The sequence below is a fragment of the Rhizobium sp. R634 genome (assembly GCF_002211305.1).
GTDB lineage: Bacteria > Pseudomonadota > Alphaproteobacteria > Rhizobiales > Rhizobiaceae > Rhizobium.
On the sequence record NZ_LOKW01000005.1, the window covers coordinates 168,195 to 252,826 of the forward strand.

An 84,632-nucleotide genomic window follows, 5' to 3' on the forward strand; every position below is an offset into this window, starting at 1 on the left:
GGGCGCGCATTTATGATCCATCGAAAGCCCGCGAGAGGCGGGCAAGAAAGGGGTCTCACATGCTCGATCAGATCAAGGGTCTGCACCACGTCACGTCGATGGCGGAGGACGCCCGCACCAACAACCAGTTTTTCACCAATGCGCTTGGCCTGCGCCGCGTCAAGAAGACCGTGAACTTTGATGCGCCTGATGTCTATCACCTCTACTACGGTGACGAGACCGGTGCGCCCGGCACAATCATGACCTATTTCCCGTTTCCGAAGATGGCACAGGGCCGTCCGGGCACCGGTGAGGTCGGCACCACGGTGTTTTCCGTTCCGCAGGGCTCGCTCGGCTTTTGGAGCGACCGCTTCGCCACGCTCGGTCTCGGCGGCCTGAAGGCCGAGGAGAGCTTCGGCGAAAAGCGTCTGAACTTCTCCGGCCCGGATGGCGACGGCTTTGCGCTCGTCGAGGTCAGGGATGACGCCCGCCAGCCCTGGACGCATGGCGGCATCAGCGAGGACCATGCCGTTCGTGGCTTCCACTCCGTCGCCCTGCGGTTGAGAGACGAAGGCGCGACAGCCGAACTGCTGAAGTTCATGGGTTATGAGGTGGCCGAGGAAAGGGATGGCGTCAAACGGCTGATCAAGCCCGATGGCAACGGCGCGCATCTCATCGATCTCGAAACGATGCCGAACATCGCCCGGGCGCTTCCCGGCGCCGGCTCCGTCCACCATGTCGCTTTCGCCGTCGAGAACCGCGAAAAGCAGCTCGAAGTGCGCAAGGCGCTGATGGATACGGGCTATCAGGTGACGCCGGTGATCGACCGCGATTATTTCTGGGCGATCTATTTCCGCACGCCGGGCGGTGTGCTGTTCGAGGTCGCGACGAATGAACCTGGCTTCAATCGCGACGAGGATACGGCGCATCTCGGCGAAGCGCTGAAGCTGCCGCAGCAGCACGCCCATCTTCGCAATCTGCTCGAGCAGCATCTGCAGCCGCTCGAAGGTTAAGGAGAAGGATATGACCGAAACAGGATATGTGCACCGGCTACACGCCGGTGCGCCCGATAAGCCCATTCTGGTCGTTCTGCACGGCACCGGCGGCGATGAGAACCAGTTCTTCGACTTCGGCCAGCGCCTGCTGCCCGACGCGACGATTCTCTCTCCGCGCGGCGATGTTTCCGAATATGGCGCGGCGCGATTCTTCCGCCGGACCGGGGAGGGGGTCTACGATATGGCCGACCTTTCTCGCGCGACGGAAAAGATGGCAGCTTACGTCAAGGCGTTCGCTGAGGAGTATCAGGCCTCAGCCATTCTCGGCCTCGGCTTTTCGAACGGCGCGAATATCCTTGCCAATGTGCTGATCGAGAAAGGCATTTTCGATGCCGCGGTTCTGATGCATCCGCTTATTCCGTTTCAGCCCGAGGCCCGGTCGATCCTTGCGGGAAGAAAGGTGCTGATTACGGCAGGGCAGCGGGATCAGATCGCGCCCGTACCGATGACCGAGGCGCTGTCTGAACATTTGAAAGACCGGGGGGCGGAGGTCAGGACGGTCTGGCATCCCGGCGGCCACGAGATCGCGCCACTTGAAGTCGATGCCGTTCGCGACTTTCTTGGCGGCTATTGATGGCCGATCGGCTGTAAACCGATTTGCGGGACCGGCTGGCGCCGGCCCCGCATCTTTACCGGAACGATGATCCCGTCGTCATTGACCGATAGAATGATTATTATTGATATCCATCTTATTCGAAAACCGATTCCGATTTTCGGGCCGATGGCTAGGGGCGAGGAGGATATTTGCCCCGGATTGCCTTCATGTAAAAATTCCCCGGAGATTCCGCCATCGTCAAACCGACGACGACTCCCTTGGGAACGCCTTCATATTCTCGTCTCTGACCATTTGTCAGATAGACCCGTAGATGCCGGCTGTCTTCGTCGTAGGTAATCGCCTCGATAAGTTTCGAATCAACCGCAGTTTCCACTTTGCACCCCGCGATTTTTGGATCTGAGATTACTGAGTCGAGAACGTCGTTCACGTTCGCAACGCGCCATCATCATGCGCCGCCGCGAGGGCGTCAAGCACGATAAGCTTAAGCGTTCATTTTTTTCCAATCGCTCTCGCCATGGTTGATTTATACAGCTTTTTCGGAGACCTCGATCTGTGGAAATCCGCTTGCCGGCAGTTCTCCAGCGCGCGGACCGAGTAGCCGGCACAGATGCTGATCGGGCGAACAGTATGGCTTAACGCTGGATTAACCATCATATACCAAAATACAGCGCAACATTGACCGCGAATCCTTTCCAAAAATGGTCGAAGACATGGGCCGTTTCTCGTAACAGCAGTGTCGCCGTCATTGGCGGGTTGCATGAGGGCCTTGCACTTTCTGGCAGGAGCTACAAGGATGGACGATCATCGTTTGCCGTTGTGCCGACTCCGCCGTACTCGGCGGCGACGGTCTGACGCAGGCGGTGCAGCAGGTGGCGAGGGATAACGTCGTTTTAAATGGGGAAGCAGTTCCGGTTCCCTCTCGACGAGGCCGTGATCAGGTCAACTTCTTCGTGAACACTGACCACATGCCGCAATGAATCAGCAATGGACCGCACCCGAACCTTATGTTCGGTCGGATCCCGTAAATGGGTTACATGTTTAACTATCTAGGGCCGTGGCGAGAACAGATACCGATACTGGCCGGTAACCGCAAAGGACGCGCTCGGCTGAAATTTGCCGAGGGGGAATTCGCTGCGGTCTACGCAATGACCGATATTCACGGCTGCTACAGCGAACTCGTCGAAGTGCATCGTCGCATCGAAGAGGATGCCGCGCGCATACCGGGACCAAAACTGATCGTCATGCTCGGCGATTATGTCGACCGGGGACCGGATTCGAGCGCGGTGCTGGAGTTCCTGAGCAAGGGGCCGCCGGCGGGATTTCAGCGTTTGGTCCTTTGCGGCAATCATGATGCTGAACTGGCAAAGCTCTATCGCAAGCCGGCGCGCATCATCGAATGGCTCAATTTTGCCGGACCGGAGACGCTGCATTCATACGGCATCGATATCGAGCATCTGCTGCAGTCGTCGGCCGGAAACGAGGCGATCGCCCGCGTCATTCACAACATGATACCCGAACGGCATATCCAGTTTCTGGAATCGCTGCCGATCATGCTGCGGATGGGACGGGTCGTCTTCGTTCATGCCGGCGTCAAGCCGGGCATCGATCTCAAGAAGCAGAAGGACAGCGACCTCATGTGGATCCGCCAGCCCTTCCTGGATCTGGGGCCGCAGCTTCCTGTGCTGGTGATTCACGGGCATACGCCGGCGCGAACCCCGACATTCGGGCCGCAGCGCATCGGTATCGACACTGCGGTGTCGGCAACGGGCCGCCTGACGGTGCTGACGATCAAGGGAACGCGCGTCGGCCTTCTTTGAACGAAGGTGACGAAATGCGAAGGCGGTTCCGTTTCTCCGACCGCTCAAAAGCAAACGCCGCGGATTATGCCCCGCGGCGTCAGAAAGGTTCAGATATGACCAGGCCGATCAGGCGTCATGATAGAGATTGGTGCCGATACCGGCATAGGTAAAGCCGTGTTTGCGGATCTCGTCGCTGCGGTAGATATTGCGCAGATCGACAAGGATCGGAGAGCGCATCGACTGCTTCAGGCGGTTGAAATCGAGCGCCCGGAACTGGTTCCACTCGGTGACGATGACAATAGCATCGGCGCCGGCGGCGGCTTCGTAAGGGCCGTTCGCATATTCGATGTTGTCGATGACCTTGCGGGCATTCTCCATGCCTTCCGGATCGTAGCCGACGACCTGGGCGCCGTTGTCCTGCAGGGTCTGGATGATGGCGATCGCCGGGCTGTCGCGCATGTCGTCGGTGTTCGGCTTGAAGGTCAGACCGAGGATGGCGATCTTCTTGCCGCGAATGTCTCCGCCGACGGCCGAAATGACCTTGCGGCCCATTGCGCGCTTGCGGTTGTCGTTGATCGAGATCGTCGTCTCGATGAGACGGACCGGCGCATCGTAATCCTGCGCCGTCTTGGCAAGGGCAAGCGTGTCCTTGGGGAAGCACGAACCGCCGTAACCCGGGCCGGCATGCAGGAATTTGGAGCCGATACGGCCGTCGAGACCGATGCCGCGCGAAACGTCCTGGACGTTGGCGTCGACCCTTTCGCAGAGATCGGCGATCTCGTTGATGAAGGTGATCTTCATCGCCAGGAAGGCGTTGGCGGCATATTTGATGAGCTCGGAGGTGCGGCGGCTCGTGAAGACCAGGGGAGCCTGGTTCAGATAGAGCGGGCGATAGACCTCGGTCATGGTTTCCCGTGCGCGGTCGTCATTCAGTCCGACGACGATACGGTCGGGACGCTTGAAATCCTCGATCGCAGCGCCTTCGCGCAGGAACTCGGGATTGGAGACGACGGCGACATCGGCCGAAGGATTGGTTTCCCGCACGATGCGCTCGACCTCGTCCCCGGTGCCGACCGGAACCGTCGACTTGGTGACGATGACGGTGAAGCCTTCGACATAGGTGGCAATCTCGCGTGCAGCCGCGTAGACATAGGACAGGTCCGCATGGCCGTCGCCGCGCCGGGACGGCGTGCCGACCGCGATGAAGACGACGTCGGCGCCACGCACGCTTTCGCCCACGTCCGTGGAAAAGGACAGCCGGCCAGTGCTGGTATTTTCGGCGACGAGTTGATCGAGACCCGGCTCGTAGATCGGAATGCGGCCTTCGCGAAGGGCTTCGATCTTACTCAGATCCTTATCCACGCAGATGACGTCGTGGCCGAAATCCGCAAAGCAAACGCCTGAAACGAGGCCGACATAGCCTGATCCAATCATCGTGATGCGCATATTTCCCTCAAATCATTAGAGTAGAACGTCATGCTGCGTCGCAGCATGACGCTCGTCATACTGAATCTGGGCCAAAAGACAATATCGAAGATCGCTTGATACCCATATCGGAAGTCGTAGTCGGGGTGCCACTGCTCGTTGCCGGCGGCCCCATCGACAGCCAAAACATAGATTTGTGTGCGCGATATGACAAGCCGAGCCGTTCACCAGAGCCGGCTCGGCTTCAATCCCGCAGAGGGTGGATCGGTCTGTACACTGCGGAAAGCGCGCCCGCGAATTTACGGATTCGCTCGTCGCGCCTTAGCTTTTTCGGCTGTCGTTGTAGCTCCAGCTGTTACAGCCGGTACCAGACGTAGGGGTCGGTTCCCGACTGAATCTTGTCCCAGCGAAGATCGGTATCGCGCCAGTTCTTGATGCTGCTTTGCCTGTTGTCGAGCACCAGGTCGCCCTTGTCGGTTCTGACGACAAGGACTGCGTGGCCTTCACCGGAGGGTGTATAGGCCGTGGCGATGCGCAAAGCGCGCGACGACCAGCCCATTGCCATCAGCCGGCTGCGCTTGGTCAACGCGAAATCCTCGCAGTCGCCGCTGCGCACATTCACCTTCCAGACGTCGCCGTTCAATTCGCTGCGGGAGTCGTTCCGGCCGATTATCGTGCGGTTGACACTGCTGTTCACATTCTTCAGCTGCAGCATGTCCTTGTCCGTCAGCGCGAGAACCTCAGAACCGTTATTGTCGCGGCATTCGGCCGGATTCTGGGCGCAGAACAGCACTTGGGCGAAGGGCGGAATGATCTTGCCTTTTTCAGAGATATAGCTGACCGCCGAATTGTTGTTCAGGCCGCGAGCAAGACCTGCGGGGCCGGCGGCCAATGCCGAGCTAACATTGCCTGCCGCGAAGGTGAGTGCCAGAAGTGTAACAAATGTTTTCTTCATGTCGTAATCCCCGTTCAGGACAACCGATTGAGATCAGGCTTGCCTTTTTTCCCAGTCAATGGCATGGCGATTGAGTGATCTGCCAAGTATTGGCTGTAGAACGTCTGTCCCGTTCTTGCTGCTTTGACAGGAGCATAGCCGGGGCTTGTCTCGATTGGTTTAAACCTTTCGCGACAATTTTATACGATGTGGAATTCTGTTACGATTTAGCACGCAAGCGCTTGATATGCAACTTATGTTAGTGCGTGTAGATTAAACGCTTTGGTTGCATGACTTCGATTGCTGCCTGCCTTGGTAAACGAAATCGAATGTTATCCAGCTTCATCAACAGGCAGGTTTTACGAGAGGTTCTCCTCTTCGCCTTCATCGGCCTCGTTATACTGACACTTATTCCTTTTGGCAGCGTCACGCCCTTTCCCTTCGCCTTTGCTGCGATTGCGATGTTTGGCCTCGCCATTGTTTCCGCGCTGATCTTCGGGGAGCCGCGGCAGAGCAGATGGGTTTTCAGCAGCGCCTTGCTTGTGCTGGTCGTGGTGACGGGCTGGACCTTCGTGCAGACCATCGACATGCGCTCCGATTGGCTGACAAACCCCGCCTGGCGTGCTGCGCGTGAGCTGGCAGGCGTGCAATATGCTGCGATCTCGGTCGAGCCGGCCGACACGCTCGCTTCGATGCTCTGGGTCGCGCTGCCTTTCGTCACCTTCCTGACCGGCCTTCTTCTGTGCGATACCGACCAGCGTGCGAGAAAAGTGTTGAGCGCGCTTGGGCTTTCGGCCGGTGCGATTGCGGTTTTCAGTCTGCTGCAGTTTTCGATGTTTCCCAAAATCCTGATCGTCATCGAAAAACACGCCTACCTCGACAGCCTGACGGCTGTCTTCGTCAACCGCAACACTGCCGCGACCTTCCTTGGGCTCGGCACGCTGCTCATGCTGACCCTGATCAGGGATATTACCCGCGCGCTTGCGAAGTATCCGCCGGACGAACCGGGCCGGAACATGCTGCTCGTGAGATCCTGGATTTACATCCTGCTCCTATGCGCATGCTTCACCGCCTTGATGCTGAGCCGCTCGCGCGCCGGGATCTTCGCGACATTCGTTGCCGCTCTCATCTATTTTCCTTGGCTTGTCATCCACTGGAACGGCTCGACGCGTCATCTGACGGCGGCGCCGAGATGGCGCTCGATGCTGAAGCTTTTCTCGGCGATCGCTTTCGTCGTCGTGTTGCTGGCAGTATTTGCAGGCCAGGCGATCCTGCGTGCAAAGGAACGGCGGCTCGAAGACGACCAGCGGTTCTGCATGCTGCCGGGCATATGGCGTGCCATTTCGGATCACTGGCTGACAGGCACGGGCCTTGGAACCTTCCGCACCGTCTTTCCCGCCTATCGCGATCCGGCCTGCGGAATTCTCGGGGTTTTCGATCGCGCGCACAATTTCTACCTCGAAGGATTTCTGGGCCTCGGGATCGTGTTTCCCATCGCGGCCCTTGCTGTCTTCGGGGTGCTTGCCGTGGTGTTCCGGCGCGGGCTCACTCAGAGGCGGCGCCTGCGGCATTATGTTCTTCTGGGCGTCGCGGCGACGGTTCTGGTCGCCCTCCATGCGGCGGTTGATTTCTCGCTGCAGATACCGGGTTTCGCCGTATTTTTCGCCGCCTTCCTCAGCGCAATCGTCGCCATAAGTCTGGGCCGCAGCCAGCCGGAGACGGATCGGCAATATGCGTGATTGCTAAGTAACAAAAAGCTAAATGAATGGTTTTTATGAAGGTTTTTCGAAAACGGTAATTGTTGCAGTGCCGCAGTGTTGACTCTCAAATGCAAGAGATTTTATAGCGGGGGGAGCCTTCAGATTATTGCCGACGCCAGAAGAGTCGGATTGGGGCCGTTTTCGTTTGCTGGGGGTCCGGACGTTGCCGGGCTGCCACAGTTAGAGAAATGTTAATCGGCTTTCAGTGATGATGGATCGGGGATTGTCTTGTATTTTGGCAGATTGCGGGGCAGTAGCTTCAAGGGCGTTAACACGGGATATTCTATGAGTTGTTTTCCTGTAGCTAGTACACGCGTCGCCATTGTTGTTGCGCTAACCACTATATTGGCAAGCTGCACGTCCTTGCCAAGATCCGGTCCTGATCATAAAGACGTTGATCGAGATGCAGCGGTAAAGGTCACCACAGAGAAGCGGCGTGTCGGCATTGACTACGCTCTCGTCGACCTCAGCAAGAACGTTCTGCCGCATTTTACCTCCGTCCAGCCGACGTCCTTCAAGGGGTTCGGCGGCGGTCGTGGCGGGGCGCCCGAGATTCCGCTTGGTTACGGCGACGTCGTCCAGGTTGCCATCTTCGAAGCTCAGTCCGGCGGGTTGTTCATTCCCTCGGATGCCGGAAGCCGACCCGGCAATTACATTTCTCTGCCAGAGCAGACCATCGATAGAAACGGTACGATCACGATTCCCTACGCCGGTCGCGTTCCGGCCGCCGGTCGCCTGAAGGAGACCGTGGAGCAGGACGTCGAAGATCGGCTGGCAAGCCGCGCGATCGAGCCGCAGGTGGTTATTACGACGACGACCAACCGCTCCAGTCAGGTGGCCGTGCTCGGTGACGTCAACAATCCTCAGCGCATCACGATCAGCCCGGCCGGCGAGCGCATTCTCGATGTCATTTCCGCCGCCGGCGGTTTGACGACCAACAATATCGAAACGAACGTAACGCTGCAGCGTCGCGGCAAGACGGCAACCGTCGCCTACAACACGCTGTTGAAGAATCCAGCGGAGAATATCTATGTCGCGCCGAATGATACGGTCTCGGTCGATCATGAGCGCCGTACCTATCTTGCGCTCGGCGCCGCAGGCGTCAGCGGCCGTTTCGATTTCGAAGAATCCGACCTGACCCTCGGCGAGGCCATCGCCAAGGCGGGCGGCCTGCGTGATGACCGCGCGGATCCGGCTCAGGTCCTGCTCTATCGCCTTGTCCCGAAGAAGACGCTTGCGGCCATGCATGTCGACACGACGAAGTTTGCAGGCGACACGATTCCGGTGATTATCCGCGCCAACCTTCGCGATCCTGCCACCTTGTTCGCCGCCCAGCAGTTCAAGATGGAAGACAAGGATATTATCTATATTTCCAATTCGGACTCTGTTGAACTGGTCAAGTTCCTTGACATCGTAAACTCGGTATCGTCCACTGTGTCAGGTGTAACGGATGACGCCAACGATACCCGTAATGCGATACAGGATCTTGGCAATTGATTGAAATAGCCGGCGTTGGTCGCAAACGATCAACGCCGCGCGCTGTTTTCATTAGCGGTTTTGATGAAGGAAACCACTGACATGGCAAGGTTTGGTGTTTCTCGTAAGCTTGCATATGGCGGAATTGCTGTTGCGATGTTTGCCGGCATGAATTCAAGCGCCTTCGCGGCCGCTTGCTTGGGACCGGCTAATCTCACTCCTGTCGACGTTAGTGGATTTACGGCCAATCCTGCCGCTCTGCTCGATATGTCTGACCCGCTGGTTCTATCATCGCGTGTCCGTGCACTGGTCGGAAGCAGCAATGATGCGCTGGCGCCGGTGATCGAGCAGGCCAAGAAGGCCGATGCCGCGCAGATGGCGGCGATCGGCTCCGGTCTCGGCCGGGCGGCAAACAGCTGCCAGGTGAGCGATCCGCAGTTCAAGCTGGCGATCGAAAAGGCGGTCGCCGAGGCGGCGAGCGCCGATCCGAATCTCGCGCCGCTGCTTGCCGCCTTTGCAAAGGTCCTCGCCGAAGGCGGGACCGCGGCGCTCGGCCCGGGTGCGAGTGCAGCCGCTGCCGCAGCCGGTATCGGTAATGATGGGTCGATCGGCCGGACAGGCCCCGGCTCTGACGACGGCACGCCGTTTGATGGCGCAGAGACCACTGCCGGAACGCTGAAGGTTTCGAACGCCGACTCGTCTTCGACCACCACGACTATCGTCAGTACGAATGGGGGAGGCCAGTCGTCCACTGACACGACGGAGTCGACGAGCCAGAGTGTCCCGGTCACACAATAGCTGGAATTGCCTGTAGATCTTGGCGCTTGACGCCTTTGTTGGAGATCGAAATTGCTATCGCCAGATAAACTTACGCCGCGTATCGACCCCTCCCGCGATACCGGAAACGATGCTGATTTCATCGATTTCGACAAGCTCATCGCAATTGCCCGCCGTCAGTGGCGGGTTGTCGCGGCTTGTGCTTTTGCCTTCGCCATACTTGGCGTAGTCTATGTGCTGACATCGGTGCCGGTCTATACCGCCGACACGAGTGTGCTGATCGATCGCAGCGACAATCAGGTGATCAACCAACTTGCGGCTTTCGGCCAGCTGGACGACGACGAGGGCACTGTCCTCAGTCAAGTGGAGCTGTTGAAGTCCGACACGATCGCCTATGCCGTCGTCGATAAACTGAAGCTCGTCGACGATCCGGTGTTCAATGCGCAGCAGAATTCGCTGTTTTCGATCGCGACATTCAAATCTCTGTTGAATTTCAAATCGTGGTTTGCCGATGACGCCGTCGTCGCGCCCGATCCGGAAATGAAGCGGCGCAACGCTGCGCAAACCGTGGCTGGCAACATCGATGTCGAGCGCGTTGGACGTTCCTACGTCCTAGATGTCAGCTATACCTCGCAGTCACCCGATCTGGCCCGCGACATTGCGGCGGCCATTGCCGACGTTTACCTGGTCGATAAGCTCAATTCGAAATATGAGGCGACACGCCGGGCCGGCGAATGGCTGCAGCAGCGTATCGAGGAACTCCGTCAGCAGGCGCTGGACACCGACCTTGCCGTCCAGAAATTCCGCAGCGAGCATGGACTTGTCGAGGCGGGATCCGGCACGCTGCTCAGCGAGCAGCAGCTTTCCGAACTGAACACCCAGCTGATCAAAGCTCAGGCCGACACGGCACAGGCCGAAGCGAAGTACGCCCGCATCAAGTCGATCATCGACGCCAAGCAGACCGACGCGATCGTCACCGACGTGCTCGACAGCTCGATTTCCAACGACCTTCGCAAGAAATATCTGGAAGCGTCGAAGCTCGAGACGGAGATCGAGGCGCGGCTTGGTCCCGACCACGTCCAGGCGGTTCGTCTTCGCGCTGAAATGGCGGAATATCGCCGCCTCATGTTCGATGAACTGAACCGTATCGCCGAGAGCTATCAGAGCGAGCTGCAGGTCGCGAAATCCCGTGAAGTGTCCCTGCGCACGAGCGTCGATGAGGCGACGGGCATAGCCGCGAGTGCCGGTGAAACGCAGGTGCAGCTTCGCGAACTCGAGCGGACGCGTGATACCTATAAGAACCTCTATCAAAGCTTCCTGACGCGCTACCAGGAGGCAATTCAGCAGCAGAGCTTCCCGATCACCGCTGCGCGCATCATCACGAAAGCGGAGACCCCGACGAAACCCAGCGCTCCCAAGCGCAGCCTCGTCGTCGCCATCGCGATGTTCTTCGGATGTGCTTTCGGAAGCGGTATTGCTGCTTTCCGAGAATTCCGGGATCGGTTCTTCCGCACTGGCGATGATGTCAGAGAGGTACTCGATATCGAGTCTCTCGGTGTCATGCCGCTGGTCGAAAACAACGTGGATGATCCGACGCTGGTCGATCCGAATAACCCACGCAGCATCGCCAAGGGCGGTAAGACCACCGTCTATGTCGAGGAGCATCCGCTATCGGCATTCGCGGAATCGCTGCGAAGCGCTAAGATTGCCATCGATATCAGTGCGTCGGATCAGCGCTGCAAAGTCATCGGCGTCGTGTCGAGCCTGCCAGGCGAGGGCAAATCGACGACTGCAATCAATTTCGCCAAGCTTCTGGCGATGCAGGGTGCGCGCTGCCTGCTCATCGACGGCGATATGCGAAATCCTGGCGCAACTCGGGCGATCGGTCGCCATGCGGAAGCCGGGCTGCTCGAAGCGATTGTCGATAACCGTCCGCTGAAGGACTTGATCCTCCTCGATCCCAAAACGAAGCTCGCGTTCCTGCCGGCGGTTGCGCGTTATCGTGTTCCGCATTCCTCCGAACTGCTCGCCTCGCATGGGATGGAGCAGCTTCTGGAAGTTGCGCGCCAGAACTTCGATTATGTTGTCGTCGATCTACCGCCTCTGGCTCCCGTGGTGGATGCGCGCGCCATCAACTCGAAGCTCGATGCGATGGTATTCGTCATCGAGTGGGGGAAGACGTCGCGTAAGGTGGTGCAATCGACCCTGTTGTCCGAACCGGAAATCTACACCAAGTGCGTCGGTGCGATTCTGACTAAGGTTGACCCGTCGCAGATGAAACTTTACCGGACGTTCGGCTCCAGCGAATATTACTATAAGCGCTATTCTCGGTACTATACCGAAAGCTGATGTTTCGCCGTCAGTCCTTCTCGGTCTCGAGAATCGCTTTTCTTGCCGTCGCCGTCGTTTTTTCGATGCTGGCTGCCCGAGAGCTATACGCCTCGATCAGGGCGGCCAGCATCTCGATCATTGCGGAAAGAATTGAGCGCGGCCAAGTCGTATCGAATGATGTCGCAGCAAGATATGCCTCGCAGATCGCCGGCATGACTGGCGGAAGCTATTGTCGATCCGACATTGTCGCAGCTGGTGCGACGCTCGTTTTGTCGCAGCTTGACCGGCAGAATGCCAATGTAAATTACGAGGCTTGGGCTGCTGCTGCTGCGGAAGCCCGCGATTATCTGCGCTATGCCGTTTCCTGCATGCCGACGAACAGCAATTTTTGGCTTCGCCTTGCAGCCATACAGTCGACGATTGCAGAGGAGTCGCATTCGATAGCCGGTATGATGGAGCGGTCAGTTGCTCTCGCGCCCTACGACCAGTCGATGGTTCTGACGCGGTTCTATTTTTGGAACGAATTTACCGAGGCAACGCTTTCGGCTTCAAAACGCGAGCTCGATAGGGATCTCGTGACAATGCTGAAACTTGGAGATCGCTGCTCGGTCAATGCGGCCATGAAAGCGATCAGCCCGCAGCTTCGTCCGATTTTCGATCAAACCTGGACGAGCGTAGGTGTCGGAGCAACGGCACGGTTCCGACAGCGGTGCAGCCGGTGATCGCTAAGCGCCTCGCGATCTTTCAGATGCGCTCCCTACGCTTTAGCTCTTTGTTTTTACGCATGTTGTTGCCGCAAACCGCTGCACACTTTTACGCGACATGCTGTAGAGGCTTCCATGAAAGCGATCTGGAGTAGTTAAGCCACGCACCAGGCCTTGGTGATTGCAAGGTTTTGCAAGGGTGAGCTGGAATTCCTCACGAAATCCCCGCTTATAAAAGCAGTGCCCGCCACGTGAGTGGCGGGCACTGTCCCTTGACGGGCTCTTGATGATCAGACCTCTGCGCCTGCGCCCGTGATGTTGAGCGTTAGAATGCCGGCATCCGTGTGGCCTTCGCCATCGGAGATCTTGTAGTATTCGACGGTTTCCTTGACCTGCTCGCCCGGAGCGAGGTCCGACGTCAGCTCGTAGGTGAACTCGCCATTCGCCTGGACGTGGAAGGTGCCGTAGGTGCCGGCGATGTCGGTCACGGCGCCATTGGCGCCCGCAACGGCCGTGCCGTCGAACTGACGGAGGAAGAGGTGACCGTTGTCGCCGGGGATGTCGTTGTCGAGAACGTTGCCGCCGATCGGGCTGCCTTCGGTGAAGCTGTAGGAATCGTCGACTGCGATCGGCTTGACCTGGCTTACGCCCTGGATGTTCAGGGTGAAGAGGCCGACGTCGGTGTGGCCAGCGCCGTCGGAAATCTTGTAAGAGACCTTCTCCTGGAGAATTTCGCCATTGGTGAAGCCCACCTTGGCAGCATCGCTCAGAACATAGGTGTAACTACCGTCAGGCTTGACGAAGAACGTGCCGTAATCGCCCTGGATTTCGGTGATCTGGCTGTTGCCCTGCTTGGCTCCGACGCTCTGCTGGTCGAAGAAACGAAGGAACAGATTGCCGTCGGATGTGTCATTCGCAAGCAGATTTCCAGAAATTACATCAGTTTCCAGAAATGTTGCTGTATCGTCTGTTGCGTGAATAGCCATTGTTCTCTCTCCGTGAATTGTTATTCGCTGGTCAATACTGGCACAGGCGAGCTGGCCGATTAAGGATGTGTTAATACATGGAGTCAAGAACATAATTAACACGGAGTGAACATTTCTGGGTATGTATTGTAATAATCACGCACCCTAAATATGTATAGGATGGTCAAGCGCCTGAATATTATAGCGTTAGTAAAAATTGGTGGCGCAAGGGTTTAGGCAGAAAACGATATTTATTCGGATGAAACATTTTTTTATTTATGTGACATTTATGCGAATAGGAATGTTCTCTTTTGGGGTGAGCCGGATATCCATCTAACCACTTTGGGTTATTGAGGTCGGGCGAGCCCCGCATATAACCGTCCGTCGTGGACTGATATCCCCCAAACGATCGTCCCCCTCTCCGACAGTGATAAAATATAGGGTAAACGCTTCCTCTTTCGGCAACCAGCGCTAGTAGAAGATCGAAAGATTCTCAGTTTAGTATGCGTGTTCTTCTTCAGATTTAATTGCTGCACCGCGAAATATGCCGCTTTCGTCAATTATTATGCTGACGACTGAAGAATTACGGCCAGATGCAATGCATTTTAGTGTTTCATTTTAGCAGGTAGAGAGAGGTCCGCGGTTAGAAGCTTTTCCATAACTCTGGGGAGCGCCGCATGACCGTCTACTATGTAAACTCAGCAATAGGTTCCAACTCCAACAGCGGAACCAGCGAGAGTTCACCTTTTGCGACATTATCAGCTGTCGAATCCCTGAGGCTGAAGCCGGGCGACAGCGTTCTGCTTGCGGCCGGAAGCGTGTTCAACGAGCAATTCGACTTGAAATACTCCGGCACTGTCGCCGCTCCGATCACGATTGGCAGTTACGGAGTCGGCGAGGCGCCGGTTATTCACAGCGGCAATGACGGCATTCACGGATCAAAGGCATCCAACATCGTCGTCGAGAATATCAAGATCGCTGATACCGGCGGTGCGGCGATTTATGCAGGGAACGTCTCGAATTGGACCGTGCGCAACGTCGAGGTAGAAAATACCGGTCTTGCCGGCAAGCCGGGTTCGGTCAACTTCCAGAGCAGCCAGAATATTACCATCGAGAACAGCAAGATCGTCGGCGTAAATGGTGACGGCATCTGGATGGAGAAAGTCAACGGCGTTACCATTGCCAACAATGTGGTCCTCAACAGCCAGGGTGCAGCGGCTGACGCCATCCAATTGAACGACAGCAGCAACATCCTGATCAAGGACAACCACCTGGAGCAGACGGAGACCAACAGCGCGAAGGGGGTCCTGGTGCTGGTTCGAGCTGTAAATGCCCTGGTCGAGGACAACACCGTGGTCGGCGGCGGGTTCGGCATCGGTGCCAACGCAGGCACGAATATCGCCATCCACGACAATGACATCTCGGGATATGGCGGTTACAACTGGTCTTTCGGCATCGGCCTTGGAGACCAAGGCAATGCAACGAATTATGACATCAGCGGGAATTATATTCATGATGGCGCCTGGGGCGTCTCGATCAGCGCCGCGGGTTACCCAAACTATGTCCGTACGGATATCAACGTCCACAACAACGTCTTTGACGACCTGTCCTCGTCGGCTTTGAAGGTCGACAGGCCGGCAACAGGCTCCTTCTATGACAATATCATCGACAGCGATATACCGACGCTGACGATGCCTACGGCAATTGCCGTCCAGAACACTTTCTCGATAGGCGAGAACAAGACGCTCGAACAGGCGCAAGCCGAAATCGACGCTTCGACTGGCAGTGAGCCTACCCCTGTAACGCCGACCGAGCCTGTCGAAGTGCCGGCGCCCACGCCTGAAGTCCAGACACCGATCGTATCCGCTGGCGTCGTTCAAAAGATTCTCGCCGTCCATGACAGCCTGAAGATCTCGACCGACACGGGCGGCGCCTATCATGGCAATCTTCTCGACAATGACAGTGCGGCCAATGGAACGGTTCTGCTTCGCCGCTTCGGCGACAGTGCGGTGGAGAAGAACGGCCTGACGCTGACCGGGAAATACGGCGTCATCCACATCGAGAAGGATGGCGACTATACCTACACGGTCGATGAAGCGAAAATCGCTGGCCTCAGCGGCAAAGTCAATGAGTCCTTCCAGTATAAGATCTCCGATGGCGCTTCGCACATCGATACGGATAGCCTGAGTGTGTTCATCAACGTGGATTCGTTCCATAGCAGCCAGGCTTCGCACCTGCTGGTGTGACCGCCCGTGCCACGCGGATGCCTTATTCTCGACGCTCCATGACCGGGCAGCCGCCCGGTTGCGGAGGGGAAAAGCGGAGGACGGATCTCGGGGCGAAATGTTCCGCCGATCACAGGCGGAAAACTATAGATTGAAACTATAGTTAACATCCCAGTAAATATCGAGTCTCTGCACGTGATGCGTTCATATGTCTGAGCCGTTATTGGGCGATTTTGCGATTTTCACTTGCTTGCGCTGGTCTGTTTAGCGTAGCGTTAAGCTTGAGCCCCCCTGAAATCGCTCGTTATAAATTTGTATTTTTGGTCACTTTTCAGTGGGATTCATATAATAAGCTATCGGCTGCAATCGGAAGTTCGGCGCCGGCGTCGGACTTCTAAAGCAGGTGTGTCAATGTTCGGGCCTGATGAACCCGTAGCTGCAATGTGTGCAGGCCTATTTGCTTGCGTGCGATGTGGTAGGAGAGGATTAATTGGTGTTTCAGAATTCAGCAGCTGATATCAGCGAGCCATCCAAAGCCTTGCGCAAATGCAAGGGGGGCCTTGTCTTCATCGGAATAGCAAGTGCGCTCGTCAACATCCTTTATCTCACAAGTTCCTTTTTTATGCTTGAGGTCTATGATCGGGTCATCCCGAGTAAAAGCATACCCACGCTTGCGGCCTTGGCTATACTTGCGTTAACTCTTTACGCCTTTCAGGGGGCGTTCGAAGTTCTTCGCAGCAGGATGCTCGTTCGCGTGGCAGGTGCGCTCGACGAGATGATGAACGGGCGGGTGTTCCGCGCGTTGATCAAGGCGCCGATGAAGGTCAAGATCGGCGGGGACGGACTTCAGCCGCTGCGCGACTTCGATCAGATCAGAACCTTCCTGTCCGGCATGGGCCCGACCGCGATGTTCGATCTGCCGTGGCTGCCTTTCTATATCGTGATCTGCTTCCTGTTCCATCCGGCGATCGGCTACATCGCGATCGGCGGCGCGCTCATTCTCGCCATCCTGACGTTCCTGACCAACCAGGGAACGCGGACGCTTTCGAAAAAACAGTCCGAAGCCGCCAATATGCGCAATGCCTTCGCGCAGACCTCGATCCGCAACTCGGAGGTCATCCACGCGATGGGCATGGCTGGCACCATGGGTGAAATCTGGAACCGCAAGAACGACGAATACCGGACCATCAACCGGCAGGCATCGGATGTCGGCAACGGCTATGCGACGCTCTCGAAGATTTTCCGTATCGCGCTGCAGTCCGCAACGCTGGCAACCGGCGCCATCCTGGTCATTCAAGGCCAGGCATCCTCGGGCATCATCATTGCCGGTTCTATCCTGACCTCCCGCGCTCTGGCGCCCGTGGAAGCGGCGATCGGCAATTGGCGCGGCTTCGTGTCCGCGCAGCAGAGCTGGGCACGGCTGTCGAACCTTCTGAAAACCATCCCCGAGGTTGCGGCCCCGCTTGCGCTTGCAGCGCCTTCCAAGCAGGTCACGGTCGAGGGACTGGCGAGCGGACCCCCGGCAGGCCAGCGTCTCGTCATCTCTGATGTCAGCTTCGGCCTGAGGGCAGGGAGCGCACTCGGGATCATCGGTTACAGCGCTTCGGGCAAATCGTCTTTGGCGCGGGCAATGATGGGCGTTTGGCCGACCGTCAGAGGATCCATCCGTCTCGATGGCGCTGCACTCGATCAGTGGGACGGCGATGCGCTCGGCCGCCATATCGGTTATCTCCCGCAGGATGTGGAGCTTTTCTCCGGCACGGTCGCGCAGAATATCTGCCGCTTCGCCAAGGATATGTCGCCGGAGGCAGTCGTTGCCGCGGCGCGGGCGGCGCGGGTCCACGATCTCATTCTGCGTCTGCCGAACGGTTACGAAACCGAAATCGGCGAAGGCGGGGCAGCGCTTTCGGCTGGCCAGAGACAGCGCGTCGCACTTGCGAGAGCGCTTTACGGCGACCCCTTCCTCGTCGTTCTCGACGAACCGAACTCCAATCTCGATGAAGAAGGCGAACGGGCGCTGAGTGCCGCGATCATGAGCGTGCGTGCACGCGGCGGCATCGTCGTCGTCATCGCGCATCGCTCCGGCGTTCTGGCCGTGTGCGACTTCGTGCTGATGATGCAGGAAGGCCGGATGATCGCTTTCGGCCCGAAGGAAGAAGTACTGGCGCGGGTCAGCCGGCCGGAACCGGCGCGTACGCCGATTGCCGACCGCGTCGCGCAGCTTAAGGTCGTCGTTGACGGCATGAACGCGGCCGAATAGGCCGGAGGGACTATCGTGAATAAGCTTATCAGTGAATCGAAACGCTCCCTCAATCGCCATGTGGCGGTTGTCGGCGCCCTGTCCATTGCTCTCGTGTGCGGCATCGGCGGCTGGGCGGCAACGACAGAGCTTTCGAGCGCCGTCATCGGCGAAGGCGTGGTCGTCGTCGACGGCGACGTCAAGAAGGTCCAGCATCTGACCGGCGGTATCGTCTCGGAACTGCTCGTTGCCGAGAATGATCATGTGTCGGCCGGACAGGTTCTAATACGGCTCGATGGGACGAAGACGAAGGCGGAGCTTTCGATCGTCGAGAGCACGCTCGCCCAGCTCTATGCGCGCCGTGCGCGGCTGAAAGCGGAGCGGATCGGCGCCGAGTCTTTCCAGGTTCAGGAAAACATCAGCGATCTGACATCCAGCACCACCGCACGGGATCTGCTCGACGGCGAGACGAAACTGTTCGACAGCCGCAGATCGGCGCTGATCGGCATGAAGAGCCAGCTGGCATCACGCAAGGATCAGTTGGCCGAGCAGATCAAAGGCTTGGTCGTTCAGATCAACGCGACGAATGACTCGCTTGCCCTGATCGAGCAGGAACTTGAAGGCATCGACGTCCTCTACAAGAAGGGGCTGGTCACGCTGCAGCGTTTGAACACCCTGAAGCGAGCGCGCGCCGACCTGCAGGGCAATAGCGGCCAGGAAATCGCCGCAAAGGCGGAGGCCGAGGGCAAGGCGATCGAGATCGATCGCCAATCGATCCAGCTCGATGAGGATCGCCGTTCGGAGATCGCGAAAGACCTCACCGACGTCGAGGCGCAGATCGCCGAATATGAAGAGCGGCGCGGAACCGCCCTCGACCAGCTTCGCCGTCTCGACATTACCGCCCCGCTCAGCGGGCGCGTTCACGAGCTTGCAATTCACACGATCAACGGCGTCATCAATCCTGGCGAGACGCTGATGCTCGTCGTTCCCGAGAACGAGGATCTGACCGTCCAGGCGAAAGTCGCCACCCGCGACATCGACCAGGTTCATGTCGGCCAGTCCGTCGATGTGCGCTTCAGTGCTTTCGATCAGCGCACGACGCCGGATGTTCAGGGCGAGATCACGTCCATCGCGCCCGATATCGTCAAGGATGAGCGGACCGGCATCAGCTATTATCCTCTCCGGGTGAAGCCGAGGGCGGACAGCATTGCGAAGCTGAAGTCGATAAAGCTCTATCCCGGCATGCCGGCCGAAGTCTTCATCAAGATCGCCGACCGGACCGTGATTTCCTATCTCACGAAGCCGCTGACCGATCAGATGCAGCATGTGTTCCGCGAGGAGTGATCGGCAGCCGTGTCGGGCTGCGTAAGCGAGCCAACGGCACGGCAGCACAGTGTGCATCCTGACGGATGCGAGCTTCTTCTCGCGTTGAAGAGGCGCGGCCATCTCCATGATATTGTCTCAAGCCTGCTGTAAGCGGGCTTGGTCAGGGATGCGCGGCACGTCCTTGCTGGTCGCGTGACGTATCGTTTCCGCCGGGATATGGTCTCTCCATGATAGGTTTGCGGTTCAGGCGTGCGGCGCCATCTGAGAGACGGCGGGTCCATGGACTGGTTCTTTTTTTGGCGTGCGTCATGGCGCTCTCGATCTTCAACAGCGCTTTTGCGGAAAACCTTCCGCCATTGAAGATCGTCGCTTTCGGAACATCCTTGACGGCTCGCGGCGGCTGGCAGCCTGCTCTTCAGGCGGAGCTTGCAGCCTGCCTGGACAGGCCGGTGGAAGTCGACAGTGTGGCGAAAAGCGGCGAGACGACGCTTTGGGCTCTGACCCAGATCGACCGCGTCGTTGCCGAGCAGCCGGATATCGTCCTGATCGAGCTTTATGCCAACGACGCGACGCTGCATCGGCTCGTGTCGCTTGCGCAAAGCCGAAAAAATATCGGCGACATCCTCGACAAGCTTCGGCAACGCCTGCCGCAAGCGCGGATTATCGTGATGGCCATGAACCCGTTTTCAGGCATGCGCGGTCTGATCCGGCCCTTTGTCGGAAGCTACATCTCGGCGCATCGGGCGGAGGCGGAAAAACGCGGCCTGGAGTTTGTCGACCACCGGCCGAACTGGGAGCGCCTGACGCCGGATGATCTGGCTGCTGCTATTCCCGATGGCGCTCATCCCCTGCCTGGCATGGCTGCCAAAATCATCGTGCCGGAACTGGTCGAAAAGATTGCCGGGCGCAATTGCGGGGAATGACATCTCTCTGCCTTGCCGGCAGCGTCTGCGGCGGCTTCCGGCTCAGACTTCGGCGAGATAGCCCTTGAGGTAGCTGACCAGCGAAGCCCTGCCAGCTTCCGACGGGTCCTCGTGGGAGGGGCTGTCCAGGTCCTGAAGGAGGTAGTTTTTGAGTTCTTCCTCGGTATGCGCGACATAAATGCCCGGCCGGCCTTCGAGCTGGCTGACCGTGGCAAGCTGATGATCGTTTCGATGCTCGCCGAGGGATGCCTGTCGGGGAATGAGAATGATGGGCTTGCCGAAGCGCTTTGCCGTGAGGACGGTTCCGATCCCCGCATGGGAGACGATGACCGTTGCGTCGCGAAAGACCTTATCGAAGTCCTGAGGCTCGATATTCTTGATCCATTTCATGTTCTGCGGCGTGTAAGTGCCCTTGCCGATCTGTGCCAGCACGGGTTTGGTCAAGTCCTTCGCGAAGCTATCGACAGCCTTGATGAGGCGATCGAAGGGCAGCTGCGTTCCGACGGTAACGAGGATCAAAGGACGGCTCCTGCGTAATGGGGGCCATCCGGCCGCGACAGATGTTGCCACTGCGTGAGCCACAGCGTGGCGATATGGCCGGCCAGTTTGCCCGAGAGTGAGAGCTTTTCGACATTGGCGACGCTATCGATCCAGATCGTCCGCTTGCCCGTGAGTTTGCCGGCCAGCAGGCAGAAAAGCCCCGGTGCGGCGCCGGTCGAGATGATGACGTCGGGCCGGTGTTTGACGACGATCGCGAAGGCGCTGAAAAAGCAGCGGATCGACATGGTGATCGAGTCGCGGCTGCAATCGGGAAGCACCAGTCCGTCGCGAATGTCGTATTTGGCAAGCAGTCCCGGGATGGTCGTTGCAAAGACGATATCGCAGCCTTCGAATGCACCGCGCATGGCCATGAGCTGTTCCCAATGGCCGCCTCCCGAGGAAGCCGCGAGAACTTTCAATTTCTTCTCATCCATGGACAGGCATCCCCCATGTTGGACTGACGATAAGAGCGTACGACCGTTCCACCGAAACCGTGGCTCCATCGTGGCAGTTCAATGGAATTCTACTATTACTGACCGAAACTCGAAACTTGAGGATCATGTGGAAACTCGCGATTCGAAACAATGTTTCATCTGACGATATTTACCGAAAGCCTGCGTTTGGCGAACTTTTCTATCCGCAGCAGAAGAAAAGCCGCAATGAATACTAATGGGCGGCATTGGGCTTATATTCCTGGTATGCATGTCCGAGGATCCCGTTGACCATGCCGGCGCCGCGCAGAAGATGGGTGAGGGCGCGCATGCCCCAATAGGGCGAAATCAGGATTGCCGGCAGCATGGCTACCCCGAGCATCACGCGCGTGGCGCCATAGGCCGCGCGATAAATCCGGCGCTTGAGGTTGCCATGCAGGACCTCGCTGACCGCGAAGGTATTGCCGAGCCGGTATTGCCTCCGCAACACCCATTTCCAGGTCATCCGGCTCGCAGGAACGATATCATAGACCAGCGCCTTGTCGGCCCAGAAAACCTTCATGCCGCGGCGGACGGCCTGATTGAAAAAGAGGTAATCGGTCCCGCCGGTGTAGCGCATCTTCTCTTCGAAACGCAGGTTCCATGAGCGGATCAGCGGATAATCGAACATGACGTTGTTGGAAGCGGCATAATAAATGCGCTGACCGTCGCTGTTCTTCTTGCGCTCGAAGACCCTCGCCTTGATGAAATATTCCGGCGGATTTTCGGGATAGACCGGCTGCACTGGGCCGTAGACGCAATCGGCGCGGTTCTTTTCGCGCGTCTCCAGCATCGCATCCAGCCAGCCATCGACCGGCCACTCATCATCATCGAGAAAGCAGAAGAGGTCGGTACCATCAGGCGCCGAATCCATCGCGCGGTTACGCGCAAAGGGTATGCCCTGGTTCTGTTCGACGACGTAGATCAGGTCGTAGGCGCCGGTTTGCCCGAAGCTCTCGACCGTGGCCCTTGCGCTGCCGGCCGCGTCATTGTCGACGATCACCATGGTGAGATGGTAGGGGCGGGCAGGATCCTTGATCTGGCGTGTCATCACGTCGAGCAGCTTGGCGATCCCGTCGAGACGCCGGTAGGTCAGCACGCCGACGGCAATGTTCAAGGGCACCGCGCCTGCCTGAGCGGCGCCGGCGGAGGACTGCTGAGAAGCATCCTGCTGGTTCATGACTGGCCTCTCCGCAGCATATTTCCGAGACGCTTGCGCGCCGCCATCCAGGCGACTTCGGTCGCCGCATTCTCGCCGAACGGGCCGCCGGCAACCGTATCGCGCGCTTCGCTGTGAAGCTTCAGCAGCGATGTGGTCTGGGCAATGCCGCCGGCCACCAGGCTCTTGCCGAGCGCCTGCAGGCCGTCATAGCGGCGCGCCAGTTCCAGCCCGGTTGCGATCATGATCCGCGGGCGCAGCGTCTTTGCTCTGTTCGTGCCGGTGTAGCGGTTCGATGCATGAATGCGCTGAAAGGTCAGCGGCGTTTCGACGATCGCGCCGAGGCCGAGATAGGCGGCGGCAAATTTGATGTAGTTGTCGCTGAGTACGACATCCCTCGCGACGGACATCGGCAGGATCTGGGCCAGCAGGTCGCGGCGGAAGCTCAGGCCCGATGTCGGCACGGGCAGCGAGGGAAAGCCGCCTTTGCGCAATGTTTGCCGCTTGTCGAACAGCGTTACCTGCAGCTCCGGCGAAGGCTGATCGCCTTCATTGGTCGTTACGCGGTCGAAGCACCAGTCGATCTCGTTGCGGTCGTAGATCTCGGCGATGCGCTCGAGCTTGCCGGGCAGAAACGTGTCGTCGGCATCGAGGAGAAAGAGAATATCGCCGCTTGCGGCCGCAAAGCCCGCATTGAAGCTCGAGGCCTGGCCGCCGTTCTCCTTCAACACCGACCGGATCCTGTCGCCGTAGGACGCGAGGATCTTCCGGGAATCATCCGTCGAGCCATCGTCGACGACGATCACCTCGAAGTCGGGATAGGTCTGCGACAGAACGCTGTCGATGCATGGGCGCAGGAACTGCCCATAGTTGAAATTGTTGATCAACACCGAGAGTTTCAATGCGCAGCCTCCCGTGTCAATTGACCAGGATGACCTACAGCCGGCGCGTATCGGCGAAGTCCAGCGCGGTAGCCACGCATATAGTAGTACTTCCAGATCGCCCAGAACCGCTTCTTCGATCTCGGCAGCGGATAAAGAAGCGCTGCGCGAACTGCCCAATTGGCGCTCTCAATCCAAGTCCTTAACGGAACTCCTCCAATTCTTACGCCTTTCGGAATATCCTCAGCAAAAAGCGCCGGCATTCCATAGCCTAGACGTTCTCCACGTTTCTGGACCCAAGCTTCGGTAACGCTCGAGGCCGGAATCCAATGATGAACAATGGCCTCGGCGCACCGATACGTTTTCACGCCGCTTCGGGACAATCGGCTCACGATTTCTGTATCCTCTCCCATTGCAAAAAGACCGCCTGGGAGAGGCCCGATGTCCTCACGAAATCGGATATTGCTACCAAGCAATTCGCGACGTATCGTGGTGTTCGGCCCCCAGATTTTTGTCGGGTCGCAAGGGCCGCTGGATTCTTGGTCGGCTATGGCGAAGGTTGATCCCATCGGAATCCAGTCCAAGAGCGGATTCCCTTGCGGATAATGCTCCCAGTTCGGAAGAATGCGTCCGCCGATGACGCCAAAATCCGGGTTGGTCTCTGCGCAGGCGGCAATCGCGCTCAGCCAGTTCACATCTGCTTCGACGTCATCATCTGTGAAAACGATCAGCGCTCCTCGAGCTACTGCCAGAGCTGCGTTCATAGCTCCCGATTTTCCTGGGCGGTCATGATTGACGACAAGCATTGGGAGCTTCTTCGTGTATTGATCGAGAAGCTGCCGTGTTTCATCTTTGCTGTTGTTATCGACGGCAATCAGTTCCCACTGCTCGAATGGCAGGTTTTGTACGAGCATGGAATCCAACATCTGTTGAAGCCGTCTGCCAGCACCGTTAAAGGACGAAAAGATGACGCTAATTCTTGGATCGGCCATCAAACCCACTCGCCTCCTAAAGCACGAAAAATCTGGCGGCTGCCCGTATTGCTGTAGCAATGCCCGTCGACGCCGTGATTTAAGAACGTCATCATTCGGTACCAACCTGAGAATAGATTGCGTTATTCGTCGCAGATCGCTGTTTGAGAAATTGGCGTAGAATTCCCTGTCTTACCGACTGCGCCCAGAGCAGTTTGAAACGAAAGCCACTTGACGGAAATCTCTTCACGAAAAAGCTTGCGGGCGCCATGAGAAGCCATCTCAAAGCGCTACCGATAGGCAGACCGCCGATTTTTGTTTTTCCGTCGAATAGATTTGGCCGAATAATAACCAAACCCATGCCATAGCGCTCGCCGCGCCGCAAAACCCACCCTTCCTTCACATAGCCCTTCCTCACAATGTGCCGAACCCTTGGTCGCCGCGAGTGAAAGGCCTTGGCTCCATTCTTCTCCAACCTGAGAGCGAAAGCGGTATCCTCACCCATGGGAAACTGAGCGACAGTGGCGTCTGGGCCGAGGCCGTCGTGAACTATATAGCCTGGCCCTAAAATGGAACGGCGGAAGGCCGAATTCGGCCCTGATATCAATGCGGCGGAAATCGACCCTTCGGGAAGATCGTCATTCAGGGCATAAAGAATCCCCATATGACCATATTTCATCAACCACGGCTCAGGCGTTTCCTCCCATTCGGGCGCGATTAAGCCACCGAATATGCTGAAATGTGGCTGCTGGTCCGCCAAGGCGAGAAATTGCTCGATCCAGTCTGGCTCGGGGATAATGTCATCATCAGTTAAAATGACTAGTTCGCCCTCCAAATGGCGGAAGCCCAAAGTCAATGCATATTGCTTGCCTTGCTTCGGCTCAAAATAAACTTCCAGTGGAAGTCGCTCTTTATATGAGTTCAAGACTTCTGCAGTGTTGTCGTTGCTGTTGTTGTCGACCGCAACGATTTTCCATTCGTCTTTCGGAAGGGTCGAGGCGCATAGCGCATCGAGCATCGTTGGCAGAGTCTTTGCGCCGTTATAAGTCGAGAAAAGTATTGTAGCTTTGACTTTGCTCATCTGAATGCTCCGAGCGCCGTTGGGGTTTCATCAACAATCAGCTTCCCACCAGATGTCGCGGTCACGTCTTGCCGAAGAATTCGCGTCTGTAACCGCCCCCGACCATCCTCAGCTTGCGGAAATTGCGCAACAATCGCTTCGGCTTTAGAAGCACGCCGCGATTGAGGAAATACTGCCGCATCAGACTTGGCGCTCGGCTGTGCGAACCGCCATGAGCGACCCGATAGACGGCCCCTCTAAAGGGAAGCCTCGCCAGCGGCGTTCCACGTTGCGCAAGAATATTGGCAATGCGGACATGACTGCCCAACATCGACTTGATCCAATCGAGTGAAGCTTCCTCGAACCGTTGCGGCAGTTGATAGAGGTCTGCACGAATAATTAGTGACGTACCGCAAAGATGGCTGAAGTCGTCGTGCTCAAACAGAAAATTGCCACCGTTGTCCCAGATGTACCCGTGGTCAATCGTCCATCCGTTAGCGTCCCGGTTTTCCGATACATGCTGAACGATCCTGGAACTGATGAAATCGTCGTCATCGACAATCATGAAAAAGAGGCTGTCGGTAGCGGCCAACATTCCGCTCAGGACGCGGCGACCCTTATCTGCGCGGAAGGCATCGAGGAAGTCCTCTTTGCTGCCCTTTCCAAGTTCATGCAGGTCGTTCGGCGGAAAGTTTACGCGAACAGCGGAGAATTTCTCCGGCAGAACAGGTAAATCAGCTCCTTCGTTCGCCACGATGATCCCTCGCCAATCTCCATTTTTCTGATTGGATATAGAGTTCACCGTCTGGCTAAGATTAGCCTTCAACTTGCCCCAATCGCGGGCATTGTCCTGATGTCGAACCGGGATAATGAAGGTAACAAGTGGCATCGAATTCTCCCTATGCCCGCAAGCTTACAGCTTCTTTTTCATCGAGACGCCCCTTAGCGGCTTGGCTGCGTGCCCATTCGATTCCGTCTTCGAGCGAGGTTGCCTTGTATGAAAGATCGGTTCCACCGGAGAAGGCATTCATGAACCGCCGGATCTTTCCATAACTGTTGTCTAGTACCGCGTGCGGGCGGCCGAGCAATAGCGAGCAGATATGGACGTGCAGGCGATCGGTGACGATTGCGCGGGCACGCGAAATTTGACTAATTCCGCGTTCGAAGCGGTTGTGCGCCGCTGCGTCTAGCGTTCGCAGGGCCAATTCGCTTGGTTTTAACGCGAGAAAAGCCGACACCGCCCCTAGTTTTTTGGCAATATCCACTTTCCGTTTCGATTCTGTAATCCAATCTTCCACCGGTATATCGGAGGGAATCTTGCGATCGGAGCCGCCGACTCGTTCCGCATCCTCTCGCAACATCGCGAGCACAGCAAACTGGGTCGCTCTGTCCGGAAGGCAGCCGATAGCGAAGGCCATGTCAGGGCACAGCCGGACGGTGCAGTCGAAGTGCTTTTCGGAAAATTCCTTCGATTCTTCGTCTCGCACGAGCAGAACAAAATTCTTGTGACGCCCGATCGCCCGCTTCGACTGCTCGACGCGCTCAGGCGAACCGTAGTGGATCGACTGCGGGAACTGGATGATCTGCCGATCTGGGAAACGCTCCATGATCGCTTCGCGGAAATCCTGATGGGCAACCCAGATGTCGCCGAAATTGCCGCCACCGTGAATGAAAATCGGGCCGGTCGGAACGCGCCGATTCAATTCCTCAGCAGAGAAGTCTCTTATTCTCGAGACGTAGTCCGGACGTTTGCTGAAACGATGCTTGAGATAAGCCATTTCGCCTAACCAGATCGCCGAGTCGCCGCAATTTCGAATGTCGGGAAAGTCGAGGATCGCAAGTGGTTCATCGCTTGAGACATAGTCTCTCAGGCAATCGTGGATCATACCGTTGAGTTTTGCTATCAGCTCCGATCTGGATTGGCTGGTCATTCTGCCTCTCTTGTTGATGTTCGTTAACTATTAGGCTGACTTTGGGATGGCGATACGCCTGGCTTTTGACAGCGTTTTGACAACAATCCGCTGGACTTCGGTCTCAGGACCGTTCGGTCTCTTCATTGCGACCCAGAGGACCAAGCTCGATCCGACATAGATGATGCCTCCGGTAATAACCAGAATAGCAAGATGAAGGGCCAAAGCCGGTTTGTCGGTCGGGATGCTTAGGATTTGCGACAACCCCCAGACGCCGGCAGCCATCAAAGCGACACTAACAAGCGCGCGGAAATTGGCCGCGAGCTGCTGGAAAAAAGGTAGCCCGATCAAGCGTTTGATCAAAATCATGTTGACAACAGTGGAGATCAGTCCAGTCAGCACCCGAGCGTAGATCACGCCTGGAAGCCCGGCAAGCAAGAGACCGACAATGATAATGGGTACCCGAGTGATCAGCATCTGAGAATCGCGGATAAACAGCAATTTAGTCTGGCCCTTTGCCATTCCTAGTGCCTGAACAAGCGAACCAAGAGTCTGCAAGGCGAAGACTGAAGCTAGCGACTGCACAATGAAAATCGCGGGAACCCATTTCTCTCCTAGGGCTAGCCTCATCAGAGGGTCGGCCACCACCGCCATGCCAATTCCCGCCGGTAGCGCCACTGCAGCCAAAAGCGCCTGCGCGCGTTGGTAGGCTGCGGTAAGGCGAACGGGATCATGGCGCACTCTAGAAAAGCCGGGATAAATTGTTTGGTTCAGCGGCGCGGTAGCTTCACGGGTTGGGAGTGTCGAAAGCGTATTGCCAACGGTATAGTGACCGAGTTCCGTGGCACCCAGCCACTTGCCAATCAGCAGATATTCGACGCGCCAGTTTAATGTGTTGACGATCTGTCCTGCCGTCAGCCAGAGCGAGAAGGAAAACAATTCTCGCGCATGCCGAAAGGTTATTCGTGGCCAGAACGGCAAGACGGTATAGGATACGATGATGTTGGTCACCTGGTAGGCGAGCGTACCGATAACAAGAGCCCAGTAACTCTGATAGACGGCGGCAATTGCTACGGTTACGATGAACCCAACCAGCTTTTGCGAGACGTTGAGCACGAATTCTTGCCAAAATATGAGATCGCGCTGGAGCATGACGCGACGCGGGTTTGCCAGACCACTCATGAACAGGCTGAAGCTCAGAGCAAACATGACACCGACCAGCCGAGGTTCGCTGTAAAACTCGGCGATTGGATAGGCACCTGCAGCAAACACCAGACCGAGTAAGGCACTTCGGGTCACGCTCAATGTCCAAACCGCACTGAAATGAACCTCGCTGGGCGATTCGTGTCGGATTAGGGCCTGGCCAAGAGAAAGATCTGTAACAGAACTCAAGATAACTTGAATTGTCGTTGCGATCGCGACGAGACCAAAATCTGAAGGCGCCAGATACCATGCTAAGACAAAGGTGCTCAGCGCCGAAAGTCCGTTAACGATGGCGCGCGAAAAGCTAAGCCATACGCTGCCCTTTATAAGCCTGTCAGTGACACTCTTCATAGTCAATCGGCTCCGCATATCGGTGAGTGTGACCATTCGAGCGGGAAGCATGCCCAGTCAATCTTGCGATGCTCGCAACAGGAGCGGCAGATCGTAAGGGTGATTGAAATGATCATGCTTAGTCTCGTTTCGAATCGAGCTTGTGGGTGAGGGCACTTGTCTCACATGTCAAAGGCGCCCCTCGCGTAATCGTTGCGAAAAAGTTGAAGCTTTTCGAAGGCCTGCTCGGCCCTTTGCATGCAGATTGCATCGCTGCTTAAAACAGGCTGCAGCTTTGCAATTCTCTTCAGCTGTTTGATGGCGCTGGTTCTTACAAATGGGTCGACAATCCATCCAGCACGACGCGTCACCCGACGGGCGAGGTGGTTGGGAGATATTTTGGTTAATTTTACCCATTCCATCGTGGTGGAGGGGCCAATCTTATCCGGCTCGTATACGACATTCATGGAACGGCACCAGTCCATCCACTTGAAACGGTGCGCAGGTCCGGTTGGAACAACCGGTATCCACGGAACCCGCAACGTATCCGCGACGATTGCGCCATGCATTGCTTCAGTAACCAGAACCTCGGTTGCTCGCAACTCCTCAAGTATGTGATCGACGTCGGCAGTGGGATCGATGATGTTGATGCCAGCCCCGTCAGCAATCTCCTTCCAGGACCCATAAAGCACCGACTCCCAGTGAGGCATGAATGAGACAGGATGCTTTTTCGGGCGGGGTTCTAGTAGCTCGGATCTCGCCCGCAGTAATATGGCGGCATCGGTTATCGCCAGTTTAGGATCGATACCCAATACTTCCGCCGTCTGCGGTCCACGCACGAAATAGAAGCTCCAGGTCTTGTCGACTGTCGGTTTGGGCGCATAACCACCATAGCCCGAACCCAGAACTATTTTATGAGAGGCTGTTGGGAAGGTATCCTGAATGATCGAGCCGATAGGCAGAACAACCGTTGATTGATCTTCATCGAATTTTACTTCTGACATGATCCGCGGCCAAAGCCACGCGTTCAACTCATCTCCAAAATTCGAAACCGACGCTTTGAAATAATACAAGAACATTTGCGGTTATCCTCTATTCAATCGCCAAGCCAAGCTCATTCTGACCATGAAAATTAACGAGGACGGTCGCTTGATGACGTATGACAGAAATCCAATCTTATCTCCTTGCCTCCGAAGCGTTCGAAGCTGCCTCCAATGGAAATATTCCAGCATTCCTCGGCGGCCCGCCTTAAGGTGTTTCCGATCTTCAGTTGTTAACCTTCGATCTGTAGACAGTACTTCACCGCATATCGAAGCGAGTGTTGTAAAAATATGTTCGCCAGCATTGCTTATAGATTCTGCTCTCTTTCTGTAGACGTAGAGGCAGTCGCCAAGAATATAATATTTTGCGTCGCTTAGAATGCAGCTCATATAGAACAGCATATCTTCCCCTATGCGATAGCGCTCATCATAGCAGATGGAATGTTCTTTGATAAACTTTGCGCGAAACAGGGGTTTCAAAATGCCCATTCCGTATTTCTGCGGCCCGGTCCAAACATTTCGAAAGAAGAACGAACGATCGACCCTAAGGATTGCGCCAGACGCGACTTGAGGAAATGCCGCAGCAATATGCTTATCATCACCAAAATGCCGAACACTAAGATTGTCGGTGACGACATCAGCATTTTGCGTCTCCGCAAAAGAGACGAGACGCTCTAGCCTATCAGGAAGGAAGAGATCGTCAGCATCAAGTAAGGTGACCCAAGTTCCCGTCAATTTTGTCCAGGCGACGTTGCGCGCTGCAGCAGGGCCGGCGTTCGTCTTCAGAAAGATGGGCACCACTCGACTGTCTTCGTTCGCTTTTGAAGAGATGATGCTACGCGAGCCATCCGTTGAAGCGTCGTCAACGACAATCACTTCCAGATCGGCAATGGTTTGCTTCAAAACGGAGTCGATCGCCTCCCCTATGAAATCCTCTGCGTTGAAACATGGGATGATAACCGATACTTTAGTCATTCTTGCCCCGTCGACTCTTGTCGCTGCAGTGCTGTGAAGGCTTTCTTGTGCCGCTGATCACGACGCCGATCGCGTTACGGGTGAAGCTTCCTCCGAAGCGCCGGCGAGATTGCGCAGCGTTTCCGGTGTGTAGCCGCTGGCCTCTTTCATCCGTCCGTAGCGCGCTATAATTTCAATGTCGCTGCGGATTATCTTTGCCGGGTTGCCGGCCACGAGCGAGCGCGGCGGCACGCTCTTGGTCACCACCGAGCCGGAGCCGATGACGCATTCATCGCCGATCTCGACGCCGGGCAGGATGATGCTGCGGGCGCCGATGAAGCAGCGTTTGCCGATCCTCGTATGAAGATAGAGCCCGCGCGTGAGGTCGTGGGTCAGGATGGCGGCTTCGAAGGCGACATAGGTTTCGGCGCCGATATGCAATCCCTTCGGATTGGTCTTGTCGAAGCGCACGCTGAGCGAAAAGCTGGCGGTCGGATCGATGTCCATGCCCCAGAATTTCGTATAATAGAGCCACTTGGCCTTAACGATCCCGTTCCGCAGCGGCCGAAATACGTTCAGTCCCCACTTCGGCTTCTTTCCTGTCTGCACCATCAAGTCTGACCCCGGCTGGCAAATTCGTCTAGAACGGAACTGTAATAGTCCTCTAGCATCCCCGTTTGACGACGTATGTCGAAGCGCTCGGCCACCAGAAGCGGTGCCCGCGCACTGAAGGCTGTCCACAGGGCCTGGTCGTTGAGCAGCCTTCCGACCGCTTCCGCCATGCCCGCGACATCCCGCTCCTCCACGAGATAACCAGTTTTCCCCTCTTCGATCGCTTCGCCCACACCTCCCGAGCGAAATGCGACAACCGGAGTACCGACGGCTTCGGCTTCCAGATTGGCGAGGCCGAATGCTTCTGCATGACCGTTATCGAGGGTCACACTGCCATGAAGATAGAGTTCCGCACTGGCGAGCAGATCCCTTATCTCAGTCTGAGACAGATTTTCATGGATCGTGACGCTTGGCAAGGAACGACGCGCCAAGGCTTCGATTTCCTCCTTCAATGGTCCTTGTCCGACCATGACGAATTCAACCGGGGTGCCGGCGGCCGCCACGCGTGAAAGCGCGTCGATCATGAAGCGGTGGCCCTTATAGTCGACGAAACGGGCAATGGAAACCACCAGTCCCTTTTTTCGTGGACGCGGCTCCATTTTGAAGAGATCGAGATCGATGCCGATGTGGTGGCGATAGACACGGTCGGGGCGGAATCCAAGCGCCAGCAGCCGGTCGCGGATGAAATCGGAAACGGCAATGTTCCAGCTGTTCCAGCCGGCCATCTCCCGGCGTCCCTTGGCGAAGAAGCGCACCTGGTTGAAGCCGCCCGGCTTCTTCGGATCGCCGCCATAGGTGGCGTCGAAGCCGTGGAAGGTCGTGACCAGCGGCTTGCCGGCGGCTTTCGCGAGGGGGCCGATGACATAGCCGTTCTTGCCGAAATGGGCGTGGACGAGATCCGCCTTGCCGATCGCCGGAAAAAGAAAAGGCAGGCCGATCTGCGGGATTTTCAGAAGCAGCTCGCCGGCCCGCGCCACGGGCGAGCGACGGATGTCATGAACCGGAACAGTGGATTTTTTGGTGTGGGCGGAAGAGATGCGCGAACCGGCAAGAATTTCAGCTTCGAACGAACGAAATGCTACCGCCTGGTTGAGAACAAATGCCTGGCTGGCAGGCAAAAATTTTTCCACGTAAATAACGGCTTTTCTCATGAATCTATTCGCGTCTCCGCTGTCTTGGCGATCACATTGCCTCTATTGCCCGCTTGATGCCATCAACCGAACTTCTCGGATCGTTGTTTTCGTCGTAAAGATTAACGCGCTTCGCGCATGCCGCGCCGGGATTGGTGTCCTTCTCGTCAAGCTCGCCATATTTCTCCGACATGCCCCAAACGGTGGCACCTTTCAAGTCACCACGCTCGGCAGCGACGGTGATGACGTTGCCGAAGATCTCGGCATAGGAGGCCGGCGTGAAGCCTTTGTCGCGCTGGAGGAAGTGGCAGGAGGCATCGAGTTCGGTGATGAAAACGCCGACGCCCATATCCTTCAGCGCCGCGCAGAAGCGGCCCATTCCCTCCGGATCGATCCTATCGAGACCGGGGCGGAAATGCGATTGCAGGCCGACGGCGCCGATCGGCGTTTTCCTGGCGACGAGATCCTCGACGATTTTCAGGATGCGCGTGCGCTTCTGCTCGAACACGTCGGATTTTTTCTCCAGATGCGTTTCGTTGAGAACGAGCATCGCGCCGGGATTGGCCTCGTGCGCCATGTCGAAACTCATGCGGATATAGTCGTCGCCAAGAAGGCGTCGGAAAACACAATCCCGCAGATCCGGCGCATCATACTCCAACGGCTCGTTCACCACGTCCCAAGCATCGATCGACCTCTTATAGCGAGTGACAACCTGTTTTATATGACGGTTCATTGCCGTCCGAATGGTCTGCGCATCCGTGATGGCGGACACCCAATCCGGGACGCGATACCAGATTAGCGTGTGGCCATAAACCTTCATATTATTTTTGCGTGCAAACGCGACGATCCGGTCGGCGGGGCCGAAGGAAAAGACGCCGGGCCTCTTTTCCGTCGCGTTCCACTTCAACTCGTTTCGCGGCGTGATCGAATTGACGCTGTCGATGTAGAGCTGCGAAGCGACGGGGTCGTTGATATCCCCGGCGTCGATGGCCGAGCCGAATCGGAACGATTTCCTGTCGGCAAGGGCGCGCAGCCCGGCAGACGGCGCCACTTGCGCCAGCGCGTCACCGGCGCGGACATATAACAGGGCGAGCGGAACGGAGGCGAGGAAACGTCTTCTATTCATTCTTTCTCTCACTGTTCGCTGGTTTCACGTCTGCGGTGGCGCTCGAGGCCCGGTTCGGCGGCGCCGATCCTTCCACGGTTCGCGCTCAAATCAATAGGGTAATACCACTTCGAATATACTTCCGCTGTGGGGCGGCTCTGGCAGTATTCTCTAGACTTTTCAGCATGCTCCAAGATATAAGCCGCTGTGGAGGACGCTCTTGATGGAAGATTGGGTTAGCTATCTGACGAGCTGTTTTCATATGGCATTTCAAAATGCCGCTTTTTTTATGGCGACTGCCCGAAACGACCTATCCCATCTCGATGATCGCCTGTTCTCAGCCCTCGTTTTCGGCGTCATCGGCATCATTCTCGCCCTGCTTATAGCGCTCGTCAGCGCCTCTTCGCGACTGCGGCAATCGGCGGTCGTCATTCAGTCGCTGAACGACGACCTTGCGCAGGTCACGCAGGACCTCAATGTCGAACGCGTCTGGCGCCTGACGGGCGGCGACAGCACGGAACGGCCGGATCCCGACAGTTTGACGGAGCTTTATAAGCTCCTCTCCCGGCATCACAAAGATGCAAGCCGCATGGCCTGACGGCTCCTGACCCGGCTGCGGCTCCAGTTCCTGGTTTTCGCATATCGTGGTGATATGCGCTAACGCGGCTGTTGCGGGTCTTCCGTCTGTGCGGCCGGATCGGGAGGCTCGGCTGCCGCTTCCGACTGCGCGTCGCCGGTCTTGCCCGAAGGGTCCGGCGAGAGGAGCCATCTTCTCTCGGAGAAATAATTCCTCGTTCTTTTCTGGGGAGGCGAGGTCGGATCGAGCGAAAGGGTGAAATTATACCGCCCCTCGTTGAGCACCTCGCGGCTGAAGTTGATGTTGGCCCCGAAGCCGTCTTCCTTGACGTCCCGCAAATTCTGGATCGCGTTCAGCGTTTCGTGGAAATCGAGCCATTGCGGCTGACGCAGCATGGTTTCGAAAATCCGCAGAATGCCGGGATCGAGCTGGCCGTGCTGATCGGTCTGAGGATTGATGATCTTCACGCGCATATTGTTGATCGTGCCGGCGGCGTCGCCGCGGACGATGACGAAGATGGAGCTCGGAAGCTGATCCTTCTCCCGCTTGCCGCTGTGCTCGAAGAAGCATTCATACGTATCGGCGTTGAAGCTTGCCGCCGCCCACTCGCTGGTCTCAATGCCGGCATCGCGCAGCGCCGCGCACATGGCCGGGCCGGATATCCGCCATGTGCGCAGAAAAGCCGATGCGGTCTGCGCCATGGGCGTTTCGATGACGTGCAAAGGCAGCTTGAACGTGGCCGGCGGCGCCGCCCGGGGGAGGGCCTTGGGTGGAGGCGGCTTCACCTCCTGAGGGAAGAGATCGTAGCCGAAGTAACGGCCGGCCTCCCTCAAGTGTTTCATGTCGTTGGAAAGAAGCACCGTTCCCATGATCAGCGAGAGGGAAATCGCCAGCAACAACCAGAAAACCACGGGAAGCCGCGGTTTTTTCACCGGTTGTTTCGCATATGCGGGCGAGGTATCGGGCAAGCTTGTCTTCTCCGAAACGCGAGAAGGGTTTCGATCGGGCTGTCTAAATCCAGCAGTATACAGGCATCCGTTAAATATCTTTGGCTTCATGTCGGCAATTGGGCATCTTTTCCATTCGCCGCCGGCTCGGGCGCGCTACAGATTTCCTGAAGGACGCTTCGGCACCCTTTCAACCGAGAATCTCCAATGCCGCTATCAACAATTGCAACGACGGATAGAGGATAATCGCGCTTCCTAACGACAGCCAGCCGGCCGACAAGACGGTTTGAATTGGTATCCTAGTAGATGGTTTTTGAATATTATTGAAAATCCGGCTGACCGCTTAAGCTTATCTGCGTCGGAGCGATAGCTTATCCAGTTGATTTTTTGTAATTTATTTTCACAAATACCCAATTCTCGCGCAAAAGGTTTTGTTTGTCCGCGATAAAACTATAGATTTATTTCGGCTATCCTTTCCGCTTTTTCGGATTTATCGGTTTTCATCAAATTTTCGACGTATTTTTCGATAGGGTCCGGTGCAATCGCAGAGCAGAAAGGAGACGCACATGTCTGTAGAGCTAGACGCGACCACCTACGTACACGCCAAACCGACGACCGCGCACTCCTACATTCTGCCGACGGTCTTCGATGTGCTGGAAAACCATTTCGACGGGAGTCTGGAAAACGACGTCTTCGATTTGGGATGTGGAACCGGCGGGGCGGCGGCGGCTCTCGCGCAAAAGGGATATGATGTCGTCGGCGTCGATCCGTCCAATGACGGCATCACCAAGGCCAACATCCACTATCCTGATCTGCCGCTGAATGTCGGCTCGGCCTATGACGACCTTTCCAGGGAATACGGCAAATTCAATGCCGTTATCAGTCTTGAGGTCGTCGAGCATGTCTACGACCCGAAGTCATTCACCTCGACGATGTACGATCTCGTCAAGCCGGGCGGTATTGCCGTGATGTCGACGCCCTATCACGGCTATCTGAAGAACCTCGCTTTGGCAGCGGTGGGGAAGATGGACGATCACTTCATGCCGCTGAAGGATCATGGACATATCAAGTTCTGGTCGAAAAGTACGTTGAGCACGCTGCTGGCGGACAGCGGCTTCGACAATATTCGTTTCGAGTATGTCGGCAGGATCCCAGCTTTCGCCAAGTCAATGATCGCCGTCGCCCAGAAGCCTGCTTAGAGCGGGCGGCTGGCCGCAGGCGGCCTGTCCGCCCTGCCGACTGCTCCGGGTCGGGCTCAAATCGTCTCAGGGCCCCAATAATCCACAGGTTGTTTTTACTGTATTGGCCGGTGAAAAAATTCCTTACCAAAATATTTACTTTTAGTTGCATTCTTGGTTAAACTCTCCATTATACAGCAGGGCGTGCTGATCAAGCGGGAGAGTTGTTCACATGAAGGCTAAATCGCCGAATTCAATCGACGTCTATGTTGGTAACCGCGTGCGCGTTCGGCGAAAGACGCTCGGAATGACCCAGCACGGCCTGGCCGAGCTTCTGGGTATTACCTTTCAGCAGATCCAGAAATATGAAAAGGGGACGAACCGGATAGGGGCCAGCCGGCTCCAGCGCATATCCGAGATCCTTCGCGTGCCCATCGGCTTCTTCTTCGAGAATAGCGGCGCCGGGCCGATCGAAGGCGAAACGAGCGAGTTGAACAAGTTCCTGTCGTCGAAGGAGGGCCTGGCCCTCAACAGGGCGTTCATCGCGATCGAGGATCCGAATATCCGGCAAAAGCTCGTGGCATTGGCCAAAAGCCTGGCGGTCGCGGGACTGTCCGACATCGATGCTGAATTACAGGATCCGGTTGTGAACGGCTGAGGATGGATCGTGTTTCACCTGCAGACATTTGGCGATCTGCGGTTGATCGAGACGAGTGGCGATCCGGTTCGCTATCCGATCAAGGGCCTGTTGATGATGGCCCTTCTCTATACCGGGCCGAGTCGTGAGCTCAGCCGGTATGAACTGGCTCAATTCCTGTGGAGCGACGTCGAGCCCGAGCAGACGCGGCTCAATTTGCGCAAACTGCTTTCGCGCATCCGCGAAATGGATGGCGCACGCGCCGAACTTCCCTTCGATTTCACCGCCACCAGCGTTCGTCTCGACGCCCAAGCGGTTTCCAGCGACCTCGATGTCTTCCACGCCGGCGGTGCGCCGCTGGAGCGGCTGAAGGCGATCGCCGAACTGACCCAGCGCGGCTTCATCGGAAATATCAAGCCGGCGACCAAGCCGATCGATGCCTGGATCAGGGCGCAGCGGGACGCCCAGGCGCTGCAATTGCGGCAGGCTTGGCTGGACGCGCTGCCCGAGGTGCACAATCCAGGGGATGCGCGCATCATTTCCAGCGCGGCTCTGCAGATCCTCGAACGCGACCCGAATGACGAGCAGGTAAGGGCATTGCTGCATCGGCTGTCCGGTGGATCCTCATTGAGCGAGCGATTGGGCGATCGCCCCGCAAGAGTGGAGGTGAAGCGTTCGGAGGCTGGCGGCGAGGGGCCTGGCGACACGAAGCGCATATTACCTGCACCGCTGATCCTGCCTCGCCTGGTGCTGCTTCCCCCGACATCGAAACATGCGGATGCCGGGCTTGCTCTTGCGAATGCGCTCATCGAAGACGTCACGATCGAACTCTGCGCGGTGAGGAACATTTCCATCGTCGCGCCGCATACGGCAGGGCAGATCCGCCGCGACTCCGAGAAAGCGGCCATCGTCGCCCGGCACTCGATCGCCTATCTGCTCGATACGCGCTTCTCCGAGGAGGGATTGTTCGCGCAGCTGATTTATTTCCCCACGGACGAGATCATCTGGGCCAATCGCTATGCGATGACGCCCGATATATTGCCGCGCCAGCGGCGGCTGATCGCCCAGCAGCTGACTTTGTCGGTGGCGAGCGAACTGGCCGAAAACGAGGAAGAGCGGCTGCGTTTCGAAGCCAACCCGCAGGCCTATCATTCCTATCTCGTCGGCTCGAGCCTGATGAGCAAGTTGACCTTGCCGCATATCCGGCGGGCAAGGAAGGCGTTCAAGCAATCGCTGGCGCACAAGCCGGATTTCTCGCCTTCCTTCACCGGGCTGGCGAGAACCTTCACCAGCGAATGGCTCGTGACGGCGCAGGGCGACAACGAATTGCTGCATCTGGCCGAGCAGCACGCGCTGCGCGCCATCGAGCGGGATCCTTCCTCGGCGGCGGGCCATCGCGAACTCGGCGTCACCAAACTTTATCTCGGCGATGTCGATGCCAGTGTCGCGGCGCTTGATCTCGCGGAAGAGCTCAGCCCGCATTTTGCTGATGTCATCTACAGTCATGCCGACACGCTCGTGCACGCGTCGCGCCCCGGCGATGCGCTCGCCAAGATTACAAAGGCGATTTCGCTCAATCCGCTCGCGCCCGACGCCTATCTCTGGTGTGCCGCAGGAGCGAGCTTCTTCCTGGAGCAGTACGAGGAGGCAGTCGCCTATGTCGAGGCGATGAAGGACAAAGCGCCGGCCCATCGCATCGCGGCGGCCAGTTGCGCAATGATCGGCGATCGAAAACGGGCGCTTTTCCATCGGCAGCGCGCCGAGAGCATCAACCCGGTGTTCGACGTAGAGAAGTGGCTCGCCATCGTTCCCTTCAAGGAACATTGGCAAAAAGAGCTTTATCGCGAGGGCCTGTTGAGGGCTGGTTTTTAACATTTAGGGGCATTACATGGCAAAGGCAGTCATTATTGGAATACCGGGCGAAGCAGGTCTCTGGCTCGCCGATCTCGATGCGGGCACGGTCAAGCCACTCAATCCGACAGGAGACCTGGCGACCGCGAGCGGCCTGCGCAAATCGGGCGGCACTTTCGTCAATAACGTCGATCTCGCTGTCGCCGTTTCGTCGGTGCAGGTTGCCCTTTCCGGTCACGTCGACGGCTGAGCAAGCTCTCTGACACAGCTGATGCCGAGCCTATATTCCGACAGGATCATCTCGCCGCGGGAAACCCTTTCCCGCGTCGAGCCTTTGTTGACGCGGTTCGGCATTACCCGGGTCGCCAGGCATACCGGACTGGACGATATCGGAATCCCCGTCTGGTGCGCCTATGCCCCGAACTCCCGATCGATCGTGATCGCCCAGGGAAAGGGCCTGACCGACCTCGACGCCAAGGTGTCCGCCGTCATGGAAGCCCTCGAACGGGCGGTTGCCGGTGAACCCTCCGTCAAGCTCGTCCATGGTTCTGCTTCCAGTCTGCAGGCGAGGGGCTGCATGGTCGACAGGCTGGATTGCCTGACTGCAGTCCATAAGCGGGATCTCGGGCCGGACGAGGAGAGCGAATGGGTCGCCGGCGTCAATATTCTCACAGGCGACACCATCCACATTCCCTTCGAGGCGGTGGTGCTCGACCGCACGCGCGAGGCCCGATACTGGATGTCGTCGGATGGGCTGGCATCGGGAAACACGGTCGAGGAAGCGGTCTTCCACGGCGCGCTGGAACGGATTGAGCGCGACGCCCATATGCTGTGGCAGGTTGGCAGGGAGGCGGAACGTTATTCTCGCTGCGTCGATCCCCGCGGCTTTGGGGATAGCGCGCTTACCGGGCTGATCGACAGGATCGAGGCATCGGGCCTGGCGCTCAGGCTCTTCGACATTACCAGCGACATTGCGATCCCCTGTTTCACCGCCATGCTTGGCCCGGGCGACGTGCTGGGCCACAGGGACATTCGCCTGGTCGAGGTGACGGGCGGGGCGGGAGCGCATCCGTCTCCTGTGCGGGCGGCCATTCGGGCGGTGACGGAGGCGGTGCAGTCGCGGCTCACCTATATCAGCGGCGCCCGGGACGATATTTCTGAGGCAACTTTCTCGGGATTTTTACCGCCGTTCATGCGGCGGGCTTTCGATGCCGTCGCCGCCCCGCCCGCTGCCGCCATCGGCCGTGACGGCACGACGGGACTTGGGCAACAGGATGTGCCGCTCCTGCTGCAGCACGTGCTCGATAGCCTGCGCAGCAGGGGGATTGCTTCGGTCGTCGTCGTGCGCCTCAGCGACGAGACGCTTCCCTTCAGCGTCGTCAAAACCGTCATCCCCGAGCTCGAAAATCCGGAAGGTGAGCGTGCCCGGCGATTTGGAACGAGGGCGCTTGCGAAAGCGATAGGGTTTTGAAGATCATTTTTGCAGGCCCCAGTCTTCCCGACGCGGCTTCGCTTGCCGGCGAGGGGATACGCGTGCTGCCGCCCGCCACGCAGGGCGACGTGCTGGCCGCGGTGGCAAAGGGCGCCAATGTTATCGGCCTGATCGACGGCGGCTTCGAATATGCGGCGCCGGTCTGGCATAAGGAAATTCTCCATGCCCTGTGGCTCGGGGTGGCGGTGCTGGGCGCGGCAAGCATGGGTGCGCTGCGGGCTGCGGAATGCCATCCGTTCGGCATGATCGGGATCGGTCGCATTTTCGAAGACTACCGCACCGGCCGGCTCGTCGACGATGCCGCCGTCGCGCTGACGCATGCTCCGAGCGCGCTCGGCAGCAAGCCGCTGACGGTGCCGCTGGTCAATGTCATGGCAACGCTCGATGCGATGGAGCGTGACAGGCTGCTGACACACGGGCAGCGCGAGGCGCTCGAAAAAGCCGCAGATGCGATTTTCTTCAAGAAGAGGACATGGCGGGCCGTGGTCGAGCGATGCGCTGAGCTGGCCGAGGCGGATCGCCCGCGGCTGCTGGCGGCGCTCATCGCCCATTCCGTCGATCAAAAGCGTATCGATGCCCTGGAATTGCTGAAAGCCGTGCAGGAGGCCGAGGATGCTCGTTCGAGTGCCGTTCCGCCCTGGAAGCTCCACGAAACCTCGTTCCGGATTCGACCTGTGCTGTGAGCCGAATGTGACGAACGTCACCGAGGGTTGTGTCACGCTTTTTTCACGGGCTGGAACGCCTCTGTCCGCGTATTGTGCCTTGAATTCGTGGGAGAATAGGGCATGGGCGTGACATCGGTTGCCAGGATAAACACAGACCAAGGGGCGGAAGACGGTCTGGACGAACTCGTCGCACTTGCGCGGATGATCGCCTATGCGCGGCAGGTCGCCCAGGACGTCAAACTGCAATTTGCGACGCATTGCCTCGATCTCGCACTCGAGGCCGTGAAGCAGGAAGTGGGAGAGGGCCTGACCAGGGATCTCGCCGAATTGAGTTCTCCGGTTCCGCAGGTGAGCGTGCGAAGTCACTGAAGCATGTCGCGCAAAAGGGTGGTTTTGCGCGACATGCGAAAAAGGACCTAAAGCGGAAGAAGCGAATCTGAAAGATCGCGACCTGCTTTAGAAAGCCTACGCCCGGCCGGGCGCCGCTGTATCAGACAGGATAGCCCCGAAGATCGCGAGATGTTCGGGGCTTTGGCGTGCGCAACCGAGCCGATTGAAGTGAAGTCTAGGTGGGGAGGGCCCGCCGATAGCGGGAGCGTTGGGTGAGTGTAGCTCTGCCGCCATCCTGGGATGGCTTCAAGCAGTTCTAGGCGGTCTTCTCAGCTTGGCTTCCACCGGAGAAGCGGTTGCGAAATCGCGATCCGCGCGTCCTATGGACGAGTGGGCTGCCTTGCCGCCGGTTCGGGACCTCAATGGGTCAAGTTGCGCTTCTGAGCGAGAAGCAAAATGTAATCGTCGGCGATATCTGCGATGGCCATTGCGACTTCCGCCGGATCGCATCCGTCGACCTTGGTATTTGCAATGAACTGATAAACCGCCTTTTCGATCTGCTTGCGGCAGATCATCACGCGCTCATCGTAACCAAATTCCGGAATCTGCGATGCTAAATCACTCATCTGGTCGGCTCCCTCACTACTTACAGTGACCATGACACAAATTATAAGTTGAGCAAGCAAATGCTTTATGAAGAATTGATTCGGCTGTCGAGTGCGACCATTTCGACACAGGTCGGAGCGGGCGGAATCGCAGCGGGCCAGGGTTATCTGGACGTATCGGACAGCTTGGCAGGCGCGGCCGTCAAAGAGAGCAGGTCGTATCGGCAGCTCAGGTTGAAGCCCGATGGAGGGATACTCCCAGACCCACGAGGCGCCCGGCGGAATTCCTGGGACGATCGGCTTAACTGGCTGATTTAGCTTTATAAACAAGCGTGCCGTCGTATAAAGATGCTGCCATCCATGAACAAGTTTCGGCGCAAGCGCACTCGGGAGCGACTCGAAAAATCCATGGTCGTCGATGACGCCGACAGCCTGTCGGCTGCCGGCGACCGGATATGGAGAGCGCTTTTGATGGCGATTTTTCGTTCTTTGCATCCGGAGAATACGGCCATTTCGGCGGCAAGGTGCATGGGTAAATTTTGTGCAGAGGAGTGAAAATTTTATCAAAAGATAAAATAAATGATTTCATACGGAAGTTGTATTTATATATCAATTACAAGATGATTAAACTTCAGGCAATGGTGATCATTGGATGTATTTCTTCCAGGAATTACACAGATTATTGTCGTCGTTTATCCTAAAATAATATCATTATCATGACGGTGACTAAGGTCGCAGCTTCGTTGTCAGGGATTGACTCGGAGATAGATTGTCATCCTGGTGGAAATATTATCGCGGGATGCTTTTGCTTTCGTTTGCGCCTCGCACTGGCGACAGCCCAGGCTATCCGCCAGAACTCGCCCCAGCACCGAGTGCATCCCGCTGGAATAGGTGCCATGAAAAGTTGAGGACCCGCCGGGGTGGTTGACGGGTCCTCATATGGGAATATTTGCACTTTGCATGGGTATTATTGCAGTAAATTTCGCCATTGTCATAGATCATTATTGGGAGAATTGTTATTTATTGTGCATAAGTGGATAATTTTGATCTTTTATGGCTGATCGTCGTCCTAATGTAGCCAGGCATCTCCATGATATTCATGGTCGTCCTTCTGTCGGATCTTGCGAATGGCTGATTGCTGATGCGCGCCGGTCGAATTCCAGGCGCCGAAGATCATTTTGCTGCGAGCGCGGTCAGTATGTCGTAGGCTGCGGAGACGCGATCTTCGTTGGGATAGTTCTTGTTGGCGAGAATGACGATGCCGAGGCGCTTTTCGGGGACGAAGGCAACATAGGCGCCGAAGCCGTTGGTCGAGCCTGTTTTGTTGATCCACACATCGTCGCGCGGTTTCCTTGCGGGTTTCAGTTCCGAGACCGGGATGGTCTTCAGCATCGCCGCCGAATTGCCCTCCAGCAGCGTTTTCAAGGCCGGGGGATAGGAATATTGCTCCCAGATCAGGTCCTGGGTCATCGCGCCGGTCTCGAAATAGCCGGTATGCGTATTGGTGATCGCCTGCTGAAGTTTTCCGTCGAGTTTGACCATGCCCATGTTCATGTCGACGAAGCGTATCATGTCGCCTGCCGTGGATTTGACGCCATAGGCTTCGGACGAAAGAACAGCCGGCGTCATGCGGGCCGGTTGGCCGGTGCGCTTGTAGCCTTGAGCATAATCCGCCATTCGCGATTTCGGAATGTCGATGAAGGTGTTTTCCAAGCCGAACGCGGGGAGTAATCGGTCCTGCATCAGGCTCGTGAAATCGCCGCCCATGCGTTTCGCGGTAATATATCCCAGCATGCCGATGCTCGGATTGGCGTAGCTTCTGTGGGTTCCGGCTTCATAGGAGGGCCGCCAGGCCTGGAGATAGGCCATCAGTTGTTTTTCGCTGCGAACCTCGTCCGGCACCTGCAGCGGAAATCCGCCCGCCGTGTGGGTGGCGAGATTCACCAGCGCGACGTCGCCGAACGGCTTTCCTTTCATCGCGGGGAGATATTTGTCCACCCTGTCCGAGAGAGAAAGCGCGCCAGTTGCCTCCGCATAGGCAGCCAGCGTCACCGTGAAGGTCTTGCTGATCGAACCGAGTTCGAACAGGGTGGATGGCGCAACCGGCTTGCCCGTGTGCTTCGACTCGACGCCGTAATTGAAGATGTGATCCTGCCCGTCGACTGACATGGCGACGGCCATGCCGGGAATGGCGTGTTTTTCCATGAGCGGCTTGATCGCCGCGTCCGCGATCGCCTTCACTTTCGTCTCGTCGGCGGCAAAGCCGCCTGTCGAAGCGCATGTCGAGATCAGAACGGCCGATAAAATTTTTACCCAATCACGCTTCATTTTCGTCATCCTCCAGATCAACGGGCGGTCCGTATCCGCGCGAAAGCGCATGTGGATGGCGTTTAACGAGGCTGTCTTGCGATCACAAACGATGATATCTCGCGGCAGCTGCAAGAAAATCTAGGGCTAAAGATGGTTCGGCCATTCCTCCCTTTGAACGGTCTGAGAGCCTTTGAGGCGTCGGCCAGACATCTGAGCTTCACCCGCGCCGCAATCGAGCTTTGCGTGACCCAGGCTGCCGTGAGCCAGCAGGTCAAGGGGCTGGAGAAGCGGCTGGGGGTATCGCTCTTCCAGCGTCTTCCTCGCGGTCTGAAAATCACGGCGGAGGGCGAAGCGCTGCTGCCGACGGTGACCGCCTCCTTCGACCAGATGGCGACGACGCTGGACAGGATCGAGGCGGGCCAAGTCCGGGAACTATTGTTTCTGGGTGCGGTGGGGACGTTCGCGGTCGGCTGGCTGCTGCCGCGGCTGTCGGATTTCCAGCGCCGCCATCCCTTCATCGACATCAGGATTTCGACCAACAACAACCGCGTCGACCCGGCCGCGGAAGGGCTCGACTTCACCATCCGCTTCGGCAGCGGATCCTGGCACGGCACCGAGGCGACGCGCCTGTTCGACGCGCCGCTCTCGCCTCTCTGCATTCCCAAGCTGGCGGAGGATCTGAAATCGCCCGCCGATCTTGCCGGCGCGGCGCTCCTTCGCAGCTATCGGACGGATGAGTGGAGCACGTGGTTCCACGCCGCAGGCGTCGCGCCGGCGGCGCAGGTGAATGCCGGCATCGTCTTCGATTCCTCGGTCGGCATGATGGAGGCGGCACTCCAGGGGCTGGGGATCGCGCTGGCGCCGCCCTCGATGTTTTCCCGGCAGCTTTCCTCGGGCGCGATCGTGCAGCCGTTCCCGACAGCCATATCGCTCGGAAGCTATTGGCTGACGCGCCTGCAATCGAGGCCGGTCACGGCGGCGATGCGCGCCTTTTCCGACTGGATCTTTTCGAACCTGTGACGTGTTTGAGCGCTCGCCCGCGCGAGCGCTCAAACCGCAGCTTACTTCTGAATGCAGGTGTCGACGGTATCCTTGGTGCATTCATCAAGACCGGTGAAGACAGGGTCTTCGACCGGCTTTCCGGCGATCAGGTCCATCATGACCGAAGGCGCCTTGTATCCCATTTCGAACGGCCGCTGGCCGACGAGAGCGGTTACCAGACCTTCCTTAGCGATTGCCACTTCGTCGCCGATCGTATCGGCGGCGCCGATGACGAACTCGTTCTTGCCGATCTTGTCAGCCATCGGCTTGAACAGGTCGCGGTAGGGTTGCGGGGCGCCGAACAGCGGCCAGCCGCCCATGATGCCGAAGGCATCGAGATCTGGGTTGGCGGCGAGGATGTCGGTCATCGCCTGCACGCCCTTGGCGCCGTCGTCATTGGTAAAGACCGGGCAGCCGGCAACCTCCGTCCAGCCGCCTTCGCCCTTCAGCTCGGCAAGCCCCTTCTGTCCGCTCAGCGTATCGCGCATGCCCTGTGCGCGGCGCAGGATGTTGTCGGCGCCGGGATTGCCTTCGATGGTGCAGATCTTGCCGCCGCTCGGCTTGGCCTTCTTGATGTATTCGCCGATCTTGGCGCCCATCAGGTAGTTGTCGGTGCCGAGATAGGTCTTGCGCAGAGCCGCATCCTCCGCCGCAAGATCGGCATCGAGCGTCATCACGGGAACGCTCGGATTGGCGGTCTTCAGCGTCTGGGCAATCAGCTTGGCGTTGGACGGCGAGATGGCGATGGCGGCCGTATCGGCCTTGCCAAGCATATCCTGGACGATCTGTGCCTCGCCTGCTTCATCGGAGGTCGATGCCGGGCCGGTGTAGAAGCACTCATATTCCGAAGACGCGTTTTCCTTGTTCCACTTCTGGCAGCCCTGGTTGATCGCCTCGAAGAACGGGTTGTCGAGGCCCTTGACGACGATGACCAACTGCTTCTTGGCGGCCATGGCCTCTCCGGCCGTGAGCGCCAGGACGGCTGCTGTAATCAGTAATGCCTTCCTCATAGCTTCCTCCCTTTGAAAGCGGGCACGATTGCCCGCCGTAATCAACCGGGATACCAGACGATGCGAGGCTCCTCCCCTGAACGCCGGTATTCCCAGGCTGAATCGATAAGCTTTTCGAGATCGTAGACAGGGCGCCAGTCCAGCAGGTATTTCGCCTTGCTGTTGTCCATCCAGTTCGAGTGGAACCCGCTTGCGATGTCGACAGAGCCGAGCCCGCGGGTGCGGGCGAGATAGGCGGCGACCTCACCGTAATCGACCGGCCGGTCCATCGCGATATTGAAGAGTTCGCCTCGCGCGCGCGGATTGTCGATCGCCGCCAGGATCGCCGAGACGAGATCGTCGACATGCACGAAATTTCGCTTCAGCGGCCGCCCGTCGGCATCGCGCAGCAGCGGCACCGTGCCGTCGCGCGCATAACGCTCGGCATCGGCCGGCGGGACGAGCGTCTTCCAGTCCGGCCCGCCGAAGACGTCGTCGCCGAACGAGAGCGTGAATTTGAAATCGTCCTTCTCCATGATCCAGGGCGCACGCAGACAGCAGGTGTTGATGCCGTACTGAATGGCGAACTGCTCGAGCATCACCTCTTCGAGAACCTTGGAGAGCGCATAGCAGCCGGGATAGGCGCGGTGCGGCGTCTTTTCTGTCACCGGCCCGTCATGGCGATAGAAGAAATGGCCGATGCCGGCGTCGCCGCCGATGAGAATGAACTGTTTTGCCGTGGGGCTGGTGCGGAAGGCTTCGAGCAGCCAGAACAGCCCCTTGACCGTGACGTCCATGACGTCGGCGGGCGTTTCCTTGCAGGTGGCGAGATGCAGGACATGGGTGACGCCGTCCATCGCCGCTGCCACGGCATCGCCGTCGGCGATCGAACCCCTGACCACCTCGATGCGGTCGGTTTCTTCGAGCGCGCGATTGTGACAAAGCGCGCGAATGCGTGCATTGGAAAATCTCGGCTCGTCAAGCAGCCCAGTTATGAAGCGCCGCCCGACCTTGCCCGTAGCCCCGGTGACAAGGATCAGCATACCTCTCTCCCAGTAACAGCTAATATCCGCCCGTTTCCGGCGTCAATCTGTATTTATCGTACAAAATAGATTTTTGTGATGAGGAGCCGTTTTAGCGGACATTTGATTGACGATTCCTAGTGCTTTTTGCATTAATGAACATAATCGCTTTTCCGGGAGGAGATCGGCCGAGCGAGATCGCAGGCGTCTAACTGGCGGCCGGATATCGGCAGCCGGCGGCGAAGGCAGGCTTGCAGGTTCCGGGGAGGGTAGTCGGCTGGTCGCAGTTCTCGAACTCACCAATATCTCGAAACATTTCGGCGCCATCCAGGCGGTGAATGACGTGTCGTTCTCGCTCGAAGCCGGCCAGGTCGTCGGCCTCATGGGCGATAACGGCGCGGGCAAAAGCACGCTGGTCAAGATGATTGCCGGCAACTTCCGGCCGAGCGAGGGCACGATGCGCCTCGATGGCCGGGAAATCGTCATGCACCGCCCTGTCGAGGCCCGTCAGCACGGCATCGAGATCGTCCATCAGGATCTGGCGCTCTGCAACAACCTGACGGCGGCCGCCAACGTCTTCCTTGGGCGCGAGCTGAGGCGCGGCATCGGCCCCCTGAAAATCCTGGACTACAAGACGATGTACCGGCGCGCCGGTGAGATTTTCAAGGAACTGAAATCGGAAACGCGCCCGCGCGACCTCGTCAAGCAGATGTCGGGCGGTCAGCGCCAGGCGGTGGCGATCGCTCGCACCATGCTGTCGGAAGCCAAGATCGTGCTCATGGACGAGCCGACGGCGGCCATTTCGGTCCGCCAGGTGGCGGAGGTGCTCAACCTGATCCGCGAGCTGCGCGACCGAGGCATCGCGGTCGTCCTGATCAGCCACCGCATGCCCGACGTTTTCACCGTCGCCGACCGGGTGATCGTCATGCGCCGCGGCAGGAAGGTGGCCGACAAATCAATTGCGGCGAGTTCGCCGGAGGAAGTCACGGGTCTTATCACAGGCGCCATCGAACAGGTTTGATCGGTTCGGCGCTATCGGGAGAAAAGAAGTCGAGATGGCCACCACCCTTGAGCAGACCATTGCGCAGAGAGAGCGAAGCCGGCTTTCGGAATTCGTCGGCAGCCAGACCTTCTGGGTGCTGATCGCCGTCGTCCTCGCCTGCATCTTCCTGTCCTTCGCCACGGATTCCTTCGCCACGGCGAAGAACCTCTACAACATCACCCGCAACGTCACCTTCGTCGCCATCATCGCGCTCGGCATGACGCTCGTCATCATCACCGGCGGCATCGATCTCTCGGTCGGCTCGGTGCTCTGCCTCTGCAGCATGGTGCTGGCGGTCACCATGAACGCCGGCTACAGCATCGAGATCGGCATAGCGGCGGCGATCGGCACGGCGCTTGTGGTCGGCGCCTTCAACGGCGTGATGATCGCCTATCTCGACTTCCCGCCCTTCGTGGTGACGCTCGGCATGCTGTCGATTGCGCGCAGCCTGGCGATGGTCGCCTCCAACAATACGGTCGTCTTCCAGTTCGGTCCCGATCATGACCAGTTGCTGGCGCTCGGCGGCGGCGCCTGGTTTCTCGGCATCGCCAATCCTGTGCTCTACATGGTGATCCTGGCGCTGCTCACCGGCTTCGTGCTGCGCTGGACGCGCTTCGGCCGCTATGTCTTCGCGATCGGCGGCAACGAGCACGCAGCAACGCTCACCGGCGTTCCCGTGCGCAGCATCAAGGTCGCCGTCTACATGATCTCGGCGCTCTCGGCCGGCATTGCCGGCATCGTCCAGACCGGCTGGCTCGGCGCCGTCACCACCAATATCGGCGCCGGCATGGAGCTCCAGGTCATCGCCGCCGCGGTCATCGGCGGCGCCAATTTGGCCGGCGGTGTGGGCACCGCTTTTGGCGCACTGGTGGGAGCTGCGCTGATCGAGGTGATCCGCAACAGTCTCGGCCTGCTCGGCATCAATGCGTTCTGGCAGGGGACGTTTATCGGCGGGGCGATCGTGCTGGCGGTGCTGTTCGACCGAATCCGCAATTTGCGGCAGAGCGAGTGAGGCGCTTCGGCGTCGACCTCTGCATGCCTTCGCGACCGGGACCGTCCATATTTCGGAAGAGTTTATTCGTCGGCAGCAGGAAACAGGAGTAGAATAACCGCGGCCGCAGGAGTGTTCCCGTTGACCGAAGGATCCGCTAAGCGTGGCTTTCGTCACCTCGCTGGAGAGGATGACCATGGGAGACGATCATGCCGAGCGGCGGCTGGTTGCGATTCTCGCCGTCGATATTGTCGGTTATTCAAGACTTATCGAGGATAACGAGGCCGGTACGCTGGCCGCGATGAGGGCATTGCGCGCCGAAGTCTTCGATCCCCTGCTGGCGGAATATCATGGACGCACCGTCAAGCTGATGGGCGATGGCGCGATCATCGAATTCGGCTCCGTCGTCGATGCCGTCCTCTGTGCCGTTGCCCTGCAGAAGCAGGTGGCAGCGCGCCAGGTGGATATCCTGCCCCAGCACCGGCTTCTCTTCCGCATGGGCGTCAATCTCGGCGACGTCGTCGTCGAGGGCGATGATCTGCTCGGCGATGGGGTCAATGTCGCCGCGCGCCTGGAGCAGATCTGCGAGTCCGGCGGGCTTTTCGTATCCGGCACTGCTTTCGATCATCTGCAAGGCAAGGTGGAGCTGCCGCTCGAATTTATCGGCGAGCAGCATGTCAAAAACATCGCCCGCCCCGTCCGCACCTATCGCGTGCTGTTCGATGGAAACGCTCCGAGTCGGCGGTTCAACATCCGGCGGCTTCGCAGCCGGGGAGCGCTTGCGGCTCTGGCTATGGTTCTGGTGGCGGCCTTCGCTGCCATATGGCTCAGTCCGTGGACGACCAGCGCGGAAACCGCGTCGATCGCCCGCATGGCGCTGCCGCTGCCGGACAAGCCGTCGATTGCCGTCCTGCCGTTCGACAATCTCAGTTCCGATCCGGAACAGGCCTATTTCGCCGATGGCATGACGGAGGATTTGATCACCGACCTTTCGAAGCTCTCCAGCATCTTTGTGATCGCTCGAAATTCTACCTTCGCCTACAAGGGCAAGCCCACCAAAGTGCAGCAGGTCGCAGAGGAACTCGGGGTCCGTTATATCCTGGAAGGCAGCGTGCGTCGCCAGGGGGACCAGGTCCGCATCAACGCACAGCTCATCGACGCGCTCGGCGGCCATCATCTCTGGGCCGACCGTTATGACGGGGCGATGGGTGACATTTTTGCGCTTCAGGATAAGGTCATCGGCGAGATCGTGTCCGCGCTCACCGTCGAGTTCACGATTGCCGAACAAGCGCAGTCCAAGCAGGCGGAAACCAGCAGTCCGCAGGCTTATGACGCCTTGCTGCAAGGCTGGGATCACCTGCGCCGCGACAGCGAGGATGAAACCCTGAAGGCCATTCCCTATTTCGAAAAGGCAGTCGCGCTCGACCCCGATTACAGCCGTGCGCATGCCGCACTCGCTTCGGCCAATTGGCGGATTGCCGTTTCCAATTGGGAGGCCGCCAACATCGGCTTCGAGAAAGCGATGGAACGTGTGGATCGGCACCTGGCGCTGGCGCTTCGCAAGCCCAATTCGCTCGCCTATGCGATCTCCGCCGAGGTGCTGGCAAGGCAGGGCCAGTATGCCGAGGCCTTTGCCAAAATCAGCCGCGCGATGGGACTCGATCCCAACGATCCCGAAAATCATCTCAGTAAAGCACGCATTTTGAACGCGACGGGCCAGGCGCCGGAGGCCGAACGCGAGGTGCAGCAGGCGATGCGTGTCGACCCGCAATATCCTCCGAGCTATCTCAGGGTCCTGGCGATCTCACAGTTCCACCAGGAGAAATATCGGGATGCGGCGAAGACCCTCGAACGCGTGGTCGCCAGGCAATCGGACGTGAGTGAAGACTACGCCACGCTGGTCTCGAGCTTCGGTCACCTCGGGCGGACGGACGGCGTTCAGGAAAACATCGAAAAATACAACGCGCTCGCGGTTCCCGCCGGCTACTCGCCGCTGACGGTGCAGGAATCGGGATGGTACTGGTACGGCGATATTTTCAACTATGACCGGACCTATCGCGAGCGCCTGCAGCAGGGGCTGCGCAAAGCCGGCGTGCCGGAGGGGGCCGGCATAGATATTTCCTATGACGACTACGCTTCCCTGATCAGCAAGAGCAACGGCGAATACAACATCAAGGGAACCACGAAAATCGACGCCCCGACGGCCAAGCGTCTGCACGACCGCGGCGTCAAGCTCGTGGACGTGCGCACCGCTTTGAGCTTCGGTCGCGGCCACGCGCCTGGAGCCATCAACCTTTCGGTCGTCGAGGTGCTGGCAAAAGACACGCTGTCGAAAGCCGTAAGCCGCGAGGAGGAAGTGATCTTCTCCTGCCACGGCAAATATTGCGGCGATTCCGCCTACGCATCGGCCAAAGCCCTGGTCTGGGGCTTCAAGAATGTCTACCACTTTGCCGGCGGCTTCCCCGCCTGGGAGGATGCGCACTACCCGATAGAAACCGCTCCGACGGAGTAGGCGGATACCGTGCCCGAACGCATATCGTAAGATGCGCAGCGCCACCGCCAAAGTCCCCGCAAGCCTCTCCGAAGAGTACTGCCGTGTGGCGCCTGTCGCATTTCGCTCCTGACGATGCGGCATGTCACGACGTATACTGGTGGCAGAGACCGCTGCAGCGAATTAGTGCCTCCCCTTGTGGAGAGGGGTTGGGGAGGGGAAAGCGGCAGCTGCCAAGAGGCGTGGCGAGCAGCTTCACCTGCATGAAATCAGACGCGTTGTTCCCGTCCATGCCAGACGCGAACGACGACAAGCGTGTCGGCTTCCTCGTGGATACGATAGCGCAGAACGTAAGCGCTTTTGCCGAAGGGAACGAAAAGCTGGCGATAATTCCGTGCGGCCTTCCATTCCGATGCCGAAATACGGGGTTTCCAGAAGCATCTGGATGCCCTCGTCAATCGCCAGCATAGCCTTTTGCGCGGCCACGGGATTGTCTTGCCCTATCAGGAAGTCATATAGCCGCTCAATGTCGTCTTCTGCCTCGGGCAGGAAAACGAATTTCATTGCGGGTCCGTTTTGCCGGCGGCGTCGGCGGCAAGCCCGCGCAGCTTTGCCCGGATCGTCTCGAACGGAACGGACGTCCCGGTTTCAACATAACGCTGCCAGCGGCTTTCATCCTCGGCATGTTCGCTGATCGCACGTTCCGCTTCATCAGCATAGGAGCGCAATACGCTTTCGGTAAAATCAGCAAGGGACGCGCCCTGCCTCTTGGCGAGTACGCCAAGGCGGGCCTGCAGTTGCGGATCAATTTCCAGCGGCGGGGTCTTCGATGGTGCCATGAATCAACGCTATCATTTTCCCTGGTTGAATAAAGAGCGTTTTTGCCGAATGCTTTCTCGGGGCTAGGTTCGATGAGCTCTTGGCCGTTAGGATCGTACCGCGGCCCGCCTACGCCGCCGGTGGACGATACCGGATCGACTTCGCCTTTTCCAAGGCGCGGATCGTATCGTCGACGTCGAGGAGGACGGTGGTTTCCATCGAGCTGAGAGCGCCTCCTGCGCCGATCGCAAGCGCGACAGCCGCCATCGATACGTTGTCCGGCGCTTCCCACAAATTCCATCCGTCATGCTCGCCGAAGGCGTACCAGAACCCGTGGAGTTTTCCGCCTACGGATTCGATGTAGCTCCGTGCCGCCTCGCGGCGATCTTCGGGGTTTTCGATCATGCGCGCCCAGGTCTCAGGCGTGTAACTGAAGCGCGTGAGATACATGGCCATGGTTTGCCTCCTCCGCCAGAGCGATACAGTAAACGCTCAAGCCGAAGGGAATGCCAGTCATTCGATGTGCGTATCGGGCTCTCCTGCGTTCGGTCGCAAAGCCGCCCACAGGGTCTGTCAAACGACGTATATTGTTTTGCCGATATTGGCCTTATAAGCAGTTCGGGGTTGGGGTGGAGCCGAGCCGTTCAGGCGCGCAACATGCGGTGTTTGCCCATCAGGCGTTTGGGTCGAGATGATTTCATTTGCGGATACGGGCAAGGCACAGCATCTCCGCTTCGGCGATCTGGTCATCGATGAAGCCTGCATGTTTGCCCATCGCAATGGGCAGACGATCCAGTTCACCAGAAACGAGCGCGCTCTGCTGCTGGCTTTCACCGGTAATCCGCGCCGTCTCATGAGCCGCAACCGTCTGCTGGATGAGATCGCCCAGCCGGGCTCGGATGCATCCGACCGCAATATCGATTTTCTGGTCAACAGATTGCGGCTGAAGCTCGGCGACAATGCCAAGTCTCCCCTCTACATCGCGACCCAATATGGCGAGGGTTACGTCTGGATCGCCACACCATCCCGGCCTGGCCCGATCGATGCCTTCCTGATCATCGCTCCCAGCTTCGAGCTTGAGAAACATCCGCTGCGCCAGCAAAGCCTGTCGCTGGTGGACAGGCTCTGCGACAGGATCGCACCGGCGATCGGCGCCGGCCGGAAGGTCGCCATTACGGAAAGAAACCTTCTCGCCGCCTATGACAAGGCGCGCTATCTGCTGCAGGTAAGTTTTCATGGCGATAGCGGCCGGCTCAACTGTGCGGCCACGCTGCGGGAAATGCCCGCAAAGCGCATCGTCAAGGCCTTCCGCCTGCATCTCGATACCGCGGACGACCTGTCCTTCGTGAACGAGGCGGCGCGCCTCTCCGAAGGCGTTGTCGCAGCCCTGCAGCAGGCCCTGAACGACGCCTCCGACGGGCTCGGCGTACCCACGCATGAAACGCCTGAGGCTCGGTTGAAAAGCGCCTCACAGCTGCTGTCGACCTCGAACCCGAAATGGCTGGCCAGCGGCGAACGGCTTGCCAGCAGCCGCGAGCAGGATCCCTTCGATGCAGACGCCGCGATCCAATGGGGCCTGCACCTCTTCGCGCGCCTTGTCCTCACCAATCCGTTCGGGGATCGCATCAGCCTGGAAGAGCGCGATCGCACCGAGAGCGAGATCGAAGGCACCGTGCTGGAGTGCCTGCCCGAAATCGAGGACAAGCCGCTCCTGATGCTGGGGGCCGCCAAGCTTCTCTATTTCATCAATCGCGGCCATTTCGACCTTGCCGCCGAACTGGCCGAGCGGGCGCTCACCCGCACGCAGGATTCCACCGCCGGCCTGCCCATTCTCGGGCAGCTCAGCTACGCCCGCGGCCGTTTCGACGAAGCGGTCGCTTTCTTCGATCGGGGCATCAAGGCGGGCGAAGCGGGCACGGAGTTTCATCGCCATCTCAGGGTCTTGAAGTGCATTGCCCTGCTGGCTGCCGGCCACAGCCCTTCTTCGGCCGCCCTGGCCACCGATATATCGAACCTCGGTTCGGATTGCCCGCCGCAGATCGCCTTGATGATCGGCTGGATGGCGGCGCAGCCGGATCGGAAACTGCCGGACGCCTCGGAACGGGCGCTTGCCGCCCTCGGGCCGGATCACGCCGCCGCGGCGATCGAATATCTCTACTTCACCTCCGCGCGCCACGTCACCTCGCAGGAAGGGCGCGCAAACGTCATGCGCAATATGATCGCGCATGTCTCGCGCCTGTACGGCAGGCAGGCTATTCCCGATTTCGTCCTGCGCAGCATCGGTTCCGCCGCTGGCGCCTGAGCCATCGCTCATATCTGTCTTTGCCGCCCGCGCCAGCCGGCATGCCGGTTTTCTGCGCCCTCAAATATTGAGCAAACAATCCTCTGATAGCCACGACCGCCGCTGCCCCTGGCGGTCACGTTCCTTCTGGAGACGAAGGCCAGGGCAACGGCTGTTGAATGATCACGAGCGCGGCGCGTCGAGCCAAAAGCCGCGTGCAATCTTTATTGAGGGGGCCATACTCGCATGCCATTTCCAGTCAGGCGTATCCGATACAGAGTCGTTCTCTGCGCAACCCTTCTCATCGCTGCCAGCATTCTTGAGGGGTGCCAGCAGATGTCCGCGGACATTGAGCAGAGGAAGCTGGACGATAAAGCCCAAAAGGAGCTGTGGGACCAGGCACTGGTGTTCGGGCGAAGTGAATCAAACGGGAGTTCGATGAACACGCCGACACCGACGTCCACATCCAAGCCGGCGCCCGCGCCCGCTCCCACGCCGCAGCTTGACCCGAACGGCTTGCCGCTCTGAAACCGGAGTCGTTGAGCAAAACGCGAGGCGACGGTTCTTTGAACGGCTCGCCTTGCGAGGCGCTTTTGTCTCTGCTGCAGCACATACCTTGACGATCGAGGTTATCCCTCCGGGGGCGATGTAAACCGGCCGGCATCGAACGGACCGCTGGCGGCATCCGGGCCGCTGGCAGCAACCGGGATGACATCTCCAGCCGACATCGCGACATCAGCCTCACGATGAACCGTGCGGGGGGAGACGCGAGGCGCGCTCAATGCAACCGTCTCGCCGGGAGAATGCAGCGCCCATGTCATCAGCGCGGTCTCGGAAGTCGATCCGAGGAAGCTTGCTTCTTCCCAGGAAGCGGTCATGGGCAGGGAGGCGATCATACCAGCGCCCTGCCTGGAAGCCTCCGGTGCAACGATGCGGGGATGGAAGCGGGCGTGATCAGGCAATGCCGAGGGCCGTCTCTCCGGAAGTGCGGCGATCGGGCCGATCGACGCGGTCTCCAGTTCGTCGTCCGCCTCCGCCTCGTCAGCGAGGGCAGGCGGGCGCATCGCCGGTATCGGAATCGGCAAGGATGGGAGATCCGGAGCGGAGCCCTTGCCCTCCCGCCCGGCCGCGCCGGTCTGCAGCGCGAGCGCATTCAAGGCCCGGCTTTTCGGCGTCGGCAGAAGCGCCGTCACGAGCTTGCTGTCTGCGGCGCCGCCACTCGGCGATGCGGCTACGTCTTCATCCTCTCCAGCGGTGCTGGCGATCTGGATCGCGGTGGGGCTGACACGCCTCTTGTAGTTCGCGACCGCTTGATTGTATCCCGGCAGAGGCCGGCCATCGGCCGGAAGATGCATCGTCTGCCCATTCGGGAAGATTCGGGCGAGTTCCTGCCGGGACATGCGGGGCCAGGCCCTGACATTGCCGACGTCGAGATGCACGAAGGGCGATCCCGAGGTCGGATAATATCCGACCCCGCCGACCTGCATCTGCATGGCAGTGGCGCGCAGCGTCGCGAGCTTCACGCCGGGGACGTAGAAATCCATCGCCTTACCCAGCATGTGCTGGCTCTTCTTGGCGACACCGGTGCTGCGCGAACGGTTGCGGAGCATGTTGTTGGTGGCAGGGGAGCGATAGGCGGAAACGACGTGGATGTAGTCCCTGCCGCCGCTGCGCTTATACACCTCCCAGACCAGGTCGAGCAGCCGGGGATCCATCTTGGTCGGCTCGTTCCTTCGCCAGTCGCGCAGAAACCGATTGATCTGGGCAAGGCCCTTTGGATCGAACTTGCCATTCCGCTTGTAGGTAATCGTGGCCTTCTCGCCCGTATGGGTAAAGAACAGCTTGAGCGCGCGATCTTCCGCCGAGGCAAAGGATGCAGAGCCGACAAGCGCAGGCAGCGCCAACAGAGCCGGCAGAATGGTGCGCGCCGCGAAGCGCTCCACACGCGACAGGAGTGCTGCAACTCCGCCTGACAAACCTTGCACTGAATACTTCAACACGAACAAACCCGTCCTACACAAAACACTCGACGACGGGCGGAACTCCGCAGCCATCACGGTCAATAAAGCCAGTTTATGGTCAATAAATTGCTAACGAGGGACGTGAAGGCTTGGTGAGACGCATTCAGGCAGCCTGAAAGGCTTGACAAAACCGGCCAATGCCTCGGGCTTTGCACAAGGCGGAAAGCCGGCAAGTCGCATGGTTTCGATGAGCCGCCGCCTGTCGTTTTCATTCGTATCGGGAAGGCTGACAAATCCCTCTATGGTGAGATCGGGAAACCATTTCAGTGCTTGTGTGAGAGCCGCTTTCGCTTCCGCCGTACGGCCGGTGGCGGCTAGGGCAGCTGGATGATATACCCACATCCGTCGACCGTAGTTTTCCGAACCCATTTGACCCTGCATGCGAAGCGTATCTTCATAGCGTCCGGCCATGAAATAGGCAGCAGCAAAGATTCTCGTACTCCACACCGGGTAGTTCGGGTTAAGGCGGATTGCCTGGTCGACCATCTCGGCACCGCGCCGTGGCTCGCCGAAAGTGGATGCCAAGAAGGCGTAGAAGGTCAGAATTTCGAACTGGTTCGGCGCCATGCGCAGCGCCGTGTCGAATTCCGCCTTGGCGCGTGCAAGATCGTTCCTGTCACCGAAACTGAAGCCCAGCACGGCGTGAGCTTCGGCGTCCATCGGATCGAGCATGACCGCACGCTCGGCAGCCTCGGCGGCCAGTCGGAAGTTGGCCTCGAAATCGGCGCCGAAACTGGGCATAACGCTATATGCGTGATAGAGTTCAACCCAGGCGCGCGCGAGTCCCGAGTCCAGTTTCACGGCATGTTTGAGGAGCTTGATTGCCTCCTCGACATCAGCGCGATTCATCTTCGCCAGCTTCTCCGTGCCGAGCAGGTACAGCTCATAGGCGGTAAGGTCGCTTGGCGGCTTGCGGTGGGCTGCAATCCGGCCTGCCTCCTGGATCACGCCGCCTCCGCCGCCGAGCCGGTTGGACACCTGCCCGGCAATCTCCGTTTGAATCGCAAAAAGATCCCGGGCCGGCCGGTCCCAGCGCTGCGACCAAAGGTGCTTGCCCGTTTTGGCGTCGATGAGCTGTGCTGTAACCCGCACTTGATCGGCCTGACGTTGAATTGAGCCTTCGACAATAAAGCTCGCGCCAAGCGTTTTACCCACCTCATTCGGCATGGACGGTTTGTCCCGGTATTGTTCAGTCGAGTTGCGAGCGATCACCTCGAATTCAGGGAACCCCGCCAGATCGGTGATTATGTCCTCGACGAGGCCATCGGCGAGGCGTCCGGTCGCCTCGTCACCGCGATAGTTGTCGAAGGGCAGCACCGCCACGGATGGCAGGACCGCATCGGGACGCTTCTCGATTGCGGAACTTGTAAAGAGCCAGATTGCGCCTGCCGCCAGCAAGACCACCAGGCCCGGACCCGCAATCCATTTCCGCCTTGCCGGCGCCAAAGGCGGGTTCGCGGCGGTGATGATCAGCCGGTATCCGCGTTTCGGTACGGCCTTGAGAACTGCCTGTTCCTCATCGTGAAGAGCGCGGCGTACATCGCGCACGCATTGGACCAGGCTGTCATCGGTGACGAACACGCCTGGCCACACTGCCTGCATCAGCTCATCTTTGGTGACCAGCCGATCAGCGTTTTCGAGGAGATACTTCAGGAGGTTGAAGGCCTGTGGTCTGAGAGCGATCTCGCGTCCTTGCCCGTCACGCACAATCCCCCCGGCAATATCAACGATAACGCCGTTAACCGCGAACGTCCTGGCAGCCCGGGAATCCATCCTCCGCCTCCTGCCGCGGGGACATCCAAATGATCATATCAGACGCCTGCAACTACGTGAATGCCGCCGGAGCGCCTTTGTTTTTCGGCAATTTTTCACCGAAGGATCACCAGTTGTTCGGGACACCGGCGTTGCTTGCGCCCAACGTCGCACCAAGCGCGCGTCGCGACCCATCGTCCCCAAACCATATGCAAGGTTGTAATCGGTAGGAGAACCACCATGAACCTGCGAACCCTCACAGAGAGCCTGATCGCAATACTGCTCATTTCGCAGGTTGCTTTCGGACTTACGACACCCGGCCGGGCGGCCGAAAGTGCCAAATTGGTCGTCGAACCGGTGGTCGAGAAGAAGGTGAAGGAACTGCCGCCCGGACCATTGTTCTGGCGGCTGGAAAATTTCGCAACGCTGGCCCAGGCCCGAAGCGCCGCGGGACCGACGTCACTCGCGGCCGAGGTCGCAGGCAAGGTGTGGTTGTTCACGCTCGGGCCAAAGGATGGCTCTACACCAGGCGGAACCAGGGTTACCGCGATTGGTCCCATCCCACCGGTCAGCGCGAGCGAATACTTGCTGCGCATCAACCGTGCCGGAGGCGTGCCGGGCGCCAAGACTTCGATCCATTCACATCCGGGGCCGGAGGCCTTTTATGTGCTGGCCGGCAAGCTGGGCCACAGGACGCCGCACGGTGTTGCCTATGCCGAAGCCGGAATGACCATGGTTGGTCACGGCGCGGATACACCGATGGAAGTGTTTAATGCCGGAACAAGCGATCTCGATGAGTTCGCCATCTTTGTGGTGGACGCCAATCGACCATTCTCGTCGCCGGCCGACTTCGACTGAGGCCATCTGGCGGCTTGACATCTGGCCGCTCAATCTTGTGGAAAAGCGGCAAGCGTGGGACCAGCGTTCGGCTGAGAACTTGCCGTTCGTTGGGATTGCCTGGCGTGCGGCGGTACCAGGAAATCGAGGAGACCGCTGCCCTGCAAGTCGGCGGCTCTCTTTTCCAGAATGTCATCAAGCAAGGTCATGAGGAATTCTACGGTCAGATGGCCCCAGTCCGTCATGAACGGAACGCCGCCGCTGCTGGTGAGGCACTTCCGCTTGTCGTAATCGCAGTGAAGCTTGATGATATCGATGTAGTTGAATGCAAGGCCGAACGGGAAAAACGGCATCTGCTCTACAGGCTGGTCGGCGGCCGGATACGTCGCCAATCGCAAGCATGTAGACGCATCGGATTTGGTCCGAAACATGAGCCCCAGGCACGAGTGCTCTCGGTCGAGCTGGTAATAATTTCCGAAAATGAAAATTTTCGCGTCGTCCGAATGGCTTTTCATCCAGGAAAGAAGCTCGAACCTGAACGGGTTGACGGTGTACTCAAACGGCCGATGACTCGTAAGGAAAATCGCTTTCGTTCGGCTGAGCAATGACTTGTCGTTGATATATTTTTCAAAGGGAATGCAGTACTTATCGTAAATGCTGGCGCGAGAGGGCGCCTTAACACGATCGTTCTCGATCTCCACCATGCAGTTCAGGTAGCTGACTGCCACGACTTCATATCGGTCGGTATCAATATAATTTTTCAGCGCGACTGACCAGTTTCTGGCGTACGAGTCCCCGATGATGAAGATAACCGGCTTGCCGCCCTGAATGTTGTTGTTCAGACTTAGAAAACTGCTTTCGAGCCGTTCTTCGTTCGTCCGCGCGATAGGTGGAAAGACCTGATCCAGTCTGTAGGGAAAACCGGACATAGTGATCGCCGACATGACGGCGGCCATGATGGTTGCAGTTGATAAACCCAGGTAGATCCAGAAGGCGCGGTTTCTCCTGGTGTAGCGAATGGGCTTTTCGATGACGACAAAGCTGACGATCGCGATCACGGCGGTCGCTACGACGGCAAGAAACCTATCGCCATTGTCGAAATCCAGGCTTGTCAGCCGCGCGAAGGCGAAGACCGGGTAATGCCAGAGATATAAGGAGTAGGATACGATCCCGGTCAGCGCCGCGGGTCGAGAAGCCAACAGGCGCCCGACGGCATTCTTATGGCTGGCGAATGCAAGCACTAGGCAGGTCCCGACGACCGGGATCAGGGTCAACAGGCCGGGATGAACCGTGTCCTTCCTGAATAGCATAAGCGAACCGAGAACGAGGATAAGCCCGGCCGCCGCGAGCAACGGCCGAGGGCGCGCTCGTCCATGCCGCACCTGGTGGTAGGCGAGGAGCGTTCCGGCAAGGAGTTCCCAAGCCCGGGTGAGCGGCGAGTAGAAGGCCTGTTGCTGATCATACCGTACCGTCATGGCACACAAGACAAGGCTCAGGAATGCCACGAGCATCACGCATGGCAAAAACTGCGATCTCAGGTACCGGCGCGTGATCAGCAATAAGAGCGGAAACGCAATATAAAATTGCTCTTCGACGCTCAACGACCAAGTGTGAAGAAAAGGCTTTAGAAGGGTATCCGGCTCCCCGTACAGAGCCGCAGTGAAATAAAAATAGATATTCGACCCAAACAGGAGCGACGAGCCTATGGAATTCGCGTAATCCAGGAGTTCCGATGGCAATAAAAAGTAATAGGCGAAGGGCATCGTCGCGAAAATGACTGCGAACAACGCAGGCAGAATTCTTCTTGCGCGCCGGGTGTAGAATTTCAGGAAATCGATACGTCCCGTCGCTTCGATTTCCGTCAGCAAGATCTGGGAAATCAGGAAGCCGCTGATCACGAAAAATACATCGACGCCGATGTATCCGCCCTGAAGCAAGGTGTGGCCGGCAACCGTGAACTCGGCGTGATAAAGAATAACCGCGATCACCGATATGGCTCTCAAGCCATCGATCTCTGGTCGGTAAATCTTCAATGCCAGCGCCTGCCTTCGATATCGAGAGCGTAGGGTTTTCGCGCGCAAAATTGGCGCTTTTGGGCTGCCTACCACAGAGATCTCTGATGAGAACAGTATGGCCGGACAAAAGATTTGCGAGCGGCGCCTATTTCAAGCTTTATTTTCTGCGCTGTTGTAAATCAGCATTGGACGGAGAGCAGATAAAAGCAAACCCGTTTCGCTTTAATAACAGTTGCTTAGCAAGCTGGAAATGGCGCACCCGACAGGATTCGAACCTGTGACCTTTGGAATCGGAATCCAACACTCTATCCAGCTGAGCTACGGGTGCATGCCTGAGGCGGTTTGAATCGCCTGTCCGATGCGTGGTTCTTAGCCTAGCTTGCGGCTGGCTTCAATCGGGAAATTCTCAGAAATACGGGTGCTTGCGGTTTGGCGGGGATTTTCATCCGCTGGCCCTGGCGATCGATGGTTTTTGGCGGGGCTGTCGGCAGCCGGGACCGTGCCTTGCGGCGGGGCGAAGTGCCTGGCTTTCGGCTGGCGGCAGATCGGGAAAGCTTCACCGTCTTCGCTTAAAAACCTCTCTTCCACTGAAAATGAGAGAAATCAATCAGTTATGAGTGACAAGGAGGTTTTTAAGAAGGATCAACATTTTAGAAAATGGATGGAGGTCGGAGGAGTTTCGTCTTTTTAGAAATGTTGAGCCTCCTTAAAAACGTCCTTCCAAACCTCTCTGCCAGTCGAATGCATCGGGTGGAGTGCCACAAAAAAACTCCGCCGGCCTTGCGGGCGGCGGAGCGTGATTTCGCTGGAGATGATCTGGCGCCGCTCAGATCTGCATGGCGCCGGGGCCGGGGATGGCCTTGGGCGGCACCTTGCCGAGGATGATCATGCCGAGGACCTCGTCCTTGGTCACGTCCTCGGTGCGGGCGTGGCCGACGACCTGGCCGTTCTTCATCACCGAGACGCGGTCGGCGAGGTCGAAGACGTCGTGGATGTCGTGGCTGATGAGGAAGATGCCGATGCCTTCCTTTTTCAGCTGCTTGATCAGTTCGCCCACCTGCGCCGTCTCCTGCGGACCAAGGGCGGCCGTCGGCTCGTCCATGATCAGGATACGCGCATTGAAGAGGATGGCGCGGGCGATCGCCACCGATTGCCGCTGGCCGCCGGAAAGCGCCTTCACCGGCTCCTTGAAGCGCTTGAAGTTGGGGTTCAAGCGGCCCATCACTTCGCGGGCCGAGGCTTCCATCGCGACGTCGTCGAGCGTGCCCCAGCGGGTCTTCAGCTCGCGGCCGAGATAGAGGTTGGCGGCGGCGTCGACGTTATCGGCGACGGCGAGCGTCTGGTAGATCGTCTCGATGCCGTATTTCTTGGCATCGCGCGGATTGCGGATGTCGGCCGGCTCGCCATTGATCAGGATATCGCCGCTATCGCGCTTATAGGCGCCGGAGAGGATCTTGATCAGCGTCGACTTGCCGGCGCCGTTATGGCCGAGAAGGGCGACGACTTCGCCGGGGTAGAGATCGACCGAGGCATTGTCCACGGCGTGGATGCCGCCGAAGGAGATCGAGATGTTTTTCAGTTCCACGAGGGGAGTGCGTTGATCAGCCATGTCTAGGGCTCCTCTCACTTGGCACGGGAGCGGTATACGGTGTCGAGCCAGACGGCGACGACGAGGACGGTGCCGACGACGACGCTCTGCAGCGGCGTGTCGACATGCGCGAGAACCATGCCCGATTGCAGGGACTGCATGACGAGCGCGCCGAGCATGGCGCCGGCGATGGTGCCGGTGCCGCCTGCCAGCGACGTCCCGCCGATGACGGCGGCGGCGATTGTGTAGAGCTCGTCGAGCGTGCCCTGCGCATTGGTGGCGGCGTTGAGGCGGGCGGTGGAAATCGCCGCCGCGACGGCTGCGAGAATGCCCATCAGCGCGAAGATGCGCACCGTCACCCAGCGGGTCTTGATGCCGGCGAGTTCGGCCGCCTCGGGGTTGCCGCCGATCGCGAAGACGTAGCGGCCGAAGCGCAGCCTCGTCGCGATGAAGGTCATGATGATGCCGACGACGATGGCGATCAGCACCGGCACGGCGATGCCGTAAGGGATGTCCAGGCCGGTTTCGGGCCAAGGGATATTGTTGGTCTCGGCATATTTCTTGGCGATGTTGATCGGCCAGTAATAGCTGTTGGCGATCCAGACCGCGCCGAGGATGAGCACGCAACTCAAGGTGGCGAGGAAATATTCCGCCCAGATCGGCCGGCGCGGGAAGCCGAAGCGGCGGCGCTGGCGGCGCGAGCCGACGATGCTGGCAATGACGAAGAGGCAGGCGGCGATGCCGACGATCCAGCTCCAGGTGGCGCCGATCGAGCCCTCGGCGCCGCCGCCCATGATGCGGAAAGTCTGGTCCATCGGGGCGACCGTCTGGCCGCTGGTGACGAGCCAGGTCGCGCCGCGCCAGACGAGCAGGCCGCCGAGGGTGACGATGAAGGAGGGAACGTTCAGGAAGGCGATGATGATGCCCTGGAAGGCACCGATCAGGCAGCCGGCGATCAGGCCGACCAGAAGCGTGATCGCCCAGGTGAAGGGGCTGTCGAAGCCAAGATATTGCGGCAGGATCTGCGCCTGGGTCACGCCCATGATCATGCCGCAGAGGCCGAGCACGGAGCCGACCGACAGATCGATGTTGCGGGTGACGATGATCAGCACCATGCCCGTCGTCATGATCGCGATATCGGTCGTCTGGACCGAGAGGTTCCAGAGATTGCGCGGGGTCAGGAACAGGCCGCCGGTGATGATGTGGAAACCGATCCAGATGATGATGAGCGCGCCGATCATCCCGAGCAGGCGCGTGTCGATCTCTGTCGCGCGGAAGAAGCGGGTCACCGGATTGGCTTCCGCCGTTCTCGGTCCGCTCGAAGTCGTTGATTTTACCATTTCGGCCATGGGTTTGCCGTTCCCCCATTCTGTTTGGACGGGTACGCCGGCATGCGCGAAACTGCCCTCGGCGTCATTCGTCTGTCTTCAATAGACCATCGCGATGATCCCTGCGGTCGCGCGGCTTCGCGGCATCGTTCCGGCAGGGATGGAAGGTCCGCGGTGGTGCGGCGAGGCGGAGAGAACCTGGTCGTTTTCGTTCTCATCCGCATCCGGCGCCGCAACGGTGTTTCCGCTGCGGCGCCGGCAATTCCGGTTGGCGCTCGCTTACTTGCAGGCGGCGACCGTGTCGGCCTTGACGCCCTGGCAAGCTTCAGCCTTGGAGATCCAGCCGGCGTCGATGACGACGTTCAGATTGTCCTTGGTGATGGCGAGCGGCTTCAGGAAGACCGACTGCATTTCGACGCCCTTCGGGCCGCCCTTGAAGGCCTGAACGCCATCGATCTTGCTCATGTCCTTGCCGCCGGCGAGGTCGAGAGCGATTTCAGCGGCGCGTGTGCCGAGTTCGCGGCTGTCCTTCCAGACGGAAACTGTCTGCGTGCCGAGCGCGATGCGGTTCAGCGCCGCCTTGTCGCCGTCCTGGCCGGAAACCGGAACGGAGCCGGCGAGGCCCTGGGCGTCGAGCGCTGCGATCGCGCCGCCGGCCGTGCCGTCATTGGAGGCGACGACGGCGTCAACCTTGTTGTTGTTGGCGGTCAGGAACTGCTCCATGTTGCGCTGGGCGTTCTCCGGCAGCCAGCCGTCGGTATAGGCCTCGCCGACATTCTTGATCTTGCCGGCATCGATCGCGGCCTTCAGCACTTCCTGCTGGCCCGAGAACAGGAAGTCGGCGTTCGGATCGGAGGACGAGCCCTTGATGAAGACGTAGTTGCCTTCAGGCTTCGCCTTGAAGACGCCTTCGGCCTGCAGGCGGCCGACTTCCTTGTTGTCGAAGGTGATGTAGAAAGCGGCCGGGTTTTCGATCAGGCGGTCGTAGCCGACAACCGGAATGCCTTCGGCGGCGGCCTTTTCGATCGCCGGCCCGATGGCGTCGGAATCCTGGGCGAGGATGATCAGCGCATTGGCGCCCTGCGAGATCAGCGATTCGACGTCGGTGAGCTGCTTGGCGGCGGAAGACTGCGCATCAGCGGAAATATATTTGGCGCCCTTGGCTTCGAGAGCCTTCTTGATGGCGGCTTCATCCGTCTTCCAGCGCTCTTCCTGGAAATTCGACCAGGAAACGCCGACGACGAGATCGGCAGCCATGGCAGCAGTATGCACGGAAACGAGGATGGCAGCCCCTGCCATCAGTTTCAAAATAGACTTCATAATGTCCTCCCGAGTGAGTTGCGACCGGCCCAGCCCATGCTTCCTCCGGCCACCGCGATAAGCCTGTCGAGAAGGTTCGGATTTTTTTCTCGACAGTCGAGAAATTTGATGTCAGAGATTTTTTCAACTGTCAACACTGCACTACCGGCTTAATTCGCTTGCGCAACGGCGGCCGGAGATGCAGTGGAAACCAAGGGTGGGGCAAGCAGGAGGAGAGGGCGGCATTCATGCTGACCAAGTCGAGCACGGAGTTGGTCCGGCAGAGAAACAGCGTGCTCGTGCTGTCCGTGCTGCGCCGTCACGGCGCGCTCGCCCATACCGAAATATCCGATCATACCGGCCTTTCCTCGGCCACCATTTCGGCGATAACGGCCGATCTGGAGCGCGCCCAGATCATCGAAAAATCCGAGCAGCAGGCGGCGAGCGGCCGCGGCCGGCCGCGCGTGCTTTTGCGCCAGCGGCGCGACTGCGGCTATCTCATCGTCGTCATCATCTCCTCGGATGCCGTGCAATATTCGCTGGTCGACTATGCCGGCAAGCTGATCGACCGCTTCAGCGAGGAGCGCTCGCATGATCCCGCAGGTGCGGCCCGTTTCGTCGCAGGCGTGAGGGCCGGTCTTCTCCGTATTCTCGAGCGCTCCAGGATCACCCAGGAAAAGGTGCTGCTGATTTCGATCAGCAGCAAGGGCCTGGTCGATTCGACCGAGCCGGTTCTTCTCTGGTCGCCGATCTTCGGCAGCGAGCAGATCGATTTCGAATCGGCGCTGCGGCCCGATTGGCAGGCGAAGGTCATTCTCGACAACGAGACGCTGCTGGTCGCCGCAGCGCTGGGCGCACGCGAGGAGATCGTCAAGGGCGCCGATTTCCGCTCGCTCGCGGCCCTTTCGCTCGGTCATAGCATCGGCCTCGGCATCGTCCGGCGCGGTGGGCCGACGGGACAGGAGGTCTCCGCGCCGAATTTCGGGCACATGCTGCACGTGGCAAATGGCGGCCTCTGCCGCTGCGGCACGCGCGGCTGCATCGAAGCCTATGCCGGCTTCTACGCCATCCTGCGCAGCGCCTTCGAAGTGCCGCTCGATACGATCCCGGCCAAATTCGTGCCGGTCGCCGAACTCGACAAGATCGCCCAGCGCGCCCGCCAGGGCCACCGCACCTCCGCCTTCGCCTTCCGCCAGGCGGGGCTCGCGCTCGGCAACGGGCTATCGCGCATGCTGAGCCTGACAGAGCGCATGCCGATCGCCATCACCGGGCCGGGCACACGCTATTACGATCTTCTCCGCCAGGGAGTCGAAGAAGGGCTTGGCCAGTCGCATATCGTGCGCATGGAGGGGATGCCGGAGATCCGGGTGGCGGCCGAAGAGCCGATCCTGGTTTTCGAGGGGCACCTCAACCGGGCGCTGTCGGTGATCGACCAGGATATCGTCGTTTCGGGTGTGCAGGGCGGGGAGTAGGGCTGAAACCCCTCCCCAACCTCTCCCCACAAGGGGGAGGGACTAACGCGCGGCGGCCGACTGCGGCAAGCATCGACCCTTTCTGCGGATGAAACGGTGAAAGAGGGCTCGTTAGGCGCCGCAGGTAAGCCCCTCCCCCTTGTGGGGAGGGGTTGGGGAGGGGTTTTCTATACACTTTAACAGAAAACGCGAAATGGCCGGGCGTTTGCCCGGCCATCTCATGCGTGGCTGCCGGTCGGGAGAGGGCCGTCAGCCGAGCTTGATCAGCTTGCCTTCCTTGACGGACTGGACCGCGGCGTCGGCGAGCGCGAGCGCTGCGAGGCCATCGGCGCCGGAGGGCGAGATCTTCGTGCCCTTTTCGATCGCGGAGATGAAGGCTGCGATTTCGTTGGCGTAGGCTTCGGTGTAGCGGGTCATGAAGAAATCATGCAGCGGCGGGCGGGTGTAGCCGTCGCCGTTCGCCACCTCGATCGAGACCGGGCGCTGGTTTTCGGCGGCCGCCATACCCTTGGCGCCGTGCACCTCGATGCGCTGGTCGTAGCCATAGGTGGCGCGGCGGGAGTTGGAGATGACGGCCTGCTTGCCGGAGGCGGTCTGCAGGATCACCGAGACGCTGTCATAATCGCCGGCTTCGCCGATCGCCTTGTCGACGAGAACGGCGGCGGTCGCCAGCACCGAGACCGGCTCTTCGCCGAGCAGGAAGCGGGCCATGTCGAAATCGTGGATCGTCATGTCGCGGAAGATGCCGCCCGAGCGCTTGATGTAGTCGACCGGCGGGGCGCCGGGATCGCGCGAGGTGATCGTCACCATTTCGACAGCGCCGATCTTGCCCTCGTCGATGACCTTGCGCACCGCCATGAAATGCGGATCGAAGCGGCGGTTGAAGCCGACCATCAGCTTGGCGCCGGTCTCTTCGACGACCTTGATGCATGCCTTGACGCGGGCGACGTCGAGATCGATCGGCTTTTCGCAGAAGATCGCCTTGTCGGCGCGGGCGAAACGCTCGATCAGGTCGGCATGGGTGTCCGTCGGCGTGCAGATGACGACGGCGTCGATATCCTTGGCGGCTTCGATCGCCTCGATGGTGCGGACCTCGCAGCCATAGGCGGAAGCGATGGCTTCGGCGGCCTGCGGAAAGGCGTCCGCGACCGCAACCAGCGTCGCATTGGCGTCGCCGCTGACGGCCTTCGCATGAACCTTGCCGATGCGGCCGGCGCCGAGAAGACCAAATCTCACTGTCATTTCAACCTCCCTAGAATTCGGAACAAATAAACCGAATTGCCAAAAATCTGGAATTTTCATTCCACCTTCTCTGCGTCGCGTCAAGCCCGCGGCTCTTTCACATTTGCAAGATTCGAACTAAAGACAAGCCGCACATGCCGGGGGCATGTGCGATGCATGCCGGGGCATGCGTGACATATGCGACCGTGGGACAAAGATGCAACTGATCGATCCGAACCATCCGGCCTATCGCCGCCTCTGGGTGCGCATAGCCATCGTTGCCGTCTGCTTTGCCTGGGCCACGGTCGAGTTCGTCACCGGCGATCCCTTCTGGGGCGTGATCTCGGGCGGGGCCGGCGCCTATGCCTTCTATGTGCTGTTCTGGACCTTCGATCCGCAGCCGCAGACGACGGAGCCGGCCGTGCAGGCTGACGACGAGGAAGACGAAGAGCCCGCGGCGGCCACCGACAAGCCATCGAAGGACGGACAGGCGGAATAATCAGCGCGCGAGACGCCGCAGCGCTTCGTCGATCAGCAGATTGGCGAGCATCATCCGCTTGGTCGCATTGTCGCGGAAGGGCAGGGCGACGCCGTCGGGATGATTGGCGCGGGCGAAGGCGCGGCGCTTCTCGCCAAGCGTCAGGGCCGTGTCGGCGGCGGAGATCGCCAATTCGGCCGCGACCTCTGCCGGTGCCGTGCGGGTGAGATGGTCCGGCATTACAGGCTCGGGCAGCGGCGCTGGTTCCGCTGCGGTTACGGCCGCGGCATCGAGTTCCAGATTGTCGAAATAGGCTTGGCCGATGCGCTGCGAGGCGGCCGAGACACCCTCCATGACATCGAAGGCGAGGCCGGTGGCAAGCCCGGATACGCGGTGGGCAGCCGGCGCCTCGGCGTCATCGTCCGGCTCTTCCTCGGCCTTCAGCCGCTCGAGAACTGATTGAAATACCGATTGTCCGAATAGCATGCACCTTCCTCTCCCGGATATTAGAGCCTGGCAAGATGGCGCAGGGCTTGCCGGCAACGGACGAAGAGAAGAAGGCCGATGTCATCAAGCGTGGCGCGATGATGCGCGCCACGCTTGATGTCTTTGTTTGATGTGCTCGCAAATCGGACGCGCGGCTTGGCAGCAGCCAGACCGGTCCCGCGCGTTCCGGTCCTGTCAGAGTGACAGCTCCCTGGCTTGCGCGTCGATCCTTTCGCAGGCATTCCCGAATGGATCGGGCACCCTTGCCAGCGGCGAAACGCCGAGCAGGAGGAGCGCTTTCAAATGTGACCAGCCGCCTGCCAGCAGCGGCGCAAAGGATGCCATCACGACGCGCTCCTCGCCATAGAGACGCCGGTATTCCGCAAAATTGCAGAAGTTCTCGTAATTGCTGTCATGCAGCCGGAAGGATTCGGCCGCAGCGCCTTCGGCGAGGATAACTTCGTGGGTATCGAGCATGACCGCATAATAGTCGATCGACATGCCGGCAGCGGGCGTGACCGGCGCGATCGTCGTGCCGTTGACCAGGTCCTTCACCTGAATCAGGATGCCGTTCAGGTACAGCGCATGGCCAGGCGACAGATAGAGATCCGAATGGGGTGTGTGCCCGTCCAGTGCGTGGCGGGAAACCCGGATCGGCACGACGGATTTTTGCCAGTTCTTGCCGCTCTTCCTGAAGCTTTGGCGGCCGATCCACTTCACCGCACGGGTGCTGCCGTCAGGAAGGGCAACCCGATCGCCGATGCTGAGATTCTCGACGGGCTTCTCACCGCAATCCGTGAGGATCGCCGTTCCCCGTAGGAAGCAGTTTGGGCCGCTGCCGCCGCCACTGGAGCCACCGCTTCCGCCTGAGCCGCCGCCCCCGCCAGAGCCTCCGCGTCCACCGGAGCCGCCCCGTCCCCAAAGCCGTCCCAAGGCGTTGGCCGGAGAGGTGGAAATTGCCGTGGCTATGGCTGCGATGCCGGCGAGACGAGCGCCGGCGGCCGCGGCGACGCCCAGAAAATGCCTGCGCGCAGTGTTGTGTGGCAGCTTCGGATCTTCCTTAGATGACATGTCGGCGATCTCCTCAAAAAACATGAACACCGACCGATGTTACATTGGGTTGTATCCCGTTCAATTTCACCAGATTGCGCTGTAGCCTACCAACAATGGCGTAGGCATGGTCTGGTGGGCTCCCAAAAACGCTGTTGCTGGCAACAAAAAGCAGAAGATTTATCTTCTACCCGCACGCGAAAAAATCGAATGGTGTACGGCAGGGATCGGTTGAAATGGCTGAAAAGCAGCCCATATAGCGTCTCGCGACACGAGGACAGCTTACGACCGTCATCCCGCCTGCTTTCGGCTCTCCTCCAGAATAATGTCATAGAGCAGCCTCGCACTCGGCGGCAACGCCCGTTCCTTCGCCGTGATTAGGCTGTAGGGCTTGACGTTGATGTCGAAATCGATCGGCAGCATGCGCACATCGGAGGCCTTGGCGCCCTGGCTGGCGAGAAAATGGGCGACGTCGATGGCGACGGGGGCGATGGCGTCGGTTTCGCAGACGATGGCGCAGGTGAGCAGCAGCGAGGAGGTGTTGACGATGTTTTCGGGCAGCGCCACTCCGCGCGACAGGAAAATATCCTCGATCGTGCGGCGCAGCAGCGTGCCCGGCGGCTGGAACACCCAGTCGTAATCCCTGACGTCGGCGAGGCTGCTCGGCTTCTGTTTCAGCAGCGGATGGCCCTTGCGCACGATCAGGCAGGCCCGCTCGACGCCGATCTCGGTCACCTCGAAGAGGCGTGGATTGAGATCGTCGGGAATGCGGCCGATGATGAAATCGTGGCGGGCGGCGAGCAGCTCGCGGGCGAGCACGTTGCTGGTCTCCACCTGGATGTTGATTTCGATGCCCGGATAGGCCTTGCGCACCTTGTTGATCGCCGGCACCACGAGGCTCATGGCCGGCGCCGTCACCGCGCCGATGAAGACCGAGCCGCCTTTGCCGCTCTTCAATTCGCCGATCTCGCGGCTCGCCTCGCGCAGCTCCAGGAGGATCTTGCGGGCGCGTCTGGCAAGGGCCGCGCCGAAGGTCGTCAGCACCACGCCGCGGGCGACGCGCTCATAGAGCTGGGTCTTGGTGATCGATTCCATTTCGGACAGCATTCGCGACGCTGCGGGCTGCGAAATGTTCAGCACTTCCGCAGCTGCGGAAATCTGTCCGCTATCTTCGATTGCGACGATCATGCGCAGGTGATTCAGCTTAAGTCCCGCACGCAAAAGGCCGTCGTCGCCGAAGTTATCGCTGTGGATATCGACGTGATCCATCAAAAATGGCTCGGAGATAATCGTCATGGTTGCAGCCTCCTCGCTGCGCTCCATTAAAAGTAATACTTTTTAACGATATACCAAAATTGTTATGCACTTTACCACTTATTCTATTTGACAGTTATAGGAATCCATACCAGTTTGCCGCCGTGTGCTGGTTGGCACTCAACACGTGTGAGATCGTGGAGGAGACCTACTTCGTTTCTCACCATCTGAAGTAACTATCCAATACGGAACCTGCCACAGTTTCGGGGCGGACGATTTTTTGTCCGCCAATGTTTAACAAGGGAGAGAGAAATGAAATCCATTATCTCATTGATGGCTGCGGCTGCCTTCGGCGTCGCTTCGTTTGTTATGCCTGCCATGGCGCAGGACAAGGGTCTCGTAGGCATTGCAATGCCGACGAAGTCCTCCGCTCGCTGGATCGACGACGGCAACAACATCGTCAAGCAGCTCGAGGCCGCCGGCTACAAGACCGACCTGCAGTATGCTGACGACGATATTCCGAACCAGCTTTCGCAGATCGAAAACATGGTCACAAAGGGTGCCAAGGTTCTCGTCATCGCTTCGATCGACGGCACCACGCTTTCCGACGTTCTCCAGAAGGCTCACGACGCCGGCATCAAGGTCATCGCTTACGACCGCCTGATCCGCGACTCGGCCAACGTCGACTACTACGCCACCTTCGACAACTTCCAGGTCGGCGTTCTGCAGGCTGGCTCCATCGTTGACGCGCTCGGCCTCAAGGATGGCAAGGGCCCGTTCAACATCGAACTCTTCGGCGGTTCGCCGGACGATAACAACGCCTTCTTCTTCTACGATGGCGCAATGTCCGTCCTGCAGCCCTACATCGACTCCGGCAAGCTCGTCGTGAAGTCCGGCCAGACCGGCATGGACAAGGTCGGCACGCTGCGTTGGGATCCGGCAACGGCCCAGGCCCGCATGGACAACCTGCTCTCGGCAAACTACACCGACGCCAAGGTCAATGCTGTCCTGTCTCCCTATGACGGCCTCTCGATCGGCATCATCTCCTCGCTGAAGGGTGTCGGCTACGGTTCGGCTGACCAGCCGCTTCCGGTCGTTTCCGGCCAGGACGCTGAAATCCCGTCGGTCAAGTCGATCATCGCAGGCGAACAGCACTCGACGGTCTTCAAGGACACCCGCGAACTCGCCAAGGTCACGGTTGCCATGGTCGATGCCGTGATGTCCGGCAAGGAGCCTGAAGTCAACGACACGAAGACCTACGACAACGGCGTCAAGGTCGTTCCGTCCTATCTGCTGAAGCCGGTTGCCGTCGACAAGACCAACTACAAGCAGATCCTCGTCGACAGCGGTTACTACACCGAAGACAAGCTGAAGTAAGACGTTAAACAGGAGGCCGGAGCCCGTGCTTGCGGGTTCCGGCCTTCGATTTTATGATCGCCAGGCCGCTCGGCGGCTCAAGGCGCTGGAACTTTGACTATGGACAACACCATCCTAGAAATGCGGAGCATCACCAAGACGTTCCCGGGCGTCAAGGCGCTGGAGAACGTGAACCTCAAGGTTCGCAAGGGTGAAATTCACGCATTGGTAGGCGAAAACGGGGCCGGTAAATCGACCCTGATGAAAGTGCTCTCGGGCGTCTATCCCACGGGAAGCTATGAAGGCGACATCGTCTATGAAGGCGAGACACGTCACTTCAGAGTGCTGAAGGACTCCGAAGAAATCGGCATCGTCATCATCCACCAGGAACTGGCGCTGGTGCCGTTGCTGTCGATCGGGGAAAACATCTTCCTCGGCAACGAGAACGCCAAGAGCGGCGTCATCAGCTGGGAAGAGACGTATAACCGCACGAAGCAGCTTCTCCAGAAGGTGGGCCTGCGCGAATCCCCGAACACGCTGGTGACCGATATCGGCGTCGGCAAGCAGCAGCTCGTCGAGATCGCCAAGGCGCTGTCGAAGAGCGTGAAGCTGCTCATCCTCGACGAGCCCACGGCCTCGCTCAACGAGAAGGATTCCGACGCGCTGCTCAATCTGTTGATCGAGTTCCGCAACCAGGGCATCACCTCGATCATCATTTCCCATAAGCTGAACGAGATCCGCAAGGTCGCCGACCAGATCACGGTCCTGCGCGACGGCATGACCGTCAAGACGCTCGACTGTCACGCCGACGAGATCAGCGAAGACATCATCATCAAGAACATGGTGGGCCGCGACCTCGCCGACCGTTATCCGCCGCGCTCCGTGCCGATCGGCGAGACGATCTTCGAAGTCAGGAACTGGAACGCCTATCACCAGCATCACCGCGACCGCCAGGTGCTGCACGACATCAACGTCAACGTCCGCAAGGGCGAGGTCGTCGGCATCGCCGGCCTGATGGGTGCGGGCCGCACCGAATTCGCCATGAGCGTCTTCGGCAAGTCCTATGGGCACAAGATCAGCGGCGAAGTCTTCGTCGACGGCAAGGCCGTCGATGTCAGCACCGTGCGCAAGGCGATCGACGCAGGGCTTGCCTATGTCACCGAGGACCGCAAACAGCTCGGTCTCGTGCTCAACGACACGATCCTGCACAATACGACGCTCGCCAATCTCGAAGGAATCTCCAACAACAGCGTCATCGACGACATTCAGGAGATGAAGGTCGCGACCGATTACCGGTCGAAGCTGCGCATTCGCTCGCACGGCATCTTCCAGGAAACGGTCAATCTTTCCGGCGGCAACCAGCAAAAGGTGGTGCTGTCGAAGTGGCTGTTCTCCGATCCCGAGATTTTGATCCTCGACGAGCCTACCCGAGGCATCGATGTTGGCGCAAAGTACGAAATTTATACTATCATCAACCAGCTTGCCGCCGATGGGAAGGGCGTTCTGATGATCTCATCGGAAATGCCCGAACTGCTTGGCACTTGTGACCGCATCTACGTGATGAACGAAGGACGCATCGTCGCCGAACTGCCGAAGGGAGAAGCAAGCCAGGAAACCATCATGCGCGCTATCATGCGCTCAGGGGAGAAGAGACAATGACTCCGGTCAACCCAGCAACCGAGGAAAGCAACGTCGTTTCCGTTGCCGACTACATCCGCGGCAACATTCGTGAATACGGCATGCTCATCGCGCTCGTCGCGATCATGGTATTCTTCCAGTTCTACACCGGCGGCATTCTCTTCAAGCCGGTCAACCTGACGAACCTGGTTCTGCAGAATTCGTTCATCGTCATCATGGCGCTCGGCATGCTGCTCGTCATCGTGGCGGGGCATATCGACCTTTCGGTCGGTTCGATTGTCGCCTTCGTCGGCGCGCTCGCGGCGATCTTCACCGTTTCATGGGGCATGAATTTCTGGCTCGCCGGATTGATTTGTCTGATCGTCGGCGGCTTTATCGGCGCGGCGCAGGGCTATTTCATCGCCTATCACCGTATCCCGTCCTTCATCGTGACGCTCGCCGGCATGCTCGTCTTCCGCGGCCTGACGCTGACGGTACTGAACGGCAAGAACATCGGCCCGTTCCCGAAGGAATTCCAGGTCATCAGCACCGGCTTCCTGCCGGGCGATATGATCGACCTGTTCGGCACGCCCGTCCAATCGACCTCGCTGATCCTGACGGTCATCCTGCCGGTCATCCTCTTCTACCTCGCTTGGCGCCGCCGCAAGGTAAACGAGAGCCACGGCATCGACGTCGAGCCGATGGGCTTCTTCGTCGTCCAGAATCTGATCGTTTCCGGCGCTATTCTGGCGCTCGGCTACCTCCTGTCCAGCTACAGGGGCCTGCCGAACGTTCTCGTCGTCATGCTGGTGCTGATCGCGATCTATGCTTTCGTCACCAAGCGCACGACGATCGGCCGCCGCATCTATGCCATGGGCGGCAATGAAAAGGCGACCAAGCTGTCGGGTATCAATACGCAGCGCCTGAGCTTCTACACCTTCGTCAACATGGGCGTGCTCGCAGGTCTTGCCGGCATGATCGTGGCACTTCGCCTGAACTCGGCAACGCCGAAAGCCGGCGTCGGTTTCGAGCTCGACGTGATCGCGGCCTGCTTCATCGGCGGTGCCTCGGCGTCGGGCGGCGTCGGCAAGATCACCGGCGCGGTCATCGGCGCATTCATCATGGGCGTCATGAACAACGGCATGTCGATCGTCGGCCTCGGCATCGACTTCCAACAGATGGTCAAGGGTGCGGTGCTTCTCGCCGCCGTGTTCTTCGACGTTTACAACAAGAACAAGGGCTGAGCGCCAACAGGCGCCAGTCCAGGCATTCGCAGTCATATGAAAGATGGATTCCGGCTCCTGATGGAGCCGGACAGGCGGAGCTTTTGCTGCCTTCGCCGGAACGAGAAGGATCGAAGTCGTGCTTATTTCGCAAATCAAGGGTGCCAACGGAGAGATCGTCGTCGCCGTCCGCGAGCTGGGCGGCGCTGCCAAATCGGTCAAGAATGCCGGCAGCGTCTATGCGCTGGCGATGGAAGCGGCAGACGGCGGCAAGTCGCTCGCCTCGGTCATCGAAGCCCATGGCTACGGCGATGCCGTCGATCTGGAGAAGGCCTATGCCGAAGGCCGTTTCCTGCCGCCGATCACCCATCCCGATGCCGCGCACCTGCATCTGACCGGCACCGGCCTGACCCATCTCGGCTCGGCCGCCACCCGCGATTCCATGCATAAGAAGACGACCGAGGCGGCCGAGGAAACGCTGACCGACTCGATGAAGATGTTCAGGATGGGCCTCGAGAACGGCAAGCCGAAAGCTGGCGAAAAGGGCGTTCAACCCGAATGGTTCTACAAGGGCAACGGTCATGGCGCGGCAGCCCCCGGCGCGCCGCTCGTCTCTCCTTCCTTCGCGCTAGACGGCGGCGAAGAGCCTGAAATGGCCGGCATCTACGTCATCGCCAAGGACGGTTCGCCCTTCCGCATCGGCTTTGCGCTGTCGAACGAATTTTCCGATCACGTCACCGAGCGGATCAACTATCTCTTCCTCGCTCATTCGAAGCTGCGCCCGGCAAGCTTCGGTCCGGAGATCCGCATCGGCGCCGCGCCGGAGGATATTCGCGGCACCTCGCGCATCAAGCGCGGCGACAAGGTGATCTTCGAAAAGCCGTTCCTATCGGGCGAGGCGAACATGTCGCACACTTTCGCCAACCTGGAATATCACCATTTCAAATATGGCCTGTTCCGGGTTCCGGGAGATGTGCATGTCCATATGTTCGGCACGGCGACGCTTTCCTTTGCCGACGGCATCAAGACGGAAGAGGGCGACCTTTTCGAGATCGAAGTCGCCGAATTCGGCCTGCCGCTGCGCAACCCGCTGAAGGTGGCGGCCGAAGAAGAGATTGCCGTCAAGCAGCTCTGATTTTCGAGGCCGGGCCGCGTCCGCGGCCGGGCCGTGTTTGTAAACGGTAAAGGAGGCTTGTTGAGCCCATGACCATTTATCAAAACCTGATCGCCGGCGAATGGGTCGGCACGAACGCGACGAAGAACATCAACCCGTCGGATACGAACGAGGTCGTCGGCCTTTATGCCGATGGCAGTGCAGAAGATACCCGCAATGCCATCGCCGCCGCCAAGGCCGCTTTCCCGGCCTGGTCGCGCTCCGGCATCTGGGAACGCCACGTCATCCTGAAGAAGACCGGCGACGAGATCATGGCGCGCAAGGACGAGCTCGGCGCGCTGCTTGCCCGCGAGGAAGGCAAGACCCTGCCTGAGGCGACCGGCGAAGTCATCCGCGCTTCGCAGATCTTCGAATTCTTCGCAGGCGAAGCCCTGCGGCTCGCCGGCGAGGTCATCCCGTCGGTGCGCCCGAACATCGGCGTGGAGATCACCCGCGAGGGCCTCGGCGTCATCGGCATCATCACGCCCTGGAACTTCCCGATCGCCATTCCGGCCTGGAAGATCGCGCCGGCGCTCGCCTACGGCAACACCATCGTCTTCAAGCCAGCCGAGCTGGTGCCCGCCTGTTCCTGGGCGATCGTCGATATCCTGCATCGCGCAGGCCTGCCGAAGGGCGTTCTCAACCTCGTCATGGGCAAGGGCTCGGTCGTCGGCCAGGCCATGCTCGAAAGCCCCGACGTTCACGGCATCACCTTCACCGGTTCCACCGGCACCGGCCGGCGCGTTGCCGCCGCCTCCATCGAGCATAACCGCAAGTTCCAGCTCGAAATGGGCGGCAAGAACCCGATGGTCGTGCTTGACGACGCCGATCTTTCCGTCGCCGTCGAGGCCGCCGCCAATTCCGGCTTCTTCTCGACCGGCCAGCGCTGCACGGCATCGTCGCGCCTGATCGTCACCGAAGGTATCCACGACAAGTTCGTCGCCGCATTGACCGAGAAGCTGAAGACACTGGTCGTCGACAACGCGCTGAAGGCCGGCACCCATATCGGTCCCGTCGTCGACGAGCGGCAGTTGAAGACCGATACCGACTATATCGAGATCGGCAGACAAGAAGGCGCCAAGCTCGCCTTCGGCGGCGAGGTCATCTCCCGCGAAACACCCGGTTTCTATCTGCAGCCGACGCTGTTTACCGAAGCGACCAACCAGATGCGCATTTCGCGCGAAGAGATCTTCGGACCTGTCGTCTCGGTGATCCGGGCGAAGGATTATGAAGAAGCGCTTGCCATCGCCAATGACACGCCGTTCGGGCTCTCGGCCGGCATCGCCACCACCAGCCTGAAACACGCGACGCATTTCAAGCGCAATTCCGAGGCCGGCATGGTCATGGTCAACCTGCCGACGGCAGGCGTCGATTTCCACGTGCCGTTCGGCGGCCGCAAGGGTTCGTCCTACGGTCCGCGCGAGCAGGGCAAATACGCCGCCGAGTTCTACACAACCGTCAAGACGGCCTACACGCTGGCTTGAGACGAAGCGAGATGACCCGGGCCGTACGAGGCGGTCCGGGAGTATCCTGAAGGACAGAGATCATGAAAAAGAAAGCGGAATGGCCGCGCCGGCTGAGGTCGCAGGAATGGTACGGCGGCACGAGCCGCGACGTGATTTATCACCGCGGCTGGCTTAAGAACCAGGGTTATCCGCACGATCTGTTCGATGGACGGCCGGTGATCGGCATCCTGAACACCTGGTCGGATATGACCCCGTGCAACGGTCATCTCCGGGAACTGGCCGAGAAGGTGAAGGCCGGCGTATGGGAAGCCGGCGGCTTCCCGCTCGAGGTGCCGGTGTTCTCAGCCTCCGAAAACACCTTCCGCCCGACCGCGATGATGTACCGCAACCTCGCGGCTCTCGCCGTCGAAGAAGCGATCCGCGGCCAACCGATGGACGGCTGTGTGCTGCTCGTCGGCTGCGATAAGACCACGCCATCGCTGCTGATGGGTGCTGCCTCCGTCGACCTGCCGTCGATCGTCGTCACCGGCGGCCCGATGCTGAACGGCTATTTCCGCGGCGAACGCGTCGGCTCCGGCACGCATCTGTGGAAATTCTCCGAAATGGTGAAGGCCGGCGAGATGACGCAGGCCGAATTCCTCGAGGCGGAAGCGTCGATGAGCCGTTCTTCGGGCACCTGCAACACCATGGGCACCGCCTCGACGATGGCGTCGATGGCCGAAGCGCTCGGCATGGCGCTGTCCGGCAATGCCGCGATCCCCGGCGTCGATTCCCGCCGCAAGGTCATGGCGCAGCTGACCGGCCGCCGCATCGTGCAGATGGTCAAGGACGACCTGAAGCCGTCCGACATCATGACGAAGCAGGCCTTCGAGAACGCCATCCGCACCAATGCGGCGATTGGCGGATCGACCAATGCCGTCATCCATCTTCTGGCCATCGCCGGCCGTGTCGGCATCGATCTGACGCTGGATGATTGGGACCGCTGCGGCCGCGACATTCCCACAATCGTCAACCTGATGCCGTCGGGCAAGTACCTGATGGAAGAGTTCTTCTATGCCGGCGGCCTGCCTGTCGTGCTGAAGCGCCTCGGCGAGGCGGGCCTGCTGCACAAGGATGCGCTGACCGTCTCCGGCGAAACCGTCTGGGACGAGGTCAAGGAAGTCATCAACTGGAACGAGGATGTCATCCTGCCGGCTGAAAAGGCGCTGACGTCGTCCGGCGGCATCGTCGTGCTGCGCGGCAATCTCGCGCCGAAGGGCGCGGTGCTGAAGCCGTCGGCCGCTTCGCCGCATCTCCTCGTGCACCGGGGCAGGGCTGTCGTGTTCGAGGACATCGACGACTACAAGGCCAAGATCAACGACGACAGCCTCGACATCGACGAGACCTGCGTCATGGTCATGAAGAACTGCGGGCCGAAGGGTTATCCCGGCATGGCCGAAGTCGGCAACATGGGGCTGCCGCCCAAGGTGCTGAAGAAGGGCATCCTCGACATGGTGCGCATTTCCGACGCCCGCATGTCCGGAACGGCCTACGGCACCGTCGTGCTGCACACTTCTCCGGAAGCCGCCGTCGGCGGACCGCTCGCAGTCGTGAAGAACGGCGACATGATCGAACTCGACGTGCCGAACCGTCGCCTGCATCTCGACATATCCGACGAGGAACTGGCGCGGCGCCTCGCGGAATGGCAGCCGAACCACGATCTGCCGACGTCGGGTTATGCCTTCCTACACCAGCAGCACGTCGAAGGAGCCGATACCGGCGCCGACCTCGACTTCCTCAAGGGATGTCGCGGAAACGCTGTCGGCAAGGATAGCCACTGAGAACGGACGCATCCGAAATTGGATCGTTGAAAAGGCGGGGTGAGAGCCCCGCCTTTGGCTGTTTGCGACGCGCGAAGCTATTCCTTAAAGCGCGTCGCGATCTTTCAGATTCGCTCCTTGCGCTTCAGGTTTTGTTTTTACGCATGTCGTTGCCGCAAAACCGCTGCACACTTTTGCGCGACATGCGTTAGTCATGCTCGCGGGCGCGAGAGTACGTGCTGCGAGAGCGTGCGAGGGACGGAGAGGCTGCGGCAAACCTCTTCTCCCCTTGGGGAGAAGGTGCCGGCAGGCGGATGAGGGGGCTACATGAAGTGCCTTTTCCACATGCTATTCCGCCAAGCCGCCGGCATACCTACCTAGGCGCAGATTCACCGGCGCGGTCGAAGCATGATAGGCGTTCTTGAAAGACCAGCGCCGCCGACCCCCTCATCCGCCCTACGGGCACCTTCTCCGCGAGGGGAGAAGGGGGAAACGAGAGGCCGCGTTCTGTCCTTCGGAGCCCTTAGCTCTGGTTCTGGCTTTGCATCTGCCCGCCATCTTCCACCTTGACGGTGACCGACAGGGTTTCGCCCGGCGTGCCGATGCGCATGCCTGAAATCGGCGCGGCGTCGCGGTAGCAGAGGCCGGAGGCGGTCCTGACGTAGCGGCCGTCCGGGCAGATCTCGTTGGCCGGATCGAAGCCGACCCAGCCGAGGCCGGGAATATGCGCCTCGGCCCAGGCATGGGTCGCTGCCTGTTCGACCTTTTCTTCCATCATCAGATAGCCGGAGACATAACGTGCCGGCACCTGCAGGGCGCGGGCGGCGGTAACGAAGATATGCGCGTGGTCCTGGCAGACGCCGCTCTTCTTTTCCAGCGCCTGTTCCGCCGTCGTCGCCGTATCGCTGGTCCCGGGTTTGTAGTCGACCGCCTCGTGAATGGCGGCCATCAGCGCATGCATGCGGGCGAGTTGGTTATCGCCGTTGACGCCCTTGATCAGCTCCTTCACCAGCTTGCCGCTCTTGGTCAGCGGCGTCTCGCGCAGGAAGAGCCAGAGCGGGCAGAAGCCGGTATGCGGGCCGGTGACGCCGTTGAGGTCTGCCGTTTCGACCTCGCCTTCGGCGAGAATGCGGGTCGTCTGCTGCTCGCCTTCCAGCGAGACCAGATTGACGTGGTTGCCGTACTGATCGTCATATTCCACTTCGGGGGTGGCGCCCTCGACCTTCAGCGACCAGCCGAGCACCTTCTGGCCTGGCGTCGTCGGCGGCGTCAGCCGCAGCCGCTGCAGGGAGAATTTCGACGGCTCGTCGTAGCGGTATTCGGTGAGGTGGCTGATTTTCAGTCTCATGTTCTGATCCGCTTAAACGTAGAACCGGTAGCCGTCGGAAATTTCCATGCCGAGCTGGTTGTTGCGCGAGACGAAATCCTCAAGGAACTCGTGCAGGCCCTGATCCATGATGTCGCGGATCGCCCTGGTCTGCAGCGTGGTGCGGATCGCATCGGCGGTATCGTGGGCCGGCAGCCGCTCCTCGTAATCCTGGGCGAGATAGCCGAGATTGCTGACGATCTTCTCGTAGCAATAGGCAAGCGAGCGCGGCATCTGCACATTGAGGGTGAGGAAGTCGGCGATATTCATCGCCCGGTATTCGCCGTCATAGGCCCAGCTATAGGCGCGGTGTGCGGAGACCGAGCGCAGGATCGATTCCCATTGCACGTTGTCGAGCGAGGAGCCGACGGCCGAGACGGAAGGCAGCAGCACGTAATATTTCACATCGAGGATGCGGCTCGTATTGTCGGCCCGCTCAATGAAGGTGCCGATGCGGGCGAAGTTATAGAGCTCGTTGCGCAGCGTCGAACCGTGGAAGGCGCCGCGGATAAGGCCGGCGCGGCGCTTGATGACGTCGATCACCTCGGGCAGGTCGGCGGCCTTCACGCGCTTTTCGAGCAGCGACTTCAGCTCGATCCAGCATTCGTTGGTCGCCTCCCAGGTCTCCCGCGTGAGCGCGGTGCGGACCATGCGGGCATTGTTGCGGCCGGAGTCGATGCAGGACATGACGCTTGACGGGTTGGAGCGATCGCGCAGGAGATAATCGATCGCATCGGCGTTGGTCAGCTTCGCGTGGCCCTCGTCATAGGCCTCGCGAACACCGGCGCTTTGCAGCACGCCGTCCCAGTTGTCGTCGCCGGCGCTGCTGCGGGTCAGCGACATGCGCAGACCGGCATCGACCAGGCGGGCAATATTTTCGGCACGCTCTATGTAACGGAACATCCAGTAGAGACCGTTTGCAGTTCTTCCGAGCATCAGTCCTCCAATACCCAGGTGTCTTTGGTGCCGCCGCCCTGGCTGGAATTGACGACCAGCGAGCCCTGCTTCAGCGCGACGCGGGTGAGTCCGCCCGGAATGATCTGAACCTTGTCAGAGACGAGCACATAGGGACGAAGGTCGACATGGCGCGGCGCAATCCCCTTGTTGACGAGGATCGGCACGGTGGAGAGCGACAGCGTCGGCTGGGCGATATAATTGTTCGGCTTGGCCTTCAGCTTCTCGGCGAAATCGGCGCGCTCCTTCTTCGAGGCCGTCGGTCCCACAAGCATGCCGTAGCCGCCGGAGCCGTGCACTTCCTTGACGACCAGCTCTTCCAGGTGCTCCAGCACGTATTTCAGGCTCGATGCTTCCGAACAGCGCCAGGTCGGCACGTTTTCGAGCAGCGCTTTGCTGCCGGTGTAGAATTCGACGATTTCCGGCATATAGGAATAGATTGCCTTGTCGTCGCAAATGCCGGTGCCGGGCGCGTTGGCGATGGTGATGTTGCCGGAGCGGTAGACGTCCATGATTCCAGGGATGCCGAGCGCGGAATCGGCACGGAAGGTCAGGGGATCGAGGAAGTCGTCGTCGACGCGGCGGTAGAGCACGTCGATCGCCTCGTAGCCGCGGGTCGTGCGCATCTTCACCTTGCCGTCGATGACCCGCAGATCCGAGCCTTCGACCAGCTCGACGCCCATCATGTCGGCGAGGAAGGAATGCTCGTAATAGGCTGAATTGTAGATGCCGGGGGTCAACACCGCGACGCGCGGCTTGCCGGTGCAGCCGGGAGGGGCGAGCGAGGCGAGGCTCTGGCGCAGGAGATAGGGATAATCCTCGACGCGCTGCACCTTGTTCTCATGGAAGAGTTCCGGGAACATCTGCATCATGGTTTCCCGGTTTTCCAGCATGTAGCTGACGCCGGAAGGCGTGCGGGCATTGTCCTCCAGCACGTAGAACTGGTCTTCGCCGGTACGCACGATGTCGGTGCCGACGATATGGGTGTAGACGCCGCCGGGCGGGCGGAAGCCGATCATCTCGGAGAGGAAGGCGACATTGTTTTCGATCAGCTCGCGGGGAACGCGGCCGGCGCGGATGATCTCCTGCTTATGGTAGATATCGTCCAGAAAGGCGTTGAGCGCGATCACCCGCTGCTCGATGCCCTGGGCAAGCTTGCGCCATTCGCGGGCGGAGATGATGCGGGGAATGATGTCGAAGGGGATGAGTTTTTCGGAACTGTCGGCATGGCCGTAGACCGCGAAGGTGATGCCGGTCTTCCGGAAGATGTTCTCCGCATCGCGGGACTTGGCAATCAGATGCGCCCGATCTTGGCTGTTGTACCACTCGAAATATTTTTCATAAGGCGGACGAGGACTTTCGTCCCCGGTAATCATTTCATCAAATGCCAAAGGTGCGGCTCCCCTTTTTTGTTCATTTGAATACAACGCAAATTGCAATGCAAGAACCATGCGCAGTTCGAGGAAAAGATTTTGCGGTGCGGGAAAGATGGGAAATTTCGGGTGTTTGAAGTGCGGCGGGCCGGAGTGGTGGATGGTTGTTTCGTAAAAACTGCGTAAAATCTGAGCAGGTGATGGTTTTTCGTTCGGCCGATATGAGGAGGCGCAGCCTTTCCGCTTGTTCCCTTGTATCTGCACGTTAGAGATTTTGTGCGATGGAAGCCATTGCGCCTCTGGCCGGGTGGCCACCCGGCCAGAGGCGTGACGAAGTCGCCCGCCCTCCCTCCGGTTACAACCGTGAATGAGCCTGGGATCTTCGTCATCGTCACGTACGACCGAATAGTCGCTTGG

Annotated in this window: 73 protein-coding genes and 1 tRNA gene; 34 read left to right on the forward strand and 40 right to left on the reverse strand. The window is 59.1% G+C overall.

Translation table 11 applies throughout. The annotated features are described in order from the left end of the window. The first annotated feature begins 59 nt into the window (after positions 1-59). Both ATY77_RS09065 and ATY77_RS09070 read left to right on the forward strand, forming a co-directional pair. The gene (locus tag ATY77_RS09065; RefSeq protein WP_088687046.1) at positions 60-992 is read left to right on the forward strand and encodes a VOC family protein; all 933 of its coding nucleotides are present in this window, start codon (positions 60-62) and stop codon (positions 990-992) included. Positions 993-1,002: 10 nt separating this feature from the next. Continuing rightward, a complete protein-coding gene (locus ATY77_RS09070; protein ID WP_088687047.1) occupies positions 1,003-1,608 on the forward strand; it encodes an alpha/beta hydrolase in 606 nt (201 codons plus the stop codon). Between the two features lie 151 nt (positions 1,609-1,759). On the opposite strand, the gene ATY77_RS09075 is transcribed toward ATY77_RS09070, so the two are convergent. Then, positions 1,760-1,993, reverse strand: a complete 234-nt coding sequence (locus ATY77_RS09075) for a KTSC domain-containing protein (RefSeq protein WP_088673718.1) — start codon at positions 1,991-1,993, stop codon at positions 1,760-1,762. A 622-nt stretch (positions 1,994-2,615) separates the two neighbouring features. On the opposite strand from ATY77_RS09075, the gene ATY77_RS09085 reads away from it, so the two are divergent. Next, positions 2,616-3,407, forward strand: coding sequence for a metallophosphoesterase (locus ATY77_RS09085; protein WP_088687048.1), 792 nt, complete (start codon positions 2,616-2,618; stop codon positions 3,405-3,407). Between the two features lie 108 nt (positions 3,408-3,515). On the opposite strand, the gene ATY77_RS09090 is transcribed toward ATY77_RS09085, so the two are convergent. Next, positions 3,516-4,835 (reverse strand): UDP-glucose/GDP-mannose dehydrogenase family protein, encoded by a 1,320-nt coding sequence (locus ATY77_RS09090; protein ID WP_088672893.1) that lies wholly within the window; start codon positions 4,833-4,835, stop codon positions 3,516-3,518. A 334-nt stretch (positions 4,836-5,169) separates the two neighbouring features. Next, a complete protein-coding gene (locus ATY77_RS09095; protein ID WP_088672894.1) occupies positions 5,170-5,769 on the reverse strand; it encodes a transglutaminase-like cysteine peptidase in 600 nt (199 codons plus the stop codon). A 308-nt stretch (positions 5,770-6,077) separates the two neighbouring features. Between ATY77_RS09095 and ATY77_RS09100 the strand changes: the two genes are divergently transcribed. The 5 genes from ATY77_RS09100 to ATY77_RS09120 all read left to right on the forward strand — a co-directional run bounded on the left by ATY77_RS09100 (position 6,078) and on the right by ATY77_RS09120 (position 12,814). Continuing rightward, positions 6,078-7,487 (forward strand): O-antigen ligase family protein, encoded by a 1,410-nt coding sequence (locus ATY77_RS09100; RefSeq protein ID WP_088687049.1) that lies wholly within the window; start codon positions 6,078-6,080, stop codon positions 7,485-7,487. A 306-nt stretch (positions 7,488-7,793) separates the two neighbouring features. Beyond that, entirely contained in the window at positions 7,794-9,005 is a 1,212-nt protein-coding gene (locus ATY77_RS09105) for a polysaccharide biosynthesis/export family protein (RefSeq protein ID WP_190233595.1), read from the forward strand. An 81-nt stretch (positions 9,006-9,086) separates the two neighbouring features. Next, on the forward strand, positions 9,087-9,782 hold the full coding sequence (locus ATY77_RS09110) for a sugar transporter (RefSeq protein WP_088687050.1): 696 nt from the start codon (positions 9,087-9,089) through the stop codon (positions 9,780-9,782). A gap of 51 nt (positions 9,783-9,833) precedes the next feature. Further along, a complete protein-coding gene (locus tag ATY77_RS09115; RefSeq protein ID WP_088672898.1) occupies positions 9,834-12,110 on the forward strand; it encodes a polysaccharide biosynthesis tyrosine autokinase in 2,277 nt (758 codons plus the stop codon). Further along, positions 12,110-12,814 carry a hypothetical protein gene (locus tag ATY77_RS09120; protein WP_088687051.1) on the forward strand — a complete coding sequence of 235 codons (705 nt, stop codon included), beginning with the start codon at positions 12,110-12,112 and terminating at the stop codon, positions 12,812-12,814. The genes ATY77_RS09115 and ATY77_RS09120 overlap by 1 nt, the downstream gene beginning before the upstream one ends. A gap of 272 nt (positions 12,815-13,086) precedes the next feature. Here the strand turns inward: ATY77_RS09120 and ATY77_RS09125 are convergent, their stop codons facing one another. Continuing rightward, the gene (locus ATY77_RS09125; RefSeq protein WP_280950736.1) at positions 13,087-13,800 is read right to left on the reverse strand and encodes an Ig-like domain-containing protein; all 714 of its coding nucleotides are present in this window, start codon (positions 13,798-13,800) and stop codon (positions 13,087-13,089) included. A gap of 638 nt (positions 13,801-14,438) precedes the next feature. On the opposite strand from ATY77_RS09125, the gene ATY77_RS09130 reads away from it, so the two are divergent. From ATY77_RS09130 to ATY77_RS09145, 4 genes are all read left to right on the forward strand, one after another. Beyond that, complete coding sequence (locus ATY77_RS09130; protein WP_088687053.1) at positions 14,439-16,007, forward strand: right-handed parallel beta-helix repeat-containing protein; 1,569 nt, start codon at positions 14,439-14,441, stop codon at positions 16,005-16,007. A gap of 472 nt (positions 16,008-16,479) precedes the next feature. Then, positions 16,480-18,246, forward strand: a complete 1,767-nt coding sequence (locus ATY77_RS09135; RefSeq protein WP_088687108.1) for a type I secretion system permease/ATPase — start codon at positions 16,480-16,482, stop codon at positions 18,244-18,246. A gap of 15 nt (positions 18,247-18,261) precedes the next feature. Continuing rightward, positions 18,262-19,569, forward strand: coding sequence for an HlyD family type I secretion periplasmic adaptor subunit (locus ATY77_RS09140; protein ID WP_088687054.1), 1,308 nt, complete (start codon positions 18,262-18,264; stop codon positions 19,567-19,569). 209 nt (positions 19,570-19,778) lie between these two features. Beyond that, a complete protein-coding gene (locus tag ATY77_RS09145) occupies positions 19,779-20,474 on the forward strand; it encodes an SGNH/GDSL hydrolase family protein (protein ID WP_088687055.1) in 696 nt (231 codons plus the stop codon). Positions 20,475-20,516: 42 nt separating this feature from the next. Here the strand turns inward: ATY77_RS09145 and ATY77_RS09150 are convergent, their stop codons facing one another. From ATY77_RS09150 to ATY77_RS09215, 14 genes are all read right to left on the reverse strand, one after another. Beyond that, positions 20,517-20,993 carry a glycosyltransferase gene (locus ATY77_RS09150; protein ID WP_088687056.1) on the reverse strand — a complete coding sequence of 159 codons (477 nt, stop codon included), beginning with the start codon at positions 20,991-20,993 and terminating at the stop codon, positions 20,517-20,519. Beyond that, complete coding sequence (locus ATY77_RS09155) at positions 20,990-21,448, reverse strand: glucuronosyltransferase (protein WP_088687057.1); 459 nt, start codon at positions 21,446-21,448, stop codon at positions 20,990-20,992. The genes ATY77_RS09150 and ATY77_RS09155 overlap by 4 nt, the downstream gene beginning before the upstream one ends. Before the next feature lie 232 nt (positions 21,449-21,680). Then, positions 21,681-22,664, reverse strand: coding sequence for a glycosyltransferase family 2 protein (locus tag ATY77_RS09160; RefSeq protein WP_088687058.1), 984 nt, complete (start codon positions 22,662-22,664; stop codon positions 21,681-21,683). Then, positions 22,661-23,545, reverse strand: a complete 885-nt coding sequence (locus ATY77_RS09165; RefSeq protein ID WP_088687059.1) for a glycosyltransferase family 2 protein — start codon at positions 23,543-23,545, stop codon at positions 22,661-22,663. Before ATY77_RS09165 ends, ATY77_RS09160 begins: the two co-directional genes overlap by 4 nt. Next, a complete protein-coding gene (locus ATY77_RS09170; RefSeq protein WP_190237603.1) occupies positions 23,542-24,516 on the reverse strand; it encodes a glycosyltransferase family 2 protein in 975 nt (324 codons plus the stop codon). The genes ATY77_RS09165 and ATY77_RS09170 overlap by 4 nt, the downstream gene beginning before the upstream one ends. 91 nt (positions 24,517-24,607) lie before the next feature. Further along, entirely contained in the window at positions 24,608-25,576 is a 969-nt protein-coding gene (locus ATY77_RS09175) for a glycosyltransferase (RefSeq protein ID WP_088687061.1), read from the reverse strand. Between the two features lie 61 nt (positions 25,577-25,637). Next, positions 25,638-26,444, reverse strand: coding sequence for a galactosyl transferase (locus ATY77_RS09180; protein WP_088687062.1), 807 nt, complete (start codon positions 26,442-26,444; stop codon positions 25,638-25,640). A 10-nt stretch (positions 26,445-26,454) separates the two neighbouring features. Continuing rightward, complete coding sequence (locus ATY77_RS09185; protein WP_088687063.1) at positions 26,455-27,486, reverse strand: polysaccharide pyruvyl transferase family protein; 1,032 nt, start codon at positions 27,484-27,486, stop codon at positions 26,455-26,457. A gap of 30 nt (positions 27,487-27,516) precedes the next feature. After that, a complete protein-coding gene (locus ATY77_RS09190; protein WP_088687109.1) occupies positions 27,517-29,019 on the reverse strand; it encodes a lipopolysaccharide biosynthesis protein in 1,503 nt (500 codons plus the stop codon). A gap of 161 nt (positions 29,020-29,180) precedes the next feature. Beyond that, a complete protein-coding gene (locus ATY77_RS09195; RefSeq protein ID WP_088687064.1) occupies positions 29,181-30,077 on the reverse strand; it encodes a polysaccharide pyruvyl transferase family protein in 897 nt (298 codons plus the stop codon). A 6-nt stretch (positions 30,078-30,083) separates the two neighbouring features. Beyond that, positions 30,084-31,013, reverse strand: coding sequence for a glycosyltransferase family 2 protein (locus ATY77_RS09200; RefSeq protein WP_088687065.1), 930 nt, complete (start codon positions 31,011-31,013; stop codon positions 30,084-30,086). 57 nt (positions 31,014-31,070) lie between these two features. Further along, positions 31,071-31,604: an acyltransferase gene (locus ATY77_RS09205; protein WP_088687066.1), complete on the reverse strand. Its 534-nt coding sequence runs from the start codon at positions 31,602-31,604 to the stop codon at positions 31,071-31,073. After that, positions 31,604-32,755: a glycosyltransferase gene (locus ATY77_RS09210; RefSeq protein WP_088687067.1), complete on the reverse strand. Its 1,152-nt coding sequence runs from the start codon at positions 32,753-32,755 to the stop codon at positions 31,604-31,606. The genes ATY77_RS09205 and ATY77_RS09210 overlap by 1 nt, the downstream gene beginning before the upstream one ends. A gap of 31 nt (positions 32,756-32,786) precedes the next feature. Beyond that, positions 32,787-33,860, reverse strand: a complete 1,074-nt coding sequence (locus tag ATY77_RS09215; RefSeq protein WP_088687068.1) for an endo-1,4-beta-xylanase — start codon at positions 33,858-33,860, stop codon at positions 32,787-32,789. Positions 33,861-34,062: 202 nt separating this feature from the next. On the opposite strand from ATY77_RS09215, the gene ATY77_RS09220 reads away from it, so the two are divergent. Further along, positions 34,063-34,437: a hypothetical protein gene (locus tag ATY77_RS09220; RefSeq protein WP_190237604.1), complete on the forward strand. Its 375-nt coding sequence runs from the start codon at positions 34,063-34,065 to the stop codon at positions 34,435-34,437. Between the two features lie 59 nt (positions 34,438-34,496). Here the strand turns inward: ATY77_RS09220 and ATY77_RS09225 are convergent, their stop codons facing one another. Beyond that, positions 34,497-35,384 (reverse strand): DUF6030 family protein, encoded by an 888-nt coding sequence (locus tag ATY77_RS09225; protein WP_088687069.1) that lies wholly within the window; start codon positions 35,382-35,384, stop codon positions 34,497-34,499. A 545-nt stretch (positions 35,385-35,929) separates the two neighbouring features. Here ATY77_RS09225 and ATY77_RS09230 point away from each other — a divergent pair. From ATY77_RS09230 to ATY77_RS09260, 7 genes are all read left to right on the forward strand, one after another. Further along, on the forward strand, positions 35,930-36,562 hold the full coding sequence (locus ATY77_RS09230; protein WP_088687070.1) for a methyltransferase domain-containing protein: 633 nt from the start codon (positions 35,930-35,932) through the stop codon (positions 36,560-36,562). 211 nt (positions 36,563-36,773) lie between these two features. Next, on the forward strand, positions 36,774-37,199 hold the full coding sequence (locus tag ATY77_RS09235; RefSeq protein WP_088672917.1) for a helix-turn-helix transcriptional regulator: 426 nt from the start codon (positions 36,774-36,776) through the stop codon (positions 37,197-37,199). Between the two features lie 9 nt (positions 37,200-37,208). After that, complete coding sequence (locus tag ATY77_RS09240; protein ID WP_088687071.1) at positions 37,209-39,050, forward strand: peptide antibiotic resistance protein; 1,842 nt, start codon at positions 37,209-37,211, stop codon at positions 39,048-39,050. 16 nt (positions 39,051-39,066) lie between these two features. Beyond that, complete coding sequence (locus ATY77_RS09245; RefSeq protein ID WP_088672919.1) at positions 39,067-39,279, forward strand: hypothetical protein; 213 nt, start codon at positions 39,067-39,069, stop codon at positions 39,277-39,279. 48 nt (positions 39,280-39,327) lie between these two features. Next, the gene (locus tag ATY77_RS09250; RefSeq protein ID WP_088687110.1) at positions 39,328-40,500 is read left to right on the forward strand and encodes a YcaO-like family protein; all 1,173 of its coding nucleotides are present in this window, start codon (positions 39,328-39,330) and stop codon (positions 40,498-40,500) included. After that, positions 40,497-41,204 (forward strand): TfuA-like protein, encoded by a 708-nt coding sequence (locus ATY77_RS09255; RefSeq protein ID WP_088687072.1) that lies wholly within the window; start codon positions 40,497-40,499, stop codon positions 41,202-41,204. The genes ATY77_RS09250 and ATY77_RS09255 overlap by 4 nt, the downstream gene beginning before the upstream one ends. Before the next feature lie 102 nt (positions 41,205-41,306). Then, the gene (locus tag ATY77_RS09260) at positions 41,307-41,555 is read left to right on the forward strand and encodes a hypothetical protein (RefSeq protein ID WP_088687073.1); all 249 of its coding nucleotides are present in this window, start codon (positions 41,307-41,309) and stop codon (positions 41,553-41,555) included. Positions 41,556-41,935: 380 nt separating this feature from the next. Here ATY77_RS09260 and ATY77_RS33430 read toward each other — a convergent pair whose 3' ends face one another. Together ATY77_RS33430 and ampC are read right to left on the reverse strand one after the other, a co-directional pair. Then, positions 41,936-42,142, reverse strand: coding sequence for a hypothetical protein (locus tag ATY77_RS33430; protein WP_088672922.1), 207 nt, complete (start codon positions 42,140-42,142; stop codon positions 41,936-41,938). A gap of 1,152 nt (positions 42,143-43,294) precedes the next feature. After that, positions 43,295-44,449 carry a class C beta-lactamase gene (gene ampC / locus ATY77_RS09275; protein WP_088687075.1) on the reverse strand — a complete coding sequence of 385 codons (1,155 nt, stop codon included), beginning with the start codon at positions 44,447-44,449 and terminating at the stop codon, positions 43,295-43,297. 132 nt (positions 44,450-44,581) lie between these two features. Between ampC and ATY77_RS09280 the strand changes: the two genes are divergently transcribed. Next, positions 44,582-45,451: a LysR family transcriptional regulator gene (locus tag ATY77_RS09280; protein WP_088687076.1), complete on the forward strand. Its 870-nt coding sequence runs from the start codon at positions 44,582-44,584 to the stop codon at positions 45,449-45,451. Between the two features lie 41 nt (positions 45,452-45,492). Here ATY77_RS09280 and ATY77_RS09285 read toward each other — a convergent pair whose 3' ends face one another. Both ATY77_RS09285 and ATY77_RS09290 read right to left on the reverse strand, forming a co-directional pair. Next, a complete protein-coding gene (locus tag ATY77_RS09285; protein ID WP_088687077.1) occupies positions 45,493-46,482 on the reverse strand; it encodes a substrate-binding domain-containing protein in 990 nt (329 codons plus the stop codon). 41 nt (positions 46,483-46,523) lie between these two features. Beyond that, positions 46,524-47,504, reverse strand: a complete 981-nt coding sequence (locus ATY77_RS09290; RefSeq protein ID WP_088687078.1) for an NAD(P)-dependent oxidoreductase — start codon at positions 47,502-47,504, stop codon at positions 46,524-46,526. A gap of 322 nt (positions 47,505-47,826) precedes the next feature. Between ATY77_RS09290 and ATY77_RS09295 the strand changes: the two genes are divergently transcribed. The 3 genes from ATY77_RS09295 (at position 47,827) to ATY77_RS09305 (ending at position 52,028) form a co-directional block, all read left to right on the forward strand. Then, positions 47,827-48,504 carry an ATP-binding cassette domain-containing protein gene (locus ATY77_RS09295; protein ID WP_245314313.1) on the forward strand — a complete coding sequence of 226 codons (678 nt, stop codon included), beginning with the start codon at positions 47,827-47,829 and terminating at the stop codon, positions 48,502-48,504. A 34-nt stretch (positions 48,505-48,538) separates the two neighbouring features. Next, positions 48,539-49,537 carry an ABC transporter permease gene (locus ATY77_RS09300; protein WP_088687079.1) on the forward strand — a complete coding sequence of 333 codons (999 nt, stop codon included), beginning with the start codon at positions 48,539-48,541 and terminating at the stop codon, positions 49,535-49,537. Between the two features lie 175 nt (positions 49,538-49,712). Then, positions 49,713-52,028, forward strand: coding sequence for a tetratricopeptide repeat protein (locus ATY77_RS09305; RefSeq protein WP_088687080.1), 2,316 nt, complete (start codon positions 49,713-49,715; stop codon positions 52,026-52,028). A 234-nt stretch (positions 52,029-52,262) separates the two neighbouring features. Here the strand turns inward: ATY77_RS09305 and ATY77_RS33135 are convergent, their stop codons facing one another. From ATY77_RS33135 to ATY77_RS09320, 3 genes are all read right to left on the reverse strand, one after another. Further along, the gene (locus ATY77_RS33135; RefSeq protein ID WP_245314314.1) at positions 52,263-52,571 is read right to left on the reverse strand and encodes a type II toxin-antitoxin system RelE/ParE family toxin; all 309 of its coding nucleotides are present in this window, start codon (positions 52,569-52,571) and stop codon (positions 52,263-52,265) included. Further along, the gene (locus ATY77_RS09315; RefSeq protein WP_088687082.1) at positions 52,568-52,846 is read right to left on the reverse strand and encodes a hypothetical protein; all 279 of its coding nucleotides are present in this window, start codon (positions 52,844-52,846) and stop codon (positions 52,568-52,570) included. Before ATY77_RS09315 ends, ATY77_RS33135 begins: the two co-directional genes overlap by 4 nt. Positions 52,847-52,955: 109 nt before the next feature. Beyond that, positions 52,956-53,282, reverse strand: a complete 327-nt coding sequence (locus ATY77_RS09320) for a GYD domain-containing protein (RefSeq protein WP_190233564.1) — start codon at positions 53,280-53,282, stop codon at positions 52,956-52,958. Positions 53,283-53,517: 235 nt separating this feature from the next. On the opposite strand from ATY77_RS09320, the gene ATY77_RS09325 reads away from it, so the two are divergent. Next, positions 53,518-55,128 carry a winged helix-turn-helix domain-containing protein gene (locus ATY77_RS09325; protein ID WP_088687083.1) on the forward strand — a complete coding sequence of 537 codons (1,611 nt, stop codon included), beginning with the start codon at positions 53,518-53,520 and terminating at the stop codon, positions 55,126-55,128. 608 nt (positions 55,129-55,736) lie between these two features. Here the strand turns inward: ATY77_RS09325 and ATY77_RS09335 are convergent. Continuing rightward, positions 55,737-57,113 carry a DUF882 domain-containing protein gene (locus ATY77_RS09335; RefSeq protein ID WP_088687085.1) on the reverse strand — a complete coding sequence of 459 codons (1,377 nt, stop codon included), beginning with the start codon at positions 57,111-57,113 and terminating at the stop codon, positions 55,737-55,739. A gap of 84 nt (positions 57,114-57,197) precedes the next feature. Beyond that, the gene (locus ATY77_RS09340; protein ID WP_088687086.1) at positions 57,198-58,901 is read right to left on the reverse strand and encodes a winged helix-turn-helix domain-containing protein; all 1,704 of its coding nucleotides are present in this window, start codon (positions 58,899-58,901) and stop codon (positions 57,198-57,200) included. A 219-nt stretch (positions 58,902-59,120) separates the two neighbouring features. On the opposite strand from ATY77_RS09340, the gene ATY77_RS09345 reads away from it, so the two are divergent. After that, positions 59,121-59,738 carry a hypothetical protein gene (locus tag ATY77_RS09345; RefSeq protein ID WP_088687087.1) on the forward strand — a complete coding sequence of 206 codons (618 nt, stop codon included), beginning with the start codon at positions 59,121-59,123 and terminating at the stop codon, positions 59,736-59,738. Between the two features lie 29 nt (positions 59,739-59,767). Here ATY77_RS09345 and ATY77_RS09350 read toward each other — a convergent pair whose 3' ends face one another. The 5 genes from ATY77_RS09350 to xylF all read right to left on the reverse strand — a co-directional run bounded on the left by ATY77_RS09350 (position 59,768) and on the right by xylF (position 65,968). Beyond that, positions 59,768-61,750, reverse strand: a complete 1,983-nt coding sequence (locus ATY77_RS09350; RefSeq protein WP_088687088.1) for an acyltransferase family protein — start codon at positions 61,748-61,750, stop codon at positions 59,768-59,770. A gap of 233 nt (positions 61,751-61,983) precedes the next feature. Then, positions 61,984-62,060: transfer RNA gene (locus ATY77_RS09355), tRNA-Arg, on the reverse strand. Between the two features lie 498 nt (positions 62,061-62,558). Then, positions 62,559-63,341 carry an ATP-binding cassette domain-containing protein gene (locus ATY77_RS09360; RefSeq protein WP_088672941.1) on the reverse strand — a complete coding sequence of 261 codons (783 nt, stop codon included), beginning with the start codon at positions 63,339-63,341 and terminating at the stop codon, positions 62,559-62,561. Positions 63,342-63,355: 14 nt separating this feature from the next. Continuing rightward, complete coding sequence (locus ATY77_RS09365; RefSeq protein WP_088687089.1) at positions 63,356-64,669, reverse strand: sugar ABC transporter permease; 1,314 nt, start codon at positions 64,667-64,669, stop codon at positions 63,356-63,358. Positions 64,670-64,927: 258 nt separating this feature from the next. Next, positions 64,928-65,968 carry a D-xylose ABC transporter substrate-binding protein gene (gene xylF / locus ATY77_RS09370; RefSeq protein WP_088672943.1) on the reverse strand — a complete coding sequence of 347 codons (1,041 nt, stop codon included), beginning with the start codon at positions 65,966-65,968 and terminating at the stop codon, positions 64,928-64,930. Between the two features lie 227 nt (positions 65,969-66,195). Between xylF and ATY77_RS09375 the strand changes: the two genes are divergently transcribed. Then, positions 66,196-67,419 (forward strand): ROK family protein, encoded by a 1,224-nt coding sequence (locus ATY77_RS09375; RefSeq protein WP_088687090.1) that lies wholly within the window; start codon positions 66,196-66,198, stop codon positions 67,417-67,419. A 249-nt stretch (positions 67,420-67,668) separates the two neighbouring features. Here ATY77_RS09375 and iolG read toward each other — a convergent pair whose 3' ends face one another. Further along, entirely contained in the window at positions 67,669-68,661 is a 993-nt protein-coding gene (iolG, locus tag ATY77_RS09380; protein WP_088687091.1) for an inositol 2-dehydrogenase, read from the reverse strand. A 196-nt stretch (positions 68,662-68,857) separates the two neighbouring features. Here iolG and ATY77_RS09385 point away from each other — a divergent pair, with 196 nt between their 5' ends. Next, positions 68,858-69,139: a hypothetical protein gene (locus ATY77_RS09385; RefSeq protein WP_088672946.1), complete on the forward strand. Its 282-nt coding sequence runs from the start codon at positions 68,858-68,860 to the stop codon at positions 69,137-69,139. Here the strand turns inward: ATY77_RS09385 and ATY77_RS09390 are convergent, their stop codons facing one another. The 3 genes from ATY77_RS09390 to ATY77_RS09400 form a co-directional block, all read right to left on the reverse strand. Continuing rightward, on the reverse strand, positions 69,140-69,604 hold the full coding sequence (locus ATY77_RS09390) for a hypothetical protein (RefSeq protein WP_088687092.1): 465 nt from the start codon (positions 69,602-69,604) through the stop codon (positions 69,140-69,142). It lies immediately after the preceding gene. A gap of 195 nt (positions 69,605-69,799) precedes the next feature. After that, positions 69,800-70,675: a Hint domain-containing protein gene (locus tag ATY77_RS09395; protein WP_088687112.1), complete on the reverse strand. Its 876-nt coding sequence runs from the start codon at positions 70,673-70,675 to the stop codon at positions 69,800-69,802. Positions 70,676-70,945: 270 nt separating this feature from the next. After that, positions 70,946-71,950, reverse strand: a complete 1,005-nt coding sequence (locus ATY77_RS09400) for a LysR family transcriptional regulator (protein ID WP_088673724.1) — start codon at positions 71,948-71,950, stop codon at positions 70,946-70,948. Between the two features lie 270 nt (positions 71,951-72,220). Here ATY77_RS09400 and chvE point away from each other — a divergent pair, with 270 nt between their 5' ends. The 6 genes from chvE to araD all read left to right on the forward strand — a co-directional run bounded on the left by chvE (position 72,221) and on the right by araD (position 80,543). Further along, positions 72,221-73,285, forward strand: a complete 1,065-nt coding sequence (chvE, locus tag ATY77_RS09405; RefSeq protein ID WP_088672948.1) for a multiple monosaccharide ABC transporter substrate-binding protein — start codon at positions 72,221-72,223, stop codon at positions 73,283-73,285. Positions 73,286-73,384: 99 nt separating this feature from the next. After that, the gene (mmsA, locus tag ATY77_RS09410; RefSeq protein WP_088687093.1) at positions 73,385-74,923 is read left to right on the forward strand and encodes a multiple monosaccharide ABC transporter ATP-binding protein; all 1,539 of its coding nucleotides are present in this window, start codon (positions 73,385-73,387) and stop codon (positions 74,921-74,923) included. Beyond that, positions 74,920-76,125: a multiple monosaccharide ABC transporter permease gene (gene mmsB / locus ATY77_RS09415; RefSeq protein ID WP_088687094.1), complete on the forward strand. Its 1,206-nt coding sequence runs from the start codon at positions 74,920-74,922 to the stop codon at positions 76,123-76,125. Before mmsA ends, mmsB begins: the two co-directional genes overlap by 4 nt. A gap of 118 nt (positions 76,126-76,243) precedes the next feature. Then, positions 76,244-77,239 carry an AraD1 family protein gene (gene araD1, locus ATY77_RS09420; RefSeq protein WP_088687095.1) on the forward strand — a complete coding sequence of 332 codons (996 nt, stop codon included), beginning with the start codon at positions 76,244-76,246 and terminating at the stop codon, positions 77,237-77,239. Between the two features lie 68 nt (positions 77,240-77,307). Continuing rightward, on the forward strand, positions 77,308-78,741 hold the full coding sequence (locus tag ATY77_RS09425) for an aldehyde dehydrogenase family protein (protein WP_088687096.1): 1,434 nt from the start codon (positions 77,308-77,310) through the stop codon (positions 78,739-78,741). A 62-nt stretch (positions 78,742-78,803) separates the two neighbouring features. Further along, positions 78,804-80,543 (forward strand): L-arabinonate dehydratase, encoded by a 1,740-nt coding sequence (gene araD, locus ATY77_RS09430; RefSeq protein ID WP_088687097.1) that lies wholly within the window; start codon positions 78,804-78,806, stop codon positions 80,541-80,543. Positions 80,544-81,045: 502 nt separating this feature from the next. On the opposite strand, the gene ATY77_RS09435 is transcribed toward araD, so the two are convergent. Genes ATY77_RS09435 through ATY77_RS09445 form a run of 3 tightly spaced genes read right to left on the reverse strand, consistent with a single transcriptional unit; the run spans position 81,046 to position 84,233 of the window. After that, positions 81,046-81,870, reverse strand: a complete 825-nt coding sequence (locus tag ATY77_RS09435) for a transglutaminase family protein (protein WP_088687098.1) — start codon at positions 81,868-81,870, stop codon at positions 81,046-81,048. 12 nt (positions 81,871-81,882) lie between these two features. Beyond that, on the reverse strand, positions 81,883-82,824 hold the full coding sequence (locus ATY77_RS09440; protein WP_088687099.1) for an alpha-E domain-containing protein: 942 nt from the start codon (positions 82,822-82,824) through the stop codon (positions 81,883-81,885). Then, entirely contained in the window at positions 82,824-84,233 is a 1,410-nt protein-coding gene (locus ATY77_RS09445) for a circularly permuted type 2 ATP-grasp protein (RefSeq protein WP_088672954.1), read from the reverse strand. The genes ATY77_RS09440 and ATY77_RS09445 overlap by 1 nt, the downstream gene beginning before the upstream one ends. Positions 84,234-84,632 lie beyond the last annotated feature (399 nt).

Bases quoted from the DNA above. Each gene is read 5' to 3' on its own strand.
- ATY77_RS09065 (WP_088687046.1), top strand. From the start codon at position 60: ATGCTCGATCAGATCAAGGGTCTGCACCACGTCACGTCGATGGCGGAG.
- ATY77_RS09070 (WP_088687047.1), top strand. From the start codon at position 1,003: ATGACCGAAACAGGATATGTGCACCGGCTACACGCCGGTGCGCCCGAT.
- ATY77_RS09085 (WP_088687048.1), top strand. From the start codon at position 2,616: ATGGGTTACATGTTTAACTATCTAGGGCCGTGGCGAGAACAGATACCG.
- ATY77_RS09090 (WP_088672893.1), bottom strand. From the start codon at position 4,835: ATGCGCATCACGATGATTGGATCAGGCTATGTCGGCCTCGTTTCAGGC.
- ATY77_RS09095 (WP_088672894.1), bottom strand. From the start codon at position 5,769: ATGAAGAAAACATTTGTTACACTTCTGGCACTCACCTTCGCGGCAGGC.
- ATY77_RS09100 (WP_088687049.1), top strand. From the start codon at position 6,078: ATGTTATCCAGCTTCATCAACAGGCAGGTTTTACGAGAGGTTCTCCTC.
- ATY77_RS09105 (WP_190233595.1), top strand. From the start codon at position 7,794: ATGAGTTGTTTTCCTGTAGCTAGTACACGCGTCGCCATTGTTGTTGCG.
- ATY77_RS09110 (WP_088687050.1), top strand. From the start codon at position 9,087: ATGGCAAGGTTTGGTGTTTCTCGTAAGCTTGCATATGGCGGAATTGCT.
- ATY77_RS09120 (WP_088687051.1), top strand. From the start codon at position 12,110: ATGTTTCGCCGTCAGTCCTTCTCGGTCTCGAGAATCGCTTTTCTTGCC.
- ATY77_RS09130 (WP_088687053.1), top strand. From the start codon at position 14,439: ATGACCGTCTACTATGTAAACTCAGCAATAGGTTCCAACTCCAACAGC.
- ATY77_RS09145 (WP_088687055.1), top strand. From the start codon at position 19,779: ATGATAGGTTTGCGGTTCAGGCGTGCGGCGCCATCTGAGAGACGGCGG.
- ATY77_RS09155 (WP_088687057.1), bottom strand. From the start codon at position 21,448: ATGGATGAGAAGAAATTGAAAGTTCTCGCGGCTTCCTCGGGAGGCGGC.
- ATY77_RS09160 (WP_088687058.1), bottom strand. From the start codon at position 22,664: ATGAACCAGCAGGATGCTTCTCAGCAGTCCTCCGCCGGCGCCGCTCAG.
- ATY77_RS09170 (WP_190237603.1), bottom strand. From the start codon at position 24,516: ATGGCCGATCCAAGAATTAGCGTCATCTTTTCGTCCTTTAACGGTGCT.
- ATY77_RS09175 (WP_088687061.1), bottom strand. From the start codon at position 25,576: ATGAGCAAAGTCAAAGCTACAATACTTTTCTCGACTTATAACGGCGCA.
- ATY77_RS09180 (WP_088687062.1), bottom strand. From the start codon at position 26,444: ATGCCACTTGTTACCTTCATTATCCCGGTTCGACATCAGGACAATGCC.
- ATY77_RS09185 (WP_088687063.1), bottom strand. From the start codon at position 27,486: ATGACCAGCCAATCCAGATCGGAGCTGATAGCAAAACTCAACGGTATG.
- ATY77_RS09190 (WP_088687109.1), bottom strand. From the start codon at position 29,019: ATGAAGAGTGTCACTGACAGGCTTATAAAGGGCAGCGTATGGCTTAGC.
- ATY77_RS09195 (WP_088687064.1), bottom strand. From the start codon at position 30,077: ATGTTCTTGTATTATTTCAAAGCGTCGGTTTCGAATTTTGGAGATGAG.
- ATY77_RS09200 (WP_088687065.1), bottom strand. From the start codon at position 31,013: ATGACTAAAGTATCGGTTATCATCCCATGTTTCAACGCAGAGGATTTC.
- ATY77_RS09205 (WP_088687066.1), bottom strand. From the start codon at position 31,604: ATGGTGCAGACAGGAAAGAAGCCGAAGTGGGGACTGAACGTATTTCGG.
- ATY77_RS09210 (WP_088687067.1), bottom strand. From the start codon at position 32,755: ATGAGAAAAGCCGTTATTTACGTGGAAAAATTTTTGCCTGCCAGCCAG.
- ATY77_RS09215 (WP_088687068.1), bottom strand. From the start codon at position 33,860: ATGAATAGAAGACGTTTCCTCGCCTCCGTTCCGCTCGCCCTGTTATAT.
- ATY77_RS09220 (WP_190237604.1), top strand. From the start codon at position 34,063: ATGGAAGATTGGGTTAGCTATCTGACGAGCTGTTTTCATATGGCATTT.
- ATY77_RS09230 (WP_088687070.1), top strand. From the start codon at position 35,930: ATGTCTGTAGAGCTAGACGCGACCACCTACGTACACGCCAAACCGACG.
- ATY77_RS09235 (WP_088672917.1), top strand. From the start codon at position 36,774: ATGAAGGCTAAATCGCCGAATTCAATCGACGTCTATGTTGGTAACCGC.
- ATY77_RS09245 (WP_088672919.1), top strand. From the start codon at position 39,067: ATGGCAAAGGCAGTCATTATTGGAATACCGGGCGAAGCAGGTCTCTGG.
- ATY77_RS09260 (WP_088687073.1), top strand. From the start codon at position 41,307: ATGGGCGTGACATCGGTTGCCAGGATAAACACAGACCAAGGGGCGGAA.
- ATY77_RS33430 (WP_088672922.1), bottom strand. From the start codon at position 42,142: ATGAGTGATTTAGCATCGCAGATTCCGGAATTTGGTTACGATGAGCGC.
- ampC (WP_088687075.1), bottom strand. From the start codon at position 44,449: ATGAAGCGTGATTGGGTAAAAATTTTATCGGCCGTTCTGATCTCGACA.
- ATY77_RS09280 (WP_088687076.1), top strand. From the start codon at position 44,582: ATGGTTCGGCCATTCCTCCCTTTGAACGGTCTGAGAGCCTTTGAGGCG.
- ATY77_RS09285 (WP_088687077.1), bottom strand. From the start codon at position 46,482: ATGAGGAAGGCATTACTGATTACAGCAGCCGTCCTGGCGCTCACGGCC.
- ATY77_RS09290 (WP_088687078.1), bottom strand. From the start codon at position 47,504: ATGCTGATCCTTGTCACCGGGGCTACGGGCAAGGTCGGGCGGCGCTTC.
- ATY77_RS09300 (WP_088687079.1), top strand. From the start codon at position 48,539: ATGGCCACCACCCTTGAGCAGACCATTGCGCAGAGAGAGCGAAGCCGG.
- ATY77_RS09305 (WP_088687080.1), top strand. From the start codon at position 49,713: ATGGGAGACGATCATGCCGAGCGGCGGCTGGTTGCGATTCTCGCCGTC.
- ATY77_RS33135 (WP_245314314.1), bottom strand. From the start codon at position 52,571: ATGAAATTCGTTTTCCTGCCCGAGGCAGAAGACGACATTGAGCGGCTA.
- ATY77_RS09315 (WP_088687082.1), bottom strand. From the start codon at position 52,846: ATGGCACCATCGAAGACCCCGCCGCTGGAAATTGATCCGCAACTGCAG.
- ATY77_RS09320 (WP_190233564.1), bottom strand. From the start codon at position 53,282: ATGGCCATGTATCTCACGCGCTTCAGTTACACGCCTGAGACCTGGGCG.
- ATY77_RS09325 (WP_088687083.1), top strand. From the start codon at position 53,518: ATGATTTCATTTGCGGATACGGGCAAGGCACAGCATCTCCGCTTCGGC.
- ATY77_RS09340 (WP_088687086.1), bottom strand. From the start codon at position 58,901: ATGGATTCCCGGGCTGCCAGGACGTTCGCGGTTAACGGCGTTATCGTT.
- ATY77_RS09345 (WP_088687087.1), top strand. From the start codon at position 59,121: ATGAACCTGCGAACCCTCACAGAGAGCCTGATCGCAATACTGCTCATT.
- ATY77_RS09360 (WP_088672941.1), bottom strand. From the start codon at position 63,341: ATGGCTGATCAACGCACTCCCCTCGTGGAACTGAAAAACATCTCGATC.
- ATY77_RS09365 (WP_088687089.1), bottom strand. From the start codon at position 64,669: ATGGCCGAAATGGTAAAATCAACGACTTCGAGCGGACCGAGAACGGCG.
- xylF (WP_088672943.1), bottom strand. From the start codon at position 65,968: ATGAAGTCTATTTTGAAACTGATGGCAGGGGCTGCCATCCTCGTTTCC.
- ATY77_RS09375 (WP_088687090.1), top strand. From the start codon at position 66,196: ATGCTGACCAAGTCGAGCACGGAGTTGGTCCGGCAGAGAAACAGCGTG.
- iolG (WP_088687091.1), bottom strand. From the start codon at position 68,661: ATGACAGTGAGATTTGGTCTTCTCGGCGCCGGCCGCATCGGCAAGGTT.
- ATY77_RS09385 (WP_088672946.1), top strand. From the start codon at position 68,858: ATGCAACTGATCGATCCGAACCATCCGGCCTATCGCCGCCTCTGGGTG.
- ATY77_RS09390 (WP_088687092.1), bottom strand. From the start codon at position 69,604: ATGCTATTCGGACAATCGGTATTTCAATCAGTTCTCGAGCGGCTGAAG.
- ATY77_RS09395 (WP_088687112.1), bottom strand. From the start codon at position 70,675: ATGTCATCTAAGGAAGATCCGAAGCTGCCACACAACACTGCGCGCAGG.
- ATY77_RS09400 (WP_088673724.1), bottom strand. From the start codon at position 71,950: ATGACGATTATCTCCGAGCCATTTTTGATGGATCACGTCGATATCCAC.
- chvE (WP_088672948.1), top strand. From the start codon at position 72,221: ATGAAATCCATTATCTCATTGATGGCTGCGGCTGCCTTCGGCGTCGCT.
- mmsA (WP_088687093.1), top strand. From the start codon at position 73,385: ATGGACAACACCATCCTAGAAATGCGGAGCATCACCAAGACGTTCCCG.
- mmsB (WP_088687094.1), top strand. From the start codon at position 74,920: ATGACTCCGGTCAACCCAGCAACCGAGGAAAGCAACGTCGTTTCCGTT.
- ATY77_RS09425 (WP_088687096.1), top strand. From the start codon at position 77,308: ATGACCATTTATCAAAACCTGATCGCCGGCGAATGGGTCGGCACGAAC.
- araD (WP_088687097.1), top strand. From the start codon at position 78,804: ATGAAAAAGAAAGCGGAATGGCCGCGCCGGCTGAGGTCGCAGGAATGG.
- ATY77_RS09435 (WP_088687098.1), bottom strand. From the start codon at position 81,870: ATGAGACTGAAAATCAGCCACCTCACCGAATACCGCTACGACGAGCCG.
- ATY77_RS09440 (WP_088687099.1), bottom strand. From the start codon at position 82,824: ATGCTCGGAAGAACTGCAAACGGTCTCTACTGGATGTTCCGTTACATA.